38 protein-coding genes and 1 pseudogene (2 of these 39 running past the window's edge) are annotated in these 115343 nt (G+C 71.2%); 17 read left to right on the top strand and 22 right to left on the bottom strand.

The window, feature by feature from the left end; genetic code table 11:
- The 10 genes and pseudogenes from IEY91_RS21370 to IEY91_RS21415 all read left to right on the top strand — a co-directional run.
- Window positions 1–8028, top strand: partial view of a type I polyketide synthase gene (locus tag IEY91_RS21370; protein WP_189175255.1) — the 3' portion only. The gene continues 2190 nt to the left of window position 1, outside the view; 8028 of the gene's 10218 nt are visible here — the last part of the coding sequence; its start codon lies off the left edge, out of view; it ends in the stop codon at window positions 8026–8028.
- Window positions 8029–8053: 25 nt separating this feature from the next.
- Window positions 8054–22387, top strand: a complete 14334-nt coding sequence (locus IEY91_RS21375) for a type I polyketide synthase (protein ID WP_189175256.1) — start codon at window positions 8054–8056, stop codon at window positions 22385–22387.
- A gap of 78 nt (window positions 22388–22465) precedes the next feature.
- Window positions 22466–47332 carry a type I polyketide synthase gene (locus tag IEY91_RS21380; RefSeq protein WP_189175257.1) on the top strand — a complete coding sequence of 8289 codons (24867 nt, stop codon included), beginning with the start codon at window positions 22466–22468 and terminating at the stop codon, window positions 47330–47332.
- A 45-nt stretch (window positions 47333–47377) separates the two neighbouring features.
- Window positions 47378–56995, top strand: coding sequence for a type I polyketide synthase (locus IEY91_RS21385; protein WP_189175258.1), 9618 nt, complete (start codon window positions 47378–47380; stop codon window positions 56993–56995).
- Window positions 56996–57046: 51 nt separating this feature from the next.
- Window positions 57047–67423 (top strand): type I polyketide synthase, encoded by a 10377-nt coding sequence (locus tag IEY91_RS21390; protein WP_373287996.1) that lies wholly within the window; start codon window positions 57047–57049, stop codon window positions 67421–67423.
- Window positions 67424–67492: 69 nt separating this feature from the next.
- A pseudogene (locus IEY91_RS21395) lies at window positions 67493–73813 on the top strand (type I polyketide synthase); the annotation flags it as partial.
- Between the two features lie 112 nt (window positions 73814–73925).
- On the top strand, window positions 73926–80819 hold the full coding sequence (locus IEY91_RS21400; RefSeq protein ID WP_373287990.1) for an SDR family NAD(P)-dependent oxidoreductase: 6894 nt from the start codon (window positions 73926–73928) through the stop codon (window positions 80817–80819).
- Between the two features lie 130 nt (window positions 80820–80949).
- Complete coding sequence (locus tag IEY91_RS21405; protein ID WP_164317613.1) at window positions 80950–82386, top strand: class I adenylate-forming enzyme family protein; 1437 nt, start codon at window positions 80950–80952, stop codon at window positions 82384–82386.
- A complete protein-coding gene (locus IEY91_RS21410) occupies window positions 82383–83399 on the top strand; it encodes an ACP S-malonyltransferase (protein ID WP_189175260.1) in 1017 nt (338 codons plus the stop codon). Before IEY91_RS21405 ends, IEY91_RS21410 begins: the two co-directional genes overlap by 4 nt.
- A gap of 528 nt (window positions 83400–83927) precedes the next feature.
- Entirely contained in the window at window positions 83928–85607 is a 1680-nt protein-coding gene (locus tag IEY91_RS21415; RefSeq protein ID WP_189175261.1) for a flavin monoamine oxidase family protein, read from the top strand.
- Between the two features lie 475 nt (window positions 85608–86082).
- Here the strand turns inward: IEY91_RS21415 and IEY91_RS41900 are convergent, their stop codons facing one another.
- The 3 genes from IEY91_RS41900 to IEY91_RS21430 form a co-directional block, all read right to left on the bottom strand.
- On the bottom strand, window positions 86083–86538 hold the full coding sequence (locus IEY91_RS41900; RefSeq protein WP_306309908.1) for an NDP-hexose 2,3-dehydratase family protein: 456 nt from the start codon (window positions 86536–86538) through the stop codon (window positions 86083–86085).
- 139 nt (window positions 86539–86677) lie between these two features.
- On the bottom strand, window positions 86678–87403 hold the full coding sequence (locus IEY91_RS21425; RefSeq protein ID WP_189175262.1) for a 4'-phosphopantetheinyl transferase family protein: 726 nt from the start codon (window positions 87401–87403) through the stop codon (window positions 86678–86680).
- Complete coding sequence (locus tag IEY91_RS21430; RefSeq protein WP_189175263.1) at window positions 87400–88311, bottom strand: metallophosphoesterase family protein; 912 nt, start codon at window positions 88309–88311, stop codon at window positions 87400–87402. Before IEY91_RS21430 ends, IEY91_RS21425 begins: the two co-directional genes overlap by 4 nt.
- A 248-nt stretch (window positions 88312–88559) precedes the next feature.
- Here IEY91_RS21430 and IEY91_RS21435 point away from each other — a divergent pair, with 248 nt between their 5' ends.
- Window positions 88560–89333 carry a thioesterase II family protein gene (locus IEY91_RS21435; protein WP_189175264.1) on the top strand — a complete coding sequence of 258 codons (774 nt, stop codon included), beginning with the start codon at window positions 88560–88562 and terminating at the stop codon, window positions 89331–89333.
- Here the strand turns inward: IEY91_RS21435 and IEY91_RS21440 are convergent.
- Window positions 89257–90000, bottom strand: a complete 744-nt coding sequence (locus tag IEY91_RS21440; protein WP_189175265.1) for a hypothetical protein — start codon at window positions 89998–90000, stop codon at window positions 89257–89259. The genes IEY91_RS21435 and IEY91_RS21440 overlap by 77 nt on opposite strands.
- 307 nt (window positions 90001–90307) lie before the next feature.
- Complete coding sequence (locus IEY91_RS42680; protein WP_373287991.1) at window positions 90308–90799, bottom strand: beta-ketoacyl synthase N-terminal-like domain-containing protein; 492 nt, start codon at window positions 90797–90799, stop codon at window positions 90308–90310.
- A 361-nt stretch (window positions 90800–91160) separates the two neighbouring features.
- Between IEY91_RS42680 and IEY91_RS21450 the strand changes: the two genes are divergently transcribed.
- Window positions 91161–91379, top strand: a complete 219-nt coding sequence (locus IEY91_RS21450) for a hypothetical protein (RefSeq protein WP_164317600.1) — start codon at window positions 91161–91163, stop codon at window positions 91377–91379.
- 61 nt (window positions 91380–91440) lie between these two features.
- Here the strand turns inward: IEY91_RS21450 and IEY91_RS21455 are convergent, their stop codons facing one another.
- From IEY91_RS21455 to xylB, 12 genes are all read right to left on the bottom strand, one after another.
- Window positions 91441–92016 (bottom strand): helix-turn-helix transcriptional regulator, encoded by a 576-nt coding sequence (locus IEY91_RS21455; protein WP_164327954.1) that lies wholly within the window; start codon window positions 92014–92016, stop codon window positions 91441–91443.
- Between the two features lie 564 nt (window positions 92017–92580).
- Window positions 92581–92829: a transposase gene (locus IEY91_RS21460; RefSeq protein WP_189175266.1), complete on the bottom strand. Its 249-nt coding sequence runs from the start codon at window positions 92827–92829 to the stop codon at window positions 92581–92583.
- Window positions 92830–92831: 2 nt separating this feature from the next.
- Window positions 92832–93242, bottom strand: coding sequence for a hypothetical protein (locus tag IEY91_RS21465; RefSeq protein ID WP_229697128.1), 411 nt, complete (start codon window positions 93240–93242; stop codon window positions 92832–92834).
- Window positions 93243–93361: 119 nt separating this feature from the next.
- Entirely contained in the window at window positions 93362–93754 is a 393-nt protein-coding gene (locus IEY91_RS21470; RefSeq protein ID WP_189175268.1) for a hypothetical protein, read from the bottom strand.
- A gap of 68 nt (window positions 93755–93822) precedes the next feature.
- Window positions 93823–93945: a hypothetical protein gene (locus IEY91_RS42365; protein WP_268240893.1), complete on the bottom strand. Its 123-nt coding sequence runs from the start codon at window positions 93943–93945 to the stop codon at window positions 93823–93825.
- 254 nt (window positions 93946–94199) lie between these two features.
- Window positions 94200–94454 carry a transposase gene (locus IEY91_RS21475; protein WP_229697129.1) on the bottom strand — a complete coding sequence of 85 codons (255 nt, stop codon included), beginning with the start codon at window positions 94452–94454 and terminating at the stop codon, window positions 94200–94202.
- Window positions 94455–94568: 114 nt separating this feature from the next.
- A complete protein-coding gene (locus tag IEY91_RS21480; protein WP_189175269.1) occupies window positions 94569–95978 on the bottom strand; it encodes an acyltransferase in 1410 nt (469 codons plus the stop codon).
- Between the two features lie 557 nt (window positions 95979–96535).
- Window positions 96536–98059 carry an acetaldehyde dehydrogenase ExaC gene (exaC, locus tag IEY91_RS21485; protein ID WP_164317591.1) on the bottom strand — a complete coding sequence of 508 codons (1524 nt, stop codon included), beginning with the start codon at window positions 98057–98059 and terminating at the stop codon, window positions 96536–96538.
- Between the two features lie 237 nt (window positions 98060–98296).
- Window positions 98297–99577, bottom strand: a complete 1281-nt coding sequence (locus tag IEY91_RS21490) for a GAF domain-containing protein (RefSeq protein WP_189175270.1) — start codon at window positions 99575–99577, stop codon at window positions 98297–98299.
- A gap of 147 nt (window positions 99578–99724) precedes the next feature.
- Entirely contained in the window at window positions 99725–100432 is a 708-nt protein-coding gene (locus IEY91_RS21495) for an N-acetylmuramoyl-L-alanine amidase (protein WP_229697130.1), read from the bottom strand.
- A gap of 274 nt (window positions 100433–100706) precedes the next feature.
- Window positions 100707–101837, bottom strand: a complete 1131-nt coding sequence (locus tag IEY91_RS21500; protein WP_189175271.1) for an ROK family transcriptional regulator — start codon at window positions 101835–101837, stop codon at window positions 100707–100709.
- A 184-nt stretch (window positions 101838–102021) separates the two neighbouring features.
- Window positions 102022–103467, bottom strand: a complete 1446-nt coding sequence (gene xylB / locus IEY91_RS21505) for a xylulokinase (RefSeq protein ID WP_189175272.1) — start codon at window positions 103465–103467, stop codon at window positions 102022–102024.
- Window positions 103468–103603: 136 nt separating this feature from the next.
- Here xylB and xylA point away from each other — a divergent pair, with 136 nt between their 5' ends.
- Window positions 103604–104770 (top strand): xylose isomerase, encoded by a 1167-nt coding sequence (gene xylA / locus IEY91_RS21510; RefSeq protein WP_164317583.1) that lies wholly within the window; start codon window positions 103604–103606, stop codon window positions 104768–104770.
- 118 nt (window positions 104771–104888) lie between these two features.
- The gene (locus IEY91_RS21515) at window positions 104889–105374 is read left to right on the top strand and encodes a hypothetical protein (protein WP_229697131.1); all 486 of its coding nucleotides are present in this window, start codon (window positions 104889–104891) and stop codon (window positions 105372–105374) included.
- A gap of 57 nt (window positions 105375–105431) precedes the next feature.
- Here the strand turns inward: IEY91_RS21515 and IEY91_RS21520 are convergent, their stop codons facing one another.
- The 3 genes from IEY91_RS21520 to IEY91_RS21530 form a co-directional block, all read right to left on the bottom strand.
- Window positions 105432–106802, bottom strand: coding sequence for an esterase-like activity of phytase family protein (locus IEY91_RS21520; RefSeq protein WP_189175332.1), 1371 nt, complete (start codon window positions 106800–106802; stop codon window positions 105432–105434).
- 359 nt (window positions 106803–107161) lie between these two features.
- Window positions 107162–108508: an SWIM zinc finger family protein gene (locus tag IEY91_RS21525; protein ID WP_373287993.1), complete on the bottom strand. Its 1347-nt coding sequence runs from the start codon at window positions 108506–108508 to the stop codon at window positions 107162–107164.
- Window positions 108505–111387, bottom strand: coding sequence for an SCO1167/SCO6262 family helicase (locus IEY91_RS21530; protein WP_189175273.1), 2883 nt, complete (start codon window positions 111385–111387; stop codon window positions 108505–108507). Before IEY91_RS21530 ends, IEY91_RS21525 begins: the two co-directional genes overlap by 4 nt.
- A gap of 322 nt (window positions 111388–111709) precedes the next feature.
- Between IEY91_RS21530 and IEY91_RS21535 the strand changes: the two genes are divergently transcribed.
- On the top strand, window positions 111710–112765 hold the full coding sequence (locus IEY91_RS21535; protein WP_189175274.1) for a fatty acid desaturase family protein: 1056 nt from the start codon (window positions 111710–111712) through the stop codon (window positions 112763–112765).
- Between the two features lie 106 nt (window positions 112766–112871).
- The gene (locus tag IEY91_RS21540) at window positions 112872–113054 is read left to right on the top strand and encodes a tail-anchor membrane protein (protein ID WP_164317574.1); all 183 of its coding nucleotides are present in this window, start codon (window positions 112872–112874) and stop codon (window positions 113052–113054) included.
- A gap of 121 nt (window positions 113055–113175) precedes the next feature.
- On the opposite strand, the gene IEY91_RS21545 is transcribed toward IEY91_RS21540, so the two are convergent.
- Both IEY91_RS21545 and IEY91_RS21550 read right to left on the bottom strand, forming a co-directional pair.
- A complete protein-coding gene (locus tag IEY91_RS21545; RefSeq protein ID WP_189175275.1) occupies window positions 113176–114054 on the bottom strand; it encodes a hypothetical protein in 879 nt (292 codons plus the stop codon).
- Between the two features lie 222 nt (window positions 114055–114276).
- Entirely contained in the window at window positions 114277–114576 is a 300-nt protein-coding gene (locus IEY91_RS21550; RefSeq protein WP_164317570.1) for a hypothetical protein, read from the bottom strand.
- A gap of 99 nt (window positions 114577–114675) precedes the next feature.
- On the opposite strand from IEY91_RS21550, the gene IEY91_RS21555 reads away from it, so the two are divergent.
- Window positions 114676–115343 carry the 5' portion of an oxygenase MpaB family protein gene (locus IEY91_RS21555; RefSeq protein WP_189175276.1) on the top strand. It continues 232 nt past the right edge of the window, so only the first 668 of its 900 coding nucleotides appear in the window; its start codon is at window positions 114676–114678; its stop codon lies beyond the right edge, outside the window.

Below are 115343 nucleotides of genomic sequence, written 5' to 3' on the forward strand. Positions count from 1 at the left end.
GACGCGGGTGCGCTGGATGAGATGGTCACCCAGCTGGAGGGTGAGGAGATCCGGGTCCGCCGTGTCCCGGTGGATTACGCCTCGCACTCCGCCCACGTGGAGGAGATCCGCGAGGAGTTGCTGAGGGCTCTGGCGGACCTGAAGCCGCGTGCCTCCGAAGTGCCGTTCTACTCGACGGTGTTCGGCGAGCTGGTGGACACCGCCGGGCTGGACGCCGAGTACTGGTACCGCAACCTGCGCCAGACCGTGGAGCTGGAGACCACCACCCGCACCCTGCTCGACACCGGGCATGGCGTGTTCATCGAGGTCAGTCCGCATCCCGTACTCACCGTGCCGGTGCAGCAGACGGTTGAGGCCGTCGACGCCCAGGCCGTGGTCGTCGGGACCCTGAGGCGCGACGAGGGCGGTCCGGAGCGGTTCCTGACCTCCGCCGCCGAGGTATTCGTGAACGGCGCCGAGGTGGATTGGGCCGCCGTGCTGGAGGACCGGGGCGGTCGGCAGATTGAGCTGCCGACGTATGCCTTCCAGCGCCAGCGGTACTGGCTTGACGTTCCCGCGGGTGTGGGTGATGTGGGTTCGGTGGGGTTGGGTTCGCTGGGGCACCCGTTGTTGGGTGCGGTGGTGTCGTTGGCGAGCGGTGGCGGGGTGCTGCTGAATGGACGGTTGTCGCTGGCCACGCATGAGTGGCTGGCGGATCACGCCGTCCACGGGGTCGTGCTGCTGCCGGGGACGGCGTTTGTCGAGCTTGTGGGGCAGGCCGGGGACCAGGTCGGCTGTGGCCGGATTGAGGAACTCGTCCTCGAGGCGCCGTTGATCCTGCCCGAGCACGGTGGGGTGCGGATCCAGGTCGAGGCGGGGGAGGCGGACGCTTCCGGCTTCCGTGATGTGAGCGTGTTCTCACAGGAGGAGGCAGAGGGCGAGGACGCGCCATGGACGTGCCACGCCCATGGTGTGCTCGCGCCGATGACAGGTGCCGACGCGGCTTCCTTCGACTTCGGTGTGTGGCCTCCGGTGGGGGCTGAGTTGGTTGATGTGTCGGGTGAGTATGCGCGGGCGGCGGAGAACGGACTGGAGTATGGGCCTGTTTTCCAGGGGTTGAGGCGTGCGTGGCGGCGTGATGGTGAGGTGTTCGCGGAGGTCGGGCTCCCGGAGGGTGAGCGGGAGCGGGCGGGCCTGTTCGGCTTGCATCCGGCGTTGTTCGATGCCGCGTTGCATGCGATGGGTGTGAGTGAAGGTCTGGCGGGTGGTTCGGGGAGTTTGCTGCCGTTCTCCTGGCGTGGGTTTGCTCTGGAGGCGGTGGGTGCGACCTCGCTGCGGGTGCGGTTGGCTCCGGCGGGCGCTGGGTCGGATGCGGTGTCGGTGCTGGTGGCTGACGAGTCGGGGCGTGGGGTGGCGTCGGTCGAGTCGCTGGTGCTGCGTCCGGTCGAGGCCGGTCAGTTGCATGCGGTGGGCTCGGTGGTGCGGGATGCGTTGTTCCGGGTCGAGTGGGTGGATGCTCCCGGGGCTGCTGCTGTGGCGGCTGCGGGTGAGGTGGTGCCGGGGACCGAGATCGTACGGGTGGTCTCCGCTGGTCCCGATGTGGTGGGTGAGGTGTATGCCCGGGTTCTTGAGGTTCTGGAGCGGGTGCGGGGCTGGGTGGCGGACGAGGGCCGTGCGGGTGGGCGTTTGGTCATGGTGACCCGGGGCGCTGTCGACGCGGGCGATGGCGTGCGGGACATGGCCGGGGCCGCGGTGTGGGGTCTGGTGCGGTCCGCGCAGTCGGAGAATCCTGGGCGTCTGGTGCTGGTGGACACCGATGACCTGGAGGGTGTGGAGGGTCTGCTTCCCGGGGTGCTGGCTCTGGGTGAGGAGCAGATCCTGGTGCGGTCGGGTGCGGTGCGGATACCGCGCCTGGGCCGGGTGCTGCCCTCGGGTGACGCTCCGGAGTCGGAGTCGGAGTCGGAGTCGGGTGCGGGTGCGTTCGGCGCTGGTGCGGTGCTCGTGACGGGTGGTACGGGTGTTCTGGGCGGTGTGGTGGCCCGGCATCTGGTGGCCCGGCATGGTGTCGAGAGGCTGGTGTTGCTGTCTCGTCGTGGTGCGGATGCCGAGGGCGCCGCGGAGTTGCGGGCGGAGCTGGAGGCTGCGGGCGCTGAGGTGGTGATCGCGGCGTGTGACGCCGCGGATCGCGCGGCCCTGGCCGGGACGTTGTCCGGGTTGCCCGAGGGCTTTGGGCTCAGTGGTGTGGTGCATGCGGCGGGCGTGTTGGACGACGGGTTGTTGACGTCGTTGACCCGTGAGCGGGTTGAACCGGTGCTGCGGGCGAAGGTGGACGCGGCGTGGAACCTGCATGAGCTGACCGAGGGGCTGGACCTGTCGGCGTTCGTGCTGTTCTCCTCGGCGGCGGGCACGTTGGGTGGTCCGGGCCAGGGAAGCTACGCGGCGGCGAACGTGTTCCTGGACGGCCTCGCCTCGTGGCGGCGGGGTCAGGGGTTGCCTGGTGTGTCGATGGCGTGGGGTCTGTGGGCCGAGGCCAGCGGCATGACCGGACACCTCGGCGAGAGGGACCTGCGCCGGGTGTCGCGGTCCGGTCTGGTGCCGCTCTCCTCCGAGGAGGGGCTCGAACTGTTCGACGCGGCTCTGGTCGCGGATGAGATCGTGCCGGTTCCGGTGCGGCTGGACATCCCGGCGCTGCGTGCGCAGGGCGCCGAACTCCCCGCCCTCTTCCGCAACGTCGTGCCCACCGTGACAGCGCGCCGTGTCGCACGATCGGAGCAGGACGAGAGCCTTCCTGATGAACTGCGCCGGCGCCTCGCGGGTCTGCCGCAGACATCGCAGGATCAGATGTTGCTGGAGCTGGTCCGCGTGCAGACCGCGGCCGCCCTCGGGCACGCCACCGCCGAGACCGTCAACACACGACGGCCGTTCAAGGAGCTCGGCTTCGACTCGCTGATGGGGGTCGATCTCAGGAATCGGCTCACCGCGGAGACCGGTCTGCGGCTGCCCGCCACGCTGGTTTTCGACTACCCGACCCCGATGGCACTCGTCGGCCACATCCGTGACGAAATCCTGGGCGGAGACAGCGCTGCCTCGTCGGCGGGCGCGGCGGCGGTGGCCGTGCCGGGTACGCCGGTGGACAGCGACCCCATCGTGATCGTGAGCATGAGCTGCCGCTTCCCGGGCGGGGTGCGGACCCCCGAAGAGCTGTGGCAGTTGGTCATGGCGGGCACGGACGCGATGTCCGAGTTCCCGTCCGACCGCGGGTGGGACCTTGAGGGCCTGTACGACCCGGACCCCGACCGGGAGGGCACTTACTACGCCCAGAACGGTGGGTTCCTCTACGACGCGCACCAATTCGACCCCGCCTTCTTCGATATGAGTCCGCGTGAGGCGCTGGCGACCGACCCGCAGCAGCGGCTGCTGCTTGAGACCTCGTGGGAGGCGTTCGAGCGGGCCGGTATCGACCCCACGACCAAGCGGGGCAGCCGGTCCGGTGTGTTCGTGGGCGTGATGTACAACGACTACGGCACCCGGCTGCGGCAGGTTCCCGAGGGCTTCGAGGGGTCTCTCGGCAGCGGAAGCGCTGGAAGCGTGGCATCCGGTCGTATCTCGTACACACTCGGTCTTGAGGGACCCGCGGTGACGGTGGACACGGCGTGTTCGTCGTCGCTGGTCGCGCTGCATCTGGCCGCGCAGGCGCTGCGTCAGGGCGAATGCGATTTGGCGCTCGCCGGTGGCGTCTCGGTGATGTCGTCGCCCGGTGCGTTCGTGGAGTTCAGCCGGCAGCGCGGGCTGGCGGTCGATGGCCGGTGCAAGCCGTTCGCGAACGCCGCGGATGGCACGGGCTGGTCCGAGGGTGTGGGCATGCTGCTCGTGGAGCGGCTGTCGGATGCTCGGCGTAACGGTCATCCGGTGCTTGCGGTGGTGCGCGGCTCCGCCGTCAACCAGGACGGTGCGTCCAATGGTCTGACGGCGCCGAACGGGCCGTCGCAGCAGCGGGTGATCCGGCAGGCGCTGGCGAGTGCCCGTCTGTCGGCCACCGACGTGGATGTGGTGGAGGCGCACGGTACGGGTACGACGCTGGGTGACCCGATCGAGGCGCAGGCGTTGCTGGCCACCTATGGGCAGGGGCGGTCCGAGGACCAGCCGCTGCTGTTGGGCGCGTTGAAGTCGAACATCGGTCATACGCAGGCGGCGGCCGGTATCGCCGGTGTCATCAAGATGGTGATGGCGATGCGGCACGGAGTGCTGCCGCAGACCCTTCACCTGGATGAGCCGTCGCGGGAGGTGGACTGGTCGGCGGGTGAGGTACGGCTGTTGACGGAGGCCACCGAGTGGCCCGAGACCGGTCAGCCGCGCCGGGCCGGGATCTCGGCGTTCGGTGTGAGTGGCACCAACGCGCACACGATCATCGAGCAGGCTTCGCCGGTTGACGAGGGCGAGTCCGAGGCCGGGACAGAGGAGAGCCCGGCTTCCGACGCCGGCGTTGGCGCTGGCGCTGGCGCCGAGGGTGGTGTGGCTACGTGGCTGTTGTCGGCTCGTGGCGCGGACGCGCTGCGGGCCCAGGCGGCGCGGCTCAGGGCGTTCCTGCTGGAGCGGGTCGAGTCGAGCGCACTGGACGTCGGTCACTCGCTGGTGGCGACGCGGTCGATGTTCGAGCACCGTGCGGTGGTGTCGGGCGCGAGCCGTGCGGAACTCCTCGCCGGGCTGGAGGCCGTCGCGTCCGGAGAGGCCGCCCCGGGACTGGTTCAGGGCGTCGCGAACGTGTCCGGTCTGCGGGCGTTCTTGTTCTCCGGTCAGGGTGCGCAACGCCTGGGTATGGGGCGGGAGTTGTACGAGACGTTCCCGGTGTTCGCCCGTGCGCTGGACGAGGTGTGTGCCCACCTGGATGTGCTGCTGGACCGTCCGCTGAAGGATGTGGTGTTCGCGGCCGAGGGGAGCGCGGACGCCGAACTGCTGGATCGGACGGTGTTCACGCAGCCCGCGTTGTTCGCGGTCGAGGTGGCGCTCTACCGGCTGTTGGAGCACTGGGGTGTCACCCCGGATGTGCTCATCGGCCATTCGGTGGGCGAGGTCACCGCCGCGCATGTGGCCGGGGTGTTCTCCCTTGACGACGCGTGCACGTTGATCGCGGCGCGTGGCCGTCTGATGCAGGCGCTGCCGGAGGGCGGCGCGATGGTGGCCATCCAGGCGTCCGAGGAGGAGATCTCCGGATCGCTCGTCGGTCGTGAGGCCGAGGTGAGTGTCGCGGCGGTCAACGGCCCGAACGCCGTGGTGATCGCGGGTGATGAGGCCGCCGTACTGGAGATCGCCGGACAGTGGTCGGAGCAGGGCCGTAAGACCCGTCGCCTGCGGGTCAGCCACGCCTTCCACTCGCCGCGCATGGACGCGATGCTGGACGACTTCCGCAAGATCGTCGAGGGGCTGTCGTTCGCCCCACCGACCATCGCGCTGGTCTCCAATGTGACCGGTGAGCCAGCGGGCACGGACGATGTGTGCTCGGCGGAGTACTGGGTGCGCCATGTGCGGCAGGCGGTGCGGTTCGCGGACGGGGTGCGGGCGCTGGAGAAGCTCGGGGTGACCTCGTTCCTCGAGGTGGGCCCGGACGGTGTGCTCACCGCGATGACGCAGGACTGCCTGATCGCGGGCGGGGCTTCGGCCTCGGTCGTGGCACCCGTTCTGCGCAAGGACCGCCCGGAGGTTCAGGCGCTGACGGCGGCGCTGGCCGAACTCCACGTCCACGGTGTCGAGGTGGGCTGGGAGCAGGTCTTCGCCGGGCGCGGTGCACGGACGGTGGAGTTGCCGACGTACGCCTTCCAGCGTCAGCGTTTCTGGCTGGAGGACCGCGCTGAGGCGTCGGTCGGCTCCGTGCCGGGTGGTTCCGCCGTGGACGGTGTGGACGCGCGGTTCTGGGACGCGGTGGAGCGCGAGGACCTGGAGACACTGGCGGAGGCGCTGGACGTCGACGGGAGCGGTTCGCTGGGCGAGTTGCTGCCCGCGCTGTCCTCGTACCGCCGTCAGCAGCGTGAGCGGACCACGGTCGACGGCTGGCGGCACCGGGTCTCCTGGAAGCCGGTCCCGGAGGCGGTGGCGGGGTCGCTGTCGGGTGCGTGGCTGCTGGTGGTGCCCGCCGGGCTCGCGGACAGTGAGCTCACCGAGACGATTTCCCAAGGGCTCGAGAAGTCCGGTGCCCGTGTCGTACCGGTGGCGGTGGACGCGGGCACGGACCGCGACGTGCTCGCCCGGGCACTGCTGGCCGCGGTTGACGGCGAATCCGATGTCCGGGTGTTGTCGTTGCTCGCGTTGGACGAGGAGCCGATGGCCGGGCAGCCGGTGGTCGCCGCCGGACTCGCGCTGACTCTGTGGCTGGTGCAGACCGTGGCGGGGCTGGGCGTGCGCGCTCGGCTGTGGTGTGCCTCGCGGGGCGCGGTGTCGGTGGGTCGTTCCGACCGGCTCGCGAGCGCCACACAGGCGCAGGTGTGGGGCCTCGGCGGAGTCGCGGCGCTTGAGCACCCGCAGAGTTGGGGCGGGCTCGTCGACCTGCCCGAGACGCTCGACGAGCGGGCCGTATCGCGACTGGCCGGTGTGCTGTCCGCGGAGGGCGGCGAGGACCAGGTCGCGGTGCGTGGTTCGGGTGTGTTCGTCAAGCGGTTGGTGCGGGCTTCCGCGCTTGAGGCCACTGGTGTCGATGGGTGGCGTTCGAGTGGTTCGGTGTTGGTGACCGGTGGTACGGGTGCGCTGGGTGGCCATGTGGCTCGGTGGCTGGCGCGTACGGGTGCTGAGCATCTGGTGCTGACGAGTCGTCGGGGGATGGAGGCCGAGGGCGCCGCTGAGTTGAAGGCGGAGCTTGAGCGTCTGGGTGCCCGGGTGACGGTGGCGGCGTGTGACGCGGCCGACCGTGAGGCTTTGGCGGCGGTGCTGGACGCGATCCCGAGCGAGTTCCCGCTGACCGCCGTGGTGCATACGGCCGGTGTGCTGGACGACGGTGTTGTGGACGCTCTGACGGTGGAGCGGGCGGCTGGGGTGTTGCGTCCGAAGGTGGACGCGGCACGGAATCTGCATGAACTGACCGCCGGGATGGACCTGTCGGCGTTCGTGTTGTTCTCCTCGGCGGCGGGCACGTTGGGTGGTCCGGGTCAGGGGAGTTACGCGGCGGGTAACGCGTATCTCGACGCGTTGGCGTTGCAGCGGCGTGCGGATGGCCTTCCCGCGACTTCCATCGCCTGGGGCGCCTGGGCCGGGAGTGGTATGGCGGTTGCCGGGGAGCTCGAAGAGCAGATGAGGCGGGGCGGCATGGCCCCGATGAACCCGGATCTGGCCATCTCCGCGCTTCAGCGCGCTCTGGACCTGGACGAGACCTTCCTCCTCGTGGCCGATGCCGCATGGGAGCGGCTCGCGGGTGAGTTGGGAGCGGATCGGTCGACAGCGTTGCTGAGCGAGCTGATAGAGACGCAGCGGCCGACGGCATCACTGACGCCTTCCGACCCGGCGGCGACCGAGTCGGCGGCGGCCGAGCTGCGCACAAGCCTGGAGGCGCTGCCCTCGGAGAAACGTCAGCGCCGGCTGCGCAAACTGGTGCGTCAGCACGTCGCCGCGGTCCTGGTGCACACGAGCCCGGACGCCATCGAGAACGATCGGTCGTTCACAGAGCTCGGGTTCGACTCACTGACGGCCGTTCAGCTGCGTAACCGGCTGGGCGCGATCACCGGCCTGGAGCTGCCGACCACGTTGGCATTCGACTACCCGAATCTCATCGCCCTGGCCGAGCACCTGGAAGCGGGAATGTTCCCGCAAGATGGTGGCGCTGAGCGGAACGACTCGGAAGAGGACCGGATACGCGAGGCGTTGGTTTCCATTCCGCTCGCGCGTTTCCGTGAAGCCGGACTCATGGACACCCTGCTCGAACTCGCTCAGATATCCCAGGAATCTCAGATATCCCAGACATCGGGGAGCGGTTCTGATTCGGCGCCGCAAGAAGAACTGAGTAGCGCGGTCGACACGATGGATGTCGATGACCTCGTCCAGAGGGCTCTGGGCGGCACTGACCTTTGATGTTGTTGGAAGTGTGGAGCTACTGATGGCTACGTCCTCCGAAAGAGTTGTCGAAGCGCTGCGCGCTTCTCTGCGGGAAAACGACCGCCTGAAGCAACAGAACCAGCGTCTGGTCTCGGCCTCGAAAGAGCCCATCGCCATCGTCGGTATGAGCTGTCGCTTCCCTGGGGGCGTGCGCAGCCCCGAGCAACTCTGGCGACTCGTCGTGGATGGCGTCGATGCCATCTCCGATTTCCCCACCGATCGCGGTTGGGAGAACGAGACGCTGTACCACCCGGACCCGGACAACCCGGGGACGAGTTACACCCGTGAGGGCGGCTTCCTTTACGACGCCGACGAGTTCGACCCGCAGTTCTTCGGCATGTCTCCGCGTGAGGCGCTGGCGACCGATCCACAGCAGCGGCTGCTGCTGGAAGCCTCGTGGGAGGCGTTCGAGCGGGCCGGTATCGACCCGGCGGCGTTGCGCGGCAGCCAGGCCGGTGTCTTCGTCGGCACGAGCGGCCTGGACTACGCGACCCACCTCTATGAGGTGGGAGGCGAACTCGAGGGCTATCTGACGGGCAGTGCGGCCAGCGTGGTGTCGGGCCGCGTCTCCTACACCTTCGGCCTCGAAGGACCGGCCGTCACCGTGGACACCGCGTGTTCGTCGTCGCTCGTAGCACTGCATCTCGCGGTGCAGGCGCTGCGTCAGGGCGAGTGCGACCTGGCGCTCGCCGGTGGTGTGTCGGTGATGTCGTCGCCCGGTTCGTTCATCGAGTTCAGCCGCCAGCGCGGCCTGGCGGTCGACGGCCGCTGCAAGCCGTTCGCGGAGGGCGCGGACGGTACGGGCTGGTCCGAGGGTGTGGGCCTGCTGCTGGTGGAGCGGCTGTCGGACGCCCGGAAGAACGGTCACCCGGTCCTGGCGATCGTGCGTGGTTCGGCGGTCAACCAGGACGGCGCGTCCAACGGCCTTACGGCGCCCAACGGTCCGTCCCAGCAGCGGGTCATCCGCCAGGCACTGGCCGGCGCGGGACTGTCGGCCGCCGAGGTCGACGCGGTCGAGGCGCACGGTACGGGTACGTCGCTGGGTGACCCGATCGAGGCGCAGGCACTGCTGGCCACCTATGGGCAGGGGCGGTCCGAGGAGCAGCCGCTGTGGCTGGGGGCCATCAAGTCGAACATCGGGCACACGCAGGCCGCCGCCGGTGTCGCGGGAATCATCAAGATGGTGATGGCCATGCGGCACGGCATTCTGCCGAAGATCCTGCATGTGGATGAGCCGTCGAGTCAGGTGGACTGGTCGGCGGGTGAGGTGCGGCTGCTGACGGAGGCCACCGAGTGGCCCGAGACCGGGCAGCCGCGCCGGGCGGGTATCTCCTCGTTCGGGCTCAGCGGGACCAACGCCCACACCATCATCGAGCAGCCCCCGGCGGTCGACCTCGATGAACAAGATGAACAACAGGACACAACCGCCCCCCAGGCCGACGCGGCGAAGCAGCCCGCCGTCCTGCCGTGGCTGGTGTCCGGCAAGAGCCCGGAGGGGCTCAGCGCCCAGGCGAGCCAGCTCCATGCCCACATGAGTGCGCATCCGGAGTTGTCGCCGGCCGACCTGGCCTTCTCCCTGGCCACGACCCGTTCGGTCTTCGAGCACCGCGCGGCCGTGGTCGCCGAGGATCGCGACGGCCTCCTCCGCGGTCTGGAGGCTCTGGCCAACGGCGAGAACGCGGCTCAGGTCGTCCAGGGTGTGGCACGGGTCGAGGACACCCTCGCGTTCCTGTTCTCGGGTCAGGGTGCGCAACGGCTGGGTATGGGGCGGGAGTTGTACGACGCCTTCCCGGTGTTCGCCCGCGCCCTGGACGAGGTGTGCGCCCACCTGGATGTGCTGCTGGACCGTCCGCTGCGGGATGTGGTGTTCGCGGCGGAGGGCGGCGCGGATGCCGAGCTGCTGGACCGGACGGCGTTCACGCAGCCCGCGCTCTTCGCGGTCGAGGTGGCGTTGTTCCGGCTGCTGGAGCACTGGGGTGTCACCCCGGATGTGGTGATGGGTCACTCGGTGGGCGAGATCGCTGCCGCGCATGTGGCCGGGGTGTTCTCGCTTCAGGACGCGTGCACGCTGGTCGCGGCGCGTGGCCGGTTGATGCAGGCGCTGCCCGAGGGTGGCGCGATGGTCGCCGTCCAGGCGTCCGAGGAGGAGATAGCGGAGTCGCTCGCCGGTCGGGAGGCCGAGGTGAGCATCGCGGCCGTCAACGGCCCGACGGCCGTGGTCATCGCCGGTGACGAGGCCGTCGTACTGGAGATTGCCGGACAGTGGTCGGAGCAGGGCCGCAAGACCCGTCGGCTGCGGGTCAGCCACGCCTTCCACTCGCCGCGCATGGACGCCATGCTGGACGACTTCCGGCGTGTCGTGGAAGCCCTGTCGTTCGCCTCGCCCTCCATCGATCTCGTCTCCAATGTCACCGGCAAGATGGCGGACGCGGAGGTGTGCTCGCCGGAGTACTGGGTGCGCCATGTCCGGGAGGCCGTGCGGTTCGCGGACGGTGTGCGGACGCTCGACGCGCAGGGCGTGACCACCTTCCTGGAGGTGGGCCCCGACGGTGTGCTCTCGGCGATGGCGCAGGACTGCCTGGCAGAACGGGCCGAGTCCGGCTCGGCGCCCGTGGCCGTACCGGTGCTGCGCAAGGACCGCTCGGAGGCCGTCGCCCTGACCATGGCGCTGGCTCGGCTGCATGTTCATGGCTCCGTTGTCGACTGGCGGCCGGCGTTCGACGGTCTCGAAGCTCGCAGGATCGACCTGCCGACGTACCCGTTCCAGCGTCAGCGCTACTGGATCGAGAAGTCCGCCGACGGATCCGGTGTCGATGCCGGCATCCGGGACGAGGTGGACGCGTGGTTCTGGCAGGCCGTGGAGCGCGAGGATCTCGCATCGCTCGCCAAGACGCTCGACTTCGATGACGAGGCGACGCTGGGCGCGGTGCTGCCCGCGCTTTCGGCGTACCGGCGCAGCAGCCGTGACCAGTCGACCATTGACAGTTGGCGCTACCGCGTGGCGTGGAAGCCCGTCTCGGATGTGGCCGGTGGGTCGTTGTCGGGGACGTGGCTGGTGGTGGTTCCGGCGACCGGTGCCGGGGACGAGTGGGTGGCGGAGGCCGTTGCCGGGCTTCGGCGCCATGGTGCCGATGTGGTGCCGCTGGTGGTGGGTGAGGGGGACCTCGATGCCGGGGTGCTGAGCGGGCGGCTGCGTGAAGTCGTCGCTGCTGCACCGGAGTTGGGCGGCGTGTTGTCGTTGCTCGCTCTGGATGAGGGGTCGTGCCCGGGGTATCCGGAGCTGTCGGCTGGTTTTGCTTCGACGTTGACGTTGGTGCAGGCGTTGGTCGAGGTGGACGCCGAGAGCTTGCTGTGGTGTGTGTCCCGAGGTGCGGTGTCGGTGGGCCGTTCCGAGCGGCTCAGCCGTCCGGCGCAAGCCATGGTGTGGGCGCTGGGCCGGGTGGCCGCGCTGGAGCATGCCCGGATCTGGGGTGGTCTGGTTGATCTGCCTGAGGTGCTGGATGAGCGTGCGGTCGCGCGGCTGGTGGGCGTGCTGTCTGCCGGGGTCGGCGGGGCCTCCAGTGTCGGTGAGGCCGTTGAGGATCAGGTCGCTGTGCGTGGCTCCGGTGTGTTTGTGCGTCGTCTGACGCGGTCGGCGGCGCCTGTCGCTGATGTGGCGTCGTGGCGGGTGCGTGGCACGGTGTTGGTGACCGGTGGTACGGGTGCGCTGGGTGGCCGGGTGGCCTGTTGGGCTGTCGGGCAGGGTGCCGAGCATGTGGTGTTGACCAGTCGTCGTGGTCTTGAGGCGCCGGGTGCCGAGGCGTTGTGTGCGGAACTCGAAGCGCTGGGTGCCCGGGTGACGGTGGCGGCGTGTGATGTGGCCGATCGTGAGCAGTTGGCAGCGGTGCTGGAGGCGGTTCCGGAGGAGTTTCCGCTGAGGGCTGTCTTCCACGCGGCGGGTGTGGAGCAGGCGGCGGAGCTTGCGGGCATGGGGCTGGCGGATGCGGCGTCGGTGATCTCGGGCAAGGCGACGGGTGCTGGGCATCTGGACGCGTTGCTGGGTGATCGTGAGCTGGACGCGTTCGTGGTGTTCTCTTCGATCGCGGGTGTGTGGGGCAGTGGTGGTCAGGCTGCTTATGGTGCGGCGAACGCTTATCTGGATGCGTTGGTGGAGGACCGTCGGGGTCGGGGTCTTGCTGGTACGGCTGTGGCCTGGGGGCCCTGGGCCGAAAGCGGTATGGCCACTTCGGAGGGGATGGAAGGGGAGCTTGTCCGTCGTGGCCTGGCGGTCATTCCTCCGACGCTGGCCCTTGCCGCGTTGCAGGGGGCGATCGCCTGTGACGAGGGCGTGGTGACGGTCGCCGATGTGGACTGGGAGCGGTTCGCCCCCTTGTTCACTCTGGAGCGGCCGAGCCCGTTGCTCGCTGACCTGCCCGAGGTTCGGAGGACACTCGACACCGCGAGCTCGTCCGGCCAGGCAGGCGACACTTCGACGGGTCTGCGGCGGCGTCTGGCAGGGCTGACCGAGGCCGAGATCGACCGGACCCTGCTCGACCTCGTACGCGGCCAGGCCGCGGCGGTGCTCGGTTTCGCGGGTGCCGAAGTGGTCGAACCTGGGCGGGCGTTCAAGGAGTTGGGTTTCGACTCGCTTACGGCGGTGGAGTTCCGTAATCGGTTGAACGCGGAGACGGGGTTGGTGTTGCCGGCCACGTTGGTGTTCGACTACCCGAGTTCTGTGGTGCTGGCTGGTCATCTGCGTGCCGAGGTGCTGGGTATGCGGGGGGCGGTGGCTGTGCCGTCGGCGGCGGCGGTGGCTCCGGTTGATGACGACCCGATCGCGATCGTCGGGATAAGCTGCCGTTTCCCGGGCGGCGTCGGAAGCCCCGAGGACCTGTGGCGGCTCGTGGCCGCTGGTGGTGACGCCATCTCCGACTTCCCGTCCAACCGTGGGTGGGACGTGGATGGGATGTATGACCCAGATCCCGAGCGTCTGGGCACGTTCTACGCGCGCGAAGGTGGATTCCTGCACAACGGGGGCGAGTTCGACGCGGGCTTCTTCGGGATCTCGCCGCGTGAGGCCCTTGCCATGGATCCGCAGCAGCGGCTGCTCCTTGAGACGTCCTGGGAGACGTTCGAGCGGGCCGGTATCGCTCCCACCTCCGTACGTGGCCGCCAGATCGGCGTGTTCGTCGGAGCCGCGACCTCGGGCTACGGAGTCGGGCACGACGGTGCGGCCGGGGAGCTCGAAGGGCAGTTGCTGACCGGCAACGCGACCTCGGTCGTGTCCGGTCGTATCTCCTACACGCTGGGTCTTGAGGGGCCCGCGCTGACGGTGGACACGGCGTGTTCGTCGTCGCTGGTCGCCCTGCACCAGGCCGCGCAGGCGCTGCGCCAGGGCGAGTGCGAGATGGCGCTCGCCGGTGGTGTGACGGTGATGGCCACGCCCGGTGCGTTCGTGGAGTTCAGCCGGCAGCGTGGGCTGGCGCCCGACGGCCGGTGCAAGCCGTTCGCGGACGCGGCGGACGGTACGGGCTGGTCCGAGGGCGTGGGCATGCTGCTCGTGGAGCGGCTGTCCGACGCCGAGCGCAACGGTCACCAGGTGCTTGCGATCGTACGGGGCTCGGCCGTCAACCAGGACGGCGCCAGCAACGGTCTGACCGCGCCCAACGGGCCGTCGCAGCAGCGGGTGATCCGGCAGGCGCTCGCCAACGCCGGGGTGTCGGCCGCCGAGGTGGACGTGGTGGAGGCGCACGGCACGGGTACGACGCTGGGTGACCCGATCGAGGCCCAGGCACTGCTGGCCACCTACGGCCAGGAGCGCCCGGAGAACCTGCCGTTGTGGCTGGGATCGCTGAAGTCGAACCTCGGCCACACCCAGGCCGCGGCCGGTGTGGGCGGAATCATCAAGATGGTGATGGCGATGCGCCACGGCGTGCTGCCGCGGACGCTGCATGTGGACGAGCCCTCACGGCAGGTGGACTGGTCGGCGGGTGAGGTGCGCCTGCTGACGGAGGCCACCGCGTGGCCGGAGACGGGCCGTCCGCGCCGGGCGGGTATCTCCTCGTTCGGTGTGAGCGGGACCAACGCCCACACGATCATCGAGCAGGCCCCAGCGGCGGATGACGAGACGGAGATCGCCCCGGCGGCCCCGGCCGAGGGTCGCGGCATCGTGCCCTGGACGCTTTCCGCCCGGAGCCCGGAAGCCCTGCGCGCACAGGCCGAGCGACTGCGGTCGTATCTGGTCGAGCGTGCCGAGCTGAGCGCGCTGGATGTGGGCCACTCGCTGGTGACGACCCGCGCGGTGCATGAACACCGCGCGGTGGTCGCGGGTGCCGACCGTGCGGAGTTGTTGCGCGGCGTCGAGGCTGTCGCGACCGGCGAAGTGGCTCCCGGAACGGTTCAGGGCGTGGCGAACGCGTCGGGTGTGACGGCGTTCCTGTTCTCGGGTCAGGGTGCGCAACGCCTGGGTATGGGACGGGAGCTTTACGACACCTTCCCGGTGTTCGCCCGTGCGCTGGACGAGGTGTGCGCGCGGCTGGACATGGTGCTGGACCGTCCGCTGCGCGAGGTGATGTTCGCGGCGGAAGGCGGTGCCGACGCCGAGCTGTTGAACCGGACGGCGTTCACGCAGCCCGCGTTGTTCGCGGTCGAGGTGGCGTTGTTCCGGTTGTTGGAGCACTGGGGTGTCACCCCGGACGTGCTCATCGGGCACTCCATCGGTGAGATCGCTGCCGCGCATGTGGCCGGGGTGTTTTCCCTGGAGGACGCGTGCACGCTGGTGGCCGCGCGTGGCCGGATGATGCAGGCGCTCCCCGAGGGCGGCGCGATGGTCGCGGTACAGGCGTCGGAGGAGGAGGTCTCCGGATCGCTGGCCGGTCGTGAGGCCGAGGTGAGCATCGCGGCCGTCAACGGCCCGAACGCCGTGGTCATCGCCGGTGACGAGGCCGCCGTACTGGAGATCGCCGGACAGTGGTCGGAGCAGGGGCGCAAGACGAGCCGCCTGCGGGTCAGCCATGCCTTCCACTCGCCGCGCATGGACGCGATGCTGGGCGACTTCCGCAAGGTCGTAGAGGGGCTGTCGTTCGCCCCACCGACCACCACTCTGGTCTCCAACGTGACGGGTGATCCGGCCGGTGCGGACGAGGTGTGCTCGCCGGAGTACTGGGTCCGCCATGTCCGGGAGGCCGTGCGCTTCCTGGACGGGATACGGACCCTGGAGAAGCTGGGCGTGACCCGGTTCGTCGAGGTCGGCCCCGACGGTGTGCTGTCCGCCATGGCGCGCGACTGCCTGACGGCGGACGCCGGTTCAACCTCGGCCTTGGTCGTGGCACCGGTGCTGCGCAAGGGGCGTCCGGAGGCGCGGGCGCTGACGGCGGCGCTGGCCGAACTCCACGTCCACGGAGCCTCGGTGGAGTGGGAGTCCGTCTTCGCCGGGCGCGGTGCGCGGACGGTCGAGCTGCCGACGTACGCCTTCCAGCGGGAGCGCTTCTGGCTGGAGGACCGCGCGGAGGCGTCGAGCGGTTCCGCCGCCGTGGATGGTGTGGACGCGCGGTTCTGGGACGCGGTGGAGCGCGAGGATCTGGCGGCGTTGGCGGAGGCGCTGGATGTCGACGGGAGCGGTTCGCTGGGCGAGTTGCTGCCCGCGCTGTCGTCGTACCGTCGTCAGCAGCGTGATCGGGCCACGGTTGACGGCTGGCGTTATCGGGTTTCGTGGAAGCCGGTCCCGGAGGTGGCGGCGGGGACGCTGTCGGGCACCTGGCTGCTGGCGGTGCCCGCCGGGCTCGCGGACAGCGAGCTCACCGTCACGATCACGCAGGGGCTGGAGAAGTACGGCGCTCGCGTCGTACCGGTGGCGGTCGACGGCGACATGGACCGCGATGGGCTCGCCGAAGTGCTGCTCGGTGCGCTCGGCGATGAGTCCGACGCGCGTGTGTTGTCGTTGCTCGCGCTGGACGAGGAGCCGATGGCCGGGCAGCCGGTGGTGGCCGCCGGACTCGCGCTGACGTTGCGGCTGGTGCAGGCCGCGGCCGGGTTGGACGTGGGCCTTCGGCTGTGGTGTGCCTCCCGGGGCGCGGTGTCGGTGGGGCGTTCCGACCGGCTCGCGAGTGCCGCGCAGGCGCAGGTGTGGGGCCTCGGCCGGGTGGCGGCGCTGGAGCATCCGCAGATCTGGGGCGGGCTCGTCGATCTGCCCGAGACGCTGGACGAGCGCGCCGTGTCGCGGCTGGCCGGTGTGCTGTCCGCGGAGGGCGGCGAGGACGAGACGGCGATCCGGGGCTCCGGTGTGTTCGGCCGGCGGCTGGTGCGCACGGCGTCGATGGGCGGCCAGGCATGGCGGCCGAGTGGCTCGGTGCTGATCACCGGTGGTACGGGTGCGCTGGGCGCGCATGTGGCGCGCTGGGCGGTGCGTGAGGGTGCCGAGCATGTGGTGCTGACCAGCCGTCGTGGGCTCGCGGCGGAGGGTGCCTCCGAGCTGAGGACGGAGCTGGAAGGGCTCGGCGCCGCCGTGTCGGTGGTGGCCTGTGACGCCTCCGACCGGGACGCGCTGGCCGAGGTGCTGGCGGGGATTCCCGAGCGCTTCCCGCTGCGTGGTGTGGTGCACGCGGCCGGTGTGCTGGATGACGGCGTCCTGGACGGTCTGACCGTCGATCAGCTCGCCGGGGTGCTGGGGGCGAAGGCCGAGGGCGCGCGGCTGCTGCATGAGCTGACGGCGGACCTGGAACTGGACGCGTTTGTGCTGTTCTCGTCGTTCGCCGGTGTGGTGGGCGGCGCCGGACAGGGTGCCTACGCGGCGGCGAACGCGTATCTGGACGCGCTGGCCGTGGTGCGCCGTGGTGCCGGTCTTGCCGGTACGGCGGTGGCCTGGGGACCGTGGGCCGAATCCGGTATGGCCGCGAGCGGCCGCGCCGGGGAGCGGGTGCGCGGTGGCGCGGTGTCCGCGATGGCCCCGGCGCTGGCGGTGGACGCGCTGAGCTGGGCCGTCGGCCAAGAGGAGGCGTCGCTCGTCGTAGCGGACGTCGACTGGGAGCGCCTGGCCCCGTCGCTGGCCGCCGCGCATGGCGGCACTCTCGTCAGCGGCATCCCCGAGGCGCACAAGCACCTGGCCACGGACGACGGCGGCGCCGGTACGGAGGCGGCCACCTTCGCCGGGAAGCTCGCCGGACTGTCGGCGGCCGAACGCAACGAGGCCGTGCTGGAGCTGGTCCGCGGCCAAGCGGCCTCGGTGCTCGGCCACACCTCGGCGGACTCGATCGAGCCCGGCCGCGCCTTCCGCGACCTCGGGTTCGACTCCCTCACGGCGGTAGAGCTCCGCAACCGGCTGGACCTCGCGACCGGCCTGCGCCTCCCGGCGACGCTCGTCTTCGACTACCCGACCGCCGCCGAACTGGCCGACTACCTGGACGCCGAGGCGTTCGGCACGACCCAGCCGGCCCTCGACACCGCCCAGCCGAACGCGGTGGCCGTGGACCACGACCCCATCGCGATCGTGGCGATGAGCTGCCACTTCCCCGGAGACGTCCACACACCGGAGGACCTGTGGCGGCTGGTGGCCGAAGGCGCCGACGCCATCTCCGAATTCCCCGCCGACCGCGGTTGGGACCTCGACGGGCTGTACGACCCCGACCCCGAGCGGCTCGGCACGTCCTACGCCCGCGAGGGCGGATTCCTCTACGGCGCCCCGCAATTCGACGCCAGGTTCTTCGGGATCTCCCCGCGTGAGGCGCTGGCCATGGACCCGCAGCAGCGGCTGCTGCTTGAGACCTCGTGGGAGGCGTTCGAGCGCGCCGGTATCGCTCCCGAGTCGCTGAGGGGCGCCCGGGCGGGTGTGTTCGTCGGGACGAACGGCCAGGACTACGCCGGATTGTGGGTGGACTCCCAGGGCGACCTCGAAGGCCACTTGGGCACGGGCAGCGCGGCCAGCGTGGTATCGGGGCGCATCTCCTACACCTTCGGTCTCGAAGGGCCCGCGGTGACGGTGGACACGGCGTGTTCGTCGTCGCTGGTGGCGCTCCATATGGCCATGCAGGCGCTGCGCCAGGGCGAGTGTGACCTGGCCCTTGCCGGTGGTGTGTCGGTGATGTCGACACCCGGCGCCTTTGTGGAGTTCAGCCGGCAGCGCGGGCTGGCGGTCGATGGCCGGTGCAAGCCGTTCGCGAACGCCGCGGATGGCACGGGCTGGTCCGAGGGTGTGGGCATGCTGCTGGTGGAGCGGCTGTCGGACGCGCGGAAGAACGGCCACCCGGTGCTGGCGATCGTGCGTGGTTCGGCGGTCAACCAGGACGGTGCGTCCAACGGCCTTACGGCGCCGAACGGTCCCTCTCAGCAGCGGGTGATCCGGCAGGCGCTGGCGAGTGCCCGTCTGGCGGCCACCGATGTGGACGTGGTGGAGGCGCACGGTACGGGTACCACGCTGGGTGACCCGATCGAGGCGCAGGCACTGCTGGCCACCTATGGGCAGGGGCGGTCCGAAGAGCAGCCGCTGTGGCTGGGGGCCATCAAGTCGAACATCGGGCACACGCAGGCCGCCGCCGGTGTCGCGGGAATCATCAAGATGGTGATGGCGATGCGCGAGGGCGTGTTGCCGAAGATCCTTCACCTGGATGAGCCGTCGAGCCAGGTGGACTGGTCGGCGGGTGAGGTGCGTCCGCTGACCGAGGCCACCGCATGGCCGGAAACCGGCCGTCCGCGCCGGGCGGGTGTCTCCTCGTTCGGGCTGAGCGGGACCAACGCCCACACCATCATCGAGCAGGCGCCGGAGGCCGGGCAGCCCGCGGCTTCGGACGCCGTGGCTCCCGCTTCCACTCCGGTTTGCGCTTCCGCGACCGTCGGGTCGTCGGCAGTGGTGCCGTGGCTGGTCTCGGCCAAGAGCCAGGAGGCGTTGCGGGCACAGGCCGGGCGGCTCGCCGCGCATGTGGCGGCCCGGGGCGACCTCGGTGTGCTGGATGTGGGGTATTCGCTGGCGGCCAGGTCGGTGTTCGAGCACCGTGCCGTGCTGGTCGGCGAGGACCGGGAAGCCCTTCTGCGTGGTCTTGAGGCCGTGGCCGGGAGCGGAATCGCTTCCGGTGTGGTCCAGGGGCAGGCGGTGTCGGGCGGTAAGACGGCGTTCCTGTTCTCGGGTCAGGGTGCGCAACGGCTGGGTATGGGGCGGGAGTTGTACGAGGCGTTCCCGGTGTTCGCCCGCGCCCTGGACGAGGTGTGCGCACATCTGGATGTGCTGCTGGACCGTCCGCTGAAGGACGTGATGTTCGCGGCCGAGGGCGGTGCCGACGCCGAACTGCTGGACCGGACCGCGTTCACGCAGCCCGCGCTCTTCGCGGTCGAGGTGGCGCTCTACCGGCTGCTGGAGCACTGGGGTGTCGTCCCGGATGTGGTGATGGGTCACTCGGTGGGTGAGATCGCTGCCGCGCATGTGGCGGGGGTGTTTTCCCTGGAGGACGCGTGCACGTTGATCGCGGCGCGTGGCCGGCTGATGCAGGCCCTGCCGGAGGGCGGCGCGATGGTGGCCATCCAGGCATCTGAGGAGGAGGTCGCCGCCTCATTCGCCGGCCGTGAGCACGAGGTGAGCATCGCGGCGGTCAACGGACCGACGGCAGTGGTGATCGCCGGGCACACGCAAGCGGTCCAGGAGGTGGCGGACACCTGGACGGCGAAGGGGAGAAAGACTAGGTGTTTGCGGGTCTCACATGCGTTTCACTCTTACCTCATGGACAGTATGTTGGACGAGTTCGGCCAAGTGGTCCGTGAGGTCTCTTTTGAACCGCCGACCATGGCGCTGGTTTCCAATGTCACTGGCAGGCTGGTCTCGGAGGGGGAGACGTGTTCTCCGGACTATTGGGTCCGGCATGTACGTGAGGCGGTTCGGTTCGCAGATGGGGTTCGTTCGCTTGAGGCGTTGGGCGTGACAAGGTTCTTGGAAGTCGGTCCGGACGGTGTGCTCACCGCCATGGCTCAGGACTGCCTCGCGGAAAACGCCGAGGACACCTCGGCGGCGGTTCTGGTCCCGGTGCTGCGTAAAGAGCGACCCGAAGCAGGGGCTTTGATGACGGCGCTTGCCGAACTCCATGCACACGGTGCCACGGTGGGCTGGGAATCGATATTCGCCGGACATGGTGCCGGCAAGGTGGAGCTGCCCACATACGCGTTTCAGCGTGAACGGTTCTGGCCTGAGGTATCCGCCTCCGGCGGCGGCCGGAATTCCGGTTCGACGGCCGCGGACTCGGTGGACGCGCGATTCTGGGAAGCGGTCGAGCGCGAGGATCTCGAAGCGCTCGCCCAGGCGCTCGACGTCGATGGCAACGCACCGCTGAGTACGGTCATGCCCGCGCTGTCCGCATATCACCGGAGCAACCGCCAGCAATCCACGATCGATGGTTGGCGTTATCGGGTGTCGTGGAAGCCGGTTGGGGATGTGGCCGGTGGGTCGTTGTCGGGGACGTGGCTGGTGGTGGTTCCGGCGTCGCGTGCCGGGGACGAGTGGGTGGCGGAGGCCGTCGCCGGGCTTCGGCGCCATGGTGCCGATGTGGTGCCGCTGGTGGTGGGTGAGGGGGACCTTGAGTCCGGGGTGCTGAGCGGGCGGCTGCGTGAAGTCGTCGCTGCTGCACCGGAGTTGGGCGGCGTGTTGTCGCTGCTCGCTCTGGATGAGGGGTCGTGCCCGGGGTATCCGGAGCTGTCGGCTGGTTTTGCTTCGACGTTGACGTTGGTGCAGGCGTTGGTCGAGGTGGACGCCGAGGGCCTGTTGTGGTGTGTGTCGCGGGGTGCCGTGTCGGTGGGGCGTTCGGATCGGCTCGCGAGCACCGCGCAGTCGCAGGTGTGGGGTTTGGGCCGGGTAGTGGGGTTGGAGCACTCGGCGCTGTGGGGTGGTCTGGTTGATCTGCCCGAGGTGCTGGATGAGCGTGCGGTCGCGCGGTTGGTGGGTGTGCTGTCCGCCGAGGCCGGTGAGGCCGTTGAGGATCAGGTCGCTGTGCGTGGCTCCGGTGTGTTTGTGCGTCGTCTGACGCGGTCGGCGGCGCCTGTCGCTGATGTGGCGTCGTGGCGGGTGCGTGGCACGGTGTTGGTGACCGGTGGTACGGGTGCGCTGGGTGGCCGGGTGGCCTGTTGGGCTGTCGGGCAGGGTGCCGAGCATGTGGTGTTGACCAGTCGTCGGGGTCTTGAGGCGCCGGGCGCTGAGGCGTTGCGGGATGAGCTGGTGGCGTCGGGTGCCGGGGTGACGGTGGCGGCGTGTGATGTGTCTGACCGGGAGGCACTGGCCGGTGTGCTGGAGGCGGTTCCGGGGGAGTTTCCGCTGAGGGCTGTCTTCCACGCGGCGGGTGTGGAGCAGGCGGTGGAGCTTGCGGGGATGGGGCTGGCGGATGCGGCGTCGGTGATCTCGGGCAAGGCGACGGGTGCTGGGCATCTGGACGCGTTGCTGGGTGATCGTGAGCTGGACGCGTTCGTGGTGTTCTCTTCGATCGCGGGTGTGTGGGGCAGTGGTGGTCAGGCTGCTTATGGTGCGGCGAACGCTTATCTGGATGCGTTGGTGGAGGACCGTCGGGGTCGGGGTCTTGCTGGTACGGCTGTGGCCTGGGGGCCCTGGGCGGAAAGCGGTATGGCGGCCGGCGACGGCGGGGATCAGTTGGCCCGTCGTGGTCTGCCCGCGATGGCGCCTGGTCTTGCTCTTGCCGCGCTGCAGGGAGCGCTCGCGGGTGACGAGGGTGTGGTGACGGTCGCCGATGTGGACTGGGAGCGGTTCGCGCCCGCGTTCACGATCGGGCGGCCCAGCCCGCTCCTCGGTGAACTGCCCGAGGTCGTATCGGTCCTGGAGCAGGCCCGTGCCGCCGAGGAGAGCCATGCCGAGGGCGGATCGCGCCTGAGGGAAAGGCTCCTCGCGCTGGCTCCGGGCGAGCGGCAGCGCGCTGTGCTCGACCTGGTGCGCGGTCACGCGGCGGCGGTTCTCGGATTCTCCGGTATGGAAGGCGTGGAATCTGACCGAGCCTTCAAGGAATTGGGATTCGACTCGCTCACGGCGGTAGAATTCCGAAACCGGCTGAACTCGGACACCGGGCTGCGGCTGCCAACCACACTGGTCTTCGACTACCCCAACGCAAAGGCTCTGGCAGAGCATGTAAGAGTGGGTGTCCTGCCCGACGAAGGGGTATCCGCCACTCCGCTGATCGCGGATCTGGACAAACTCGAGGCATCACTTTCCACGGCTGAGCCGGACAATGCCGAGCGAACGGCCATCGCGGCCCGACTCCAAGTACTCCTCGCCAGACTGAATGGCGACGAGGGCGGAGCGAAGGACGCTGAGAGCATTACGCAGCGGCTTGACGGGGCGTCCGACGACGATCTCTTCGATTTCATCGAGAACGAGCTCAGCTAAAACGTGAGCGCCGAGGTGCAGTTCTCTGGCCTCCTTTCATTCTTCAGTCTTCTTTGACTCGTAACAGGCAAGGGTTTCATGGTGAACGAAGATAGGCTTCGGGACTACCTCAAGCGGGTAACGGCTGATCTGCACCAAGCGCGCCAACGCCTGCGCGAACTGGAGGCAGGAGAGCAGGAGCCCATCGCGATTGTGGCGATGAGCTGCCGTTTCCCGGGTGGTGTGGGGAGCCCCGAGGATCTGTGGCGGCTGGTGGCCGACGGTGGTGACGCCATCTCCGATTTCCCGTCCAACCGCGGATGGGACGTGGACGGGATGTATGACCCGGATCCCGAGAATTCGGGGACGTTCTACTCCCGTGAGGGTGGATTCCTTCACGACGCGGACGAGTTCGACGCGGGCTTCTTCGGGATCTCGCCGCGTGAGGCCCTTGCCATGGATCCGCAGCAGCGGCTGCTCCTTGAGACCTCGTGGGAGGTCTTCGAGCGGGCGGGCATCGCTCCGGGGTCGGTGAAGGGCCGGCGTGGCGGTGTGTTCGTGGGAGCCGCCACCTCGGGCTACGGGGCGGACATCGTCGGTTTCCCCGAGGAGATCGAAGGCCACCTGCTGACCGGTACGGCGACTTCGGTCGTATCGGGCCGTATCTCGTACACACTCGGTCTTGAGGGACCCGCGGTGACGGTGGACACGGCGTGTTCGTCGTCGCTGGTGGCGTTGCATCTGGCCGCGCAGGCGCTGCGCCAGGGCGAGTGCGACCTTGCCCTTGCCGGTGGTGCCACGGTGATGTCCACACCGGGTGCCTTCGTCGAGTTCAGCCGCCAGCGTGGCCTGGCGCCCGACGGCCGCTGCAAGCCGTACGCGGATGCCGCGGACGGCACGGGCTGGTCCGAGGGTGTCGGCATGCTGCTGGTGGAGCGGCTGTCGGACGCGCGCAAGAACGGCCACCCGGTCCTGGCGATCGTGCGCGGCTCCGCCGTCAACCAGGACGGCGCGTCCAATGGTCTTACGGCGCCCAACGGCCCGTCCCAGCAGCGGGTCATCCGGGACGCGCTGACGAGTGCCCGTCTGTCGGCCGCTGATGTGGACGTGGTGGAGGGCCACGGGACCGGTACGTCCCTGGGTGACCCGATCGAGGCGCAGGCGCTGCTGGCCACCTACGGCCAGGACCGGCCGGAGGGCCGTCCGCTCTGGCTGGGCGCGCTCAAGTCGAACCTCGGTCACACGCAGGCGGCCGCCGGTGTCGCCGGTGTCATCAAGATGGTGATGGCGATGCGCCACGGCGTGCTGCCGCGGACGCTGCATGTGGATGAGCCGTCGCGGCAGGTGGATTGGTCGGCGGGTGAGGTGCGGCTGCTGACGGAGGCCACCGAGTGGCCCGAGACCGGGCAGCCGCGCCGGGCCGGTGTCTCCGCCTTCGGCGTGAGCGGCACCAACGCCCACACCATCATCGAGCAGGCCCCGCCGGTCGACGAGGACGAGACCGAGGCCGAGGAGAGTCCGGCTTCCGACGCCTACAGTGGCGTGGCCACGTGGCTGTTGTCGGCTCGTGGCGCGGACGCGCTGCGGGCTCAGGCGGCGCGGCTCAGGGCGTTCCTGCTGGAGCGGGTCGAGTCGAGCGCACTGGACGTCGGTCACTCGCTGGTGGCGACGCGGTCGATGTTCGAGCACCGCGCGGTGGTGTCGGGCGCGAGCCGTGCGGAACTCCTCGCCGGACTCGAGGCCGTCGCATCCGGAGAAGCCGCTCCCGGTGCGCTCCAGGGCGTGGCCGGGACGGCCGTCAAGACGGCGTTCCTCTTCTCGGGTCAGGGTGCGCAACGCCTGGGTATGGGGCGGGAGTTGTACGAGACGTTCCCGGTGTTCGCCCGTGCGCTGGACGAGGTGTGCGCGCACCTGGACGTCGTACTGGACCGTCCGCTGAAGGATGTGATGTTCGCGGCCGAGGGCGGTGCCGACGCCGAACTGCTGGACCGGACCGCGTTCACGCAGCCCGCGCTGTTCGCCATCGAGGTGGCGTTGTTCCGGCTGCTGGAGCACTGGGGTGTCGTCCCGGATGTGGTGATCGGCCACTCCATCGGTGAGATCGCCGCCGCGCATGTGGCCGGGGTGTTCTCGCTTCAGGACGCGTGCACGCTGGTCGCGGCGCGTGGCCGGTTGATGCAGGCGCTGCCGGAGGGCGGCGCGATGGTCGCCGTCCAGGCGTCCGAGGAGGAGATCTCCGGATCGCTCGTCGGTCGTGAGGCCGAGGTGAGTGTCGCGGCGGTCAACGGCCCGACGGCCGTGGTGATCGCGGGTGATGAGGCCGCCGTACTGGAGATCGCCGGCCAGTGGTCGGAGCGGGGTCGTAAGACCCGTCGGCTGCGGGTCAGCCACGCCTTCCACTCGCCGCGCATGGACGCGATGCTGGACGACTTCCGCCGTGTAGCGCGGGACCTGACCTTCCAGACTCCCACCCTGGCCCTGGTCTCCAACGTCACCGGAGAGCCGGTCGGGGCCGACGATGTCTGCTCCCCCGAGTACTGGGTGCGGCATGTGCGCGCGGCCGTGCGTTTCGCCGACGGCGTTCGCTCCCTCCAGGCCCAGGGCGTCACCGCGTACATCGAGGTGGGCCCCGACGGTGTGCTCTCGGCGATGGCGCGGGACTGCCTGGCGGGCGAGGCGGCTTCGGCCCCGGCCGTGGTGCCGGTCCTGCGCAAGGGACGCCCCGACGCCCAGGCCCTGATGGCCGCGCTGACCGAGGCCCATGTCCACGGTGTGACGGTCGACTGGGAGCAGGTCTTCGCCGGGCGCGGTGCACGGACGGTTGACCTGCCGACGTACCCCTTCCAGCGTCAGCGCTACTGGCTGGAGGGCACGGGCGGAGCCTCGGGCGCCTCCGCCGCCGTGGACTCGGTGGACGCGCGGTTCTGGGACGCGGTGGAGCGTGAGGACCTGGAGGCGCTGGCGGAGGCGCTGGACGTCGACGGGAGCGGCTCGCTGGGCGAGTTGCTGCCCGCGCTGTCCTCGTACCGCCGTCAGCAGCGCGACCGGACCACGGTCGACGGCTGGCGCTACCGGATCTCGTGGAAGCCGGTCTCGGAGACCCCCGCGGCCACACTGTCGGGTACCTGGCTCATGGTCGTTCCCGCGTCCGGTGTCGCCGACACGTTCGCGGACTCGGTGTCCGCCGCACTCCAGCGGCACGGCGCCGATGTCGTTCGTCTGGTGGCGGACGAGGCCGATCTCGCCCCCGGTGCGCTGGCCGGGCGACTGCGTGACATAGCCACCGAGCCGTCCGGGCTCGGCGGTGTGCTGTCCCTGCTGGGGGTGGACGAGCGGCCCTGCACCGAGCACCCGGTGGTCTCGCGCGGCCTCGCGCTGACCCTGACGCTGGTGCGCGCCCTGGCCGAGGCGGACATCCGCGCCCGGCTGTGGTGCGCCACCCGGGGTGCCGTGTCGGTGGGCCGTTCCGACCAGCTCACCAGCGCCGTGCAGGCGGAGAGTTGGGGCCTCGGCCGGGTGGCCGCCCTGGAGCACCCCCGGATCTGGGGCGGTCTGGTCGATCTGCCCGAGACCGTGGACGAGCGCGCCGCCGCGCGACTGGCCTGGGCACTGTCCGCCGGAGACGGCGAGGACCAAGTGGCGGTACGCGGATCCGGAGCGTACGCCCGGCGCCTGACCCGCGTCACGGTCGGCAACGGGTCGGCGGAGCGCGTGTGGCGCCCCCGGGGCTCGGTGCTGATCACCGGCGGCACCGGCGCCCTGGGCGCCCAGGTGGCGCGCTGGGCCGTGCGCGAGGGCGCGGAACACCTGGTGCTGACGAGCCGTCGAGGCCCGTCGGCCGACGGCGTTTCCGAACTCACCGCGGAACTCGAGGCACTCGGCGCCGAAGTGACCGTGGTGGCCTGCGACGCCGCCGACCGGGATGCCCTGGCCGAGGTGCTGGCCGCCGTACCGGAGCGGTATCCGCTGACCGCCGTCGTGCACGCGGCGGGCATCCTGGACGACGGTGTGCTCGACGGCCTGACCGTCGGCCAACTCGCCGGGACCCTGGCCGCGAAGGCCGAGGGCGCGCGCCATCTGCACGAGCTGACCGCGGAGCTCCCGCTCGACGCGTTCGTGCTGTTCTCCTCGTTCGCCGGTGCCATCGGCGGCGCCGGCCAGGCCGCCTACGCGGCGGCCAACGCCTACCTCGACGCGCTGGCACAGCGGCGCCGGGCCCAGGGCCTGGCCGCCACCGCGGTCGCCTGGGGCCCGTGGGCCGAGAGCGGAATGGCCGCGAGCGGCCGAGCCGGGGAGCGGACGCGCGGCGGGCCACTGCCCCCCATGACTCCCTCGCTGGCCCTGGACGTGCTGGGCTGGGCCGCCGGCCATGACGAGGCCGCGCTGGTCGTGGCCGACATCGACTGGACCGGCATGGCCTCCATGCTGAGCGCCGGCCCCAGCGCCCTCGTCAGCGACATCCCCGAGGCACGTGAGCTCCTGACCGCCGCGGCCGGGACCATCGGCCAGGCGGGACCGGGCCATGACCTGCGCGGACAACTGGCCGGACAGTCGGACGAGGAACAGCGCCTCCTCCTGCTTGACCTCATCCGCACCCACGCGGCCTCGGCACTCGGCCACTTCTCGGCGGACTCCGTCGAGCCGGGCCGCGCCTTCCGGGACCTCGGGTTCGACTCCCTCACGGCCATCGAGCTGCGTAACCGGCTCGACCTGGCCACCGGTCTGAGCCTGCCCGCCACCCTCATCTTCGACTACCCGACCGCCGAGGTGCTCGCCGACCAGCTGCGGCAGGAGCTGGGCGGAGCCCACGCCGGGGCCGCCACTTCGGCGGTCTCGCACCGCGTGCGGCCGGATGACGACGACCCCATCGCGATCGTGGCGATGAGCTGCCGCTTCCCCGGAGGCGTGGAGAACCCGCAGGACCTGTGGCGACTCCTGACCGAGGGCGGCGACGGCATCGCCGGGTTCCCCGCCGACCGGGGCTGGGACGTCGAGGGCATGTACCACCCGGACCCCGAGCACCCGGGCACGTTCTACGCCCGCGAGGGCGGATTCCTCTACGGGGCGCCCCAGTTCGACCCCACCTTCTTCGGGATCTCGCCGCGCGAGGCGCTCGCCATGGACCCGCAGCAGCGGCTGCTCCTTGAGACGTCCTGGGAGGCGTTCGAGTACGGGGGCGTCAAACCGGCCGCGCTGCGTGGCAGCCGTACCGGTGTGTTCATCGGCACCAACGGCCAGGACTATTCCGCGATCATGCTCGACGCCGTCGAGGACTTCGGTGGCCATGTGGGTACGGGCAGTGCGGCCAGCGTGGTGTCCGGGCGCATCTCCTACACCTTCGGCCTTGAGGGGCCGGCGATGACGGTGGACACGGCGTGCTCGTCGTCGCTCGTCGCGCTGCATCTCGCGGTGCAGGCGCTGCGTCAGGGCGAGTGCGACCTGGCGCTCGCCGGTGGTGTGTCGGTCATGTCGACACCCGGCGCCTTTGTGGAGTTCAGCCGCCAGCGTGGCCTGGCCCCCGACGGCCGCTGCAAGCCGTTCGCGGAGGGCGCGGACGGTACGGGCTGGTCCGAGGGTGTCGGCATGCTGCTGGTGGAGCGGCTGTCGGACGCGCGCAGGAACGGCCACCCGGTGCTGGCGGTGGTCCGCGGCAGCGCCATCAACCAGGACGGCGCCAGCAATGGTCTTACGGCGCCCAACGGGCCGTCGCAGCAGCGGGTGATCCGGCAGGCGCTGGCCGGCGCCGGGCTGTCCGCCGCCGAGGTCGATGCGGTCGAGGCGCACGGCACTGGTACGACGCTGGGTGACCCGATCGAGGCGCAGGCGCTGCTGGCCACGTACGGCCAGGAACGCCCGGAGGGCCGCCCGCTGCTGCTGGGCGCCATCAAGTCCAACATCGGTCATACGCAGGCCGCCGCGGGCGTGGCCGGTGTCATCAAGATGGTGATGGCGATGCGGCACGGAGTACTGCCGCAGACCCTTCACGTGGATGAGCCGTCGAGTCAGGTGGACTGGTCGGCGGGTGAGGTGCGGCTGCTGACGGAGGCCACCGAGTGGCCCGAGACCGGGCAGCCGCGCCGGGCGGGTATCTCCTCGTTCGGGCTCAGCGGGACCAACGCCCACACCATCATCGAGCAGGCCCCCGAGCTGGAAGAGGCCGTGGCCTCGGAGGCGGCCGGGCCCGGGACACCGGTGTCGGCGGACGTGGTGCCGTGGCTGGTCTCCGGGAAGAGCCGGGAGGCGCTGCGGGCGCAGGCCGAGCGGCTCGCCGCGCATGTGGCGGCTCGCGAGGACATCGAGGCGCTGGACGTCGGCCACACGCTGGCGGCCAGGTCGGTGTTCGAGCACCGTGCCGTGCTGGTCGGCGAGGACCGGGAGACCCTGCTGCGTGGCCTGCGGGCCGTCGCGGAGGGCGGCATCGCCTCGGGAGCCGTCCAGGGGCAGGCCGTAACGGGTGGCAGGACGGCGTTCCTGTTCTCGGGTCAGGGTGCGCAACGCCTGGGTATGGGGCGGGAGTTGTACGAGGCGTTCCCGGTGTTCGCCCGCGCCCTGGACGAGGTGTGTGCCCACCTGGATGTGCTGCTGGACCGTCCGCTGAAGGATGTGATGTTCGCGGCGGAGGGCGGCGCGGACGCCGAACTGCTGGACCGGACGGCGTTCACGCAGCCCGCGCTGTTCGCCATCGAAGTGGCGCTGTTCCGGCTGTTGGAGCACTGGGGTGTCGTCCCGGATGTGGTGATCGGCCACTCCATCGGTGAGATCGCCGCCGCGCATGTGGCGGGGGTGTTCTCGCTTCAGGATGCGTGCACGCTGGTGGCCGCCCGTGGCCGTCTGATGCAGGCCCTGCCGGCCGGTGGGGCGATGGTCGCCGTCGAGGCGTCCGAGGAGGAGGTCTCCGGATCGCTTGCCGGTCGTGAGGCCGAGGTGAGTGTCGCTGCGGTCAACGGCCCGACGGCCGTGGTCATCGCGGGTGACGAGGCCGCCGTACTGGAGATTGCCGCACAGTGGTCGGAGCAGGGCCGTAAGACCCGTCGGCTGCGGGTCAGCCACGCCTTCCACTCGCCGCGTATGGACGCGATGCTGGACGACTTCCGTGACGTCGTCACCGGTCTGTCCTTCCAGGCACCGGCCATCGCCCTGGTCTCGAATGTGACAGGCGGGGCGGCGGGCCCCGAAGAGGTGTGCTCGCCGGACTACTGGGTGCGCCATGTCCGGGAGGCCGTGCGGTTCGCGGACGGCATGCGGGCGCTCAGCGCCCAGGGCGTCACCAGGTTCCTGGAGGTCGGCCCCGACGGTGTGCTGTCCGCGATGGCGCGGGACTGCCTGACGCCGGACGAGGTCGCGGCCTCGGCCGTGGTGCCGGTGCTGCGCAAGGACCGCCCCGAGGCCCAGGCGCTGACGACGGCGCTGGCCGAACTCCACGTCCACGGAGCCTCGGTGGAGTGGGAGTCCGTCTTCGCCGGGCGCGGTGCGCGGACGGTCGAGCTGCCGACGTACGCCTTCCAGCGCGAGCGGTACTGGCCCGAGGTGTCCCTCTCCCTGAGCGGCTTGGACGCACAAGGCGCCGCCGACTCGGTGGACGCGCGGTTCTGGGAAGCGGTCGAGCACGAGGATCTCGAAGCGCTCGCCGAGGCGCTCGACGTCGACGGCGAGACGCCGCTGAGCGCGGTGCTGCCCGCGCTGTCCACGTACCACCGCAACAGGCGTGACCGGTCCACGATCGACAACTGGCGCTACCGCGTGGCGTGGAAGCCCGTCTCGGACGTGGCCGGTGGGTCGCTGTCGGGAACATGGCTGGTGGTGGTTCCGGCGTCCCGCGCCGAGGACGAGCTGGTGACGGAGACCGTCGCCGGGCTTCGGCGCCATGGTGCCGATGTGGTGTCGCTGGTGGCGGACGAGCGTGACCTCGACGCCGACGCGCTGGGGGAGCGGCTGCGCGCGGCGATCGCCGACGCACCCGCTGTGGGTGGCGTGTTGTCGCTGCTCGCCCTGGACGAGGAGCCCTGCTCCGGACACCCCGAGCTCCCCAGTGGTCTCGCCCTGACGCTGACCCTGGTGCGGGCCATGGCGGACACGGGCATCGAGGCTTCGCTGTGGTGCGGTACGCGAGGTGCGGTGTCGGTGGGCCGTTCCGAGCGGCTCAGCCGTCCGACGCAGGCGATGGTGTGGGCGTTGGGCCGGGTGGCCGCGTTGGAGCTGCCGGAGCTGTGGGGCGGTCTGGTCGATCTGCCCGAGGTGTTGGACGAGCGTGCGGTCGCGCGGTTGGTGGGCGTGCTGGCCGGTGGGGCCGGCGAGGACCAGCTTGCGGTGCGCGGCTCCGGTGTGTTCGTACGCCGTCTGGCCCGGTCGGCGGCGCCTGTCGCTGATGTGGCGTCGTGGCGGGTGCGTGGCACGGTGTTGGTGACCGGCGGTACGGGTGCGCTCGGCGGCCAGGTGGCCCGCTGGCTGGTGCGCAATGGCGCCGAGCATCTGGTGTTGACCAGTCGTCGGGGTCTTGAGGCGCCGGGCGCACCGGAGTTGTGTGCGGAACTCGAAGCGCTGGGTGCCCGGGTGACCGTGGTGGCGTGTGATGTGGCCGATCGTGAGCAGTTGGCGGCGGTGCTGGACGGCGTGCCGGAGGAGTATCCGCTCGCGGCGGTGGTTCACGCGGCGGGTGCCAATGGGGTGGGGCCGCTGGCCGGGACGACGGTGGCCGAGGCTGCCGCTGTGATCTCCGGCAAGGTGGCCGGTGCGGTCAACCTGGACGCGTTGCTGGGTGATCGTGAGCTGGACGCGTTCGTGGTGTTCTCTTCGATCGCGGGTGTGTGGGGCAGTGGTGGTCAGGCTGCTTATGGTGCGGCGAACGCTTATCTGGATGCGTTGGTGGAGGACCGTCGGGGTCGGGGTCTTGCTGGTACGGCTGTGGCCTGGGGGCCCTGGGCCGAAAGCGGTATGGCGGCCGGCGACGGCGGGGATCAGTTGGCCCGTCGTGGTCTGCCCGCGATGGCGCCCGGTCTTGCCCTTGCCGCGCTGCAGGGAGCGCTCGCGGGTGACGAGGGTGTGGTTACCGTCGCCGATGTGGACTGGGAGCGGTTCGCGCCCGCGTTCACGATCGGGCGGCCCAGCCCGCTCCTCGGTGAACTGCCCGAGGTCCAGCGGGCGTTGACGAACACCGGAACCGCCGAGGGCACCGGCGTCGCGGCCGGTTCGGCACTGCGGGAGCGCCTGACCGGGCTCACCGAGGCCGAGATCGACCGGACCCTGCTCGACCTGGTGCGCGCTCATGCCGCGGCGGTGCTCGGTTTCGCGGGTGCCGAAGTGGTCGAGCCCGGGCGGGCGTTCAAGGAGTTGGGTTTCGACTCGCTTACGGCGGTGGAGTTCCGTAATCGGTTGAACGCGGAGACGGGGTTGGTGTTGCCGGCCACGTTGGTGTTCGACTACCCGAGTTCTGTGGTGCTGGCCGGTCATCTGCGTGCCGAGGTGCTGGGTACGCGGGGGGCGGTGGCTGTGCCGTCGTCGGCGGCGGTGGCTCCGGTTGATGACGACCCGATCGCGATCGTCGGGATGAGCTGCCGCTTCCCGGGCGGCGTCGGAAGCCCCGAGGATCTGTGGAACCTCGTCGCGGCCGGCACGGACGCCATCACCGACTTCCCCTCCGACCGGGGTTGGGACGTCGACGGAATGTACGACCCGGACCCGGAGCGCCTGGGCACGTTCTACGCCCGCGAGGGCGGGTTCCTCGACGGGGCGGGCGAGTTCGATGCCGCCTTCTTCGGGATCTCGCCGCGTGAGGCCCTTGCCATGGATCCGCAGCAGCGGCTGCTCCTTGAGACGTCCTGGGAGACGTTCGAGCGCGCCGGTATCGACCCGGCGTCCGTACGCGGCAACCAGATCGGCGTCTACGTCGGCGCCGCGACCTCCGGCTACGGAACGGGACTGCACGAGATCCCCGAGGGGCTCGAAGGGCAGTTGCTGACCGGCAGTGCCACCTCGGTCGTGTCAGGTCGTATCTCCTACACGCTGGGTCTTGAGGGGCCCGCGCTGACGGTGGACACGGCGTGCTCGTCGTCGCTGGTCGCCCTGCACCAGGCCGCGCAGGCGCTGCGCCAGGGCGAGTGCGACATGGCGCTCGCCGGTGGTGTCACCGTGATGACCAACCCGGCCGCCTTCGTGGAGTTCAGCCGCCAGCGTGGCCTGGCCCCCGACGGCCGCTGCAAGCCCTTCGCGGATGCCGCGGACGGTACGGGCTGGTCCGAGGGTGTCGGCATGCTGCTCGTGGAGCGGCTGTCCGACGCCCGGCGCAACGGCCACGAGGTGCTGGCGATCGTGCGCGGCTCCGCCGTCAACCAGGACGGCGCCTCCAACGGCCTTACGGCGCCCAACGGCCCGTCCCAGCAGCGGGTGATCCGGCAGGCCCTCGCCAACGCCGGGGTGTCGCCCGCCGACATCCAGGTGGTCGAGGCACACGGCACTGGTACGACGCTGGGTGACCCGATCGAGGCACAGGCACTGCTGGCCACCTACGGCCAGGAGCGCCCGGAGAACCTGCCGTTGTGGCTGGGATCGCTGAAGTCGAACCTCGGTCACACGCAGGCCGCGGCCGGTGTCGCCGGTGTCATCAAGATGGTGATGGCGATGCGGCACGGCGTCCTGCCGAAGACGCTGCATGTGGATGAGCCCTCGAGCCAGGTGGACTGGTCGGCGGGTGAGGTGCGGCTGCTGGCCGAGACGGTGGAGTGGCCCGAGACCGGGCATCCGCGCCGGGCCGGTGTCTCCGCCTTCGGCGTGAGCGGGACCAACGCCCACACCATCATCGAGCAGGCCCCGCCGGTCGAGGACGAGGCGCAGCCCGCCCCGACCCCCGCCGACGACCACGGCCTGGCCCCCTGGACGCTCTCCGCCCGGAGCCCGGAAGCCCTGCGTGCCCAGGCCGAGCGGCTGCGGGCCCACCTGATCGACGGGGCCGAGCACGGCGTTCTGGACATCGCCGAATCGCTGGTCGCCACACGATCGGTGTTCGAGCACCGCGCGGTGCTGCTGGGCACCGAACGCGAGACGTTGCTGCGTGGCCTGGAGACCCTCGCCGCGGGCGACGACGCCCCCGGTATCGTCCAGGGGCAGGCCGCCAACGGCGGCAAGACCGCGTTCCTGTTCACCGGCCAGGGTGCCCAACGCCTGGGTATGGGGCGGGAGTTGTACGACACGTTCCCGGTGTTCGCCCGCGCCCTGGACGAGGTGTGCGCCCACCTGGATGTGCTGCTGGACCGTCCGCTGAAGGACGTGATGTTCGCGGCGGAGGGCGGTGCCGACGCCGAGCTGCTGGACCGGACGGCGTTCACGCAGCCCGCGCTCTTCGCCGTCGAAGTGGCGCTCTACAGGCTCCTGGAGCACTGGGGTGTCCGGCCGGATGTGGTGATCGGTCACTCCATCGGTGAGATTGCCGCCGCGCATGTGGCAGGGGTGTTCTCGCTGGAGGACGCGTGCACGCTGGTGGCTGCCCGTGGCCGTCTGATGCAGGCGCTGCCGACCGGTGGCGCGATGGTCGCCGTCGAGGCGTCCGAGGAGGAGATCTCCGGATCGCTCGCCGGTCGTGAGGCCGAGGTGAGCATCGCGGCCGTCAACGGCCCGAACGCCGTGGTCATCGCCGGTGACGAGGCCGCCGTACTGGAGATCGCCGGCCAGTGGTCGGAGCAGGGCCGCAAGACCCGTCGCCTGCGGGTCAGCCACGCCTTCCACTCGCCCCGCATGGACGCGATGCTGGACGACTTCCGTGCGGTCGCGCGGACGCTCGCCTACAACAGCCCGTCCGTCGCGTTCATCTCGAATGTCACGGGTGAGCAGACCGGTGCCGACGAGGTGTGCTCGCCGGAGTACTGGGTGCGGCATGTGCGGGAGACCGTCCGCTTCCTCAACGGGGTGCGGGCCCTCGAAGCGCAGGGCGTCACCGCGTACATCGAGGTGGGCCCCGACGGCGTGCTGTCGGCCATGGCCCAGGACTGCCTGACCCAACCGGCCGACGACATCGCGGCCGAGGACACACCGGCCCCCCTGTTGGTGCCGGTGCTGCGCAAGGACCGTCCCGAGACACAAGCACTCGTCGCGGCCCTCGCCGAGATCCACGTCCACGGCGAAACCGTCGACTGGCGGGCCTTCTTCGCCGGACGCGGCGCCCGCCGCGTGGACCTTCCCACCTACGCGTTCCAGCACCAGCGCTACTGGCTGGAGGCTGGTACCTCGGCGGGCGACGCCGCGGCCTTCGGCCTCGACCCCGCCGACCACCCGCTGCTCGGCGGAGCCGTCCCCCTCGCGGGCGCCGACGGCCTGTTGTTCACCGGAACTCTCTCGCTGCACACCCAGCCCTGGCTGGCGGACCACGTCCTGCGCGGCGAGGCGGTCCTGGCGACCACGGCCCTCGTCGAACTGGCCATTCGCGCCGGTGACGAGGTCGGCCTCGGCCATGTGGAAGAGCTCGTCATCCAGGCGCCGCTGGCTCTCCCCCGAGGGGGCGGCGTCCAGATTCAGCTCGTCCTCGGCGAGGAGGACGAGACTGGCACCCGTTCGCTGGAGATGTACTCACGAGTGGCCGAGCCCGTGGGCGCGGACACCGATGCGGACGTGGACGTGGACGAGTGGATCTGCCACGCCAGTGGTGTGCTCGCCCCGGAGCCGGACGACGCCATGACCGCCGAGGCGGCGGGCTTCGCCGCATGGCCCCCGCCCGGCGCCGAGCGCGTCGAGGTGGACGGCCTGTACGAGTTGCTCGCCGGCGACGGCCTCGTCTACGGCCCCTCATTCCGTGGCCTCCGTGCGGTGTGGCAGCGCGACGACGAGGTGTTCGCCGAGGTCAGCCTCGCTGAGGAGTCCGTCGTGGACGCCCAGCGGTTCGGGCTGCACCCCGCCCTTCTGGACGCGGCGTTGCAGCCGCTCGGCCTCGGCGTGCTGGACGGGGTGGGGCGCGGACGCATGCTGTTCAGCCTCGCCGGGATATCGCTGTACGCGTCCGGTGCCTCCGCGCTGCGCGTCCGGCTCGCCCGTACGGGTCCGGAGACCCTCTCCCTGACCGCGGTCGACGGAGCCGGGGAAGTCGTGGTCTCCGCCGACACACTGACCCTGCGTCAGGTCGCCCCGGAGCAGCCGGAGATCACCCCGGCGGCGGACACGGCGGACACGGCCGAGGAGACTCTGCCCGAGCCCGCCGCCGCCTCGCCCGAGGCAGCCGCCGTACCCCCTGCTGAGATCTCTGTGGAGGAGACCTCCTCCGCCAAGCCGTCGCGCCGCCGTAAGACCGCGCGGCGCTCCGCCAAGCGGGGCGGACCGGACTCCGGGCCGCTCGCCGCGCTGCGGGAGCGGCTGGCCGGGCTCTCCGAGCCCGAGCAGGACCGGATGCTGCTCGATGTGATCCGTACGCATGTCGCGGCCGTGCTCGGACACGCCTCGGCCGACGCCGTCCAGGGCTCGCAGGCCTTCAAGGACCTCGGCTTCAGCTCGCTGACCGCCGTCGAGTTCCGCAACCGGGTGAGCAAGGCCATCGGCCTGCGGCTCCCGGCGACGGCCGTGTTCGACTACCCGACCCCCGCCGAACTCGCCAAGTTCACCCGTGCCGAGGTTCTCGGCGTGCTGACCGGAGCGGTGCGTCCGGTGCCGGTCGCGGTGGCGGGCAACGACGAGCCGATCGTGATCGTGGGAATGAGCTGCCGCTATCCCGGCGAGGTGGCCACCCCGGAGGACCTGTGGAACCTGGTCGCCGAAGGCCGGGACGGCATCTCTCCCTTCCCGACCGATCGTGGCTGGGACGTGGAGAACCTCTACGACCCGGACCCGGACGAGCCGGGCAAGTGCTACACGCAGGAAGGTGGCTTCCTGCACGGCGCCAGCCGGTTCGACCCGGCGTTCTTCGGGATCTCGCCGCGTGAGGCGCTCTCGATGGACCCGCAGCACCGGCTGCTGCTTGAGACCTCGTGGGAGGCGCTGGAGCGGGCCGGTATCGACCCGGTCTCCGCGAAGGGCAGCCAGACCGGTGTCTACGCGGGTGTGACCTACCAGGACTACGGCGGTGTCCTCGCCGGATCCCAGGACAACGTCGAGGGCTACATCGGCACCGGCGTCTCGCCCAGCGTGCTCTCCGGCCGTATCTCCTACACCCTGGGCCTCGAAGGGCCCGCGGTGACGGTGGACACGGCGTGTTCGTCGTCGCTGGTCGCCCTGCACCTCGCATGGCAGGCGCTGCGTCAGGGCGAGTGCGACCTGGCGCTCGCCGGTGGTGTGACGGTGATGTCCACACCGATGTCGCTGATCGAGTTCAGCCGCCAGCGCGCGCTCGCCTCCGACGGCCGCAGCAAGCCGTTCTCGGCCGCCGCGGACGGCGCCAGCTGGGCCGAGGGCGTCGGCATGCTCGTCCTCGAACGGCTCTCGGACGCCCGCCGCAACGGACATCCCATCCTCGCCGTGGTGCGGGGCAGCGCGGTGAACCAGGACGGCGCGAGCAACGGTCTTACGGCGCCCAACGGCCCCTCGCAGCAGCGGGTCATCCGGCAGGCACTGGCGAACGCCCGGCTGTCGGCCGCCGAGATCGACGCGGTCGAGGCGCACGGTACGGGTACGTCGTTGGGTGACCCGATCGAGGCGCAGGCGCTGCTGGCCACCTACGGCCAGGAGCGCCCCGAGGGCCAGCCGCTGTGGCTGGGCGCCATCAAGTCCAACATCGGTCACTCGCAGGCCGCCGCCGGTGTCGGTGGCGTCATCAAGATGGTGATGGCGATGCGGCACGGCGTACTGCCGAAGTCGCTGCACATCGACGAGCCTTCGCCGATGGTGGACTGGACGGCCGGCGACGTCGAACTGCTGGCCGAGGCCAGGCCGTGGCCGGAGACGGGGCATCCGCGGCGCGCGGGTGTGTCGGCGTTCGGTATGAGCGGTACCAATGTGCACACCATCCTGGAGCAGGCTCCCGAGGCGGAGGAGGCTCCGGAGACCGAGGCGGCCGAGCCCGCCGGTGCCGGGACCGGGGCCGTCGACGGTCCGGTGGCGTGGGTCGTGTCCGGCAAGAGCGGCGACGCGCTGCGCGACCAGGCCGACAGGCTGCGGGAGTTCGTGGCCGAGCGCCCCGAGCTGAGCGCCGCCGATGTGGCGCTCTCCCTGGCGACGACCAGGTCCGCGTTCCAGTTCCGGGGCGCGGTGACCGGGGCCGGCCGGGAGGAACTCCTCGAACGACTGGCGGCGATGGCCGAGGGCGCGAAGGCGCCGGGTGCGGTCCGCGCGAACGCCATCGAAGCACCGGGCCGTTCGGTGTTTGTGTTCCCGGGTCAGGGGGCGCAGTGGGCGGGTATGGCGGTGGGGCTCCTGGAGTCCTCGCCGGTGTTCGCCGAATCGATCGGCGAGTGTGAGACGGCTCTGTCGGCTTACGTGGACTGGTCGTTGACGGACGTTCTCCGTGGGGCTGACGGTGCTCCCGGGTTCGACCGGGTGGATGTCGTTCAGCCGGTGTTGTTCGCGGTGATGGTGTCGCTGGCGAAGCTGTGGCGTTCGGTGGGGGTCGAGCCGGACGCGGTGATGGGTCACAGCCAGGGTGAGATCGCGGCGGCCTGCGTTGCGGGTGCGCTCTCGCTGGAGGACGCGGCGAAGGTGGTGACCCTGCGTTCGCAGGCGATCGCCGCCGGTCTGGCGGGTCGTGGTGGCATGGTCTCGGTCGGGCTTCCGGTCGACCAGGCCAGGGAGCGTATCGCCGCTTGGAACGGTGCGATATCCGTCGCGGCAGTCAATGGCCCCGGTTCGGTCGTGGTGTCGGGTGACGCGGGTGCACTGGATGAGATGGTCACCCAGCTGGAGGGTGAGGAGATCCGTGTCCGCCGTGTCCCGGTGGATTACGCCTCGCACTCCGCGCATGTGGAGGAGATCCGGGAGGAGTTGCTGAGGGTTCTGGCGGACCTGAGGCCCCGTACGTCCGAAGTGCCGTTCTACTCGACGGTGTTCGGCGAGCTGGTGGACACGGCCGGGCTGGACGCGGAGTACTGGTACCGCAATCTCCGCCAGACCGTGGAGTTGGAGGCCACCACCCGCACCCTGCTCGGCACCGGGCATGGTGTGTTCATCGAGGTGAGCCCGCATCCGGTACTCACCCTTCCCGTGCAGCAGACGGTGGAGGCCGCCGAGGCGCAGGCCGTGGTCATCGGGACCCTCCGGCGTGACGAGGGCGGGGCCGAGCGGTTCCTGACCTCGATCGCCGAGCTTCATGTCAACGGCGCCGACGTCGACTGGCGGAAGGTGTTCGCCGGACACGGTGGCCGGCAGGTCGACCTGCCGACGTACGCCTTCCAGCGGCAGCGGTACTGGCCGCAGCCGGGCGAGGACGGTGGGTTCGGCAACGGCCCCGTCTCCGAGGCCGACTCGGTGGACGCCCGGTTCTGGGAGGCCGTCGAGCGCGAGGACCTCGAAGGGCTCGCGCAGACGCTGGAGCTCGACGGGGAGGCCCCGCTGAGCGCGGTGCTGCCCGCCCTGTCGTCGTACCGGCGAGGCAGGCGTGACCGCTCCACGGTCGACAACTGGCGCTACCGGATCAACTGGAAGCCCCTCATCGACCAGCCGTCGTCCGGCTCCGGGCAGGAGCAGGGCGCCCCGATCACCGGTACCTGGCTGGTCGTCGTCCCGCCGGTCGACGCCGCCCGTGAACTGGCGGAGCGCATCGCACGGGACGCGGAGCGCCACGGTGCCCGCATGGTGCGGGTCGACCTGGACGCGACGGAGCCGGAGCGGTCCTCGCTGACCGCACTCCTGCGCGCCGCGGCCCCCGGCACGTCCGCCACGGACGGCTCCGAGCAGGACGGGACGCTCGCGATCGACGGAGTGCTCTCCCTGCTCGCGCTCGACGAGGAGCCGATCGCCGGGCACCCGGGCGTTCCGCGCGGCTTCGCCGGCACGGTGGCCCTGGTCCAGGCGCTCGCCGACATCGACATCGACGTGCCGCTGTGGCTCGCCACCACCGGTGCCGTGTCCGTGGGCCGCTCCGACCGGGTCGGCAGCGTCAAGCAGTCCCTGGTGTGGGGTCTGGGCCGCGTGGTCGGCCTGGAGTACGCACAGCGCTGGGGCGGTCTCGTCGACCTCCCCGAGTCGCCGGACGCGCTCGACGAGCGGGCCCTGAACCGTCTGGTCGGCCTGATCGGGCGGTCCGGCGACGAGGACCAGGTGGCGGTGCGCGCCTCCGGGGTCTTCGCGCGGAGGCTGGTCCGGGCGCCCCTGGGCGACGCCCGGCCGGCCCGCGCCTGGCAGCCTCGCGGCAGCGTTCTGATCACCGGTGGTACGGGTGCCCTCGGTGGTCGTCTCGCCCGCTGGCTGGCCCGTGGCGGCGCCGAGCACCTGGTGCTCACCAGCCGCCGCGGCCCGGACGCCCCCGGCGCGGCCGAGCTGAGGGACGAACTGACCGCCATGGGCGCGCGGGTCACCGTCGCCGCCTGTGACGCCGCCGACCGTGACGCACTGCGGGAGCTCCTCGACGGGCTGCCCGCGGAGTACCCGCTGACCGGGGTGGTGCACGCCGCCGGTGTGCTGGACGACGGCCTCGTCGACACCCTCACCGTCCCCAGGACGCAGGGGGTCTTCCGGCCCAAGGTGGACGCCGTGGTGAACCTCCACGAGCTGACCCAGGACCTGGACCTGTCCGCGTTCATCCTCTTCTCCTCCTACGCCGGAACCGTCGGTGGTGCCGGTCAGGGCAGCTACGCCGCCGCGAACGCCTTCCTCGACGCCCTGGCGCAGCAGCGCCGGGCCCAGGGGCTGGCCGCGACCTCGGTGGCGTGGGGCGCCTGGGGCGGCGGCGGTCTGGTCGACGACGCCACCGCGGCCCAGCTGAAGCGGCGCGGTATGCCGCCGCTGGTGCCCGAGCTGGCCGTCGAGGCCCTGCAGCAGGCGCTCGACCACGACGAGGTGGACATCACCGTCGCCGATGTGGACTGGGAGCGCTACGCCCCCGGGTTCGCCTCGGCCCGGCCGCGTCCGCTGCTCGACGAGCTGCCGGAGGTACGGCGGGCCCTGGAGGCGGCGGAGGCCGAGCTGGACGCGGCGCTCTCCGGGCTGGCCGTACGCCTCGAAGGACTGTCGCCCGCCCAGCGCGAGGCGGAGGTCCTCGACCTCGTCAGGACCCACGCCGCCGAGGTGATCGGTTACCCGGACGCCGACGCGGTGGAGCCGGAACGGGCCTTCAGGGACATCGGGTTCGACTCGCTGACCGCCGTGGAGCTGCGCAACGGGCTCAGCGCGGCGGCCGGTGTGACCCTCCCGGTCACCATGGCCTTCGACTACCCGACGCCCATGGTGCTCGCCCGGTTCATCCTCGGCGAGGTGCTGGGCACCGCGCCCGCGCCGGCCGACGAGCCGCCGGTGGTGACGGGCACGGTCGTGGACGACGACCCGATCGCGATCGTGTCGATGAGCTGCCGCTTCCCCGGCGGGGTGCGCACTCCGGAGGACCTGTGGCGACTGGTCTCCGAGGGCAGCGACGTGATCAGCGCCTACCCGACCAACCGTGGCTGGGACCTGGACGACCTGTACGACCCGGACCCGGAGAACACGGGCACCAGCTACGCCAGCGGCGGCGGTTTCGTCTACGACGCCGATGAATTCGACCCGGCGTTCTTCGGGATCGCCCCGCGTGAGGCGCTGACCATCGACCCGCAGCAGCGGCTGCTCCTTGAGACCTCCTGGGAGGCGTTCGAGCGGGCGGGCATCGACGCCGCGTCGCTCAAGGGAAGCCGGACCGGTGTCTTCGCCGGAAGCAACGGCCAGGACTACATCGGCCTGCTGATGACCGCCCCGGGCGGCCCCGACGGCTACCTCGGAACCGGTAACGCGGGCAGTGTCGTGTCGGGCCGTGTCTCCTACACCTTCGGCCTCGAAGGACCGGCCGTCACGGTGGACACGGCATGCTCCTCGTCCCTGGTGGCACTGCACATGGCCGTGCAGTCGCTGCGCCAGGGGGAGTGCTCCATGGCGCTGGCCGGCGGTGTCACGATCATGTCGACCCCGGGCTCGTTCGTGGACTTCAGCCGCCAGAAGGGGCTGTCGTCGGACGGGCGCTGCAAGGCGTTCGCGGCATCGGCCGACGGCACCGGCTGGGGCGAGGGTGTCGGCGTGCTGCTGCTGGAGCGGCTGTCGGACGCACGGCGCAACGGCCACCCGGTCATGGCGATCGTGCGCGGCTCCGCCGTCAACCAGGACGGCGCCAGCAATGGTCTTACGGCGCCCAACGGGCCGTCGCAGCAGCGGGTGATCCGGCAGGCGCTGGCCGGCGCCGGTCTCGCCGCCCACCAGGTGCACGCGGTCGAGGCACACGGCACCGGCACCCGGCTGGGTGACCCGATCGAGGCGCAGGCCCTGCTGGCCACGTACGGCCAGGGGCGCCCCGAGGACCAGCCGCTGTGGCTGGGCTCGGTCAAGTCGAACATCGGGCACACGCAGGCCGCCGCCGGTGTCGCCGGGATCATCAAGATGGTGATGGCGATGCGCGAGGGCGTGCTGCCCAAGACGCTTCACGCGGAGGAGCCCTCGCCGCACATCGACTGGACCAGTGGCGCGGTGTCGCTGCTGAACGAGGCGACCGCGTGGCCGGAGAACGGCGAACCGCGACGGGCGGGCATCTCCTCGTTCGGCATCAGCGGTACCAACGCCCACACCATCATCGAGCAGGCCCCGGAGCCCGAGGAGCCGGAGGCGGCGGTGGCGCGGGTCGTCACGGACGACCTCACGGCCGGTTCGCGGACGCTCCCCTGGACGGTCACCGGCAAGGGCGCCGAGGCGCTGCGCGCCCAGGCACGCAACCTGCGTGACCATCTGGCGGACCACCCCGAGCTCGACCTGGACGACGTGGGCTACTCGCTCGCGGCCTCCCGGTCGGTCTTCGACCACCGCGCCGTCCTCCTGAACGGCGACCGGGACGCGCTGCTGAGCGGTCTCGACGCCATCGCCTCGGGCGCCACGGCCCCCGGGGTCGTCCAGGGATCGGTGGGCACGGCCGGGAAGACGGCGTTCCTGTTCTCGGGTCAGGGTGCGCAACGCCTGGGTATGGGGCGGGAGTTGTACGAGACGTTCCCGGTGTTCGCCCAGGCGCTGGACGAGGTGTGCGCGTATCTCGACGTGCTGCTCGACCGTCCGCTGCGGGACGTGATGTTCGCCGACGAGAACAGTGCCGACGCCGAACTGCTGAATCAGACGGCGTTCACGCAGCCCGCGCTGTTCGCCATCGAAGTGGCGCTGTTCCGGCTGCTGGAGCACTGGGGCGTCACCGCCGACGTGCTCATCGGCCACTCGGTGGGAGAGGTCGCCGCGGCCCATGTGGCCGGGGTGCTCTCGCTTCAGGACGCGTGCACGCTGATCGCGGCGCGTGGCCGTCTGATGCAGGCGCTGCCGGAGGGCGGCGCGATGGTGGCCGTCCAGGCGTCGGAGGAGGAGATCGCTCCGTCGCTGATCGGCCGTGAGGCCGAGGTGAGCGTCGCGGCGGTCAACGGCCCGACGGCCGTGGTGATCGCGGGTGACGAGGCCGCGGTGCTGGAGATCGCCGAGGACTGGGCCGAACAGGGCCGCAAGACCCGTCGCCTGCGGGTCAGCCACGCGTTCCACTCGCCTCGTATGGACGCGATGCTGGACGACTTCCGCAAGGTCGTCGAAGGGCTGATCTTCCAGGCACCGTCGATCTCCCTGGTCTCCAACCTCACGGGTGCGTCGGCGGGCGCGGAGCAGGTGTGCTCGCCGGAGTACTGGGTGCGCCACGTCCGCGAGGCCGTGCGGTTCGCCGACGGGGTACGGGCCCTGGAGAAGCTCGGGGTGACCTCGTTCCTGGAGGTGGGTCCCGACGGTGTGCTCACCGCGATGGCGCAGGACTGCCTGACGGCCGACGAGGCCGGAGGCGCGCGCACTCTCGTCCCCGCACTGCGCAAGAACCGCCCCGAGACCCAGTCGCTGACCACGGCGCTGGCCGAACTCCACGTCCACGGCACCACCGTGAACTGGTCGACGGCGTTCGCCGGACACGACGTACGGCGGGTGGAGCTGCCCACCTACGCGTTCCAGCGGCAGCGCTACTGGCCGAAGGCCGGCGGCCCCATGACCGGGGACGTCGCCTCCGTCGGACTCAGCTCCCCCAACCACCCGCTGCTGGGTGCCGGGGTCGAACTCGCGGGCAGCGACGGATTCCTGTTCACCAACAGGCTGTCGGTGAAGAGCCAGCCCTGGCTGGCCGACCACGCGATCGCGGGCGCGGCCCTGTTCCCGGGGACCGGATTCCTCGAACTGGCCATCCGTGCCGCCGATCAGGTCGGCTGCGGCCGGGTCGAGGAGGTCACCCTGGCCACCCCGATGGTCCTGCCCGAGAACGAACAGGTCCAGGTGCAGCTGTGGGTGGATGACGCGGACGAGACGGGCCACCGCTCGATCGGCCTCTACTCCCGCGCGGCCGACGCGTCCTCGGGCGAGCCGTGGACGCAGCACGCGGCCGGTGCGCTGGCCCCGGCCGGCCCCGAGCCGTCGTTCGACCTGGGCGTATGGCCCCCGGCGGACGCGGAAGCGCTGGACATCAGCGACTTCTACGAGCGCTTCGCCGCCTCCGGCTTCGCCTACGGCCCGGTGTTCCAGGGCCTGCGGGCCGCCTGGCGCGCCGGCGACGACGTCTACGTCGAGGTCAGTCTCGGCGAGGAGCACGCGTCACTGGCGGCCGACTTCGGCCTCCACCCGGCGCTCCTTGACGCCGCCGTGCAGGCGGTGACGTTCGTCGCCCTGGAGGACGTCGGGCTCTCCCGGCTCCCGTTCTCCTGGAGCGGGGTGTCGCTCCACGCCGGTGGCGCGTCCACGCTGCGGGTGCGCCTCACCCGGCTGGGGCCGGACTCCATCTCCCTCGCGGTGGCCGACGGAACCGGCCGCCCCGTGGCATCGATCGAGTCCCTCGTGCTGCGCCCGGTGTCCGTGGACCACATCGACACGGCCAGGACATCGGCGTTCCGCGACTCGCTGTTCACGCTGGACTGGACCCCCGTACCGGCCATCTCCCCGGCGGACGCGGCCACGGCCACCTGGGCCGTGGTGGGCACCGACCACTACGGACTGGCCGCCGGTGCGATCGCCGGAGCCCAGGTGACCGCCTACGCCGATCTCGACGCCCTGGGCGCCGCGATCGACGACGGCGCCGCCGCCCCGGAGGCCGTGCTGGTCTCCTACGCACCGGGCCTCGACGACGAGGCGGCGCAGGGCAGGCCCAAGAGCAAGGCAAAGACCAGGGCAAAGGGCAAGGGCAAGGGCAAGGCCAAGCGGGGCCTGGAGCCCGTGGACGCCATCCACGCGGTGACGCACCACACGCTCGGCATGATCCAGGGCTGGCTCGGCGACCGCCGGTTCGACTCCTCCCGGCTGGTCTTCGTGACCTCGGGCGCCATGGCACCCGAGGACCGCGACGAGACCCCGGACCTGATCCACGCCCCGCTGTGGGGCATGGTGCGGTCCGCGCAGTCGGAGAATCCGAACTGCTTCGTCCTGGTGGACCTCGACGAGGACGAGGCGTCCAAGGCGGTACTGCCCGCGGTTCTCGCCAACGACGAGCCGCAGGCCGTGGTCCGCGAGGGCACGGTGCTCGGCCAGCGCATGGCCCGGGTCTCCTCGGGCACCGCGCTGCTGCCGCCCGCCGGGGTGCGGGACTGGCGCCTTGACATGCACGCCAAGGGGACCCTGGAGAACCTGGCGCTGCTGCCCAGCCCCGACGCCACGGAGGAACTCGGCGCGACCGAGATCAGGGTGGCGCTGCGCGCCGCGGGCCTGAACTTCCGCGATGTGCTCAACGCCCTGGGGATGTACCCCGGGGAGGCCGGGCCGCTCGGTGGTGAGGGTGCCGGTGTGGTGACCGAGGTCGGCTCCGCGGTGACGGACCTCGTCCCCGGTGACAAGGTGATGGGCATCTTCAGCGGGTCGTTCGGCCCGTTCGCCATCACCGACCGGCGCGTTGTCGCCCGGGTCCCGGAGAGCTGGACGTTCGAGCAGGCGGCCTCCACCCCGATCGTGTTCCTGACGGCCTACTACGCCATGGTGGACCTGGCCGGTCTGAAGGCCGGTCAGTCGGTCCTTGTGCACTCCGCCGCGGGCGGTGTGGGCATGGCCACGCTCCAGCTGGCCCGGCACCTCGGCGCCGAGGTCTTCGGTACGGCGAGCGAGGGCAAGTGGGAAACCCTGCGGTCGCTGGGTCTGGACGACGAGCACATCGCGTCGTCCCGGACGCTGGACTTCGAGAAGCGCTTCCTGGAGGTGACCGGCGGGCGCGGCATGGACGTCGTACTCGACTCGCTGGCACGGGAGTTCGTGGACGCGGGCCTGCGGCTGCTGCCGCGCGGCGGCCGGTTCCTGGAGATGGGTAAGACCGACATCCGGATTCCGGAAGAGGTGGCCGCCGAGTACACCGGTGTCTCCTACCAGGCGTTCGACCTGATCGAGGCGGGACCCGACCGCATCAACGAGATGTGGAACGACCTGATCTCGCTGTTCGAGAACGGGGTACTGCGACCGCTGCCGGTCCGCACCTGGGATGTCCGCAGGGCACCCGACGCCTTCCGCTTCCTCAGCCAGGCACGCCACACCGGCAAGGTGGCGCTGACGATGCCGAGGACGCTGGACGACTCGGGCACGGTGCTGATCACGGGTGGTACGGGTGGTCTGGGTGCGTTGCTGGCCCGTCATCTGGTGGTGGAGCATGGTGTGCGTTCTCTGGTGCTGACGAGTCGTCGTGGTGTGGATGCGCCGGGTGCGGTGGAGTTGGTGGCGGAGCTGGCGGGGCTGGGTGCCGAGGCGCGGGCGGTGGCGTGTGATGTCGCCGACCGTGCCGCGGTGGAGGGTCTGCTGGCGGGGATCGGGTCCGAGTATCCGTTGTCGGCTGTGGTGCATGCGGCGGGTGTGCTGGACGACGGTGTGGTGGAGTCGTTGACGCCGGAGCGGGTGGACAGGGTGCTGCGTCCGAAGGTGGACGCGGCGCTGCACCTGCACGAGCTGACCCGCGACCTCGACCTCTCCGCGTTCATCCTGTTCTCCTCCGTCTCCGGAACCTTCGGCGGCGCGGGCCAGGCCAACTACGCGGCGGGCAACGCCTTCATGGACGCCCTCGCCCAGCACCGCAGGGCCGCGGGCCTCGCGGCGGCCTCCCTCGTATGGGGGCCGTGGACGCAGGACGGCGGTATGACCACCGAACTGGCCGACGCCGACGTCACCCGGATGACCAGGACCGGCATGGTCGCCCTCACCCCCGAGGCCGGGCTCGCGCTGTTCGACACGACCCGCGATCTCGACGGTGCCGTCCTGGTGCCCATGACGATGGACATGTCCTCGGTGGGCGAGCCGGTACCCGCGCTCCTGCGCGGACTGGTGCGCGCACCTGCGCGCCGGACCGCGGAGTCGGCGGCCACGAGCACCACGGCCGATCCGGCCGCCGCGCTCAAGCAGCACCTGGCCGGGAAGTCCGAGACGGAGCGCGAGCGCATCCTGGTGGACCTGGTGTGCGACCAGGTGGCCGTCGTCCTCGGCTACGCGTCGGGGCAGGCGATCGAACCCGGACACGCCTTCAAGGACCTGGGCTTCGACTCCCTGTCGGCCGTCGAACTGCGCAACCGGCTCAACGCGATCACCGGAACGCGGCTGCCGGCGACCCTGGTGTTCGACTACCCGACCCCGGCGTCGCTCGCGCGGTTCCTGCGCGAGGAGGTCGTCCCCGCCGACGGGCCCACGACCGAGCCCGTCTTCGGCGAACTCGACCGGCTGGAAGCCACCCTGTCGGCGCTCGCGTCCGACGGCGAGACACACGCCCAGGTCATGGCGCGGCTCCAGGGGCTGGTGGCGAAGTGGTCCGCCGGCGGTACCGGCCAGACGTCCGGCGCCGTGACAGCGGCCGACGACGACCTGGACGACGGCAGCGAGATCGAATCGGCCACCGCCGACGAGATCTTCAAACTCATCGATGACGAATTCGGAATGTCCTGACGTGGCGAGCTGGAACTCACAGAGTGTTTCAAGGGGCTGGGGATAGTGGCGGAAGACGAAAAACTCCTTGACTACCTCAAGAAGGTGACGGCTGACCTGCGTCAGGCTCGTCGGCGACTTCGACAGGTGGAGGAGCGGGACCGGGAGTCCATCGCCATCGTGGCGATGAGCTGCCGGTACCCCGGAGGCGTGAAGACTCCGGAGGAGCTGTGGCGGCTCGTCGCCGAGGGCGGCGACGGCATCACCGAGTTCCCGCCCGACCGGGGCTGGGACGTCGACGGCTTCTTCGACCCCGACGCGGAGCGGTCCGGGACCTTCTCCGTCCGCGAGGGCGGATTCCTGGACACCCCCGGCGACTTCGACCCCGGCTTCTTCTCCATGAGCCCGCGGGAGGCACTCGCCACCGACCCCCAGCAGCGGCTGCTCCTTGAGACCGCGTGGGAGGCGTTCGAGCGCGCCGGGATCGACCCGGCGTCGGTGCGGGGCAGCCAAGGCGGTGTGTTCGTCGGCGCTTCGTCCTCTGGCTACGGCGCCGGAGTGAGCGAGATGCCCGAAGGCGTCGAGGGGCTGCTGCTCGCGGGCAACGCCACCTCCGTGGTGTCCGGCCGGGTGGCCTACACCCTGGGCCTGGAAGGGCCAGCCGTGACGGTGGACACCGCGTGCTCGTCGTCGCTGGTCGCCCTGCACCTGGCCTGCCAGGCGCTCCGCCAGGAGGAGTGCTCGCTGGCCCTGGCGGGCGGCGTCGCGGTCATGTTCACCCCCAGCATGTTCGTGGAGTTCAGCCGGCAGGGCGGACTCGCCCCCGACGGCCGGTGCAAGGCGTTTGGTGCGGGCGCCGACGGCACCGGCTGGGCCGAGGGCGTGGGCCTGCTCCTCCTGGAGCGGCTCTCGGACGCCCGGCGCAACGGCCACCCCGTGCTTGCCGTGGTGCGGGGCAGTGCGGTGAACCAGGACGGCGCGAGCAACGGTCTTACGGCTCCCAACGGCCCCTCGCAGCGGCGGGTGATCCGCCAGGCACTGAAGAACGCGGGTTTGACACCGGCCGACGTGGACGCGGTCGAGGCGCACGGTACGGGCACCGCACTGGGTGACCCGATCGAGGCGCAGGCGCTGCTGGCCACCTACGGCCAGGAGCGGGCGGAGGACCGGCCGCTGTGGCTGGGCTCGCTGAAGTCCAACATCGGCCACTCCCAGGCCGCCGCCGGTGTCGGCGGGGTCATCAAGATGGTGATGGCCATGCGCGAGGGTGTGCTGCCCAAGACCCTCCACGCGGACGAGCCGTCCACCCAGGTCGACTGGTCCGAGGGCGACATCCGGCTGCTCACCGAGGCCACCGCCTGGCCCGAGACCGAGCAGCCCCGGCGGGCGGGTGTGTCCTCGTTCGGCATCAGCGGGACGAACGCGCACGCGATCCTGGAGGAGGCTCCGGAGGCCGAGGAGGCGGCGGAGCCCGAGGCCGAGGCCGTCGACGGTCCGGTGGCCTGGGTGGTGTCCGGCCGCAGCGCGGCCGGACTGCGGGCGCAGGCCGGGCGGCTGCGGGAGTTCGTGGCCGGGCGCCCCGAGCTGAGCGCCGCCGATGTGGCGTTGTCGTTGGTGTCGTCGCGTTCGGTGTTCGAGCACCGTGGGGTGGTGACGGGTGCCGGCCGGGAGGAGCTTTTGGCGCGGTTGGGTGTGTTGGCCGGGGACGAGGTGGCCTCGGGTGTGACTCGTGGTGTTGCTGATGTGCGTGGTCGTTCGGTGTTTGTGTTCCCGGGTCAGGGGGCGCAGTGGGCGGGTATGGCGGTGGAGCTGCTGGAGTCCTCGCCGGTGTTTGCGGAGGCGGTCGGTGAGTGTGAGTCGGCTTTGTCGGCTTATGTGGACTGGTCGTTGACGGATGTGCTGCGTGGTGTTGAGGGTGCGCCTGGGTTTGACCGGGTGGATGTGGTGCAGCCGGTGTTGTTCGCGGTGATGGTGTCGCTGGCGAAGCTGTGGCGTTCGGTGGGGGTGGAGCCGGATGCGGTGATGGGTCACAGCCAGGGCGAGATTGCCGCCGCGTGTGTGGCGGGTGCGCTCTCGCTGGAGGATGCGGCGAAGGTGGTGACCCTGCGTTCGCAGGCGATCGCCGCGGGTCTGGCGGGTCGGGGTGGCATGGTCTCGGTCGGGCTTCCGGTCGACCAGGCGCGGGAGCGTATCGCCGCTTGGAACGGTGCGATATCCGTTGCGGCGGTCAATGGCCCCGGTTCCGTCGTGGTGTCCGGTGACGCGGGTGCACTGGACGAGATGGTCGCCCAGCTGGAGGGTGAGGAGGTCCGGGTCCGCCGTGTCCCGGTGGATTACGCCTCGCACTCCGCGCATGTGGAGGAGATCCGGGAGGAGTTGCTGAGGGTTCTGGCGGACCTGAGGCCCCGTACTTCCGAAGTGCCGTTCTACTCGACGGTGTTCGGTGAGCTGGTGGACACCGCCGGTCTGGACGCGGAGTACTGGTACCGCAATCTCCGCCAGACGGTTGAGCTGGAGGCCACCACCCGCACCCTGCTCGGCAGTGGGCATGGCGTGTTCATCGAGGTGAGCCCGCACCCGGTGCTGACCCTGCCGGTGCAGCAGACGGTCGAGGCCGCCAAGGCGCAGGCCGTGGTCGTCGGGACCCTGAGGCGGGACGAGGGCGGGGCCGAGCGGTTCCTGACCTCTGCCGCCGAGGTGTTCGCGCGTGGCGTCAAGGTCGACTGGGCCGTCACCCTGGAGGGCCGTGGCGCCCGCCGGGTCGAGCTGCCGACGTACGCCTTCCAGCGCGAGCGCTACTGGCTCGATGGATTCGGCCTGCCGCCCGGCGGAGGCGTGGCCGATGGCACCGGTTCCGTCGACGAGCGGTTCTGGGACGTGGTGCAGCGCCAGGACCTGGAGTCGCTGGCGGGGACGCTGGCGGTCGACAGCGAGGCGCCGCTGAGCGCCGTGCTGCCTGCCCTGTCCGCGTATCACCGCAACAACCGCGACCGGTCCACGATCGACGGCTGGCGCTATCGGGTCTCGTGGAAGCCGCTCTCCGACGCCGCCGACGGCTCGCTGTCGGGGACGTGGCTCGTGGTGGTTCCGGCGTCCCGCGCCGAGGACGAACTGGTCTCGGGCGTTGTCGCCGGGCTCGAACGGCATGGCGCGAGTGTCGTCCCGGTCGTCGTGGACGAGCGGGACCTCGACGCGGATGTGCTGGCGGAGCGGCTGCGTGTGGTGGCCGCCGAGGCGCCCGAACTGGGCGGTGTGCTGTCGCTGCTCGCCCTGGACGAGGAGCCCTGCCCGGGGTATCCGGCGCTGTCGGGCGGCTATGCGCTGACCCTGGTGCTGGTGCGGGCCATGGTCGGGGCCGATCTTCCGGCCCGGCTGTGGTGCGGTACGCGCGGCGCCGTCTCGGTGGGCCGTTCCGACCGGCTCACCAGCCCGGCGCAGGCGATGGTCTGGGCGCTGGGCCGGGTGGCCGGTCTGGAACTGCCGCCCCTGTGGGGCGGTCTGGTCGATCTGCCCGAGACGCTGGACCGGCGCGGTGCGGAACGGCTGGCCGGTGTGCTGTCCGTCGAGGGCGGCGAGGACCAGGTCGCGGTGCGCGGCTCCGGTGTCTTCGTACGCCGTCTGGTGCGGTCCGCGCCGGGCGTCGGCGAGGGGACCTCGTGGCGGGCGCGCGGCACCGTGCTGGTGACCGGTGGCACGGGCGGGCTCGGCGGGCAGGTGGCCCGCTGGCTGGTCCGTAGTGGCGCCGAGCACCTGGTGCTGACCAGCCGCCGCGGTCTCGACGCCGAAGGCGCCGCCGAGTTGAAGGCGGAGCTGGAGGGCATGGGCGCCGAGGTGACGGTGGCCGCGTGCGACGCCGCCGACCGCGACGCGCTCGCCGCCGTCCTGGACGCCGTACCGGAGCACCGGCCGCTCACCGCGGTGGTGCACGCGGCGGGTGTCACGCTCGCGGCCTCCCTGCTGGAGACGGAGCTTGCCGACGCGGCGACGGTCGTGTCCGGCAAGGTGGCGGGCGCCGTCAACCTGGATGAGCTGCTCGGCGACCGTGAGCTCGACGCGTTCGTGGTCTTCTCCTCCATCTCCGGTGTGTGGGGCGGCGGCAGCCAGGGCGTCTATGGCTCCGGAAACGCCTTCCTGGACGCGCTGGTCGAGCGGCGCCGTGCGCGGGGTCTCGCGGGCACTGCCGTCTCCTGGGGCCCCTGGGCCGAGGACGGCATGGCCACCCGGGGCGACGCGGGGGAGCAGCTGGCGCGGCGCGGACTGCCCGCGATGGCGCCCCAGTTGGCGATCGCCGCTCTGGAACGCGCGGTGGCCGGTGACGACGGTGTGGTCACGGTCGTCGACGTGGACTGGGAGCGGTTCGCGCCCTCGTTCACCGCGGTCCGGCCCAGCCCGTTCCTGAGCGATCTCGACGAGGTCCTGGCGCTGGAGACGAAGGGCGGCGACGGCGAGAGCGCCGACGCCGCCGGGGCCCAGTTGCGTGAACGGCTGAAGCCGCTCACCGAGGGCGAGCGGGACCGGGCGCTGCTCGATCTGGTGCGCAGGCACGCCGCCTCCGTACTCGGCTACTCCTCCGCCGAGACGGTCGAGCCGAACCGGGCCTTCCGCGACCTGGGCTTCGACTCGCTGACCGCGGTCGACCTGCGCAACCGGCTGGCCGCCGAGACCGGTCTCGGCCTCCCCGCCACGCTGGTCTTCGACTACCCCAGCGCCGGCGTGCTCGCGGCGCATCTGCGCACCGAGGTACTGGGCACCACATCCCCGGCGCCGGCCACCGGCCCCGGGGGCCCCGCGGGCTCCGGCGCGGACGACGAGCCCATCGCGATCGTCTCCATGAGCTGCCGCCTGCCCGGTGGGGTGCGGAGCCCGGAGGACCTGTGGCAGCTGATCGACGGCGGCGGTGACGCCATCTCGTCGTTCCCGTCGGACCGCGGCTGGGACCTGTCGGGCATGTACGACCCCGACCCGGACCGGCCGGGCACGTTCTACGCCCGGGAAGGCGGATTCCTCTACGACGCGGGCGAGTTCGACCCCGGCTTCTTCGGGATCTCGCCCCGCGAGGCCCTGGCGACCGACCCGCAGCAGCGCCTGCTCCTGGAGACCTCCTGGGAGGCGTTCGAGCGGGCGGGCATCAACCCCGCATCGGTGCGGGGCAGCCAGACCGGTGTGTTCGTCGGCTTCTCGGGCTCCGGATACGGCACCAACCTGGAGACGGTGCCCGAGGACGTCGAGGGCCATCTGCTCACTGGTAACGCGGGCAGCGTCGTCTCCGGCCGTCTCGCCTACACGTACGGCCTGGAAGGTCCCGCCATCACGGTGGACACCGCGTGTTCGTCGTCGCTGGTCGCGCTGCATCTGGCGGTGCAGTCGCTGCGTCAGGGCGAGTGCGACATGGCGCTGGTCGGCGGTGTGGCGGTGATGGCCACCCCGATGGCGTTCGTCGAGTTCAGCCGGCAGGGCGGGCTCGCGCCCGACGGCCGCTGCAAGCCGTTCGCGGAGGGCGCGGACGGTACGGGCTGGAGCGAGGGCGCCGATGTGCTGCTCGTGGAGCGGCTGTCGGACGCGCGGCGCAACGGCCACCAGGTGCTGGGCATCGTGCGTGGTTCGGCCGTCAACCAGGACGGTGCCAGCAATGGTCTTACGGCGCCCAACGGGCCGTCGCAGCAGCGGGTGATCCGGCAGGCGCTCGCCAGCGCCGGGGTGTCGGCCGCCGAGGTGGACGTGGTGGAGGCGCACGGTACGGGCACCTCGCTGGGTGACCCGATCGAGGCGCAGGCGCTGCTGGCCACCTACGGCCAGGACCGGCCGGAGGGCCGCCCGCTGCTGCTGGGCGCGCTGAAGTCGAACATCGGCCACACCCAGGCCGCGTCCGGACTCGCCGGTGTCATCAAGATGGTCATGGCGATGCGGCACGGCGTCCTGCCGAAGACGCTGCATGTGGATGAGCCGTCGAGTCAGGTGGACTGGTCGGCGGGTGAGGTGCGGCTGCTGACGGAGGCCACCGAGTGGCCCGAGACCGGGCAGCCGCGCCGGGCCGGTGTCTCCGCCTTCGGCGTGAGCGGCACCAACGCGCACACCATCATCGAGCAGGCCCCCTCGGACGCCGAGGACACACGACCGGCCGAGGTGGCGTCTCCCGACGACCGCGGCACGGCGCCCTGGACGCTCTCCGCCCGGAGCGCGGACGGGCTGCGGGCCCAGGCACGGCGGCTGCGGGCACAGCTGATCGCACGTCCGGAGCTGAGCCTGAAGGACGTGGGCTACTCCCTGGTCGCCACCCGTTCGGTGTTCGAGCACCGTGCCGTACTGACCGGCGCGGACCGTGCGGAGCTGCTGCGCGGTCTTGAGGCCGTCGCCACCGCCGAGGACGCCCCCGGCGTCGTGCGCTCGGTCGCGACTCCGACGGGGATCACGGCGTTTCTGTTCTCGGGTCAGGGTGCGCAACGCCTGGGTATGGGGCGGGAGTTGTACGAGGCGTTCCCGGTGTTCGCACGCGCCCTGGACGAGGTGTGCGCACATCTGGATGTGCTGCTGGACCGTCCGCTGAAGGACGTGATGTTCGCGGCCGAGGGCGGCGCGGACGCCGAGCTGCTGGACCGGACGGCGTTCACGCAGCCCGCGCTGTTCGCCATCGAAGTGGCGCTGTTCCGGCTGCTGTCCGCGTGGGGTGTGGCACCGGATGTGGTGATCGGCCACTCCATCGGTGAGATCGCCGCCGCGCATGTGGCGGGGGTGTTCTCGCTTCAGGACGCGTGCACGCTGGTCGCGGCCCGTGGCCGGCTGATGCAGGCCCTGCCCGAGGGTGGGGCGATGGTCGCCATCGAGGCATCCGAGGAGGAGATCGCTCCGTCGCTGATCGGTCGTGAGGCCGAGGTGAGTGTCGCTGCGGTCAACGGCCCGACGGCCGTGGTCATCGCGGGTGACGAGGCGCCGGTGCTGGAGATCGCCGGACAGTGGGCGGAGCAGGGCCGTAAGACCCGTCGGCTGCGGGTCAGCCACGCCTTCCACTCGCCGCGTATGGACGCGATGCTGGACGACTTCCGCAAGGTCGTCGAGGGGCTGTCGTTCGCCCCGCCCGTCATCGCCCTGGTATCCAATGTGACGGGCAAGTCGGCGGGCGCCGACGAGGTGTGCTCGCCGGAGTACTGGGTGCGCCATGTGCGGGAGGCCGTACGCTTCCTGGACGGGCTGCGCTCCCTGGAGAACGTGGGCGTGACCAGGTTCTTCGAGGTCGGCCCCGACGGTGTGCTCGCGGCGATGGCACGGGAGTGCCTGACGGCGGAGGAGACTTCGGCCCCCGTCGTGGTGCCCGCGCTGCGCAAGGACCGCGCCGAGGCCCAGGCGCTGACGACGGCGCTGGCCGAACTCCACGTCCACGGCGCCACCGTCGACTGGGAGGCCCTGTTCGCCGGCCAGGACGTCCGGCGGGTCGAGCTACCGACGTACGCGTTCCAGCGGCAGCGGTACTGGCTGGATGCCCCCGAGGGCGGTGCCTCCGACCCCTCCGCCTCCGTGGACCCGGTCGACGCCCGGTTCTGGGACGCGGTCGAGCGCGAGGACCTGGAGGCGCTGACCACCGCGCTGCACGTGGACGGAAACGCCTCGCTGACCGAGGTGCTCCCCGCCCTGTCGTCGTACCGCAAGGGCCACCGTGAGCGGTCCACGGTGGACGGCTGGCGCTACCAGATCGCGTGGAACGCGGTGTCCGAGCTCTCGGAGCGGGCGCTGACCGGCACCTGGATGGTCATGGTTCCCCAGCCGTACGCCGACGACGCGCTGGTCACCTCCGCGGTGACCATGCTCGAGCGGCAGGGCGCGGACGTGGCGCGGATCGTGCTCGACGGTGCGGCGGACATCGACCGCGCGGCGGTCGCCGAGCAGCTGCGCACCGCGGTCGAAGGCGCGTCCGACGGGGCCGTCAGCGGGGTGCTCTCCCTGCTGGCCCTGGATGAGGACCCCTGCGCCGGGCACACGGTGGTGCCGCGAGGGCTCGCGCTGAACCTCGTCGCGCTGCAGGCACTCGTGGACGCCGGTGTCGAGGCTCCGCTGTGGGTGGCGACCCGAGGCGCCGTGGCGGTGACCGGATCCGACACTCTGCGCAGCGCCGCCCAGGCGCAGATCTGGGGCCTCGGCCGGGTCGCCGGACTGGAGCACCCCAAGCTCTGGGGCGGTCTGGTGGACCTCCCGGAGACGCTGGACGAGCGGGCCGCGAACCGGCTGTCCGGTGTGCTGGGCGGTGGTGCGGGCGAGTTCGAGGACCAGGTGGCGGTGCGCACGTCCGGCGTGTTCACCCGGCGCCTGGTGCGGGCCGCCGCGCCGCGGACCACGGCCCGGCCGTGGAGCGCGCGTGGCTCGGTCCTTGTGACCGGCGGCACCGGGGGAGTGGGCAGCCAGGTGGCCCGGTGGCTGGCGGGCGCCGGCGCCGAGCACCTGGTGCTGACCAGCCGCCGTGGCCTGGAAGCCGACGGCGCGGCCGAACTGCGCGACGAACTCACCGCCCTGGGCGCCGAGGTGACCATCGCGGCCTGTGACACCGCCGACCGCGACGCCCTGGCCGCCGTACTGGCCGCCGTCCCCGAGCGGTATCCGCTGAACGCCGTCGTGCACGCGGCGGGCGTCCTGGACGACGGCGTCCTGGACTCGATGTCGGTGGAGCGGGTGGCGGGCGTGCTGCGTCCCAAGGTGGACGGGGCCCGCCATCTGCACGAGCTCACCAAGGGTCTCGACCTGTCCGCGTTCGTGCTGTTCTCCTCGCTCGCCGGGGCGATCGGCGGGGCCGGCCAGGGCAGTTACGCGGCGGCCAACGCCTTCCTCGACGCCCTGGCACAGCAGCGCCGGGCCCAGGGTCTCGCCGCCACCTCGGTGGCCTGGGGCCCGTGGGCCGAGGGCGGCATGGCGGTCGACGGGGCGCTGGAGGACCGGCTGCGGCGCGGCGGCATGGCCGCGATGACGCCGGACCTTGCGGTCATGGCACTCCAGCAGGCCCTTGACCTCCAGGAGACACACCTGGCGATCGCCGACCTCGACTGGGAGCGATTCGTCCCGTCCTACACCGCCGTACGGGCCAGCAGGCTGCTGGACGAGATGCCCGAGGCCCGGCGGATCCTGGAGGCCGCGACCGCGGGCGGTGCCTCCGCCCAGTTCGAGAGCGGTGGTTCGGAACTGCGCGAGCGGCTCGCCGGACTGCCGGAGGCGGAGCAGGAACGAGCACTGCTCGACCTGGTCGCCACCCAGGTGGCCGTCGTACTCGGCTTCCCGTCGGTGGAGTCGGTCGAGTCCCAGCGGGCCTTCCGGGAACTCGGCTTCGACTCGCTGACCGCCGTCGAACTGCGGAACCGGCTCGACGCGGCGACGGGCCTGCGCCTGCCCGCGACGATCGTCTTCGACCACCCGACGCCCGTGGCGCTCGCCCGGCGACTGCGTACCGATGTCGTCGAGGACGGGGTCTCGGCGGCCACACCGATCCTCGGTGAGCTGGACCGGATCGAAGCGGCGATGGCCACGATCTCCGCCGACGACGTGGACCGGCCGAGGATCACGACGCGTCTGCAGGCGCTCCTCCTGAAGTGGGGAGAGGCGGAGCAGGATTCGCGCAACTCCGGCAAGAAGGCGGTTTCGGACAAGATCCAGTCGGCGACGTCGGACGAGATCTTCGACTTCATCGACAAGGAGCTCGGGATCTCCTGAGCCGGCGCGGTCGGTTCCCGAGGGTCGTTCCTTACTACTTCCATGGGTGACATAACAATGAACGAAGAGAAGCTTCTCGACTATCTCAAGCGGGTGACCGCGGATCTCCAGCAGACCCGCCAGCGCCTGCTCGAGGCCGAGTCGGCCGACCAGGAACCGATCGCGATCGTCGCCATGAGCTGCCGGTTCCCCGGCGGGGTGAGCTCTCCCGAAGACCTGTGGCGCGTGGTGGCGGACGGTACCGACGCGATCGCGGAATTCCCCATGGACCGGGGCTGGGACATCGACGCCCTCTACGACGAGGACCCGGACCGTCCCGGCACCAGCTATACGACCGAGGGCGGTTTCCTGGAGAACGCCGACCGGTTCGACCCGGCGTTCTTCGGGATCTCCCCGCGTGAGGCGCTGTCGATGGACCCCCAGCAGCGGCTGCTCCTTGAGACGTCCTGGGAGGCGTGCGAGCGCGCGGGCATCGACCCGATGTCCCTGCGGGGCAGCAGGACCGGTGTGTTCGTCGGCACCAACGGCCAGGACTACTCCATGCTCACGCTCGGCGCGGCCGAGAGCCTGGAGGATGTCGAGGGCCACTCGGGCACCGGCAACGCGGCGAGCATCGTCTCCGGCCGGATCTCCTACACCATGGGTCTGGAGGGCCCCGCGCTCTCCGTGGACACGGCCTGTTCGTCGTCCCTCGTGGCCCTGCACCTCGCCGTTCAGGCGCTGCGCCAGCGCGAGTGCACACTCGCGCTGGCCGGTGGTGTCACGGTGATGTCCACCCCGTCGGCGTTCGTCCAGTTCAGCCGGCAGCGCGGCCTCGCCGCGGACGGCCGGTGCAAGCCGTTCGGAGCCGCGGCCGACGGCACGGGCTGGGGCGAGGGCGTCGGCATGCTGCTCGTGGAGAGGCTGTCCGACGCCCAGCGCAACGGCCACCAGGTGCTGGGCATCGTGCGGGGCTCCGCCATCAACCAGGACGGCGCGTCCAACGGTCTGACGGCGCCCAACGGCATCTCGCAGCAGCGCGTCATCCGGCAGGCGCTGACCAGCGCCCGCTTGTCGGCCGCCGAGGTCGACGCGGTCGAGGCGCACGGTACGGGCACGACGCTGGGTGACCCGATCGAGGCGCAGGCGCTGATGGCCACGTACGGGCAGGACCGGCCCGCGGACCAGCCACTGTGGCTGGGAGGCATCAAGTCCAACATCGGACACACACAGGCCGCCGCCGGTGTCGCGGGTGTCATCAAGATGGTGATGGCCATGCGTGCGGGTGTGCTGCCCAAGACGCTCCACGCGGACGAGCCCTCGCCGCACATCGACTGGACCGGCGGCGCCGTCTCCCTGCTGAACGACTCGATCCCGTGGCCGGACCGGGAGCACCCGCGGCGCGCCGCGGTGTCCTCGTTCGGCATGAGCGGCACCAATGTGCACACCATCCTGGAGCAGGCTCCCGAGGCCGAGGAGACGGAGGCCGTTGAGGCCGAGGCCGCCGACGGTCCGGTGGCGTGGCCGGTGTCGGGCCGTGGCGCGGAGGCGCTGCGGGCGCAGGCCGGGCAGCTGCGTGAATTCCTCGCGGAACGCCCGGAGTTGAACGTGGCGGAGGTGGCTCTCTCACTGGCCACGACCCGGTCCGCCTTCGAGCACCGGGCCGTGGTGACCGGAGCCGACCGCGAGGCACTCCTCCAGGGCCTTGAGGCGATCGCCGAGGACACCGTCACGTCGACGTCGAACGGAGTGGTACGCGGGAGGACCGGCGACGCCGGCCGTTCGGTGTTTGTGTTCCCGGGTCAGGGGGCGCAGTGGCTCGGTATGGCGGTGGAGCTGCTGGAGTCCTCGCCGGTGTTCGCCGAATCGATCGGTGAGTGTGAGTCGGCTTTGTCGGCTTATGTGGACTGGTCGTTGACGGATGTGCTGCGTGGTGTTGAGGGTGCGCCTGGTTTTGACCGGGTGGATGTGGTGCAGCCGGTGTTGTTCGCGGTGATGGTGTCGTTGGCGAAGCTGTGGCGTTCGGTGGGTGTGGAGCCGGATGCGGTGATGGGTCACAGCCAGGGTGAGATCGCCGCGGCGTGTGTGGCGGGTGCGCTGTCGCTGGAGGACGCGGCGAAGGTGGTGGCCTTGCGCTCGCAGGCGATCGCGGTGGGTCTTGCGGGTCGTGGTGGCATGGTGTCGGTCGGGCTGCCGGTGGACCAGGCCAGGGAGCGTATCGCCGCCTGGAACGGTGCGATATCCGTTGCTGCGGTCAACGGCCCCGGTTCGGTTGTGGTGTCGGGTGACGCGGGTGCGCTGGATGAGATGGTCACCCAGCTGGAGGGTGAGGAGGTCCGGGTCCGCCGTGTCCCGGTGGATTACGCCTCGCACTCCGCCCACGTGGAGGAGATCCGCGAGGAGTTGCTGAGGGCTCTGGCGGACCTGAAGCCGCGTGCCTCCGAAGTGCCGTTCTACTCGACGGTGTTCGGCGAGCTGGTGGACACCGCCGGGCTGGACGCCGAGTACTGGTACCGCAATCTCCGCCAGACGGTCGAGCTGGAGGACACTACCCGCACGCTGCTGGATGACGGTCACACCGTGTTCATCGAGGCGAGCCCGCACCCGGTGCTGACCCTGCCGGTGCAGCAGACCGTCGAGGCCGCTCAGACGCAGGCCGTGGTCATCGGCACCCTGCGCCGCGACGAGGGCGGCCTGGAGCGGTTCCTGACCTCCGCCGCCGAGGTGTTCGTGAACGGCGTCGAGGTCGACTGGACCGCCCTGATCGAGGGCCGGAGCGCCCACCGGGTGGACCTGCCGACGTACGCCTTCCAGCGTCAGCGGTACTGGCTGGACGTGTCGGCCTGGGAGATGTCGGCCACCGCCGACGCCCTGGGCGCGGACGCGGTGGACGCCCGTTTCTGGGAGGCCGTCGAGCGCGAGGACCTGGAGGCGCTGGTCCGCACGTTGGAGGTGGAGGGTGAGGAGGCGCAGTCGTCGTTGACGGCGTTGCTTCCGGCGTTGTCGTCGTGGCGTCGTCAGCGGCGTGAGCAGAACACGGTGGACAGCTGGCGTTACAAGGTGGTCTGGAAGCCCCTGGCGTCCGCCACCGACGCGGCCCTCTCGGGCACCTGGCTCGTCGTCCTTCCCGCGTCGCACGCCGATGACGCCCTCGTGTCCGCCACGGTGAACGGGCTTGAGGCGAACGGGGCCGCTGTCGTCCGCGTGGTGCTGGACGCATCGGGCAACGACCGCGAGGTGGTCGCGGAGCGGCTGCGTGGGGCGCTTGGCGGGGCGGCGGTGGAGCCGTCGGGCGTGGCGGGTGTGTTCTCGCTGCTGGCGCTGGACGAGTCGGGGCATGGGGCCTTCGGGGGTGTTCCTGCTGGGTTTGCCGCGATGGTGGGGCTGGTCCAGGGGCTGGGTGATGCGGGTGTGACGGCTCCGCTGTGGTGCGGTACCCGGGGTGCGGTGTCGGTGGGTCGTTCCGACCGGCTGGTGAGCCCGGTGCAGTCGATGGTGTGGGGTCTGGGCCGGATCGTGGGGGCGGAGTATCCCCAGCGCTGGGGTGGCGCGGTCGATCTGCCCGAGACCGTGGACAGCCGTGCGGCGGCCCGTCTGGTCGGGGTGCTGGCGGGTGCGGAGGGCGAGGACCAGGTCGCGGTGCGCGGCTCCGGTGTGTTCGCCAAGCGCATGGTGCGGGCCGCGGCGGCTGAGGACGCGGAGGGCCGAGGGTCCTGGCAGAGCCGGGGTTCGGTGTTGGTGACGGGTGGTACGGGTGCGCTGGGTGGCCATGTGGCTCGTTGGCTGGCGCGTACGGGTGCTGAGCATCTGGTGCTGACGAGTCGTCGGGGGATGGAGGCTGGGGGCGCCGCTGAGTTGAAGGCGGAGCTGGAGGGTCTGGGTGCCCGGGTGACGGTGGCGGCGTGTGATGCGGCGGACCGTGAGGCGTTGGCGGCGGTGCTGGACGCGATCCCGCAGGAGTTGCCGCTGACCGCCGTGGTGCATACGGCGGGTGTGCTGGACGACGGTGTTGTGGACGCTCTGACGGTGGAGCGGGCGGCTGGGGTGTTGCGTCCGAAGGTGGACGCGGCACGGAATCTGCACGAACTGACCGCCGGGATGGACCTGTCGGCCTTCGTGCTCTTCTCCTCCGGCGCCGCCACACTGGGCGGCCCGGGGCAGGGCAGCTATGCGGCAGGTAATTCCTACCTCGACGCGTTGGCGTTGCAGCGGCGCGCGGATGGCCTTCCGGCCACCTCGATCGCCTGGGGCGCCTGGGCCGGTGGTGGACTCGGCTCCGGCCGGGTCGGCGAGCGGATGGACCGTTCCGGCGTGGTCGGGATGCTGCCCGAGCTGGCGATCTCCGGAATGCAGCAGGCGCTTGAACTGGACGAGACGTTCCTGGTCATCGCCGAGATCGACTGGGACCGCTTCCAGCCGGAGTTCGTCGGCTCCCGTCCGAACGCGCTGTTCCGCGAGGTGCCCGAGCTGAACCGCCCCGCTGCCGCTGCCACCGCTGGTGGCGGCGCGGGCGACGGCGACGACGCGATCTCCGCGCTGCGCCGGGAGATGGCGGAGCTGTCCCCCGCCGAGCAGCCCAAGCTCCTCCTGGAGCTGGTGCGCAACCAGGCCGCCGACGTCCTCGGCTACGACAGCGCCGACGCGGTGGAGGCCGAGCGCGCCTTCCGCGACCTCGGCTTCGACTCGCTGACCGCCGTCGAACTGCGCAACCGCCTCGGCGTGGTCACCGGCCTCCGGCTGCCGGTCACTTGTGTCTTCGACTACCCGACCGCCACCGTTCTGGCCCGGTATCTGCACACCGAGATGTTCGGCGAGCGGCCGGTCACCGGGGGCGCCGCCGCCGCGCCCAAGCGGCCGGAGGCGCTCGACAAGCCCGTCGCCACCGATGAGCCGATCGCCATCATCGGCATGAGCTGCCGGTTCCCCGGCGGGGTACGCACCCCCGAGGCGCTGTGGGACCTGCTGATGACCGAGAGCGATGTGATCTCCGGGTTCCCCGAGGACCGCGACTGGGACACCGACAGCCTCTACGACCCGGATCCCGAGAAGTCCGGTACCAGCTACGTCCGGGCGGGCGGCTTCCTCGACGAGGTCGGCCACTTCGACCCGGCGTTCTTCGGGATCTCGCCGCGCGAGGCGATGGCGATCGACCCGCAGCAGCGGCTGCTCCTTGAGACGTCCTGGGAGGCGTTCGAGCGCGCCGGCATCGACCCCGTGGTGCTGCGCGGAAGCCAGACCGGAGTCTTCGTCGGCTCCAACTACCACGACTACGGTTCACGCATCCTGAGGGACGCCGAAGGAGTGGAGGGGTACCTCGGCCTCGGCAGCGCCCCCAGCGTCTCCTCCGGCCGTATCTCCTACACCTTCGGCTTCGAGGGCCCGGCCGTCACGGTGGACACCGCGTGCTCGTCGTCGCTGGTCGCCCTGCACATGGCCGTGCAGTCGCTGCGCCAGGGGGAGTCCTCCGTGGCGCTGGCCGGCGGTGTGACGATCATGGCCACACCGGGCACGTTCATCGAGTTCAGCGCCCAGCGCGTGCTGTCGTTCGACGGCCGCTGCAAGGCGTTCGCGGCGTCGGCCGACGGCACCGGCTGGTCCGAGGGCGTGGGCATGCTCCTGGTGGAGCGGCTGTCGGACGCCCAGCGCAACGGCCACAAGGTGCTGGCCGTCATCCGGGGTTCGGCGATCAACCAGGACGGCGCCAGCAATGGTCTTACGGCGCCCAACGGCCCGTCGCAGCAGCGGCTGATCGAGCAGACGCTGGCCGGTGCCCGGCTGGCCTCCGCCGATGTGGACGTGGTCGAGGCCCATGGCACCGGCACGCCCCTCGGCGACCCGATCGAGGCGCAGGCACTGCTGGCCACGTACGGCCAGGGCCGCTCCGAGGGCCGGCCGTTGCTGCTGGGCGCCATCAAGTCGAACATCGGTCATACGCAGGCCGCCGCCGGTGTCGCGGGTGTCATCAAGATGGTGATGGCCATGCGTGAGGGCGTCCTGCCCAAGACCTTGCACGTGGACGAGGCGACACCGCATGTGGACTGGTCGGCGGGCGACGTCGAGCTGCTGACCGAGACGGTGCCCTGGCCGGAGACGGACCGTCCGCGCCGGGCGGCGGTGTCCGCCTTCGGTGTGAGCGGCACCAACGCACACACGATCATCGAGCAGGCGCCGGTCGCCGACGAGCCGGAGACGCCGCGGGCCACGGCCGCCCCGGACACCACCGCGGCCCCGGTGCCGTGGATCCTCTCCGGCAGGACCGACGCCGCCCTGCGGGGCCAGGCCGAGCGGCTGCGGGACCAACTCGCCACTCTTACCGAAGAGTTCACGCCCACTGCGGACGTCGGCTATTCCCTGGCGACGACCCGCTCGCTCTTCGACCAGCGGGCCGCCCTGGTGGGCGAGGACCGCGCGGACATGCTGCGCGCCCTCGACGCCCTCGCGAAGGGCGAGACCGCGCCCGGCGTCGTACGGGGCACGGCGGGGGCGGCCGGCAGGACGGCGTTCCTGTTCTCGGGTCAGGGTGCGCAACGCCTGGGTATGGGGCGGGAGTTGTACGACGCCTTCCCGGTGTTCGCCGACGCGTGGGACGAGGTGTGCGCGCATCTGGATGTGCTGCTGGACCGTCCGCTGCGCGAGGTGGTGTTCGCGGCCGAAGGGGGCGCGGATGCCGAGCTGTTGAACTGGACGGCGTTCACGCAGCCCGCGTTGTTCGCGGTCGAGGTGGCGTTGTTCCGGTTGTTGGAGCACTGGGGTGTCACCCCGGATGTGCTGGTCGGTCACTCCATCGGTGAGATCGCTGCCGCGCATGTGGCCGGGGTGTTCTCGCTTCAGGACGCGTGCACGCTGGTGGCTGCGCGTGGCCGTCTGATGCAGGCGCTGCCGACCGGTGGCGCGATGGTCGCCGTCGAGGCGTCCGAGGAGGAGATCTCCGGATCGCTCGCCGGTCGTGAGGCCGAGGTGAGTGTCGCGGCCGTCAACGGCCCGACGGCCGTGGTCATCGCCGGTGACGAGGCCGCCGTACTGGAGATCGCCGGCCAGTGGTCGGAGCAGGGCCGTAAGACCCGCCGCCTGAGCGTCAGCCACGCCTTCCACTCCCCGCGTATGGACGCGATGCTCGGCGACTTCCGCAAGGTCGTCGAAGAGCTGGCCTTCGCCCCGCCGACCATCGCGTTGGTCTCCAATGTGACCGGTGAGCCGGCGGGCGCGGACGAGGTGTGTTCGCCGGAGTACTGGGTCCGCCATGTGCGGGAAGCCGTGCGGTTCGCCGACGGGGTACGGGCGTTGGAGAAGCTGGGCGTGACCCGGTTCGTCGAGGTCGGCCCCGACGGTGTGCTCACCGCGATGGCGCGGGACTGCGTGGCGGACCGTCCCGAGGGCACCGCCGAGCCGGTCATGGTGGCGGTGCTGCGCAAGGACCGCCCCGAGGCGCGGGCGCTGACGACGGCGCTGGCCGAACTCCACGTCCACGGCGCCTCGGTGGAGTGGGAGTCCGTCTTCGCCGGGCGCGGTGCGCGGACGGTCGAGCTGCCGACGTACGCCTTCCAGCGCGAGCGCTACTGGCTGGAGGCCCTGACGTCGTTCGCCAGCGATGTGACCGCCGTGGGGCTCGTCCCGCCGACGCATCCGCTGCTGGGCGCCGCCGTCGAACTGCCCGACGCGGACGGCTTCCTGTTCACCAGCCGCCTCTCGCCGCAGACCGACCCGTGGCTCGTCGACCACATGGTGCAGGACACGATCCTGCTGCCCGGCACCGCCTTCCTCGAACTGGCCCTGCACATCGCCGACCAGGTGGGATGCGACCGGGTCGAGGAGCTGACCCTCACGGCGCCGCTGGCGCTGCCCGAGCGGGGCGCGGTCCATCTCCAGCTGGCGGTGGGCGGACCGGACGAGAACGGCACGCGCTCGCTGAACGTGTACTCCCGGCCGGAGGACTCCACCATGGAGCAGCCGTGGACACAGCACGCCTCCGGTCTGCTAGCGCGGAGCGGGGCGCAGGACGACACCGGCCGGGCCGACCTCGCCGTATGGCCCCCGGAGGGCGCCGAACGCATCGACATCGAGGACGTCTACGCCCGGATGGCCGCGGGCGGCTTCGCCTACGGCCCGGTCTTCCAGGGGCTGCGATCGGTGTGGATCCGTGGTGACGAGGTCTTCGCCGAGGTGCGTCTGCCCGAGGAGAACGCGTCGGACGCGGAGCGGTTCGGACTGCACCCGGCCCTGCTGGACGCGGCGGTCCAGGCCGTCATGTTCGTGCCGCAGGAGGAGGCGGGGCTGGCCAGGCTTCCGTTCTCCTGGACCGGCGTATCGCTGCGGGCCACGGGCGCCTCGGAACTGAGGGTGCGCCTCAGCTCGCTCGGGCCCGACTCGATCGGCCTCGCCGTGGCCGACACCAGCGGTCGGGCCGTGGCTACCGTCGACTCCCTGGTGCTGCGGCTGGTGGCGGAGGGTCAGATCCAGTCGCCCGGCTCCGCGGCGGCCGGGCATGACTCGCTCTTCCGGCTGGACTGGACCCCCGTTCCCGTCGGCGCGCCGGCTCCGGCCTCCGAGGGGACGTGGGCCGTGCTGGGCACGGACGGCCTGGGGGTGCGCTCCGGTCTGGAGGGCGCGGGTGCCGACGTGGTGTCGTACGCGGATCTGGCCGCGCTGCGCGAGGCGGTCGACTCCGGGGCCACGCCGCCGGACGTCGTCATGGTGGCGGGCGCCGCGGACGCGGCCGGCATCGACGACGGGGCGGATCTGGCGGGACGGGTACGTGGTGCCACGTACCGCGCGCTGGAACTGGTGCGGTCGTGGGTCACCGACGAGCGGTTCGGCGACTCCTACCTGGTGTTCGTGACCCGCGGTGCGATGGGTGCCCGGTCCTCCGGTGAGGTGCGCACCCCGGCCGAGGCCGCCGTGTGGGGCCTGCTGCGCTCCGCGCAGACCGAGCACCCCGGGAAGTTCCTGCTGGTGGACCTGGACCCGGAGGACCACGGCGACGTGTCGTCGGCGCTACGGGCGGCGCTGACCGCCGAGGAGCCGCAGGTGGCCGTGCGGGACGGACGGGTGCTCGCGGCGCGTCTGGCCCGGGTGGTCCCGGCCGAGGACCTGCCCGAACCGGGGACCCCGCCGTTCGACGGCCGTGGCACGGTGCTGATCACGGGTGGTACGGGTGGTCTGGGCGCGTTGCTGGCCCGTCACCTCGTCGTGGAGCACGGTGTGCGTTCTCTGGTGCTGACGAGTCGTCGTGGTGTGGAGGCGCCGGGTGCGGTGGAGTTGGTGGCGGAGCTGGCGGGGCTGGGTGCCGAGGCGCGGGCGGTGGCGTGTGATGTCGCTGACCGTGCCGCGGTGGAGGGTCTGCTGGCGGGGATCGGGTCCGAGTATCCGTTGTCGGCTGTGGTGCATGCGGCGGGTGTGCTGGACGACGGTGTGGTGGAGTCGTTGACGCCGGAGCGGGTGGACAGGGTGCTGCGTCCGAAGGTGGACGCGGCGCTGCACCTGCACGAGCTGACCCGCGACCTCGACCTCTCCGCGTTCGTGGTGTTCTCCTCGGCCTCCTCCAACTTCGGTGGCGGCGGCCAGGCCAACTACGCCGCGGCCAACGCCTTCCTGGACGCCCTGGCACACCAGCGGCGCGGGCTCGGCCTCCCCGCGGTCTCCCTGGCCTGGGGCATGTGGGAGCAGCGCAGTGAGATGACCGGGGACCTCGGCGAGGCGGACCTCCAGCGCATCGCGCGAGCCGGGCTGAACGCGCTCAGCTCGCGAGAGGGCCTCGCGCTGTTCGACGACGCGCTCAGGACCGACGAGACCGTGCTCGTGCCGACCCACGTGGACCTCGCCGCCCTGCGCGTCCAGGCCCACACCGGCGACGTCCCCGCGCTGCTGCGCGGCCTGGTGCGGGTTCCCCGGCGCCGGGCCGCGGCGTCGGAGACCACGCACACCGGCACCGGGTCGCTGCGGGACCGCCTGGCTGGTCTCTCCGCGGCCGACCGACACCGGGCGCTGCTGGACCTGGTGCGGGTGCAGGTGGCCACCGTCCTCGGCCATGGCTCGCCGGAGGCGGTGGAGCCCGACATGGCCTTCAAGGAGATGGGCTTCGACTCGCTGACCACGGTGGAACTGCGCAACCGGCTCAACGCGGAGACCGGGCTGCGGCTGTCGGCGGTGCTGGTCTTCGACCACCCGACCCCCACGGCGCTGGTGGACCACCTGCGGGAGGAACTCCTGCCGGACGGCGGCACGGGCGAGCCCCTGGTCTTCGCCGAGCTCGACAGGCTGGAGCCCTTGCTCTCCCACGTGATGGACGACGGCGAGGCGCGCACGAAGGTGGCCGGACGGCTGAGGGAGCTCCTGGAGAAGCTGGTCGAGGCTTCCGACGACTCCGGCTCCGCCGAGGTGGTCGAACGGATCGGATCGTCGTCCAACGACGAACTGTTCGCCTTCATCGACAACGAGCTCGGGCTGTCCTGAACCGGTGTCCAGCGCCCTCTGACCCCCTGACTTTAAAGAAAGTGACGGCACACAGTGAGCGAGACGAAGCTCCGCGACTACCTCAACAGGGTGACGACCGATCTGCACCGCACCCGGCAGCGCCTTCAGGAGGTGGAGGCGAAGCAGCGTGAGCCCATCGCGATCGTCGCGATGAGCTGCCGCTTCCCGGGCGGGATCAGCTCTCCCGAGGAGCTGTGGAACATGGTCGCGGACGGCGCCGACGGACTCTCACCGTTCCCGACGGACCGCGGCTGGCACGAGGAGGTGTACAACCCGGACCCCGACAGCCAGGGCACGAGCTATGTGAACGAGGGCGGGTTCCTGCACGACGCCGCGCAGTTCGATCCCGTGTTCTTCGGCATCTCCCCGCGTGAGGCGCTGGCGATGGACCCCCAGCAGCGGCTGCTGCTTGAGGTGTCCTGGGAGGTCCTGGAGCGGGCGGGCATCGACCCGCTGTCCGTCAAGGGCACCACCGGCGGCGTGTTCATGGGCGCCGCCTTCCAGGGGTACGGCGCGGCCGGCCCGATCGAGGCCGAAGAGGTCGAAGGCCATCTGATGACGGGGCAGACGCCCGCCGTCACCTCCGGCCGGATCTCCTACGTCCTCGGCCTCGAAGGCCCCGCGGTGACGGTGGACACGGCGTGTTCGTCGTCCCTGGTGACGCTGCATCTGGCCGCGCAGGCGCTGCGCCAGGGCGAGTGCGACTTCGCCCTGGCCGGCGGCATCACCGTGATGGCCGGCCCCGGAACGTTCACCGAGTTCAGCCGTCAGCGGGGACTCGCCTCCGACGGCCGCTGCAAGCCCTTCGCGGCTGCCGCGGACGGCACCAACTGGTCCGAGGGCGTCGGCGTGCTGCTCGTGGAACGCCTGTCCGACGCCCGCCGCCACGGCCACCCCGTGCTGGCGGTGATGCGCGGCTCCGCGGTGAACCAGGACGGCGCCAGCAACGGCCTGACGGCCCCCAACGGCCCGTCGCAGCGCAGGGTGATCCGGCAGGCGCTCGACAACGCGGGACTCACCCCGGACGACGTCGACGTGGTGGAGGCGCACGGTACGGGTACCACGCTGGGTGACCCGATCGAGGCGCAGGCGCTGATCGCGTCCTACGGCCAGGACCGCCCGGCGGACCGGCCGCTGTGGCTGGGATCCATCAAGTCGAACATCGGTCACGCGCAGGCGGCGGCGGGTGTCGCGGGGATCATCAAGATGGTGATGGCGATGCGGCACGGCGTCCTGCCGAAGACGCTGCACGTCGACGAGCCGACCCCGCATGTGGACTGGTCGGCGGGGGCCGTGGAACTGCTGACCGAGGCACGGCCCTGGCCGGAGACGGGCCGGCCCCGCCGGGCGGCGATCTCCTCCTTCGCGATCAGCGGCACCAACGCGCACACCGTCATCGAGCAGGCCCCCGAAGCCGAGGAGCCGGGGCCGGCCGATCCGCAGGAGGGCCCGGGAGCCGAGGCACCCGGAACGGTCGCCGCCTCCGTCGTGCCGTGGCTCGTCTCCGGCAAGGGCGAGGCCGCGCTGCGGGCACAGGCCGAGCGGCTGCACACGCGTCTGACGGCTCAGGGATCCTCGCGGGACGACGATCCCGCGGCGGCACCGGTGGCGGACGTCGGCTACTCCCTGGCGGTGTCCCGGTCGGCGTTCGAGCACCGCGCGGTGGTGATCGGCGAGGACCGCGAAAGCCTTCTGCGTGGTCTTCGGGCCGTGGCTCAGGGCGAGATCGCTCCGGGCGTGGTCAGGGCACAGGCGGTGAAGGGTCGCAGGACCGCGTTCCTGTTCACCGGTCAGGGTGCTCAACGCCTGGGTATGGGGCGGGAGTTGTACGAGGCGTTCCCGGTGTTCGCCCGTGCGCTGGACGAGGTGTGCGCACATCTGGATGTGCTGCTGGACCGTCCGCTGAAGGATGTGATGTTCGCGGCCGAGGGCGGTGCCGACGCCGAGCTGCTGGATCGGACGGCGTTCACGCAGCCCGCGCTCTTCGCCATCGAAGTGGCGTTGTTCCGGCTGCTGGAGCACTGGGGTGTCGTCCCGGATGTGCTCATCGGGCATTCGGTGGGCGAGATCGCCGCCGCGCATGTGGCGGGGGTGTTCTCGCTTCAGGACGCGTGCACGTTGATCGCGGCGCGTGGCCGGCTGATGCAGGCTCTGCCCGAGGGTGGCGCGATGGTGGCGGTGCAGGCGTCCGAGGAGGAGATCGCCGGGTCGCTCGTCGGTCGTGAGGCCGAGGTGAGCATCGCGGCCGTCAACGGCCCGACCGCCGTGGTCATCGCCGGTGACGAGGCCGCCGTACTGGAGATCGCCGGACAGTGGGTGGAGCAGGGCCGCAAGACCCGTCGCCTGCGCGTCAGCCACGCCTTCCACTCGCCCCGCATGGACGCGATGCTGGACGACTTCCGCAAGGTCGTCGAGGGGCTCGTGCTCGCCCCGTCGGCCATCCCCTTCGTCTCCAACGTCACCGGAGAACCGGCTTCGGACGCCGAAGTGTGTTCGCCGGAGTACTGGGTGCGGCATGTGCGCGCGGCCGTGCGCTTCGCCGACGGTGTACGCAGCCTCGAGGCGCAGGGGGTGAACACCTTCCTGGAGGTCGGCCCGGACGCCGTGCTGTCGGCGATGGCCCAGGACTGTCTGAGCGAGCGGGCCGCGGTCGGCCCGGTGACGGTGCCGATGCTGCGCAAGGACCGGACGGAGGTCCAGGCGCTGACGACCGCCGTCGCCGAACTCCACATCCACGGCGCCGCAGTCGACTGGGAGCGGGTGTTCTCCGGGCGCGGCGCGCGGCGGGTGGCCCTTCCCACGTACGCCTTCCAGCGTCAGCGCTACTGGCTCGACTCCATGGCGGCCGTCGGCGACGTCGGCTCGGTGGGCCTCGGACCGGTATGGCACCCGCTGCTGGGCGCCGTGCTCTCCCTGGCGGGCGGCGGCGGGGTGCTGCTCAGCGGGCGGTTGTCGATGGCCACGCACGCCTGGCTCGCCGATCACGCGGTGCAGGGCATGGCGCTGGTGCCCGGGACGGCCTTCATGGAGATGGCCGCCCGAGCGGGTGACCAGGTGGGGTGCCCCCGGGTCGATGAGCTGGTGATCGAGGCGCCCCTGGTGATGCCCGAGCGCGGCGGGGTGCAGATCCAGGTCGAGGTGGGGGAGGCCGATGCCGCGGGCCATCGTGAGGTGAGCGTGTACTCACGACTGGAGTCGGCCGATGACCGGGCCGACCTCGGGGAGCCGTGGGTACGGCATGCACACGGTGTGCTCACCCCGCCCGGCCCGGCCGCCTCCTTCGACTTCGTGAAGTGGCCGCCCTCCGGGTCCAAGCCCGTCGACATCTCGGGCGGATACGAGCACGCCGCCGAACACGGGCTGCGCTACGGCCCCGCGTTCCAAGGGCTGCGGCGTGCCTGGCGGCGCGGCGACGCGGTGTTCGCCGATGTCGAACTGCCCGAGGACCAGCTCGGCACCGCGAAGTACTTCGGCCTGCACCCGGCGCTGTTCGACGCGGCCCTCCACGCCATCGGCGTGGGCAAGGAAGTACGCGGCGGCGACGACGCACCGAGCGCGGGCACTCTGCTGCCGTTCTCGTGGCGAGGCTTCTCCCTGGACGCCGTCGGCGCGGGAGCGCTGCGCGTCCGGGTGGTCCCGGACGGGCGCCAGGCGGTGTCCCTGGCGATAGCCGACACGTCGGGCCGCCCGGTGGCGTCGGTCGACTCACTCGTTCTGCGGCCCATGCAGGCGGACGCGTTGAGGAACGCGAGCCGGAAGACCGGTGACGCGCTGTTCCTCATGGAGTGGACGGCGGGCGCGGCCGAGCCCGCCGAGGGCGTGGCGTCGGGCTGGTCGGTGGTGCTGGGCGACGACCGCCTCGGCGTGGGCGCCGCTCTGGAGGCGTCGGGCGTCACCACCGACGTGTACACGGACCCGGTGGCGCTCGGTGACGCCGTGGCGTCGGGCACGCTCATGCCCGGCACTGTGGTGCTGCCGGTGGCTTCGGACGGCTCGGCCGTGGCGGGCGAGGTGCATGCGCGGGTCGCCGAGGTACTGGAGACCGTCCAGTCCTGGGTGGCGGACGAGCGGTTCGCGGGGAGCCGGCTGGTGCTCGTGACCCGGGGCGCCGTGGACACCGGTGACGGTGTGACGGATCTGGCGGGCGCGGCCGTGTGGGGACTGGTGCGCTCGGCGCAGTCGGAGAACCCGGGCCAGGTGGTGCTGGTCGACATCGATGACGTCGAACGGTCGGCTGGGCTTCTCGCGGGCGTGGTGGCTTCCGGCGAGGAGCAGGTGGTGGTGCGCTCCGGCGAGGTCCGCGTGCCACGCCTGGGCCGGGCGCCGCTCTCGGGCGAGGCTCAGGAGCCGGAGGTGTTCGGTTCCGGCTCGGTCCTTGTGACGGGGGGCACAGGGCTGCTGGGCGGCTTGGTGGCCCGGCATCTGGTCACCCGGCACGGCGTCCGGAAGCTGGTGCTGTTGTCCCGCCGTGGGGCGGAGGCGGACGGTGCCGCCGGGTTGCGGACCGAGCTGGAGGCCGCGGGCGCCGAAGTGGTGATCGAGGCGTGCGACGCCGCGGACCGCGAGGCGCTCGCCGCGGTGCTGTCGGGGCTGCCCGAAGGGTTCGCGCCGAGCGCCGTGGTGCACGCGGCCGGGGTGCTCGACGACGGGCTGTTCGCGTCCCTGACGCGCGAGCGGGTGAGCGCGGTGCTGCGGGCGAAGGTGGACGCGGCCTGGAACCTGCATGAACTGACCGCGGACATGGACCTGTCGGCGTTCGTCCTCTTCTCCTCGGCCGCCGGTGTGCTCGGCGCGGCCGGACAGAGCAACTACGCCGCGGCCAACGTGTTCCTGGACGGCCTCGCGTCATGGCGGCGCACCCAGGGGCTGCCGGGTGTCTCGCTGGCATGGGGCCTGTGGGAACAGGCCGGCGGCATGACCGGGCACCTCGGGCAGGGGGACCTGCGCCGGGTGTCGCGTTCGGGTCTGGTGCCGCTCTCCTCCGAGGAGGGCCTGGAGCTGTTCGACGAGGGCGTCACCTCCGGCCAGGCCGTGGTGATCCCCACCCGGCTTGACCTGGGTGCGCTGCGCGCCCAGGGGGCCGCGATGCCCGCCGTGTTCCGTGCCGTCGTCCCGGAGCCCGCGGTCCGGCGTACGGTCCGGGGGGTCGAGTCCGAGGCCGGCGACCAGTCCGCCCAGTTGCGCCGGCAACTGGCCGGGCTGTCGGAGACCGAGACCGAGGAGGCGCTGCTCGAACTGGTGCGTACGCTCGCTGCCGCGGTGCTCGGGTACACGTCACCCGACGAGGTCGACACCAGCCACGAGTTCATGGAGATGGGCTTCAACTCCCTTACGGCGGTGGAGTTCCGGAACCAGCTCGCCGCGGTCACCGGCCTCCGGCTTGACACCACGGTGGTCTTCGACCATCCGCGCCCCCTGGAGCTGGTGTCCTATCTGCGGCCCCGGCTCGCGGCCGGGATCGCGTCCGCTCCCGCCGGCCGCCAGACCCAGCCGCCGTCGGCCCAGGCCGACACACCGACGCCCGCGACCGCGCCTCCGGCGTCGCAGGCGGACGCGCCCGACACCCTCGGCTCCCTGTTCCGGGAGGCGGCGGCGCAGGGCAAGACCAAGATCGGCATGGATCTGCTGGTGAACGCCGCGCGGCTGCGTCCCACCTTCGAGGACCCGGCCGACTTCGAGGGGACCATCAGGCCCGTGCGGCTCTCCCGGGGTGCCGAGCACCCGCGGCTGATGTGCTGCTCCTCCTACATGGCGCTGGGCGGCGTCCACCAGTACGCGCAGCTCGCCGCCCCCTTCCGGGGCAGCCGGGACGTCGCGGCCCTGCCCGCCGTGGGGTTCGTCCAGGGCGAGAGCCTTCCGGCCACCCCGGAGGCGCTGTTCCGCCTCCAGGCGCGGATCGTCTCGGAGTACGCCGACGGCGCCCCGGTCGTCCTGGTCGGTTCGTCGGCGGGCGGAATGGTCGCCCACTCGGTGGCCGCCGCTCTGGAGAGCCAGGGCACACCGCCCGCGGGAGTCGTCCTGCTGGACACCTACCTTCCGGACAGCGCGAGCATCGGCCAGTTCGAGAACACCATGCTCGACGAGATGTACGAGCGGGACGCCCTCGTCTCCATGGAGGGTGTCCGGATGTCCGCCATGGGGTGGTATCTGCATCTGTTCGAGGGGTGGAAGCCGCCGGAGAGCGCGGTTCCCAGCCTTCTCGTCCGTGCGGCGGAACCGATGGGAGAGGTGGACCCGGACGCGGCGGGCTGGCAGTCGGACTGGCCGGCCGACTCCGTGATCGACGTACCCGGAACCCACTTCACGATGGTGGAGAAGCAGGCGGGTACCACCGCACAGGCCATCGAGGACTGGGTGGCCAGCCTCTAGCGCATCACGCGCCCGCCCGCACCGACGGCTCGCGGGCGGGCGCCCCACGCCGCAGCCGAGGCCGGCGCGGCACACAGCTTTGACGCAGGGTTTTACCCAAGGCAGGAGTTAGGTGAGCACCATGTTGAACGGGTCCAGTGACTCGGGAGATTCCATCGCGCAGGCTGGACCGGACCGTGACGAGAGCCCTGAACCGCCCTCACTCGGTCCGGACTTCCACGAACTGCCGGACCTCGAACAGCGCAGGGTCCTCTTCGACCTGGTACGCGCGCACCTGGCCGCGGCGCTGCGGTCCGGGTCGCCGCGCACCCTCGACGCCGGGAGTTCGTTCCTCGACCTGGGGCTTGACTCGCTGGCGGCGGTCGCTCTGCACCGCGGACTGGTCGCCGCCACCGGGCTCACCCTCGAGGTGACGCTCGCCTACGACCACCCGACCCCCGGCGAACTGGTGGACCACCTCCACCGGCGGATCGTGCCCGTGGCCACGGACGAGGCCGCCCCCGCGCGTGCCGTCGTGGGCTCGGACGACCCCATCGCGATCGTCGGGATGAGCTGCCGTTTCCCCGGTGGCGTCAACAGCCCCGAGGACCTGTGGAAGGTCGTCTCCGAGGGCGTGGACGCCATCACGCCGTTCCCCACCGACCGCGGCTGGGACCTGGAGGCGCTCTACAGCCCGGACCCGGACCGCCCCGGCACCAGCTACGCGACCGAGGGCGGGTTCATCCACGACGCGCCCGAGTTCGACGCGGAGTTCTTCGGCATATCGCCGCGTGAGGCGCTCTCCATGGACCCGCAGCAGCGGCTGCTCCTTGAGACCAGCTGGGAGGTCTTCGAGCGGGCCGGAATCGACGTGACCAAGCTGCGGGGGAGCCGCACCGCCGTCTTCACCGGCGCAGAGCACCACGACTACGGGCCCCACCTCCAGAGCACCAAGAGCGGCCTCGAGGGCTATGCGCTGACCGGCATCGCGGGCAGCGTCGCCTCCGGGCGCATCTCCTACACCTTCGGCTTCGAGGGCCCGGCGTGGACCGTGGACACCGCGTGCTCCTCGTCGCTGGTCTCCCTGCACCAGGCGGCGCACTCGCTGCGCCAGGGGGAGTGCGATCTGGCGCTCGCCACCGGCGTCGCCACCATGCCGACCCCGGGTGACTTCATCCTCTTCAGCCGCCAGCGCGGCCTCTCCTCCAACGGGCGCTGCAAGGCGTTCGGTGCCGAGGCCGACGGCACGTCATGGGCCGAGGGCGTCGGCGTCCTCCTGGTGGAGCGGCTCTCCGACGCCCGGCGCAACGGCCACGAGGTGCTGGCCATCGTGCGCGGCTCCGCCGTCAACCAGGATGGCGCCAGCAACGGTCTGACGGCCCCCAACGGGCGCTCCCAGCAGCGCGTCATCCGGCAGGCGCTGGCCAACGCCGAGCTGGCCGCGGACCAGATCGACGTGATCGAGGCGCACGGCACCGGAACCTCGCTCGGCGACCCCATCGAGGCGCAGGCGCTGCTCGCCACCTACGGCGAGAGCCGCCCGGAGGGGCAGCCGGTATGGCTGGGCTCCCTCAAGTCGAACATCGGCCACACCCAGGCGGCGGCCGGTGTGGGCGCCGTCATCAAGATGGTGATGGCCATGCGCCACGGCATCCTGCCCAAGACGCTGCACGTGGAGGTACCGACCCCGCACGTGGACTGGTCGTCGGGCGGTGTGGCGCTGCTCGCCGAGCAGCGCGCCTGGCCGGAGACCGGGCGGCCACGCCGGGCCGGTATCTCCTCGTTCGGCATGAGCGGCACCAACGCGCACGCCATCATCGAACAGGCTCCGCCGCAGGAGCCGGCCCCCACCACGGACGCCGACGCGGACACGGCCTCCCAGCCCGTGTCCTGGCTGGTGTCCGCCAGGAGCGAGGAGGCGCTGCGGGCGCAGGCCGCGCGGCTGCGCGAGCACGTGGTGCGCCACCCCGACGCGCGGCCGGTCGACGTCGGATGGTCGTCCGCCGTGACACGAGCCGCGCTCGAACACCGTGGCGTGGTGGTGGCGTCCGACCGTGAGGGGCTGCTGCGCGGCCTCGCGGCGCTCGCCGAGGAGACCGACGCGCCGGGCCTGGTGCTTGGCAGGTCCACGGCGCAGCGGGTGGCGTTCCTGTTCACCGGCCAGGGCGCCCAGCGGCTGGGCATGGGCCGTGAACTCTACGAGACCTACCCGCTCTTCGCCGACGTGTTCGACGAGGCGTGCGATTACCTGGAGGTGCGCCTCGGGACCTCCGTGCTCGACGTGGTCTTCGGCCCCGAGGACGACGACGCCGCCGCGACCGGTGACGAGCTCAACCAGACGATGTTCACCCAGGCCGGGCTGTTCGCCTTCGAGGTGGCCCTGTTCCGCCTGCTGGAGTCCTGGGGTGTGCGCCCCGACTTCCTGATGGGGCACTCGGTGGGCGAGATCGCCGCGGCCCACGTCGCCGGGGTGCTGTCCCTGGAGGACGCGTGCGCCCTGGTGGCGGCCCGCGGACGGCTGATGCAGGAACTGCCCGAGGGCGGCGCCATGGTGGCCGTCCAGGCATCGGAGCAAGAGGTGGCCGAGAGCCTGGAGGGCCGCGAGGACCAGGTGTCGCTGGCGGCGCTCAACGGCCCCACCTCGGTGGTGCTCTCCGGCGACGAGGACGCGGTGCTCGAACTCGCCGGCCACTGGGAGGCCCAGGGCCGCAAGACCAAGCGGCTGCGGGTCAGCCACGCGTTCCACTCCCCCCGGATGGACGCCATGCTGGAGGAGTTCGGCCAGGTCGCCGCCTGCCTGGCGTACTCGACCCCGGCCATCCCGGTCATCTCCAACGTCACCGGCGATGTCGCGGGCGCCGAACTGGCCACCCCGGAGTACTGGGTCCGCCATGTGCGGGAAGCGGTCCGCTTCGACGACGGTATGCGCCGCCTCGCCGACCAGGGCGTGACGACGTGCGTGGAGCTCGGCCCCGACGCCGTGCTGACCGCGATGGGCCAGGACTGCCTGGACGCCGTCGGCGCCGACGCGGCCTTCGTGCCCCTGGCCCGCTCCGGGCGCGCCGAGGCCCAGACGCTGGCGGAGGCGGTCGCCGCCCTGTACGCGAACGGCGTCGGCGTGGACTGGGACGCGGTGTACTCCGGGCGCGGCGCACACCGCGTCGCCCTGCCGACCTACGCCTTCCAACACAAGCGGTACTGGCTCGAGTCGGGCGGCGCCGTGACCGGCGACGCCCGGAGCGTCGGCCTCGGCAGGGTGGACCACCCGCTGCTCGGCGGCCTCACCGAACTGGCCGAGGGCGACCGTACGGTGCTGACCGGACGCCTGTCGCTGCAGACCCACCCGTGGCTCGCCGACCACGCCGTGGCCGGCGGAGTGCTCTTCCCCGGCACCGGATTCGTGGAGCTCGGCCTGCTCGCGGGCACCGAGACCGGGGCGGGACGGCTCGGCGAACTCACCCTCGAGACCCCGCTCCTCCTGCCGGAGCAGGGCGGCGTCCGCGTCCAGCTCGTGGTCGGCCCCACCGACGAGTCCGGCGTACGGCCGCTGGGCGTGTACTCGCGCTCCGACAGCGACGAGCCGGGGGAGGAGTGGGTGCGGCACGCCCAGGGCGTCCTCGAGGCGGACAGCGGCGCCGCGGTCACCGACAGCCTGCTGCAGTGGCCCGTCCCGGACGCCGAGCAGGTGCCGATGGAGGGCTTCTACGAGGGCCTGGCCCAGGTCGGTTACGGATACGGACCGGTCTTCCAGGGCCTGGAGTCGGTCTGGCGGCTGGACGGCGACGTCTACGCCGAGGTGGCGCTGCCGGACTCGGCCGCCCAGGAAGCAGGACGGTTCGGTCTGCACCCCGCCCTGCTCGACGCCGCTCTGCACGCCATGGAGATGGGCGACTTCGGCGGCGAGAGCGGACGCGTGACCCTGCCGTTCTCCTTCACCGGGGTGACCCTGCACGCGGTGGGCGCCGGACGGGTGCGAGTGCGGCTGCGCCCGCAGGGCAAGGACACGGTCGCGCTCCTTGTGACCGACGCCACGGGTGCGCCCGTCGCCTCGGTGGAGTCGCTGGTGGTGCGGGAGGTGGCGGCCGAGCGGTTCGCGTCCGGGCCGCGCTCCACCGGCGGCGACGGAACGCTCTTCCGGGCCAACTGGGATGTGCTCGCCGCCGCCCGCGGCGGCGACCGGACCGCGGTCGGTGTGTCCACGGCGGTGGTCGGCGTCGACCGGGCGCGGGTGGGCGAACTGCTCGCCGCCTCCGGTGTCGAGCACGCCGAGTACACCGGAGTGGACGCGCTCGTCACCGCCCTCGACGAGGGTGCCGCGGTGCCCGACGTGGTCTGGGCCTGGTGCGGCGCCGGGCCGGACGTCGACGATCTCGCCGACGCCGCCCGGAAGGCCACCCACCGGGCGCTGGCCCTGGTGCAGTCCTGGCTCGCCGAGGACCGGTTCGACGGATCCCGGCTGGTCGTGGTGACCCGCGACGCGGTCGCCGCGGGACCGGGCGAGGGCGTCGCCGGACTGTCCAACGCCGCCGTGTGGGGACTGGTGCGCTCGGCGGCCACGGAGAACCCGGGCCGGCTCCTGCTGGTGGACCTCGACCGCCACGCCGAATCGGCCACCGCGGCCGCCGGTGTGGTGACGACCGCGATGGCGGCGGGCGAGCGCGAGGTGGCGGTCCGCACCGGCCAGGGGCTGGTCCCCCGGCTCGCCAGGAACGCCTCCGGGCGGGTGCTCGAAGCCCCCGCCGGCACCTCGGCGTGGAAGCTCGGCACCACGGGCGGCGGCACCCTGGACAACCTCTCGCTGCTGCCCGACCCCGCGGCGGAGGCGCCGCTGGCCCCCGGATACGTCCGGATCGCGGTGCGTGCCGCCGGTCTGAACTTCCGTGACGCGCTGATCGCCATCGGCATGTACCCCGAGGACGACGCCACCATGGGCGGCGAGGGCGCCGGTGTGGTCCTGGAGGTCGGCCCGGGCGTGACCGACCTGGCCCCCGGAGACCGGGTCATGGGCATGATCAACGCCTCGTTCGGGCCCATCGCGATCGCCGACCGGCGGCAGATCGTCCCCATGCCGCGCGGCTGGACGTTTGCGCAGGGTGCCTCCGTGCCGGTGGTCTTCCTGACCGCCTACATCGGCCTGGTGGAACTCGGCAAGCTGCAGGCGGGCGAGTCCATCCTGGTGCACACCGCCACCGGCGGTGTGGGCATGGCGGCCGTGCAGCTCGCACGCCACCTCGGCGCCGAGGTGTACGCCACGGCCAGCCCCGGCAAGTGGGACACCCTGCGGGAGATGGGATTCGACGAGAAACACATCTCCTCCTCCCGTGACCTGGACTTCGAGCCGCGCTTCCTGGAGGCGACCGGCGGCCGGGGCATGGACATGGTGCTGGACTCTCTCGCCCGCGAGTTTGTCGACGCCTCCCTGCGGCTGATGCCCAGGGGCGGGCGGTTCCTGGAGATGGGCAAGATCGACGTGCGCGACCCCGAGGTCGTCGCCCAGGACCACCCCGGGGTGAAGTACACGGCGTACGACCTGGTCGCGGCCGACTACGACTGGGTCCAGCGGATGCTGGTCGAGCTGGTCGAGCTCTTCGACAGCGGTGCGCTGCACCCCATCCCGGTGACGGCGTGGGACGTGCGGCGGGCCCCGGACGCGGTGCGGTACATCAGCCAGGCCCGGCACATCGGCAAGAACGTGTTCACCATGCCCCGGACCCTCGACCCCGAGGGCTCGGTACTGGTGACCGGCGGCACCGGCGGCCTGGGCCGCGAGGTGGCACGCCATCTGGTGGCCGAGCGCGGGGTGCGCAACCTGGTGCTGGTCTCCCGGCGCGGGCCGGACGCGGAGGGCGCCGCCGACCTCGTGGCCGAACTGACCGAGGCGGGCGCGTCGGTGACACTGGCGGCCTGTGACGTGGCCGACCGTGCCTCGCTGGAGCGGGTGCTGTCCGGCATACCCGCCGACCACCCGCTGACCGCGGTCGTGCACGCGGCGGGCGTACTCGACGACGGTGTCATCGACACCCTGTCGCCGAAGCGGATCGACGCGGTCTTCGAGCCGAAGGTCGACGCGGCGTGGAACCTGCACGAGCTGACCCTGGAGACGGACCTGGCGGAGTTCGTGATGTTCTCCTCCGTCGCCGGTGTGTTCGGCAGCCCGGGACAGGGCAACTACGCCGCCGCCAACTCGTTCCTGGACGCGCTCGCCGCACACCGGCGCGGCCTCGGCCTCCCGGCGGTCTCACTGGCCTGGGGCCCGTGGGAGCAGGCCGGCGGCATGACCGGCACCCTCAGCCAGGCGGACATGGTGCGCATGGCGCGCGAGGGCATGGCGGCCCTGTCCATGGCGGGCGGTCTGCGTCTGCTGGACGCCGGCGCCATGAGCGAGGACGCCCTGCTCGTGCCGATGCGCCTTGAGACCTCCGCGCTCAGCGGCCAGACCGACATCCCCACCCTGCTGCGCGGTGTGGTCCGGGCGCGGAGCAGGGCGGCGGACGGCGGGAAGGCGGCCGCTCCCGAATCGGCCAAGGTACGGCTGGCCGGTCTGGCCGGAGCCGAACTCGAGCGGGCGCTGCTCGATCTGGTGCGCGGCAGCGCGGCGATGGTGCTTGGGCACAGCGGCGCCCAGTCCATCGAGCCCGACCGCTCCTTCCAGAACCTCGGCTTCGACTCGCTGGCGGGCGTGGAGTTCCGTAACCGGCTGAACTCGGCCACCGGGCTCCGCCTCCCCTCCACGCTGATCTTCGACAACCCCACGCCCGCGGTGCTCGCCGAGTATCTGCGCGGCCGGGTGGCGACGGACGGCCCGGCCGAGCCGGACGTCGATCCGGAAGAGGCCAGGATCCGTGCCCTTCTGACGTCGATCCCGCTGGAGCGGCTGCGCCGCGCGGGTCTGCTCGACACGCTCACCGAGCTGGCGAGCGGCAAGGACCAGGCCGAGAAGGACACCGAGGAGAAGGAGACGGACTCCATCGACGCGATGGACGACGACGACCTGATCGACATGATGCTCGGCGACCTCGACACCTGACGACTCGCGAGTCCCCCCGGAGACCTCCGGGGGGACTCGCGGTCCCGGCCCACGGCTCGCGGAGCGTCGGCGTCGTGGGTGGCTCCCACCCCAAGAGACTTCAAGAAGAAGAAAGGCTCAGTGAAACCCGATGACCGCAAAGGTCTTTGCGACGGAAGCGGTGCATGCGCTTCCCGAGTTCGAACAGAGGGCCCTGGCCATCGCCGAAGCCCTCCGCGAGCGCGGGGTCGGCGACGGCACCCGGGTCATGCTGAAGGCCAGCAACTCCGTCGGCTTTGTCGGGGTCCTCCTCGCCCTGATGCACACCGGCGCGTCGATCGTCATGGTCGACCACCAGGAGCGGGCGGAGGCCACCCAGCGCATCTGCGACCGGGCCGGGGTCAAGATCTGCGTGGTCGACGACGACACCCCGATGCCCGAGAGCGGCCCGGCCCGGGTCACCGTCTACGAGCTGCTCATGGCGTCCATGGAGCAGACCCCCGCCGAGCGGCGGCTGTCCCTCGATACCTGGTGCGAGCTGCCCGACGGCCTGATCATGTGGTCCTCCGGATCCACCGGGGAGCCCAAGGGCGTCGTCAAGACCGGGGCGAAGTTCCTGAAGAACCTGGAGCGCAACGCCCAGCAGGTGGGCCATCGCCCCGATGACGTCCTGCTGCCGCTGCTGCCCTTCTCCCACCAGTACGGGCTGTCCATGGTGCTCATCGCCTGGCTGGTCAAGTGCTCGCTGGTCATCGCGCCCTACCGGCGCCTTGACCGGGCGATGACCATGGCGGGCACCTGCGGGGCCACGGTGGTCGACGCCACCCCGGCCAGCTACCGCAGCATGCTCAACATGATCGGCAGCAAGCCCGCCCTGGCGGACGAGTTGTCCGGTGTCCGGATGTTCTGCAGCGGGGCGGCCCCGCTGGACCCCGGCCTGGTCGCCGACTACGTCAAGCGATTCGGACTGCCCCTGCTGGACAGCTACGGCAGCACCGAGGCCGGGAACGTGGCCTTCGCGACCGAGGACAACGCGGTCGCCTGCGGGCGGGCCGTCGAGGGCCTGAAGCTGCGGATCGTCGACGACGAGGGCGCCGTCCTCACCTCCGGCGAGGTCGGGGAGATCCAGGTCCACTCGCCCGACCTGATGGAGGGCTATCTGGCGGAGGACGGCACGGTCACCCCCGTCGACCCGGCCAGGACCGACTGGTACCCCACCGGCGACTTCGGCTATCTGGACGGCGGGGACAACCTCTTCGTCCTCGGCAGGAAGGCCGCGGCGCACCGCAACGGCCACACGCTCTACCCCGAGATCATCGAGCACAAGCTGGCCGCGGCCGGCTGCCTCGTCAAGATCGTCCCGGTCCCCGACGAACAGCGCGGCTGCCAGCTCGTCTTCTTCGTGGAGGACGAGCAGCGGCGCGAGCCGCGGCACTGGCGGGAGCCGATCACCTCCCTGCTGCCCGACTTCGAGCACCCCAACCGCATTCACGTCCTGGAGCGATTCCCCCTGAACCGAAACGGCAAGCCCGACAAACGAAAGCTCGAGCAGCTGGCTCTCGACCTGGCGCCGCGAGGGAAGGCATGACGGAGCAGCAGACCACCGAGCCACAGGCCACCGAGCCGCGGACATCCGATCCGGAGACCAGCCGTACGGCGATGGTCTTCCCCGGGATGGGGCCCTTCCGCTTCACCGATGTGGGCGAGTTCCTGCTGACCAACCCCCATGCCCGGCGCCGGCTCGCGATCGCCGACGAGGTGGTGGGGTACTCCGTGTTCGACCGGTACCGCCAGTCGGACGCCGACGAGGAGGCGCAGTACACCGCGCACACCCAGATCGCCTTCCTGACCGTCTGTCTCTCCCTCGCCGACTGGGCGGAGGAGACGCTGGGAGAGCGGCCCGAGCTGTGCGCCGGACCGAGCTTCGGCCAGCGGGCCGCGGTGACCTACGCGGGGTCCCTGCCGTTCGAGGAGACCGTGCGGCTCACCGCCGAACTGGCGCGCTGCGAGGAGGAGTACTTCCGGCAGGAGCACCGTGAGGCGGTCACGCACTGCGTGATCCACACCCCCGAGGAGCGGCTTCAGGAGGCGCTGGCCGAACTGGACGCCGAGGGGGAGTGGCACGACGTCTCCGGCTACATCGACCAGGGCTTCTACCTCGTGTCCCTGCGCGAGCCCGTGCTCGACCGGTTCAAGAAGCGGATCGGCGAGCTCGGGGGATACAACATGTACACCATGTGGCCGCCCGTGCACGCCCCGGCGTTCGGCGCCCTGCGCCGCAAGGCGGAGGAGGTCCTCGGCACCTTCGAGGTGGCCGACCCCAAGCTGCCGGTCGTCGCCGACCAGAACGGCGAACTGCTGACCGGCGCGGACGGTGTGCGCACCATGCTGCTCGACACCTTCGACCGCCCGATCCGCTGGCCGGACATGGTGGAAACGATGCGGGAGCAAGGCATCACCAAGGTCTGCATCGCGGGTCCGGACAATCTCTTCGGCCGGGTGAACCGCACTGTGGACAACTTCGAGGTAGTGGCCATCGACGCCCGCAAGGCGATGCGCCCGCGGGTCCGGCAGAGGAGCGCCCGCCGGGCGAGGCGGTGATGGTGGGCGCTGCCCCCGGGCAGCGCCCACCATGTCATTGACCGATCGATCTCAAAGGGTAAGCGGCAAGTCCGTACGGGACTTACGGGTCCGAGCGCGGACTGTATCCGGCCGCGCTCGACCGCTTCCTCTCCGGCGCCGCGGGGCCGGGCCCGGCCGGCATCCTGGCGTCGCGGACGACGCGTCAACAGCCATCCCCTGTAGGGGGACTGCGCTCCGCCTCAACTCCTCGGTCTACCGCTTCGTGTACTTGATTCCCACCAGGTGCCACTTACCTGTGCGGGTGCAGGGCGGGCAGGTGGGCCTTGGCGGTGGTCCGGGCTGGTCGGTGCTGGGCGGCCGTGACCAGCAATTCCCTAGAGTCCTCTGTCCTCGCTGGTCCGTGCCCTGCATGGCGTGTTGGGCTATGGGTCGCCCACCCACCACAGGGAGAAGCCATGTGTGATGCGCGAGGTCCGGGTTTGATACCACGGGGAAGGGCCGGTCGGCCCGAAGCGGGCCCCGGCGTGACGAGGGGATAGGCCCGACATGCTCCTCACCACCCCCCACGGGTACAGCCCGTCGAGCCCTCGAATCACCATGCTCAACCCCGACTTTCCCTTCGCCTACGACGACTGGTTGCGCCACCCGGCGGGCCTGGGCGGCGTCCCGGCCGACGTTGTGGGAACCGAGGTCGCGATCGTCGGCGGCGGGATGGCCGGGCTGGTCGCCGCGTACGAACTGATGCGGATGGGACTGCGCCCGGTTCTCCACGAGGCGGGACACCTGGGCGGCCGGATGCGCTCCGTCGGCTTCGACGGGTTCCCGGACGAGGTCGCCGAGCTGGGGGCCATGCGGTTCCCGCTCTCGGCCGCCTCGCTGTTCCACTACGTCCACACGCTGGGCCTGCGCACCACGCCGTTCCCCAACCCGCTCGGCCCGTCCACCCCCATGACGGTGTTGGACATCGGCGGCGTCAGCCACTGGGCCCGGACCGAGGCCGATCTGCCGCCCGTCTACCGGCAGGTCGCTGACGCCTGGGACAAGACGTTGCGCGAGCAGGCCGACGTATGGGTCATGCAGGAGGCGATCCGCACCCGGGACACGGCCACGATCAAAGCGCTGTGGAACCGCCTCGTGCCGATGCTGGACGACCAGTCCTTCTACGGCTTCCTCAGCTCCACGCCCGCCTTCGCCTCCTTCCAGCTTCGTGAGCTCTTCGGGCAGGTCGGCTTCGGCACCGGCGGCTGGGACACCGACTTCCCCAACTCGATGCTGGAGATCCTCCGCGTCGTCTACACCGAGGCCGACGTTGACCAGCAGACCATCGAGGGAGGCTGCGAACAGGTACCGCTGGGCCTGTGGCGGCACGCTCCCGAGGGCCTCGCGCACTGGCCGGCCGGTACGTCGCTCGCCACGCTCCACGAAGACCGGCCCCGGCCCGCCGTCACCGCGCTGCGTCGTGCGGGGGAACACATCGAGGTCACCGACGCCGACGGCCGGACGCGCGGCTACCGGGCGGTGGTCTTCACCGGGCAGCACCGGCTGCTGAACAGCCGGGTCGCCTGCGACGACGCGCTGCTGCCCGGGCCGGTCCGGTCGGCGATCGAGCGCACCCACTACATGAGTTCCTCCAAACTGTTCGCGCTCACCGACCGGCCGTTCTGGCTGGACGTCGACGCCGCGACCGGGCGGGACGTGATGGGCATGACGCTCACCGACAGGCTGCCGCGTTCGGTGTACCTCTTCGGCCGGGGGCCCGGCCGACCCGGAGTGATGTGTCTGTCCTACACCTGGAACGACGACTCGCAGCGGGTCGCCGCGTTGTCCGCCGAGGAGCGGTTGGAGGTCGTCCTGCGCTCGCTCGGCGAAATCTATCCGGGCGTGGACATCCGGTCGCACATCATCGCGCCGCCGGTGGCCGTCAGCTGGGAGAACGAACCCTGGTTCACCGGAGCCTTCAAGGCCAACCTGCCGGGCCACTATCGCTACCAGCGCCGCCTGTTCACCCACTTCATGCAGGGTGCGCTGCCTGAGCACCAGCAGGGATTCTTCCTGGCCGGCGACGACGTCTCCTGGACCGGCGGCTTCGCGGAGGGCGCGGTCACCACGGCGCTGAACGCCGTGTGGGGTGTCGTACGTCATCTCGGCGGCGGCTGCCATCCGGCCAACCCCGGGCCGGGGGATGTGTTCGCCGAGCTCGCGCCCCTGGAACTGGACGAGTCCTGACCCGGGGGCACCAGCCGCGATCGGCCTCCTGGACGGTGCGGATCTCCCCGATCTTCCCGCAGGCGACGGGGTTGTCCTCGATGGCGAAGGCGATGTTGCCCAGCTCGGTGCTGCCGTGACTGTCAAGCAGGGAAGGCCGAACATCTTGACGTAGTCGGCGATCACGTGGCCGCCGAGCGAGGCCGTGCCGCTGCAGAACATCCGTACCCCGGCCGGCTCGGCCGGTGCGGCGGGGCGGCGGGGCGGCGGGGCGATGATGCCGAGGATGCTGCGGTACGTCGCCGGTGTCGCGTCCAGGACTGTGGCACCGCAGCGCTGGGCCATGTGCAGAGTGTGGTCCAGCCGCGGGTACGGGGCGATCCCTCGCCGCGCTGCTGCCGGGCCGAGGTGCCGGTCCGGCAGGCAGGACAGCACCGTACGGGCGTCCATGCTGCCAGGTCGTGATGGCGCAGCAGTGCACCCAGCTGACGAAGCGTCAGCCAGTGGAAGTCCTCGGTTCGCCGCCACCTTCGGGCCGACCTCGGTGATCACGTTGCGGTTGCGCTTGCGGAGGAATCAGGCGCCCTGCTCGGACTGGAGCACATCGGTCAGCACCCGATGCCCCCGGGCCCGGCCTCGCGGAACAGTCCAGGTAGGGCACCGACGAACCGCCGTGCGCCCGGCTGTAGTTGCTCTTGGCCGCCTGTACGGTCGACGACAGATGCACACCGTTGACGTTGCCCGGCTCGGCCTTCGCCCGCAGCGGGAAGTGCGGCAGTGCAGCACTCCGTTGATCTCGCGCGCCGTGAGGCCGAGGATGCTTGTCTCCGGCTGCCCAGTCGAGGAACTGGAGGTCGGACATGGCCTCGCCGCCCGTGGTCGCGGCGGAGACCGCCGGCCGCGCGGCGAGCACCGGGCCGGTGTCGTACCGGGGACCGGTCGTATCGAGCATGGTGGGTCTCTCCGTCGGGTCGAGGCCGGCCCGTGGCACCCGCCGCGGACCGGGACGGGGGACGGGAGTGGCTCTGGGACTGCGGGACGTGCCGGCATCAGCTGCCTCGCTGTGTCTCGGCCGGCGTCTCGGCCGGTTCTCAGGCGGGCCGCTTGGTGCCGGAGCCGACCGCGGGGAGCGTCAGCGCGGTGAGCACCATGCCCTCGTCCACCAGCCACCGGCCCGCCAGGTCCACGGCCCCGCCGTCGGCCGCCCGTACGAGCTCGGGCGGCAGGGGCACCAGCAGCCGGACCGAGAACGTGCCGTGCTCCAGGCCCGCCGCTCCTGGCTCGCGGGTGAAGCGCAGCCGGGCGTCCTCGAAGCCGAGCGGTTTGAGGGTGAGGGGGAACCACACCTTGTAGACCGCCTCCTTGGCGCTGAACAGCAACCGGTCCCAGGGGATGTGGGGCGCCGCGCTCGTCAGCCGGGCCAGGTCGGCCCGTTCCTCGGGCAGCGACACCGCGTCGAGGACACCGTCCGGCAACGGGCCGGCCGGTTCGGCGTCGATGCCGAGCCCCGCCAGATCGCGATCGTGGGCGACCGCGGCCACCCGGTAGCCGTCGCAGTGGGAGATGGCGCCGACCACCCCGGCGGGCCAGCAGGGCGCACCCGACGGGCCCGGCAACAGCGGGGCCGCCGTGCGGCCGAGCGCGGCCAGCGACAGGCGGGCGCAGCGGCGGCCGGTGGCGAACTCCCGTCGCCGCTTGACCACCGCCCGGGCCACCGTCGCGGCCTCCTCCGGGAACAGCGGCGGAGCCGCCAACTCGCCGCGCACCTCGGTCACTTCGACCAGGTCCGGCAGCAGCCGGCGCATCAGCGGCGTCATCGGGCACCTCGCTGGGACAGGGCACCCCGGCGGGGCAGGATCTCGTGCAGCAGCGGATCGGGTCGGCCGCGGGCCTGCCACTCGCGCGGGTAGCCCAGAGACACCTCGCGGTGCGGCACCCCGTCGTGCCAGGTGGTGCGGGGGATGTGGAGATGGCCGTAGACCACGGTGGCTGCCCGGTAACGGCGGTGCCAGTCGTGGGTGGCGGTGGTGCCGCACCACAGCGCGAACTCGGGGTACCTGAGGATCCGGGTGGGCTCGCGCACCAGCGGGAAGTGGTTGACCAGCACGGTGGGCAGTTCGGGCGGGCAGGCGTCCAGCCGCTCACGGGTGTACGCCAGCCGCGCCCGGCACCAGGCGGCGGGGTCCGGGTAGGGGTCGCTGTGCAGGAGGAACTCGTCGGTGGCCACGACCCCCGCCTCCTCGGCCCGCGCGAGCGCGTCGGCGGTGCCGGTGGCACCCGGCGGCAGGAACGAGTAGTCGTACAGCAGGAACAGCGGCGCGATCACCACCGGCCCGTCCGGGCCCGGCCAGTGCGCGTACGGGTCCTCCGGAGTCAACACACCGAGGGATCGGCACAGTTCGACAAGACCGCGGTAGCGGGCCTCGCCACGCAGCCGCACCGGGTCGTCGGGGTGTGTCCACAGTTCGTGGTTGCCCGGCACCCACACCACCTGGGCGAACCGCTCGGCCAGCAGCCGCAGCGCCCACTCGACATCCGCGGTCAACTCCCCGATGTCACCCGCGACGATCAGCCAGTCGGAGCGGTCGGAGGGGTGCAGATCCTTTACGACCGCCCGGTTCTGCTCGTAGGCGACGTGCAGGTCGCTGACCGCGAAGAGCCGTCTGCCCGTGGGGCCGCGTACTGCTTCGCCGTTGGAGATCCGCGGATTCGTGGTGCTGGGCATGCCGAACTCCTCGCTGCGCGTCCGGCGCCTCGATTCGCGTCCGGCGCTCAGATTTATGCCATCGACCCACCCGTTCCTTCAACGCGTGACCGGCGTGCCGGGCCAAGGACAAGGGATTCGCCCAGACTCCCCGACGCGTGACCCCCCTGGACTCACGCGTCCCCGATAGTGGTGCGGTGTCCACCTGAACAGGCAATGCTCCACAGTCGATACACAGAAGCAAAGAGAGAAAAGGGAACGGAAGCAGCGTGAGTGTGAGCCCCCATGACGACGGCCAGTGGTGCCGCCGGTTCCAACCGGTGTCCCCCGCCGCCCACCGCCTGATCTGCTTCCCGCACGCGGGGGGCTCGGCCAGCTACTACGTGCCCGTCGCCAACGCCCTCGCCCCGCACGTCGACGTCGTCGCGCTGCAGTACCCGGGCCGCCAGGACCGGCGCAGGGAACCGCTGATCGACGACATCGGCACACTCGCGGACCGCGTGCACGAGGCGCTGCGCGGCGAGGCCGACCGTCCGCTCACCTTCTTCGGCCACAGCATGGGCGCGCTCCTCGCCTTCGAGGTCGCTCGAAGGTTCGAGCGGGACGGCCGCACGGCCCCCGTACGGCTCTTCGTCTCCGGCCGGCGGGCCCCCTCCCGCCACCGCGAGGAGAACGTCCACCTATGCGACGACGACGGGCTCATCGCCGAGGTCAAGGCCCTGAGCGGTACCGACGACCGGGTGCTCGGCGACGACGAACTCCTGCGCATGATCCTGCCCGCGCTGCGCGGGGACTACCGGGCCGTGGAGACATACCGCTGCCCGCCCGGCGTCACGGTGGATATCCCGGTCACCGCCCTGGTCGGCGACAGCGACGCCAAGACGACGATCGACGAGGCCCGCGACTGGGATCGGCACACCACGGCCGACTTCGACCTGCGGATCTTCCCCGGCGGGCACTTCTACCTCAACGAACGCGCCGCTGACGTGCTGAGCGTCCTCGACGAGCACTTCGCGGCGCGGAGCGTCCCGGACGGGGTCTGAGCCGGAGCCGGAGCCGAAGTTGGAACGGCACCGTCCGGCCCTCCGGCCTTCCCCTGTCGAACAGGCCCGCGTCCTTGAGCGCGGCGGCGACCCAGGCCGCGTTGCACGCGACGGCCAGGTCGTACGCCGTACGCAGCGCCTGCTCCGCCTCGTGCGCCCGGTACGGTGCCACCGTCTCCGCGAGCCGCAGCAGGACCACCGCCCGCCCGTGCAGATCGGTGAATGCTTCGAGCACCTCGGTGGCGTCCCGCAGCAGGCTTGGTGCCGCCGCCGTGCTCGTCAAGGTGGCCCGCAGCGCCAGGGCGCGGCCCAGGGGCGCCGGGGCGCCCCACTTGCAGGCCTGCCCCAGATGCCGTGCGCTCAGCTCCTCGGCCCGCTCGACGTTGCCCCTGCGTCGGCGCCCCCGTGCCGCGCGCCGCTCCGCCTCCAGGCCCCGCACCAGGGTACGCAGCCCCCTGAACCAGCAGTTCCCGGCCGGCCCGCGTAGCCGGTCCGGCAGCGGGGCGGCCAGTTCCGGCTCCCGGGTCCGCAGCGCCACCAGCAGCTCCCGCTCGTCCCTGCGCGCGGTATCCGGCCGCTCGCCGAGGCGGGTCGGCCGCTCCACGGCCAAGGTCGGCGTCGCCGGATCGTTCTCGCCGAGGTGGCGCAGCCGTGCCTCCGGACGCACCGCCGGCCGACGTTGCCAGGGCGGCAGCCCGTCGTCGGGCCCAGCTCCTGTGCCGTCTGCCGGAGCGGGCTCTCCAGTGACAGCAGGGTGGTCGGGCCGGCATTGCGCAGGGCACGGCGTACGACCTCTGCCTGGGCGCCCTGGTCAGGGGCGGTGAGCGTGTCACCGCCGCAGTCGTTGTTGACGGCGCTGCCGCGGATGACGGCCCGCACGGGGTCGCCGTCGGCGAGGGCCCGGTCGAGTTGTTTCAGTACGACGAGGCCACCGCCCTCGCCACGGACGAAGCCGTTGGCGTGGGCGTCGAACGTTATAGCAGTGCCCGTCGGGCGAGATCGCGCCGAACCGCTGGTTGGCGATGAGGGCGCGGTGCGCGCCGGTGAAGCTCCGGTGTGTGACGCGCTCGTCGCCGAGCCGGTGGAGCAGCGTGGCGTAGTCGTCGTGGGTGGCTCCTGGGAGTCGATGAGGTCCGCCTCCGGAGGGGAGACCCCGAGGAATCCGGCGTCGAAGCGCTCGGCCTCGTCGAGGAACCCACCCCAGCGGCACGCCTCTTCAGCGCCCTGAACGCACTCGCCCGAGCCCGTCTCGGTGTCCGTGTCCGCGCCCTCGGTGTCGTTCTTGCCCTCGGCATCGGCGTCGCCGAGGCGCGCAGCCGGTCGGCGGGAGTGGGCCGCACCGAGCTGTCCCCGGCCCGCAGCAGCCGCCACAGGGCCTCAGGGCTCGGGGCGCCCGGCAGTTGGCAGGCCATCCGATGACGGCGATAGTGTGCCCGGGCATGGCGTCGAGCCCGTACGGTGTTCATTCTGATTCGCTCATACCACTCCACCAGCTTGTTCCGGCCCAGACAGCTGGGACCACAGCCTTCGGGTACCGCATGCACGCCGACGGCGCGCGTGCCGCCGGCTCTTCACGCCAAGGGCGCATGTACTAAGGCGACCCCTAGAATCCGCCCGGCCCAATGCACTTCACGAGGTCTAGGCGCGCCCCGTGTTTTGGGAAACGACCAGATGTCGCGCCGAGGGTGAAACAGGTATTGCGCATGCCCAGGTCTTCCTCCTTAATAGGTCCGGCCCCCCGAAGCGACGGGAGTTGCATGCCCGGGATCCTGGATCGGCACAGGTGGCGATGGACTGGCCGGTTCGGAAGAGACGGAGGAACGCATAATGAGCGCGGAACTCAATGATCTAGACCATTTTGAGCTGGACATGGAGGACCCCGAATCGCGGGACCAGTTGGCCTCGATGACCGACTCTGTGGCCACGTTGACGCAGATGGCCGTGGCGAACGTCGCCCGCGATGTCGTCCGCATACAAGAGAGTTTCGACCACAACGTGGCCTGGCACGACGCTGACGACGAGGGGATAGGTGGCCACCGCCGCTGAGCGGCCGCCCGGCTCCGCGGCGGCCGCCGGGACCGACAGCCGGGCGGCCGCTCTTCGTCGGTCACTTCACGAAGTCGGGCAGCACGCGGGGCGGCCAGCTGCCGACCGTGAAGACGCCCATCGCGTAGGCGCGGGAGACCAGCGTGGCGCGGTTGGGCGCCTTGAATCGGCGCAGCATCAGACCCACGTGGTACTCGACGCCCTGGCGGCTCAGGTACAGACGCGAGGCCAGCTGGACGGTCGATGCGCCGGTGGCGACCCCCTCCAGGATGCGGGCGTCGAGAGGCGTGAGGAGAGGCGTCGACTTCGCTGCCGGGGCCGCCTCGGACAGGTCGTCGTCGGGGGTCATCAGGACGACGACACCTGAGAAGGCGTCCCCCTCTCCCTGGATCGCTATGCCTGTTATCTCGGTCGAGAAGACTCGGTCATGGCCGCGTTTCGCGACCACTTTCTCCACGAATCTTCCGCCATGGCCGTCCGAGAGATGGCTGAAATGCTTGGGCAGGATGTTGCGGGCGCTCGGGTGCAGCACGTCGTAGATGCTCTGCCCGCAGATCTCCCGTGAGGGACGCGCGACATGACGGAAGAAGTCGGAGTTCGCTGCTTCGATGTTGAGCTCGGCGTCGAGACTCGCCATGCAGGTGAAAAGGTGTGGCCCGGTTGTCCGACGATTTCGGTGAACAGTGTTTTGCACAGGCAAGGGAAGGCCGTCGGCCATGGTCGTTCGGTCGGTGTTCTGGAGCATGAAAACCTCTCCCGAGTGTCGGCTGAACAATAGATCCGCAGCGGAATCGGCGCTGCAAACCAGTGGAAGGATCGGATGTGCTATTTCTGTGCCGCTGGCGGTGACATCAGGGTTGGCTCACTTCGAGATTCAACGGTCCACCTGACCCGCAGCGGAAAACTGCGATGCCCCTGCGGGGTGGGCGGCCACGCACTGAATCTGCGTACTCGTCGGAGGGCGTCATCGGGTTGACCGGCACCGCGAGCGCGCTTGCTGCTCGCTGGCCCGGCTTCAGGCGCCGGCCAGAGCGGGCCGTCGGGGAGTGACAGATCGAGTGGCAAGTGGTGCCGCTTCGGCAGATCCACTCCCGTATCGACGGCCGGGCCGCCCTGTCGCCGACATCTGCGCCGCCGTGGTGGCTGATCTCCATGATCAGAAAGGTAGGGATCAGAATGAGCCGACACTAGAGATGTTCGGTCAGAGCTGTTGCCCAAATGGGCATGTCTTCCTGGTCACGAAGGATCGGGCGAACTGCGTGTCGGTGCGGAACCGGCATGGGTCTCCGACCTCGACCAGCAGGTCCATGGCGGTGACCGTGCCGATGCCGCAGATCTCGGCGGGTGTGCGGCCCAGGGGGCACGGCAGCGCGGGGATCTTCTTGTCGAGGTCCTTGATCCGTCGGGTCAGTCGGCGGATGTCGTCGAGCCTGGCGGCCGGCCTGGGCAAGGTCAGGTGAGAACCCAGTGTCCGGCAGCGCGCAGCCGCAGGGCCACCGGCCGCCACGACCCGCCGCCCTGCCGGGCGCCGAGGATGAGGACGAACGTGGAGGGGGCTCGGGGCGTGGTACGGCTGCCTTCCCTCATCGGGGAACAGATCACACACGCGATGCGCCGGAACCCGAGAAGTTCGCTCGCCGGAGATTTTTGAAGTGTCAGCTGTCGTCCGCGAAGCGGTGGAATCAGCCGCAGTTGCCGCACCCGGCCGGACTCGAGGAAGAGCAGCCACGAGGTGTGTGGCGGACAGTGGAGCGCAGCGCTTGGAGGGTTGAGCACGTCGGTCTCCCAGACCACGATGCCGCCGTCGGCCACCACGCCGGTGAGGCGTTGCCGCACGCCAACGCCCATGCTGGAGTCCACCACCCCGGCCAGGCGGGGTGGTGCCGTGCGTACGGCCGTCGGGCCACGACTGTGCGTCGTCCGCCTGCCCTAAGTCCTGCCTCGCGATGTCAACCATGTTCAAGGACTCCGTTTCTGGATATCTAGTGTGCTGCTGCGTTGGAATCGTGGCAGGTGTGAGCGGCTGTTTCGGCCCTTGTGGCTGGTAAGCGGCTAAGAGCACCGCCCAGCCCGATGCCGAGCATGGGCTTGGGGGCTGTGTACCCGCCGCCGACCGTGGCACGGCCGATGACGTGGACGTTGTCGTCGTCGAGCGGGACGTCGTACGTGTCCTTGACCGCGATGACGAGGTTCCTGGTGGCGTTGCCGCTGCCGATGTTGAGGAAGAACAGGTCGTGGTCGGCCTCGTCGAACGGTGTCTGGCACTTGGTCACCTCCCAGTTCAGAGGAGGCTCGGTCCCTTGCAGTGCGCGGCTTTGGAAGTCCTCCGTTTCGGACTCGTCCGCGTTCTCGCCGCAGATAGGGGTGCTGTTCACCTCCTGAACGGCCACGATGTCGGGGGGCGGAGGCAAGGAGCAGCTCATCCTCCAGGTTTCCTCCCGGGTTACGTGGCGCGTCTCAGGGGTCTGTTCTGCATGTTGAAGGTGGCTGCCGTGTAGTTCTGCACAGCGGCCAGGGCGGGCGGTCCCTGGGCGACCACAAGGACCTGGCGGTATGGATGTTTCATGGTGTCGGATTGTAACGACGGCTAGTCAACGGCCGATCAACAACTGTTGAACGAGCGTGGCCATGGGGCGCCGTGACCGACCGTCAGCTGAGCTCCGCCCACACCGTCTTGCGCGGATCCGGCCCGACCTCCGTGCCCGACCGGTCCGCGAACGCCGCCACCAGGGCAAGACCCCGGCCCGACTCGTCGTCCGGCTCGGGCTTACTGGCCGGCGTCGATGCCCTGGCTGGTCTCGGCCACGTTTGTCGGGGTCTTCACGCTCTGCGCGTCCAACACTGCCGCGGTGGCCCGGCGTTGCGGCCGTGAGCTCGTCGTGTCTTGTCGCGCAACAGGTCGTGGACCTGTTGCGCGGTGCCATCGGCTTCCCGGTTCGCGTAGCAGTCGTAGACCGTCTTGTAGGGCGGGAAGTCGTGCGGGAGGTACTCCCACGGAATGCCGGTGCGGTTGACGTAAAGGATCGCGTCGACGATCTCTCGCAGGTCGATCAGAGCCCGGTGGGCATCGGACACATCACTGCGGTACGGACGACGACGCCACGAGTCACAAAACCATCCCAGAACACCAACTACCTAGATCAGATGCCCTCTTGGCCCCGGCGTTTCACGGCTTCACGGCCTTACGGCTCACTGCTTCGCTTTGGCATCCATAAAAGTCAGCGGAAATACCTCGCCGGAATCCGCGTAATGGTGGAACCGGCCGGCCCAGGACGGCTCCTGAAGGGCACGGACCTGGGCACGGGGCAGTGCCATATGCACATCGCGGGCGCCGTCCTGGTCGGCCGGGGTCGGCGCGATGTGCACGGTCCAGGGAACCACCATGGAGGTGAAGTCGTACCAGAAGGGGGTGCCTTGCCCGAAGTCGATGCTGTAGAAGGGCAGCTTCGACCAGTTGTTGATCGCGACCGTGCTGTCGAACGAGTCCAGAGCCATCGTGGTCATGACGCGCTTGAGGCGCCCCGCATCGCGTTCGGCACAGAGAAATGCCGCTTCCTCGCGGATTCTCTCCTCCGTGTTCTCGGCATGAGCCGCGCGGACCGTCACGGCGACCTCGCCGAGAGGGCGGGAGCGCAGTTCGGCCGCGGTCATCCTGGGCCGGGTATTGGTGACGGCGTTGCCCCAGTAGTCATCGGGTACGGCTCCGCCGACGAACGAACGGAAGTCGGCGATGAGGCCGAGCCTTTCCTCGCTCGTGTCGGGGCGGTCATGCAATGCGCCGAGGACTTTCCAGAGATGGGCGGTCAGCGCGTCATTGGTCGACACCCACCGCTCCGTGCCCGCGAGGTCGGCCATCGCGGTGACCTTGATGGTGGCCAGTTCAGCCGCCGTGAAGCGGGTGGTCACCGTCGTCACGCCGCCGAGGCTGCCCCGCAGGATGCGGCCGAGGAAGGCGGCCTTCCGGCCTCGCTCCATGACCGTGAGATGGGCGCCGCCCGTACGGGTGTCACCCGCGGCCGACGCGGCGAGCGCGTCGATGACTCCACGGTCGTGGCTGGGCTTGGGGCACCCGAGGCCCCGGTGCTCGCGCGCCCAGCTCTCCAGGAAGCTCATATAGCTGGTCCCGTCGGCCACGGCGTGGTTCATCGTGAGGCCCAGAATGGAGCCGCCGCCTTTCATATGGGTGAGCTTCACCGTGAAAAGCGGCGTATCGCGGTCAACCACCCAGAACGGCATGGCGTGACTGAGATGGCGCTCCAGCCCCTTTTTCGCCGTGTGGCGAGGCCCGTAGTCCGGCATGGGCACGGATGCGTGTGCCTCGACGAAGCGCACACCGGCGTCGTCGCAGAGCACGCTGAGACCGCCGTCGGGATCCCTCTTCATGCGGCCGGCAAGGATCGGGAAGTTGCGCAATGTCCTGCCGAGGGAGGCGCGGAGCGCCTCGCCGTCGAGTGTCTCCCGGTAGAAAAAGACACGAGGCGTGTAGACCGTGCCGATGAGCATGTCGTAGACGCTCAGCCGTATGCGGTCACCGCTCGCCTCTCCGGCACGTACGGCGAACGTTCGCTTGGCGCCGCTCTCGGTGGCGGATGCCGTCATACTCACACGCTCTTTCGTCCGGACCGAACACGCTGTCGCGTCGACACGTTGACCCTAAACCCCCGATCGTGAGCGGCCTCATGGAGTGGAACCGGGTTTAGGGAAACCCCCCACCTTCCGTCGAAGTCGATCTTTCCCGGGGGTCGTGGGCGTGTTACGGGGCGTCCGGCGGAGCACGCGGCGGAGCCGCACGTCGATGCTGCGGCAACCGCGACGCGCCCCGTGCCTGTCCCGCAACAGTTCGTTCGTATCCTGCGGGCGCACATCTGGCCCGCGCCCCTTCGGCACTACGCCACGTTCCTGGATGGCGCCCGTGGAGCAGGGCAACCGCCTCATCGAGCAGTCCGTGCAGGAGTGGGACCTCGTCAGCCGAGGGGAGGCATGGGAGGGCTGCGCGGGGCGCGTCTGGTCCGTGACTGGTCCGGAAGCAGTGGTCAGGAGTGGGATTCCCGCGGGAGGAACTGGAATTCATCGAGCAAGACGGACTCGCTGATGATTGCGTCGTCGGGAGGCGCCTGACGGGCGAAAGTCCAGGTCAGGCGCCTCTTTTTGCGCGTCTAGAAGAATCCCAGCTTCTTCGCCGAATACGACACCAGCAGATTCTTCGTCTGCTGGTAGTGCTCCAGCATCATCTTGTGCGTCTCACGGCCGATGCCGGACTGCTTGTAGCCGCCGAACGCCGCGTGCGCGGGGTACGCGTGGTAGCAGTTCGTCCAGACCCGGCCCGCCTGGATCGAACGGCCCGCGCGGTACGCGGTGTTGATGTCCCGCGTCCACACCCCGGCCCCCAGGCCGTACAGCGAGTCGTTGGCGATCTTTATCGCGTCGTCGAAGTCGTTGAAGGACGTGACCGAGACGACCGGGCCGAAGATCTCCTCCTGGAAGATCCGCATCCGGTTGTCGCCCTCGAAGATCGTGGGCTGGACGTACCAGCCGCCTGCCAACTCCCCGTCATACTCGATGCGCTGGCCGCCCGTCAGGACCTTTGCACCTTCCTGCTGGCCGATGTCCAGGTACGAAAGGATCTTCTCCAGCTGGTCGTTGGAGGCCTGGGCGCCGATCATGGTGTCGGTGTCCAGCGGGTGTCCCGGCTTGATCTGTTCGGTCCGGGCGATCGCCGCCTCGAGGAACTCGCTGTAGTGGCCTCGCTGGATCAGCGCCCGCGACGGACACGTGCACACTTCGCCCTGGTTCAGGGCGAACATGGTGAAGCCCTCGAGCGCCTTGTCCCGGAAGTCGTCGTTCTTGGCCCATACGTCGTCGAAGAAGATGTTCGGGCTCTTGCCGCCGAGCTCCAGCGTGACCGGTTTGATGTTCTCGGAGGCGTACTGCATGATCAGCCGCCCCGTCGTCGTCTCCCCGGTGAACGCGACCTTCGCGACGCGCGGACTTGACGCGAGCGGCTTGCCCGCCTCCACGCCGAAGCCGTTCACGACGTTGACCACGCCGGGCGGCAGCAGATCTCCGATCACACTCAGCCAGACATGGATCGACGCCGGGGTCTGCTCGGCGGGCTTCAGGACGACCGCGTTCCCGGCGGCCAGCGCGGGCGCCAGCTTCCATGTCGCCATCAGGATCGGGAAGTTCCACGGAATGATCTGCGCCACCACGCCCAGCGGCTCGTGCAGGTGGTACGCGACGGTGTCGTCGTCGATCTGGCTGAGCGATCCCTCCTGCGCGCGGATCACCCCCGCGAAGTAACGGAAGTGGTCGATGGCCAGCGGAATGTCGGCAGCCAGCGTCTCGCGCACCGGCTTGCCGTTCTCCCAGCTCTCCGCCACCGCGAGCGTCTCGAGGTTGGCCTCCATGCGGTCGGCTATCTGCCGCAGGATGGCCGCGCGCTCGCCCACCGACGTACGGCCCCAAGCCGGCGCCGCCGCGTGCGCCGCGTCCAGCGCGCGCTCCACATCCTCGGCCGTGCCCCGGGCGACCTCGGTGAACGGCTGCCCGTTGACCGGACTCGGGTTCTCGAAGTACTGCCCCCGCGCCGGCGCCACATACTCCCCGCCGATGTAGTGGTCGTACCGGGCCTGATAGGAGACGACTGCGCCCTCCGTACCGGGCGCTGCGTAACGGGCCATCTTGACTGCCTCCCCGGACACGCTGCCCGCCGTTGGACAGCTCTCCGCGCGAGGCTAGGGACGCGGAGGTTGCAAGTACGTTGCGGCGTGGCCTCGTTCGAGGTGAGGTGCGGGTCGGTCTCCTTCGAGGTGAGGTGCGGGGCGACTTGCCCCGCGGTGACCAGTCGTCGCAGGGCCGACGCGAGCGGGGTCGTCCCGCAGGGCGCGCGCCGGCGAAGCCCTGCCGGACGCGTGCGCCTAGGGGCGGCGGCCAACGGGTCTCGTCGGGCCCGCCGTCAGCTCCGTGTCCAGAGTCCGCAGTCGCGCCACGACGGGCACCGTCGGCCGCACCGCCGCCAAGGCCCGCCACACCTCCACGTCGTCCTCGCCCCACGGCGCGTGCACCCAGTCCGACAGCAGGTCGGGGTCGCCGCGCGCGATGAGCGCAGCCCGGACCTGGTCGGCCAGTCTCCGCCGCAACCGCACCACCGCGGGCGCCTGCGACCCCGGCAGCAACGGGCCCGCGTACGCCGTGACAGCCGCTGTCACCGCCCCGCACCCCAGCCGCCGCTCCACGACATCCACATCCGACGTCACCGGAACCGCGAGGCGGTACGGACGCGACCGCAGCACCTCCGGCCCCAGCACCTGACGCAGCCGCGCCAGCTCCGCCCGCAACGTCACCGGCGTCACCGACTCGTCCGCGTACAGCGCGCACAGCAACTCCTCCCCGCTCAGCCCCTCTGGGTGACGGGCGAGCAGCACCACGATCTCGCTGTGCCGACGGCTCAGCCGCAGCTTGCGGCCGCCCACGACCAGCAGGCCCTCGTCCCGCCCGAGAGCCGCCAGCTCCAGCGTCCCGTCTACCTCCACCGGTGGTGCGAGCAGGGCCAGTTGGGACTCCGCCGCACGGGCGACGGCCTGCACGAAGGCCAGGCTGTGCGGGTGCGCCAGGCCGTCCCCGCCGGTGATGTCGACGGCCCCGAGCAGCCGGCCGGAGCGGGGATCGTGCACCGGAGCCGCCGCGCACGTCCACGGCTGCACCCTGCGCACGAAGTGTTCCGTCGCGAACACCTGCACCGGCCTGTCCACGGCGACCGCCGTCCCCGGCGCGTTCGTGCCCATCGCCGACTCCGCCCACCGCGCGCCCGGCACGAAGTTCATCCGCCCCGCCCGTAACCGCGTGGCCGGATGACCCTCGACCCAGAGCAGCCTGCCGTGCGCGTCGCACACCGCCAGCAAGTGCTCCCCGTCCTTGGCGAATCCGCCCACCAACTCGCGGAACAGCGGCATCACCCGTGACAGCGGATGCTCCGCCCGATACGCCCCCAGGTCCCCGGCCGTCAGCTCGACCGAGGCACCGGTGTCCTCCGGGCTGACCCGCGCCCGCGCCGAGCGGCGCCAGGACTCGGCGACCACGGAACGCACGGGGCGCGCCACGGTTCCCGCGGCCGTGAACCGTTCATGCGCGCTCCGCATCGTCCGCACCCGCTCGGCCGGGTCGGCGCCGGGCTCCAGGGCCAGCCATGGATCGGTCAACTAGGGCCTCCCGGGACGGCGATGCGGTGCTGACATCGTCACCCCGGGAACAGAAGCCGACAAGCGTCCGCGCACTGACACTGGCCGGTCTTCGGCCGCCGCCCGTTTCGGCGTGACGCGTGCGGCGAAGCCCGAAAGGTGGGGCGCTCAGGCGAAGTTCACCATGCGTATGTAGCGCGTCCAGTCCCAGTGCCGACCGGGGTCGGTGTGATCGGTCCCCGGAACCTCGACGTGGCCGATGATGTGCTCACGGTTCTTCGGGATGCCGTACTTCTTGCAGATCGCGGCGGTCAGGGCGGCCGACTGTTCGTACATCTCATCCGTGAAGTACTCCGGCTGATCCACCCACCCTTCGTGTTCGATGCCGATGCTGCGTGTGTTGTAGCTCCAATTCCCGGCGTGCCAGCCGACGTTGCGTTCACGGACGCACTGCGCGATGTGCCCGTCCGCCGAACGGACCACGTAGTGCGCGGAGACCTTCTTCGCCGGGTTCTTGAAGATGGCGAGCGTGTCGGCGTACGTCTCCTGCGTGACGTGAATGATCACGTAGTTGATCGGATAGCTGCTCGGGCGGTTGGAGGCGGTGTAGTTGGAGGTACTGGCCGGCGCCCATTCGGCCGGGGGATAGTCGACGGCGCGCGGAGCGGCTACGGCGTGATGGGTGGTCAGGAGAGCTGAGGGGACCGCGGCGAGGGCCGCGCCCTGGAGCAGCCGACGCCTGCTCGGCAGCAGCGTCCTCGGTCCTTCCTGTATGTCGTTCCCGATCTCGTTCCCGCTGGCTGGTGTCTCGTTCTGTCGCGTTTCCTGTCGTGTTTCTTGTGGCGTGTCCTTCGCTAGGTCTCTTGCTCGACGCATGGCTGATCTGCCTCTCGGTGGGGGAGCAGATGGGCGGCACGGGTCCTGGGGGAGGGATGTGGGGAGCGTGGGGAGTGTGGGAACCGTCGCCGGAGCGGCGGTGGCTTCACGCGAATTACGTTACGGGCCTTGTTCGTTGAGGTGGAAGGGCCTGTGGGACATCTGTGCACGACACGGCGCCTGTGGAAAACCCGCTCACCCGTGTGGGGGACAGAGGCAGCCGGGCGGCGGGGTCGGCCTCTCCGCACCCCCCACACCACCCCCACCAGCTCCCCTACGCCACCCCCGCCGGATCATCAAGCACCGCCCGCACCACGGCGTGAGCCGCCCCCAGCAGCGGACCGTCCGACCCGATGCCGGAGACCACGACGTCGCAGCCCGGCCCCGTGATGCGCCGCCCCAACTCGCCCTCCAGCGAGGGAAGAAGCCACGGAGCGAGCCGGGACAGAGCGCCCCCGAGCACCACCGCCCGCGGATCCAGGAGGTTCACCGCCCCGGTGAGGGCGATCCCCAGCGCCGCCCCGGCATCACGCAACGCCGCCCGCACCCGCTCATCGCCGGCGGCGGCCCGCTCGGCGAGCACCGCGACCCGTCCCGCCCCGGGCGGCAGACCGGCGGCCCGCAGCACCGCCTCCTCGCCGGCGTACTGCTCCAGACACCCGCGCCCGCCGCACGCGCACTCCGGCCCCTCCGGCCACACGGGTACGTGCCCCAACTCGCCCGCGAAACCCCGGCTTCCACGCAGCAGCCGACCGTCGACGACCAGCGCCGCGCCGATTCCGATCTCCGCCGACACATGCAGGAAGTCCGCCGGTGCCGTGTCGCCGAGCCACAGCTCCGCGAGGGCGCCGAAGTTCGCCTCGTTGTCCACGGTCAGGGGCAGCTCCGTCGGCAGCCAGGTGCCGAGGTCGGCGTCGTGCCAGTCGAGATTGGGGGCGCGTACGACGGTGTGCGTGTCGCGCGCGACCAGGCCGGGGACGGCGATCGCGAGACCGGCCGGACGCAGCCCTTCCAGTTCGGCTTCCTCGATCACCTGCCGCACGAGCGACACGAGGTCCGCGAGCACGGGCTCCGGCGCGCGTCCCCTGTTGCCGACTTGCCGCACGGCACGCGCGCGTACCGCACCGCGCAGATCGACGGCGCACACCGCCAGATGATCGACGCCGACCTCCGCGCCGATACCGGCCGGCCCTCGCGCGCTGACCGCGAGTGCGGAGCCGGGGCGGCCCACCCTCGCCGGGCGCTCGGGACCCAGCTCTTCCAGGAGACCCGTCCGGATCAGCTCGTCCACCAACGTGGAGACGGCGGCCCGGGTCAGGCCGATCCGTGAGGCGACGGCGGCCCGGGAGAGCGGTCCGTGGGCGGCGACGGTGTGCATGACCCGTGAGAGGTTGCGGCGACGCATCCCCTGCTGGGTGTCAGGAAGGTGCCCCTGCCGACTGTCGGGCTCCCGCTCCCGCGGGGTGACGGGCCGCCGACTCCCGGAGGCGTCGGGCCGCCGCCCGCGCCGGTCGTCCGACAACTCCGCGGAACGCACGGAACGTACCCCCAGAGACGGCACACCCGCCCCTGCCCGCTCCTCCGTACCGTCACGCCCCATGTGCCCCATCCAACAAGGAAGCAGACTCGGAGAGAAGCGACGAGATCCTGGAGAGCGTAGCCTCGTCCCGTTCGACCGCGTCGAGGACGGGCCCGCGCGCCGTGCCCCAGCGCCGCGCCACCGCGGCCGGATCCTCCCCGGTCAGCAGGCCGGCGGCCTGTGCGGCGGCACCCAGCGCGACGAGTTCACGGGCCTCGGGGATCTGCACGGGCCTTCCGGAGAGACGCCGTACGGTCTCCTGCCATGCCGTGCCCCGTGCTCCGCCGCCGATGAGGAGGAGCGGTTCGGAACGGTCGGCGTCCGCGTCCAAGACGGCGTCCAGTGCGCCAAGGAGGGCGTGCACCGCGCCGTCGTACGCCCCTTGGAGCACCTGGCCGGGCGTTGTGTCATGGCGAAGGCCGTGCAGCATCCCCGAGGCGTGCGGCAGGTCCGGGGTCCGCTCGCCGTCCAGGTAGGGGAGCACGGTGACGGCTCCGCCCGGCCGCACGGCCTCCCGGTCGAGGCTCAGGAGCGCGGCCACCTTGTCGATGGCCAGGGTGCAGTTGAGCGTGCAGGCCAGCGGCAGCCAGGCACCGCGCGCGTCCGCGAAACCGGCCACCGTTCCGGTCGGGTCCGTGGGACGGCGCTCGGAGACGGCGTACACCGTGCCGGACGTGCCGAGGCTCAGCACGGGTGTGCCCGGGCGCAGCCCTAGCCCCAGGGCGGCGGCCGCGTTGTCGCCCGCACCGGGGGCCACCAGCGTCCCCTTGGAGAAGGGCAGTTCACTGTCGGCGTACACCGTGCCGGCGACTTCCCCGGAGTGCACCACGCGCGGCAGGAGCGCCGGGTCGAGGTCCACCAGACGGAGGATCTCCTCGTCGTACGACTCGGTCGCCGATGCCCACCACCCCGTCCCGGAGACGTCGCTGCGGTCGGTGGTCCCGGATCCCGTCAGGCGCTGCGTGAGGTAGTCGTGGGGGAGGCGCACCGCCGCCGTGGCGCGGGCCGACGCGGGCTCGTGCTCGGCGAGCCAGGCCCACTTGGTGACCGTGAACGACGGTGCAGGGACGCTGCCGACCCGATCCGCCCACGCCTTGGCGCCGCCCAGCTCCTCGACCAGACGCCGGGCCTGCGGTGCGGACCGTACGTCGTTCCACAGCAGCGCGGGCCGCACGGGCCTGCCACGGGCGTCCAGCGTGACCAGTCCGTGCTGCTGACCGCCGACCGACACCGCGGCGGCCTCCCGCGCGGCCGTGCCGCACTGGCGCAGCGCCTCGCACAGGGCGTCCCACCACTGCTCGGGATCGCTCTCCCGGCCGGCCCCGGCGGTGACCGTGTGGGGCGCCTGGCCGCTCGCCACGACCTCCCCGGTGGCCGCGTCGACGACCAGGACCTTGGTGGACTGCGTGGAGCTGTCCACTCCGACGACGAGGGGGCCTGATGGCGCTGATGACATCCGCGACTCCGTTCTGGCGGCTCTCCCGGGCGTCTGTCCGGGAACTTGCTTCCTTCGACCTTCCCAGCGGTGCTTGGTGATACTAATTTGTCAATCGCCATGACGAAATGGTCGAGGAGCCGGCAAGGAGTCGCACATGAACTACCAGCCCACCCCTGAGGACAAGTTCAGCTTCGGCCTGTGGACCGTCGGCTGGCAGGGCAGGGACCCCTTCGGGGACGCCACCCGGGCCCCGCTGGACCCGGCCGACTCCGTACGGCATCTGGCCGAACTGGGTGCCTACGGAGTGACCTTCCACGACGACGACCTCATCCCCTTCGGATCGACCGACGCCGAACGCGCGGGGCACATCAAGCGCTTCCGGGAAGCCCTGGACGCGACCGGCGTCGTCGTGCCGATGGCCACCACGAACCTGTTCACGCACCCGGTCTTCAAGGACGGCGCGTTCACCGCCAACGACCGCGACGTGCGCCGCTACGCGCTGCGCAAGACGATCCGCAACATCGACCTCGCGGCCGAGCTCGGCGCGCGCACGTACGTCGCCTGGGGCGGCAGGGAGGGTGCGGAGTCCGGCGCCGCCAAGGACGTACGAGACGCCTTGGAGCGAATGAAGGAAGCCTTCGATCTGCTCGGCGAGTATGTGACCGAGCAGGGGTACGACCTGCGCTTCGCCATCGAGCCCAAGCCGAACGAGCCGCGCGGCGACATCCTGCTGCCCACCGTCGGCCACGCCCTCGCGTTCATCGAGCGCCTGGAGCGGCCCGAACTGTACGGCGTGAACCCCGAAGTGGGCCACGAGCAGATGGCGGGCCTCAACTTCCCGCACGGCATCGCCCAGGCCCTATGGGCGGGCAAGCTCTTCCACATCGACCTCAACGGCCAGAACGGCATCAAGTACGACCAGGACCTGCGGTTCGGCGCGGGCGATCTGCGCAGCGCCTTCTGGCTGGTCGACCTCCTGGAGAGGGGCGGTTACGAGGGGCCGCGCCACTTCGACTTCAAGCCGCCGCGTACGGAGGACGACGCCGGAGTATGGGCTTCCGCGGCGGGGTGCATGCGCAACTACCTGATCCTGCGTGAGCGTGCGGCCGCCTTCCGCGCGGACCCCGACGTGGTCGAAGCGCTGCGCGAGGCGCGCCTGCACGAGCTGACGCGGCCCACCGCCGAGGACGGGCTGGCCGGTCTCCTCGCCGACCGCGGCGCCTACGAAGCCTTCGACGTGGACGGGGCCGCCGCGCGCGGCATGGCCTTCGAGAGGCTCGACCAGTTGGCCATGGATCACTTGTTGGGCGTACGGAGCTGACGCCGGGCGCGGCGGTGCGGCCCTGCGTGTGCCGGAATCGTCCGGTCCGTGGGATGGGCGTGTAGCAACTTCCGCGCAAGGGTCGCCTCTTGACCGATTCGAGGCGACTCTTGGTGGTATGACCACGCCGCCGGTTCCACCGCAGCCTCCCCGTCCGCCGGGTGACGTACCCCCTCCGGGGGGTGGCGACTTCGGCCCGCCTCCCGGAGGGTACGGCCCTCCTGGAGGCGGGTACGGGCCGCCTCCCGGGGACGACGGGCTGCCGCCCCAGTCGCCGCGCGGCGGACCGCCCGGCCGACGCAACAGGCTGTTCATCCTGCTCGCCGCGCTCGTCGCCGCCGGAGTCGTCGCCGCGGTGGCCGTCGTCGCCACCGGGGACGACGACTCCCCGGACAGGAAGAGCCCGACCAAGAGCAGCAAGAGCAGCGATCCCCGGCCCACGCCGTCACTGAGCATCCCGTCGGAGATCCCCACGGAACTGCCGAGCGACCTGCCCAGTGACATCCCGACCCGGCTGCCCAGCGACCTCCCCACGCTGCCCACGGGGCTGCCCAGCGACCTCGAATCGCTGCTCCCCACGGCTGCGGCCCACGAGGCGCCGTAGCCGCCTCACGGAACCACTGCCCCGGCCCTCACGAAACCGCTGTCCAGAAGAGGGCGGTCACAGCCCCTTGGGGAGTCGTACGTACGTCACGCTGGTCTCCACGTCGCTGTCCACGAGCCGGCCGTCCTTGTCGAACGCCTCCGGCCCGTCGGCCATCCCGAAGTCGTTGTCGTTGATCAACGCCAGCGTGCGGCTGTTCACCCGGGCCACGCCCTCGATCTTGCCGGGCACGCCCTCGACAGTGCCCAGGTCGACGACCAGACGCTTGCGCAGGACCGGCACCCCGGAGGCCGCCGGGTCGTCGAGCTCCTCCAGGGAGGGGCGGGTCGCCGCATCGTCCCAGCGGTCGCCGAGGATGTTCGCACCCCCGCCCAGGCGCACGAGTTGCAGCCGCGCCGCCTTGTCGGTGCGCTCCTCGACGAGCAGCCGGTCGCGGCCCACGGCGACCACGGAGGAAATCTTGAGCTCGGAGGTGTCGTCCTCGCCCGGGTCGACGACGCCGACCGGATCGAAGCGGTACGGGTACTCGGCGGTGACCGCCTGCTTCTTCGGCGAGAACCGCAGCAGCCGCGCCGTCCGCGAGCCGTCACCCGCGTCCCCGTCCGGGAGGGACAGCGGGCTCTGCACGGCCATCACCAGGTCGCCGTCCGGGAGCAGGGCCAGCCCTTCGAAGCCACGGTTGATCTTCCGGTGCAGCAGGACGCCGGGCAGCGCCTCGATCACCGGATAGCCGGCACCGCGCAGCTTCAGGCCCTTGGGGACGTATCGCTTGATGACCTTCCCGCGCGCGGAGACGTGTACAAGAGAAGGGCCGTACTCGTCGACCAGCCAGAAGCTGCCGTCATGGGCCCGGACGATGCCTTCGGTGTCCAGACCGTTCGGGTCGTAGGTGAGCGGCTTCTTGGCGTCGTACGTGTACGGGGCCTCGTCGTGCCCCTCCTGGTTGGGCAGACCCGTGACGGGCTTCCCGGAGCGTGTGGTGATCGGGAGTGCGTCGATCACCTTCACCGAGCGGCCGGACACCCGGATCTTCACGATCGCCGGATCGAAACCGGGCACAGGGAACGTGCGGCGCTTCTTGCCGTCGATCTTGATCTGGCCGTTGGGGCCACGGTCGGTGACTGTCCAGAACTCGCCCTTGCGGCCCGCCGGATAGATGTCGCTTCCGATACCGCCGAGGTCCACGCCGCGATCGTTGGCAACGGTGCCGGGCAGCAGGCCGTTGCTGAACGTGCCCAGTGGGATGTCGCCGAGCTTCGCGGTGGCAAGGACACGCGGCGCGCTGCCCTTACCGCGCGTCTCGCCCGACGCGTCGCTCTGGAGACCCACCGCGGTGCCGGTGACCGCTACCGCGGTCAGGAGGGCGAGCGGTACGCCGAAGGCGACAGATCGGCGGACACGGCGCTGGCCGGCGGCGTGCGAGGGCATCAGGGCCTCCTGGGACGCGAGTTCGATGACGGCGCCACACTTCGCCGCCGTCACGAACGCCCGACGTCTCCTGGGTGAACGGCACATGGCATGCCGACGGCGCCTCCCGCGAGGGGCAGGAGGCGCCGTCATCACCGGGGCGATCAGCGGCGGCGGGGGCGCTCCGCCCGTGTCATCCCTCATCTCCCCTTCGGCTGGACCCGCACGCCTGGACCGGCGCCTTCCACGGTCCTGGGTGTCATCACTTTGCTCAATCGCCGACCGGGGTGAGTGCGCGCGTCGGTGTTCGCGGCGCACGTGTCACCAACGCGGTCACGCCGGTGGCCGCTGTGCGGATTTCGGCCATGCGCGACGCCCGGTCAGTCACCCGCGGTGACGGCGGCCAGCGCGGTTGCCGGATCGTTCGCGGCCGGTCCGGCCGGCACCCAACGGCCGTGGTCCTTACGGTAGGGCCACCAGCGGCCATCGCGCCCGTGGCGCAGCTGGGCGTCGGCGCCGACCACCGTCCAGCGGTTGCGGGCGGCGCGCAGCGTGGGACGCTCGCCCTCGTCCCAGGCCTCGTCCAGCGCGGCACGCGCGCGTGCCAGCGAGCCCGCCTCCAGGGTCCACTCCTCCTCCAGGACGGCCAGCGCGGCACGGCCCCCGTACCCCCAGGCCGTCACCGCTCGCGCCAGGCCGTCCCGGTCGCGGCCCGAACCCTCCGCGAGACGTCCCGCGATCGCGGCCTCCGGCGAGGCGGCGGCCAGTCGGACGGCATCCTCGCCGGGCGTCAACCCGGGGTCGACAGGCTGCTGTTCGTGGCCGGGCGCGAGGGCCTCGGCAAGGAGCCGGTGGGCCTCGGCCGCCGCACGCGCCGCCAGGAACTCCAGCGCCGCCGCATCCACGCCGGGCGCCGGCTCCGCCTCTGTGTCGAGCGAAGGCGGCAGACCGGGTTCTGCGGGCAGTACGGGCGGTTCGGGCAGCGGGGGCAGTATCGCGCCGTCCTCGTACGCCTCAGCGGCGTCCACGCCCTCCTGGGCGGCTTCCCGTGCCTCCTCCCGCGGGGCCTCCGGCGCGGCCTGGTGCGCGACGCTGCGGACCTGCAACTCGTCGAGGAGCTCACGCTCGCCGCGTCCGCGCATCAGGAGCAGCACGAACGGATCCTGGTCCAGCAGGCGCGCCACCTGGTAGCACAGGGCGGCCGTGTGCCCGCAGTGGTCCCACGCCTCACAGTCGCACTCCGGCTCCAGATCGCCGATGCCGGGCAGCAGTTCGACGCCGGCGGTCGCCGCGTCCTCCACCAGGTGCGGCGGCATCTCCCGGTCGAGCAGCGCGGCGATGTGCCCGGCCCGCTCGACGGCCATGCCGAGGAGGCGGTCCCATTCGTCGTCGCTGAGCTCCTGCAGCAGCACGTCGGAGCGGTGCGCCGTGCCGTTCTTGTCCTGCACGACCGCGGTGATGCGCCCGGGGCGTACGGAGACCGCGCCCACGGCACCCGCCCGCGCGAGTCGGCGGCCCGTCTTGAGCTGTGCGAGGTCCAGCGCGGTGTCCTCCAGGGCCTTCATCCATGCCTGGCCCCACCAGGTCTGCGCGAACCCGCGCCCGTGCGCGGGAGGCAGCGCCTCGAAGGTCCGCTCGTTGTCGTACGAGGTCACGTCGTCGCTCCCGTTGTCGCCGCCCCTGCCGTGTGCTGCGTCGTGCGTCTCGTCGTACCCGTCGCTCCTCACGCCGTCCCCCCGCGCAGCTCGACCAGGTCGGCCAGTTCGGCGTCGGTCAGCTCGGTGAGCGCCGCCTCGCCGGAACCGAGGACGGCGTCGGCGAGCGCGCGCTTGCGCAGCAGCATCTCGGCGATGCGGTCCTCGATGGTGCCCTCCGCGATCAGCCGGTGCACCTGCACGGGCTGCGTCTGCCCGATGCGGTACGCGCGGTCCGTGGCCTGGGCCTCGACGGCGGGGTTCCACCACCGGTCGTAGTGCACGACATGCTCCGCCCGCGTGAGGTTCAGGCCCGTGCCCGCCGCCTTCAACGACAGCAAGAAGACGGGCACTTCGCCGTCCTGGAAGCGCTGGACCATCGCCTCGCGCGCGGGCACCGGGGTCCCGCCGTGGAGGAACTGCGAGGCGATGCCGCGGGACGACAGGTGCTGTTCGATGAGACGCGCCATCTGCACGTACTGCGTGAACACGAGCACGCTCGCCTCCTCGGCGAGGATGGTGTCCAGCAGTTCGTCCAGGAGCTCCAGCTTCCCGGAGCGGCCCGTGATGCGCGGCTTGTCCTCCTTGAGGTACTGCGCGGGGTGGTTGCAGATCTGCTTCAGGCCGGTCAGCAGCTTCACGATCAGGCCGCGGCGGGCGAAGCCGTCGGCTCCGGAGATCTCGGCCAGCGTCTCGCGGACCACCGCTTCGTAGAGGCCCGCCTGTTCGGTGCTGAGGGAGACGGCGCGGTCGGTCTCCGTCTTGGGCGGCAGCTCGGGGGCGATGCCCGGGTCCGACTTGCGGCGGCGCAGCAGGAAGGGCCGCACCAGTTGGGAGAGCCGCTCGGCCGCGGCCGGGTCGGCGCCGCCTTCCACGGCCTGGGCATAGCGGGTGCGGAAGGTGCCGAGCTTGCCGAGCAGTCCCGGAGTGGTCCAGTCGAGGATCGCCCACAGCTCGGAGAGGTTGTTCTCCACGGGGGTGCCGGTGAGCGCCACGCGCGCGCGTGCGCTGATGGTGCGCAGTTGCTTGGCCGTGGCGGAGTACGGGTTCTTGACGTGCTGCGCCTCGTCGGCGACGACCATGCCCCAGCCGACCGCCGCGAGCCGTTCCGCGTCGAGCCGCATCGTCCCGTACGTGGTCAGCACGAACTCGCCGTCCACCAGGTCGTCCAGGCCGCGCTGTGCCCCGTGGAAGCGGCGTACGGCCGTGCCGGGCGCGAACTTCTCGATCTCCCGCTGCCAGTTGCCCATCAGCGAGGTCGGACACACGACGAGCGTGGGGCCCGCGGTCGTCTCGTCGCTCTGCCGGTGCAGATGCAGCGAGATGAGCGTGATGGTCTTGCCGAGTCCCATGTCGTCGGCGAGGCATCCGCCGAGCCCCAAGGACGTCATCCGGGCCAGCCAGTTGAGACCCCGCAACTGGTAGTCGCGCAGGTCGGCGGCGAGCGCCGCGGGCTGTCCCACCGGGTCCATGCCCTCGGGGTCCGCCAGGCGCTCCCGCAGGGTCGCGAGCCAGCCCGTGGGCTCGACCTCGAAGCGGCGGCCCTGCACCTCCGTGGTGCCGGTCAGGGCGGCGCTCAACGCGTCGATGGGCGTGACCTTGTGGTCCTGTTGCGCGCGGGCGCGCCGGGCCTCGTCGGGGTCGATGAGCACCCACTGGTCGCGCAGCCGCACCACCGGGCGGTTGGCCTCCGCGAGGCGGTCGAGCTCCTCGCGGGTCAGCTCCTGATCGCCCAGTGCGAAGCGCCAGTTGAAAGCCAGCAGGGCGTCGGCGGAGAGGTGCGACGGCGCGTCCGAGCCGAGTTTCCCGGGCCCCTTCTCGCCGCCGTCGGAGTCCTCGGCGTCTTCGGGGCCGATGACCGCGCGGGCGGTGAGGCTGCGGGCCAGCTCCCTGGGCCAGTGCACGTCCACGCCGGCCACGGCGAGCATGCGCGCGCCCTCGCCCAAGAGCTCCGTGACCTCCTCGTCGGCGAGTTCGATCGCGTCCGGCACCGGCGCCGAGAGCAGCGGCCCGAGCGGTGCCCACGCGCGCGTGGCACGGCGCAGGGCCAGGAGGGCGTCCATCCGGGCGCGCGGCCCGAACGCCCCGGCGGCGGCGCCGGAACCGGCCCACACCTCCGCGGCGTCCGCGACGAGCGACGGGTCGCTGACACTGTGGATCTGCACGACGGCCCGGAACGGAAGCCGGGTATCCGCGGAGGTGTCCGACACGAGGCCCGGCACCTCGACGCGCAGCGAGATCCGTACTCCGGCGTCGTGGCCCGCGGCGACATCAGTGGCCCAGGCGCGTTGCGCGGGCACGTGCTGGGGCTCGGGCGAGGCGAACGCGGGGTGCCCGGCGGCCGCCACGGCGGCGGGGGAGCGGGGCAGCGTGTCGGCGACCGCGTCCAGGAACTGGCGCAGCAGCCGCTCCGGCTCGGGCAGGCGCACCGGCGGGCCGTCGTCGAGGGGGACGGCATGGGCGGCGGGCGGCATCGCGGCGGCGAGGTCGCGCAGCCTGCGCAGATCCTCGGTGCTCAACGGGCCCGCACGCCAGGCGTCGTGGTCGCTGTCGGTGAGTCCGGGCAACAGCAGCCCGCGGGCGGCCAGTTGCAGGGCGAGCATGGCCGCCGAACCCCAGAACGCCGCAGTCGGGTGCGCACCGGATGCCGTCCGCGCGCGCGTGAGGACGGGCAGCGCGGCACCGACCGGCAGCAGTGACGCCGGGACGACCCCGAGGTGGATTCCGTCGGCACCGGGCGTGGCCACGGTCAGCTCACCGACGGTTGCCGATGCCGACGTGGGCGGGGTGTCGCCGTCGGCACGCCAGAACGCGACGTGCCCGGTGCGCCCGGGGTCACCGGGGACGAACACGACGGAGCAGCGGGACAGTTCTGAGATCTCGGAGGGGGTGACAGCGGAGAGCCTGTGCACAGCGATGGCGCATTCCTCAAGTTTGACTAATGAGACCGGAGCGCCCGAGAGTACATCGTGATCGCCGTCTTGGTGTGTCGCTTATGGCGTGATCTGACTCACTCCTTCGGAGGGTGCCCGGCGGCCCTCCCCGCCAGGGCGCCGCATCCCTCCGCGCGAGAGGCCCAGCATCCCTCCGTGCGGGCGGGGTGTACCCAGCACCCCTCCGCGCGGGCGCTGCCCCCCGGTCGAACACGGGTGGTGGCGCCATGGTCGCCGAAGGTCACAGATCCGTACGTTTCCTGAGGTCAGCGCATTCTCACGGAGACCGGAGACCCTCGCCATGCCCCAGGCTGCCGCAGCCGTCGCGGAACGCCCCACCGACGTCACCGCACGGCACACCTCCGGGAGCGACTTCGCGCCGCTCCTGCGCACCATGAAAGCGCGGGGGCTCCTCGATCGGCGCACGGGCTGGTACGTGCGCAGCATGGTCGTCAACGCGGTGGCCCTGGGGGGCGTGTGCGCCGGACTGTTCGCTGTCGGGCACACCTGGTGGGTGCTGCTCCTGGCGCCGGTGCTCTCCGTGCTGTGTGCCCGCACCGCCTTCTTCGGGCACGATGCCGGGCACTCCCAGATAACCGGCAACCGCGCGGTGGCGCGCCTCATCGGCCTCTTCCACGGCAACCTGCTCCTGGGAATGAGCGTCGGCTGGTGGAACGACAAGCACAACCGGCACCACGCCAACCCCAACCACATCGACAAGGACCCCGATGTCGCCGCCGACATCCTGGTGTTCACCGCGAAGCAGGCCCGGTTCCGCGTCGGCTTCCGCAGCTGGCTCACCCGCAACCAGGCATGGCTGTTCTTCCCCCTGACGCTGCTGCAAGGCATCGCCATGAAGGTCTACGGATTCCGCGACCTGCGCCGGCAGACCCCGCGCGAGCGGGCGGTCGAAGGCCCCCTCCTGGTGGTGCACCTCGTGGGCTACGTGACGCTGCTGCTGACCGCGATGCCCCTGGGCCACGCGATCGCCTTCGCCGCCCTCCATCAGGCACTCTTCGGCCTGCACCTGGGCATGGCCTTCGCCCCCAACCACAAGGGCATGGAGATGCCCGACCCCGACGGAGAGCGATGGGGCCACCTGAAGCGGCAGGTCCTCACCTCCCGGAACATCCGCGGCGGCGCCCTCACCGACTGGCTCCTGGGCGGGCTGAACTACCAGATCGAGCACCACCTGTTCCCGAGCATGCCCCGGCCGCATCTGCGGGCGGCCCAGCCGCTGGTCCGCGCGCACTGTCATGCTGTGGGTATGTCTTACGCGGAGGCCGGGCTCGTCGACTCCTACCGGCAGGTGCTGCGCCACATGCACGAGGTGGGCGAACCACTCAGGGTCGAGTAGGGGTCGTACGTCAGGGTTCGGTCAGGGTCGCGTCCCGGAACTGGGCGCGGTCCGATCCCGTTTCTCAAGACAGAGAGCGGCAACAGCCGCGAAGGAGGCGACGGACATGTCGAAGAAGGCGAAGATCGCTGCGGGAGGCGTGGCGGCAGGGCTCATCCTGCTGATCTGGCTGCCCTGGTGGATCGCATTCCTGATCGTGGTCGGCGTCCCGGCGGCGGCCTATCTGACGCTCGACTCCGGCCAGCGCCGCAGGCTGCGCCGCGTCACCCGCAAGGAGCTCGGCCGCTGAGCCGCCACGGCTCAGCCACCCGACCGGCGACGTACGACTCGTCCGCGTCCTGAGGTACCACCGCCTGCCCGCCTGCCCGCCTGCCCGCCTGCCCGCCTGCCCGCGGGGAAGCCCATCAGCCTCAGGAGGGTCGCACAGCCATCCTGTCGAGCGCTTCGAGCAGCCCCGGCAACTCGCGCCCGCGTCCCACCGGCAGTACCTCTCCGGGCTCCTCGTCGAGCAGGACGAACGCGATGTCGTCGGTCCTGGCGACCATGGACCAGCCAGGGCCGTCGGCGCGCAGAGTGCGTGCCTCGCCGGACGCGAACGACGACCGTACCCGCCCGAGCGGCGGAGGCGTGTCCACGTACCTGCGCACCTCCGCGAGGACGCGTCGTACGCCGGTCAGCGGCTCGGACGTCGGGGCCTCGCCCCTGCCTTCGTCTTCGCTGACGGGCGGTGCTTGTTCGTCGCCGTCGAGAGGGCTCGCGTCGTCAACGGCACCCTCCGCGGTGAAGTCCGCGTCGTCGATCTGCTCGCGCCACGCCGCCCACTGGAGGGCGATCTCGTCGGCGCCGAGACGGCGCTGTGCGGGCCCCCAGGCGTCCGACTGGGGCGGGGCGAGCGGGAGCAGGTCCGGCTGCTCGGGGTCCGGTTCCGGGTCGTGCGGCGCGGGCACTCCAGGGGCGGCCACCGCCACCGCGAGCGGCCAGCCGGGCAGCGCGGCGACCACGGTGCGTTCACCGGGCGACAGGTCGTACTCCATGCCGCAGTCCCACGAGGCGATCGCCACGGCGACCAGCGACACATCGTCGGTGACGACGGTCCAGCGCGCACCGGCGCTGTCCTGGCCGAGCACCAGGCCGTAGCCGGCCGCCATCGGGGGCAGCCTCAGGGCCGCACACGCTTCCGGATAGTCGTCGCCGAGCACACTGGGGAACTTCGCGGGCGTCAGCAAGACCGCCGTGAGTACGTACAGCGCGTCGTCATCGGTGGCGACAGCGTCGTCCGTCCCGGCCATGCCGGCCTCCCCATCACTGGCCACTTCTTCCTCCGTCGGCGCACCCTAACCACTGGCCCGTGACGTCGTCGAGGGTGGATGACCAGGAAAATCCGCTCGTACGCCACCCGAACCGCTGCCTACGCTGCCTGTCATGCCCAGAGCCAGTTCGCGCTTCGTCTGTCTGCCGTGCCGCGCGTCGTTCAAGAAAACGCCCGGCCTACGCGCGCGTGCGTCACGACGTCAGGCGGCAGGCAGGCCGAGGAGCGTACGTGCCACGTCGCGCGGCGATTCGTCGTGTTCCCGGGCGAGCGCGATGACGGCACGGCAGGCGAGTTCGTTCACGCCGAAGGACAGCGCCTCCGGAGACACCCATGCCGCGGCCTCGTCGACCCGATCCTGATCGTCCTCGGCGCACGCCACCACGTACACGGCGGCGGCCTCGAAGAGATTGTGCGGGCGCGGCTTCTCCGTCGGCACCGCTTTGTCCGTACGTGTCGTCGGTCCGCTCCGGCCCAACAGCCTGCGGATTCGGTCGAACATGTGGGCCGCCTTCCCCCGATTGGATCCCGCTGCTACACGGCTCATCTTCAGGTCCTCAACGTAGAGTTGGACTCGCGGCGACAAAAGGGGGACCGCGTCGTGAAGCGTTACGAACGGCTTCAGCAGATCCGGTGTCTGGACCCGGAGAAGGACTTCCTGACGATCTATCGTCTCTCCGCGGTGTACGAGTTCCCTTGGGACTTCACCCGGGCCCTCGAACTGGCCCTCTACCGCACGTACGCCGTCCCGAGCATCGGCCGCCTCCTCGCGCGGACCGCGGAGCTGACGGACCGCACGCAGAAGCGGTACGACGACACGGCCCTGCTCCTCGACGCGATCGTCGAGCACGGCTTCGACAGCGACGTGGGGCACACGGCGGTCCGGCGCATCAACCAGATGCACCGCAGCTACGACATCAGCAACGACGACATGCGGTACGTGCTGTGCACGTTCGTGGTCACGCCCAAGAGATGGATCGACACCTACGGATGGCGCAGGTTCTCACGGCACGAGGCAGTCGCGTCCGCCGTGTACTACCGCACTCTGGGACAGCACTTGGGCATCACGGCCATCCCGGGCTCCTACGAAGAGTTCGCCGAGTGTCTCGACGCCTACGAAGAGGCTCACTTCGGATGGGACGAAGGCGAAGGGGCACGCAGGGTCTCCGACGCCACCATCGATCTGATGGCCTCCTGGTATCCCCGCCCCCTGGCTCCCGTCCTGCGCGCGGCCACCGTCGCTCTCCTCGACGACTCACTGGTGAAGGC

Source organism: Streptomyces lasiicapitis, from assembly GCF_014646335.1.
Classification (GTDB): Bacteria; Actinomycetota; Actinomycetes; order Streptomycetales; family Streptomycetaceae; genus Streptomyces; species Streptomyces lasiicapitis.

Excerpts from the sequence above, each read along its gene's own strand:
- IEY91_RS41900 (WP_306309908.1), bottom strand. The coding sequence starts at position 86,538 with ATGCTCGATACGACCGGTCCCCGGTACGACACCGGCCCGGTGCTCGCC.
- xylA (WP_164317583.1), top strand. The coding sequence starts at position 103,604 with ATGAACTACCAGCCCACCCCTGAGGACAAGTTCAGCTTCGGCCTGTGG.
- IEY91_RS42365 (WP_268240893.1), bottom strand. The coding sequence starts at position 93,945 with ATGAAACATCCATACCGCCAGGTCCTTGTGGTCGCCCAGGGACCGCCC.
- IEY91_RS21405 (WP_164317613.1), top strand. The coding sequence starts at position 80,950 with ATGACCGCAAAGGTCTTTGCGACGGAAGCGGTGCATGCGCTTCCCGAG.
- IEY91_RS21415 (WP_189175261.1), top strand. The coding sequence starts at position 83,928 with ATGCTCCTCACCACCCCCCACGGGTACAGCCCGTCGAGCCCTCGAATC.
- IEY91_RS21540 (WP_164317574.1), top strand. The coding sequence starts at position 112,872 with ATGTCGAAGAAGGCGAAGATCGCTGCGGGAGGCGTGGCGGCAGGGCTC.
- IEY91_RS42680 (WP_373287991.1), bottom strand. The coding sequence starts at position 90,799 with ATGAACACCGTACGGGCTCGACGCCATGCCCGGGCACACTATCGCCGT.
- IEY91_RS21450 (WP_164317600.1), top strand. The coding sequence starts at position 91,161 with ATGAGCGCGGAACTCAATGATCTAGACCATTTTGAGCTGGACATGGAG.
- IEY91_RS21500 (WP_189175271.1), bottom strand. The coding sequence starts at position 101,837 with ATGCGTCGCCGCAACCTCTCACGGGTCATGCACACCGTCGCCGCCCAC.
- IEY91_RS21375 (WP_189175256.1), top strand. The coding sequence starts at position 8,054 with ATGGCTACGTCCTCCGAAAGAGTTGTCGAAGCGCTGCGCGCTTCTCTG.
- IEY91_RS21545 (WP_189175275.1), bottom strand. The coding sequence starts at position 114,054 with ATGGCCGGGACGGACGACGCTGTCGCCACCGATGACGACGCGCTGTAC.
- IEY91_RS21480 (WP_189175269.1), bottom strand. The coding sequence starts at position 95,978 with ATGACGGCATCCGCCACCGAGAGCGGCGCCAAGCGAACGTTCGCCGTA.
- xylB (WP_189175272.1), bottom strand. The coding sequence starts at position 103,467 with ATGTCATCAGCGCCATCAGGCCCCCTCGTCGTCGGAGTGGACAGCTCC.
- IEY91_RS21430 (WP_189175263.1), bottom strand. The coding sequence starts at position 88,311 with ATGCCCAGCACCACGAATCCGCGGATCTCCAACGGCGAAGCAGTACGC.
- IEY91_RS21535 (WP_189175274.1), top strand. The coding sequence starts at position 111,710 with ATGCCCCAGGCTGCCGCAGCCGTCGCGGAACGCCCCACCGACGTCACC.
- IEY91_RS21495 (WP_229697130.1), bottom strand. The coding sequence starts at position 100,432 with ATGCGTCGAGCAAGAGACCTAGCGAAGGACACGCCACAAGAAACACGA.
- IEY91_RS21515 (WP_229697131.1), top strand. The coding sequence starts at position 104,889 with ATGACCACGCCGCCGGTTCCACCGCAGCCTCCCCGTCCGCCGGGTGAC.
- IEY91_RS21425 (WP_189175262.1), bottom strand. The coding sequence starts at position 87,403 with ATGACGCCGCTGATGCGCCGGCTGCTGCCGGACCTGGTCGAAGTGACC.
- IEY91_RS21410 (WP_189175260.1), top strand. The coding sequence starts at position 82,383 with ATGACGGAGCAGCAGACCACCGAGCCACAGGCCACCGAGCCGCGGACA.
- IEY91_RS21520 (WP_189175332.1), bottom strand. The coding sequence starts at position 106,802 with ATGCCCTCGCACGCCGCCGGCCAGCGCCGTGTCCGCCGATCTGTCGCC.
- IEY91_RS21455 (WP_164327954.1), bottom strand. The coding sequence starts at position 92,016 with ATGGCGAGTCTCGACGCCGAGCTCAACATCGAAGCAGCGAACTCCGAC.
- IEY91_RS21380 (WP_189175257.1), top strand. The coding sequence starts at position 22,466 with ATGGTGAACGAAGATAGGCTTCGGGACTACCTCAAGCGGGTAACGGCT.
- IEY91_RS21550 (WP_164317570.1), bottom strand. The coding sequence starts at position 114,576 with ATGTTCGACCGAATCCGCAGGCTGTTGGGCCGGAGCGGACCGACGACA.
- exaC (WP_164317591.1), bottom strand. The coding sequence starts at position 98,059 with ATGGCCCGTTACGCAGCGCCCGGTACGGAGGGCGCAGTCGTCTCCTAT.